The sequence below is a fragment of the Klebsiella sp. M041 genome, assembly GCF_059759695.1.
The window spans coordinates 55,417-163,731 of record NZ_JCAXWU010000015.1 but is presented as its reverse complement, the minus strand read 5'-3'; the positions used below and the strand labels follow the sequence as shown (position 1 = coordinate 163,731).

The window sequence follows — 108,315 nt, the reverse complement described above, 5'->3', positions numbered from 1 at the left end:
CAGTTGGTGATTTTGAACTTTTGCTTTGCCACGGAACGGTCTGCGTTGTCGGGAAGATGCGTGATCTGATCCTTCAACTTAGCAAAAGTTCGATTTATTCAACAAAGCCGATGGACAGCACCAGCAGAAAAATTTGGCATACTCTGTACTATTTTTTCTGTTCCGGTTTTCCTCTCTTTATTGCTTGTAAGTCGGCGCTCACTTGTTGTGTTTGCATCAAGACTGCGTTTTTTTCGTCAGTTAAATGATAAACAGGGCGCTCGATCAAACAATAGCGTTCATTTAAAACAGGTGGCAGTAAATAAGAAATTAATAACCGAATTACAACAAGCCCTGCGACACATTTACGGTAATTTCTGGCCCCGCAAACTCCGCATCCTGCTGATTACCGGCAGCATCGCCGACGTCGAACAGCTGACCCCAAAACTCACCCAGGAACTCTGGCAGGAAGACCGGGGGACATTGCTGCTGTGGGGCGGCGACCCGGCGGCACCGGTGGACGCCGCCTGGTTCGCCGCGCTGCGAAAGCTGCGCCGTCGCCCGGCGGACGGTATGGTGTGGGTGACCTCAGCTTTTGACTCTGTTCCCGGTGCGGATGGCGATATGCCCGCCGCATCACTCACTTCTGATGCGACGGATGCGCTGGCCCATGCCCTGAGCGGTCGTTATGAGGCCCTGGGCTGGCGGCTGCCGCTGTATGTCTGGTCGCTGCACGGGCGCGGCGGGGAACAGGCTGGCCGGACAACCCAGCCGGTGGGCTGCCTGCTGTCAGCGGGATGTGCGCCTGACGCGCTGGCCCGCCAGCTGAACGGGCTGATACCGGCGCTCACCGCGCAGGGCATTCAGCAGATTTGCGACAGACCGCAGCATCATTTTCTGCTCACCCTGGCCGACCAACTGACCCGCGGGCCGGAAAGCCTGACCGGTCCCCTGTCCGTGCTGCTTAATCCGTACCGTCCGCTGCCGCTGGCGGGGGTGGTGTTCAGCGCCCCCTCTGCCGGGGCGCAGCGCAGCGTTGCCCACCACTGGAGCCGGGATAACCGCTGGGACGCCATCCCGGAATCCCCGCTGGCGTTACCGGCAGGCCTGCGTGCGCGTAAACCGGGCGTCAGCGGGGCGCAGATGGCGGGCGTGAGCATTGCGGTGCTGATGGCGCTGTGGGCCGCCTCAATGACCGTCTCCTTTATCACTAACCGCAGCCAGGTGGCGCAGGCGCAGCAGCAGGTTCAGCCGCTTTCAGCGGAGAAACAGCCGCTGACGGTCCGTCTGCATGCCCTGTCTGAACTGCAGAAAACCCTTGCCCGGCTGGAATACCGGTCACAGCACGGAGCACCCTGGTACCTCCGCGCTGGCCTCAGCCAGAATGATGACCTGCTGGCGGCGCTTCTGCCGCGCTATGGCGAAAGCGCCTTACCGCTGCTGCGTGATGCGACGGCGCGCCATCTGGAAGGGCAACTGAACGCCTTTGTGCAGCTTCCGCCGGACAGTCCGCTTCGCGAGAAGAGGGCAAAAACGGCTTACGACCAGTTAAAACTGTACCTGATGCTCTCGCGCCCTGAGAGGATGGACGCGTCCTGGTTTGCCACCACGCTGATGCAGGACTGGTCGCAGCGCTCAGGCATCGCCGACGCCGTCTGGCAGGGCAGCGGCCCTTCGCTACTGGCATTTTACGCTGCCAGCCTGGCGTCGCATCCGCAGTGGCGTCTGCCTGTCGATGACGGTCTGGTCAGCCAGGCGCGCACACGGTTAATTCGCCAACTGGGCCAGCGCAACAGTGAGTCCACGCTTTATCAGAAGATGCTCGCGCAGGTGGCGAATCAGTATGCGGACTTGCACCTGGCGGACATGACCGGCGACACCGACGCGTCGCGCCTGTTCACCACCGATGAGGTGGTGCCGGGGATGTTTACCCGTCAGGCCTGGGAGCAGGCCGTACAGCCGGCCATTGAGAAAGTGGTCGCGGAACGCCGCGATGAAATGGACTGGGTGCTGAGCGACGCGAAGCAGCCTGCCGCGCAGTCGGCGTCGCCGGAAGCTTTGCGAGTCCGGCTGGCGGAGCGTTATTTCGCTGATTTCAGCGGCGCCTGGCTGGATTTTCTCAACAGCTTACGCTGGCAGCGCGTGGAGACCCTCTCCGATGCCATCGACCAGCTGACCCTGATGGCCGATGTGCGCCAGTCGCCGCTGGTGGCGCTGATGAACACCCTGAGCATGCAGGGGCGAACCGGCCAGACCGGGGAAGCTATTGCCGATTCGCTTGTCAAATCAGCGAAAAATCTGTTTAACCGCGACGGGCAGTCCGCCATCGACCAGCAGGGTGGCGTGCGCGGTCCTCTGGATGCCACCTTCGGGCCCGTACTGGCGCTGCTGGACAATCGCGACGGCGGGGCGTCCACCAGCCGTCTTAGCCTGCAGACCTTCCTGACCCGCGTCACCCAGGTGCGTCTGCGCCTGCAGCAGGTCACCAACGCCACCGACCCGCAGGCGATGACGCGCCTGCTTGCGCAGACGGTGTTCCAGGGCAAGGCTGTGGATCTAACCGAAACGCGCGACTACGGCAGCCTGGTGGCGGCGGGACTGGGCCAGCAGTGGAGTGGTTTTGGGCAGACGCTGTTTGTTCGCCCGATGGAGCAGGCCTGGCAGCAGGTGCTGACCCCGGCGGCGGAAAGTCTCAACGCCCAGTGGCGCAGCGCGGTGGTGGAGGACTGGAATAGCGCTTTTGGCGGTCGCTACCCCTTTAAAAATACCAGCAGTGAAGTTTCACTGCCGCTGCTGGCAAAATATCTCAATAGCGAGACCGGACGCATCGCCCGCTTTCTGCAGACCCGGCTGAACGGCGTGCTGCATAAAGAGGGGAGCCGCTGGATGGCGGACAGTATCAATGCCCAGGGGCTGACGTTTAACCCGGCCTTTCTGCAGGCGATGAATACCCTGAGCCATCTCTCCGACGTCGCGTTCGCCAACGGCGAAGCGGGATTGCATTTTGCGCTACGCCCCGGCACCGCGGATGGCGTGATGCAGACGGAGCTGGTCATCGACAGCCAGAAACTTGTCTACATGAACCAGATGCCGGCCTGGCGGCGGTTCAGCTGGCCCGCCGATACCGAAGCGCCGGGCGCCAGTCTGAGCTGGATCAGCACCCGGGCGGGCACCCGCCAGTATGCAGATCTTCAGGGGGCCTGGGGCTGGATCCGCCTGCTGGATAAGGCGGTGGTCAGCGCTTACCCCGGAACGAGCAGCAGCTGGAGCCTGAGCTGGAAAGCGCCGGATGGTCTGTCGCTGAACTACACCCTGCGCACCGAGTCGGGGGAAGGACCGCTGGCGCTGCTGGCCCTGCGAAACTTTACGCTACCGGAGACGATATTCAGCGTGCGCGCGCCTGCTGAGCGTGTTCCGCTGACCGACGATATACCCGGCGAAGAGGGATACTGAAACCGCCTCCCTCACTGATTGGCGTTGACCTGCGACGCCGGGCCGCCTCTGCTCATGGCCCCCGGCGGTAAACGAATCTGCCCGCGCAGCCATGCTGCGTGTCTCCCTGAAGACGAATAATGGAATAGTCATAATGGACGATTTAACCCTGCGATATTTTGACGCTGAAATGCGCTACCTGCGTGAGGCGGCAAAAGCGTTCGCGCAGGCTCACCCCGACCGGGCGGCGATGCTGGATCTCGATAAAGCCGGTACGCCGGACCCTTACGTTGAGCGCCTGTTTGAAGGCTTTGCCTTTTCCGTAGGTCGCTTGCGCGAAAAAATTGATGATGATCTGCCGGAGCTGACCGAGGGGCTGGTCAGCATGCTGTGGCCGCACTATTTGCGCACCATTCCGTCGTTATCGATCGTGGCGCTGACCCCAACGCTGCCGGCGATGAAGATGGTGGAAACGGTGCCCGCCGGGTTTGAAATAAGCTCCCGCCCACTGGGGCCGAAAAATACCGTGTGCCGGTACCGAACCACCCGCGATCTGACGCTTAATCCGCTGGCGATAGAGGAGGCGGTGATGACGGCGGAGCCGGACGGACGTTCGGTCCTGCGGCTACGCTTCACCTGTAGCGAGCTGGCAGACTGGTCGCAGACCGATCTCCGCCGCCTGCCGCTGTACCTGGGGGAAGACGCCGTTACCGGCAGCGCTCTTCATCTTTGGCTGACCCGACGCCAGGCCTCGCTGTACCTGCGCCTGCCAGGGCAGGCGGAGCGGGTAAGTCTGGACGGCTATTTTTCGCCGGGGGGATTTAGCGAGGAGGATCGTTTATGGCCGAAGGGGGAGAGCGCTTTCAGCGGCTATCAGTTGCTGCTCGAGTACTTCACCTTTCGCGAAAAATTTATGTTCGTGCAGCTAAATGGTCTGGAAAACATGACGCTACCGGCGGGGATAGCGCATTTCACGCTTGAGGTGGTGTTCAGCGAGGTCTGGCAAAGCGATTTGCCCGTCAGCGCAAGCAGCCTGCGCCTGCACTGTGTGCCGGTGATTAACCTGTTTACCCTTGAGGCTGACCCGTTAACCATCAGCGGGCTGGAGAGCGAATACCTCCTGCGTCCGAAGCGCCTGCAGGACGGGCATACCGAAATCTATTCTGTTGACAGCGTGACAGGCTCCGGGCGCACCGGGGAGGCACGCTATGTGCCTTTCACCAGCTTTCGTCACCAGGGCGGGATGATGCGTCGCCATGCGCCGGAACGCTACTACCACACCCGCGTCAAGCGGGGCGTCACCGGCATGCACGATACCTGGCTTATCCTCGGCGGGCAACAATGGGCGGCCGACCGGGCGCTGGAGCGGGAAACGGTCTCCTTGCGCATCACCGGCACTAACGGCCAGCTGCCGCGCCGGGCGCTACAGAGCACGCTGCTGGATCGCTGTGAGTCGATATCAGCCACGCCGCTTACCGTCCGTAATCTCTGTAAACCCACGCTGCCGGCATATCCCCCGGCGGAAGACCGCTACCACTGGCGGGTCATGAGCCATCTGGGCACCCGTTTTCTCAACATGATGAGCAGCGCCGAGGTGCTGCGCGGCACGCTGTCGCTCTACAACTGGCGGGAAGATGAGCTCAATAACCGCCGTCTGGACGCCATTCTGGCGGTCAGTCATCACCGAATTCAGCGTTTCGAGCAGGGCTTCCTGCTGCGCGGGCTGGATATCGAAGTGACGCTCGACGGCAGTGGATTTACCGGCGCGGGCGATGTCCATCTGTTTGGCGACATGCTCAACCGCTTTTTCGCATTGTATGCCGATATGAATCAGTTCATCCAGCTGACGCTCATTGTTCAACCTGAAGGGAAATGTATCCGGTGGAAAGAGAATCACAGTCTGCGCCTGCCCGGCTGATGGCGCAGCTCCGGCCTCAGTTGCCGTACATGAATTTTTACCGCTTCTGCCAGTTGCTGGAGGAGAACCATCCGAAGGCGCCGATCATCGGCAGCGGCTGGCTGGTGGGTGATGAACCCATACGCTTTCGCCCGCATCCGGGGATGGGCTTCCCGGCCGGCGAAATCCGTGGAATGGACGATCCTGACCCGCCCCGGCCGCCGGCGGTTCGCGTTGCTTTTATGGGTCTCTACGGCGTGGAATCCCCGCTACCGACCCACTATAGCGATGACATTGCGCAACGGCGGGAAGGCGTCGAGGCGACCGAGGATTTTCTCGATATCTTTAACCATCGGCTGATCGCCCAGTATTACCGTATCTGGCGCAAATATTCCTACCCGGCAACCTTTCGGGCGGGTGGCACGGACAACACCTCGCAGTATCTGCTGGGCCTGGCGGGGCTGGGTATACCGGGATGTGCCGCCGTTGCCGCAGCGCCGCTGTCGCGATTTCTGGCGCTGCTGCCGGTAATGATGCTGCCGGGGAGAACCGGGGAAGGCATGGAGGCGCTGGTGGCGCTCCTGGCCCCGGGGACCCGGGCGACGGTGTACCACCACGATCCCTGCCGGATCCCCTTGTCGCAGCCGTTAACGATGAGCATCCGCCAGCCGGTTAGCCTGCAACACAGGCCAGTGATGGGAACTCACGCTACGGATGTGAACGGTCAGGTGTTGCTGCAGCTGGCGACGGAAAAGCCTGATGAGGTCCGCGGCTGGCTGCCCGGCGGCGAACTGTTCAGCGACCTGATGGCGCTCCTGCACGTCTGGCTCGGATCTCATCTCGACGTGCGGCTGCAGCTTTGCGTCGCCCGCCATTTACTGCCGGATGCGCAACTTTGCTGCCAGCAGGCGCATGCCGTCCAGCTCGGGAGAACGGCTGTGCTGCAACCGCTGGATGCGCAGAAGCAGGCTGACGACAGGATCACGATTTATCTGGGGCGCTATCAGCGCGTCCGGGAAAACCTCCACCGCAGGGAGAGCGATGAAGATGGCGATTACCGCAGTTAAACCCTCCGCCACGTTACTGGCATTCCTCATGGTCACCCTCTTAACCGGCTGCGGCCTGACGCAGACCGTAAAAGACGGCGCCGTTTCCGTGACCCAGTCTATTTTTTACCCCCAGGTGAAAACGCTTCATCTGGATCTTCGCGCCCGGGAAGGCGTGAATAACAACGCCAAAGGCGCCTCCCTGGCGACGGTGGTGCGTATTTACCAGCTGAAGGACCGGCAGGCGTTTGACAATACTGACTACCCGTCGCTGTTTGCCGGCGATGGCCAGGCGCTGCAGGCGGACCGGGTGGCGGAAAAAGATATTCGCCTGCGTCCGGGCGAATCGGTGACCGTTGATATGCCCATGGAAACCAGCGCGCAGTTTGTGGCGGTGGCGGCCATGTTTATCGATCCAGACCTGACGCTAAATAGCTGGCGGCTGGTACTCACCCGGGACGATCTCGACCCGGCGAGACCGCGCATTATCGAAGCCAGCCAAAATCAACTGACGCTGCACCCACTTAAGGAGAAGTGAAATGCCTCGTCCCTCCCTGTACGACATCCTCTACGGCAATTTCGCCGGCGGGCTGGACCTGAACAACGTCAGCGAAACGGATCAGGTCATCCTGTCGGTGCTCGATAACATGCAGCGCATCCTCAACTGTCGGGCCGGAACGCTGGCGCATTTGCCGGACTACGGCCTGCCGGATATGACCGCTATCCTCCAGGGCATGCCGGCGTCGGCGCATCAGCTGATGAGTACGCTGTCGGCGGTGTTGCTGAAATACGAACCGCGCCTGCAGCGGATCGCGGTGGTGATGCTCGATCAGGATGCGCCCGGCGAACTGCGCTATGCCATTGATGCTGAGCTGAAGGATATCGGTCTGGTACGTTACGGCACAGAGTTTATGCCTGAAGGCAGGGTGCTGATCCGCCACCTTAAACGTCAGCAGTACCTTGACGCCCGCTCCGCCCTCTAATCTCTCGCTGAAAGACATCATGATGACAACACATAAAGACCGCCGCTATAAAACCGGTGGCGACCCACGCACGCTGGCTGATTTTATTGCCCTGCGTGCGGAAATGAACAAGCTCAGCCACCCGGCGCGGCCGGATATTAACTGGCCGTATGCCGAGCAGCTTGCCCGTGTGCTGCTGGAGCATCACGGCGCGGATCTGCAGACTGTCGCCTGGTATACGCTGGCCCGCGCCCGGCTGGACGGCCTGGCAGGGATCAACGAGGGGCTATCGCTGCTGGAAACGCTGCTGGCCCACCAGGGTAAAAACCTGTGGCCGCAGGCGCTCCCGGCCCGCACCGAGATCTTCCGCACCCTGAGCAAGCGGCTGCGGCAGGTGATCCGCACCCTGAACCTCACCCCGGACGATCTTGCGTCGCTTAGCCAGGCTGAGTGTTCGCTGCAAACCTTCGACGCGGTGCTCCAGCGCCTTGAGATCGCGCCTGAAAACCCGCTGAGTGACCTGCGGGCGCTGCTGCGCAGCACGGCAACCCGCTTCGAGAACCTCGACCCTGCGCCAGCGCCTCCCGTCGCGCCGCCGGTGGCGATGTCTGAGGCGTCACTTCCCGACGCTCTGGTCAGCGAAGAGGATGCTGCGGAGGCTGAGCCAGCGCGAGAACGACAACGTAGACCAGAGGCTGAGCCGCCGGCTCCATCTTCACCAGCAAAGCGGCCCGCGCCAGGGATAGCATCGACTCCGGTCGCCGCGTCGCGCTGGAAGCCATTTATCGCCGGAATGGTCACCATGCTGGCGGTGTCGGGCATCGCCGTCGGCGGATGGCTGGCGCTGCGCCAGACCGATTTGCCGCCGACTGTGATGACGCAACAGGCCGGGCCGCTAGCGGACCTCCCGGGGGCATCTCCCCACGCGCCGGTCGATCTGCGCCAGGCGCAGCGCCAGCTTGACGATCTCGCCCGCCTGGCGCCGGACTGGGCGATAAGCTACGGCGACCGGCTGGTCCAGCTGGCCCTGAGCCGCTGGCCGGAACAGGCAAAGCCCCTGGCACAGCAGTGGCAGCGGCAGCTAAGCGCTGCGGCATTGCCCGCGGAAAACCTCACCGGCTGGGCGGAGGGCATGCGTCAGCTGCAACGGCTTGCCGGTCAGCTCAATGCCCTCGACGAGCAGAAGGGGAAGTACCTGACGGTGAGCGAACTGAAAACGGCGGTGTTTGCCATCATTCAGTCGCTTAACCGCGCCGTTCCGCTGGAAGAGCAGCTGCGCGAGCTGGCCGCGCTCCCCGCAGGTCAACCCTGGCCAGCCGCCCGCGGCAGTCTCGCCGAACTGCATCTGCAACAGCTGATCGTGGAGTATGCCCTGCTGAAGCGAAAACAGCCGGCGCCACCGCCCGCTGCGCGACCCGCAACCGGTGGGCCTTCGGTGAGTGAGGCGGTGAAATAAAGTGTGCGCATGGCAACATTTTCTTTACATCATGATTGCAAGAACTCTACGCCCTTCGTAGTCTGAAAATGATTTAAATATACCGTTTAATTTTATATTGAAAATTTTATTTCGACCTCTGAGGGCATGCTATGAAGCACTGTAAAATCATCCTGTTAGTTGGCCTTCTGGCCAGTTCCGCTTCGGCATTGGCGGAGAAGATCGGCGTCTCGATGGCTTACTTCGATCAAAACTTTCTCACCATTATTCGTCAGTCCATTGAGAAAGAAGCTCATGCCCGCCAGGTCGAGGTGCAGTTCGAAGACGCCCGCGGCGACACCGGACGCCAGGCCGATCAGGTGCAGAGCTTCATTGCCTCCGGCGTGGACGCGATCATCGTTGACCCCGTGGACTCCGCCAGCACCCCGCAGCTGACGAAGATGGCGCAGCAGGCCAGGATGCCGCTGGTGTATGTGAACCGGACGCCGGGGGATAAAACGTTACCGCCTGGCGTGGTGTTTGTCGGTTCGGACGAGCGGGAGTCCGGCACATTGCAGATGGAAGCGCTGGCGAAGCTGGCGAACTACAAAGGCAACGTCGCCATCATGATTGGTAATCTCACCGATGCCGGCGCGCTGCAGCGCACCAGGGACGTAGAGCAGGTGGTGGCCAAATATCCGGCGATGAAAGTAGTGCAGAAACAGCCGGCCAACTATTCCCGCAGCGAGGGAATGGATCTGATGCAGAACTGGACAGGCAACGGGGAAGCGATTGATATTGTGGCGGCGAACAACGACGAGATGGCCATTGGCGCGGCGATGGCGCTGGAGAAGAGCCAGAAGAAGCTGCTGATCGGCGGCATCGACGCCACGCCGGATGGGCTGAAAGCGTTGGCCAGCGATAAGATCCAGGTAACGGTTTTCCAGGATGCCGTTGGTCAGGGCAAAACGGCCTTAGCGGTGGCGTTGAAGCTGATTAAAGGAGAAAAAGTCGAGTCCCATGTCTGGATCCCGTTTGAGTTAGTGACCAAAGAAAACATGCAGACCTATGTGGAAAAGAGTCATTAACGGCAAGGCAGAAATGTTCGAACTTTGCTGATAAAACCGGGCTGAGAATATGACGCCCGGGCAACGAAACCGGAGGAAAAGAGATGGCAACGGCAAAAAGCGGCTATACGCTGCAGGTGATAAAGGCAGGGCAGCAGGGGCATGTTGAAATGAGGTGGGGGCATCTCGCGGAAGTTGATACGCGCGTGGTGGCGGCGACCATCGCGCAGCATATCGGGCGACCCTCGTCTGCGGCGGATCCGCAGGAGATCAGCCTGTCGCTGACCAATGCCGCCAGCGGCATCTCGGTGGAGCTTCATCACCCGGCCTCAGGAGAAAGCGCCAGCCCGGCTTTTATTGAGGACGAGTTAAAAAAGATTGTGCAGATCGTTGATGGCTACGAGGCGGCAGAAGAGACCCATATCGTGGAGTAGCGCGCCGCCTTGCGCACACGAAAAAAATCCACGCCGGAGCGTGGATTTTTTATTACTCGATGGCGGCAGAAACGCCAGCCAGCGGGATTAGACGTTGAACAGGAAGTTCATCACATCGCCATCTTTCACGATGTAGTCTTTACCTTCAGCGCGCATTTTACCGGCTTCTTTCGCGCCCTGTTCGCCTTTGTAGGCGATAAAGTCTTCATAAGCGATGGTCTGCGCGCGGATAAAGCCTTTTTCGAAGTCGGTGTGGATCTTACCGGCTGCCTGCGGCGCGGTCGCCCCAACCGGGATGGTCCATGCGCGAACTTCTTTCACCCCAGCGGTGAAGTAGGTCTGCAGGTTCAGCAGGGCGTAGCCAGCGCGGATCACGCGGTTCAGGCCCGGTTCTTCGAGACCCAGCTCAGCCATAAACTCATCACGCTCTTCATCGTCCAGTTCGGCGATGTCCGCTTCAACCGCGGCGCACACCGGCACCACTACAGACCCTTCCTGCTCGGCGATAGCGCGAACCTGATCGAGGTACGGGTTGTTCTCGAAACCGTCTTCGTTGACGTTCGCGATGTACATGGTTGGCTTGAGGGTCAGGAAGCTCAGATAGCGGATGGCCTCTTTCTCTTCTTTGGTCAGATCCAGCGCGCGCAGCATACCGGCGTTTTCCAGCTGCGGCAGGCATTTCTCCAGCGCGGCCAGCTCAACTTTCGCGTCTTTATCGCCGCCTTTGGCTTTTTTGGAGACGCGGTGAATCGCGCGCTCGCAGGTATCAAGGTCAGACAGCGCCAGCTCGGTGTTGATAACGTCGATATCTTCCGCCGGGTTCACTTTACCTGCCACGTGAATGATATTGTCGTTTTCAAAGCAGCGAACCACATGGCCGATAGCTTCGGTTTCGCGGATGTTGGTCAGGAACTGGTTGCCGAGACCTTCGCCTTTGGACGCGCCTTTCACCAGGCCCGCGATATCAACGAACTCCATGGTGGTCGGCAGGATACGCTGCGGTTTGACGATTTCAGCCAGCTTGTCCAGACGCGGATCGGGCATCGGTACGACACCGGTGTTCGGCTCAATGGTACAGAAGGGGAAGTTGGCCGCTTCAATACCCGCTTTGGTGAGCGCATTGAACAGGGTGGATTTGCCGACGTTGGGCAAACCGACGATACCGCATTTGAATCCCATGATTTAAATCACCTTAATCTTTGGATAATCAATCTGTTATCAGGAACAGATTGCAGAAAATTGAATAGCTTTGCCTATTATACACGGTGCGCGGCAAAAATGCCGCACGACAACGGCTTATTGCGCCTTAAAGGCGTGTAAACGGTTGGTCGCTTTAGTGAGACCATCCTTTAACCAGATTTCCGTACAGCGCGCCGCTTCGTCGACGGCATCATCAATCAGTTTCTGCTCGCTGGCCGGTGGTTTGCCGAGGACAAAGCCGACAACCTTGTTTTTGTCGCCCGGATGGCCGATCCCGACGCGTAAGCGGTGAAAGTTCGGGTTATTGCCGAGCTTGCTGATGATGTCTTTCAGACCGTTGTGGCCGCCATGACCGCCTCCAAGTTTAAATTTCGCCACGCCCGGCGGCAAATCCAGCTCATCATGGGCAACCAGAATTTCGTCCGGGTTGATGCGATAAAAGGTCGCCATCGCGGCCACGGCTTTACCGCTAAGGTTCATAAAGGTGGTGGGCACCAGCAGGCGAACATCCTCGCCCGCCAGGTTGATGCGCGAGGTATAGCCGAAGAATTTGCTCTCTTCGCGCAGCGGCGCGCGATGGCGATCCGCCAGTAAATCCACATACCAGGCGCCAGCGTTGTGCCGGGTGGCGGCATATTCCGCACCGGGGTTGGCCAGGCCGACAATCAGTTTAATGGTCACGTTTTCTTTCCTGCATGGGGCATTCTCTGCCGCGTAGTGTACTGTCTGCGGGCGCGCTTGACAAAGTTCTGGCCTCGAGACAATACCAGCATTGATGATTTACTCTCTAAACCATTAGAATTTGATATTGTTCATAGGCTTATTTGTAAATTTTTGTTTATTTGCTGTTCACTAATGTGATCGTGGGCGCACTCCACAGAAGAGACCTTGTCTATACTACACCTATAAGATTTGGGGACATTCCCTGGCAACCCAAAGTCCGGAGGTGACACATGAAACGCAAAAACGCTTCGTTACTCGGTAACGTACTCATGGGGTTAGGGTTGGTGGTGATGGTTGTGGGGGTGGGTTACTCCATTCTGAACCAGCTTCCGCAGCTTAACCTGCCACAATTCTTTGCGCATGGCGCAATCTTAAGCATCTTCGTTGGTGCGGTGCTCTGGCTGGCCGGTGCCCGTATTGGCGGCCACGAGCAGGTCAGCGACCGCTACTGGTGGGTGCGCCACTACGATAAACGCTGCCGTCGTAATCAGCATCGCCACAGCTAACCGTAGCATGATCCCCCGCATCGGTCCCTGAGGGCCGATGCGTTTTACTGTACCTCTCGTTATCTCTTCTTCTTTTTCCCGCCATATGACGACCCCCATTCCGACCTGACCTTCGTGATGCTATGGTTGCCGCCAAAAGTGAATATCAAGCGCGTTTTTCGCTTGACCCTGACGTTACGTCAGGCAGCAGAGTAGCGGACCTGGCCACAGAGAGGAGCAGTCATGTTAATTCAGGTGGGAGAGCTGGCGAAGCGCGCCGGGCTGACGGTGCGTACGCTGCATCATTATGAACAGACGGGGCTGTTAACGCCCTCGGCCAGAAGCGAGGCGGGCTATCGGCTCTATAACCTGTCCGCGGTTCAGCGCCTGCATATGATCAAGGCGCTGGCGCAGACCGGGCTGACGCTCGCCACCATTAAGGACTATCTTGATCGGCGAACGCTGTCGCTGCCCGAACTGCTGACGCAGCAGATAGAGACGCTTAATGACCAACTGCGCGATGTCGGCAGGCTGCGCGACCGGCTGTTGGCGCTGCGCGAGGCGCTGGCGAGCGGCAATGAACCCGATCTGGAGTCCTGGCTACAGACGCTGGAGTTAATGAAAATGTACGATCGTTGGTTTAGTCAACAGGAGTTAGCCGTGCTGCCGTTTGCGGCACAGGATGAACAGCGCGCGCAGGCGTGGCGCGAGCTAACAGAGGAGGTGCAGACGCTGATGGCGAGCGGCTGCCCGACGGACAGTCCGCAGGCGATGAGTCTGGCGACGCGCTGGATGGAGCGCCTGGAGCAGGATACGGCCGGGCGCCCGGAGTTTCTGACCCGCCTGAACGAGATGCATGCCGCCGAGCCGCAAATGGTTGAACAGACCGGCGTCACCCCGGCCATCATTGCCTTTATCACCGAAGCCTTTGCCGAAAGCAAACTGGCCATCTGGGCGCGGTATCTCGACGACGAGGAGATGGCGTTCACCCGCCGGCACTACTTCGACCGGCTACAGGAGTGGCCAGCGCTGGTGGCGAAGCTGCATCAGGCGTGCCGTGAGGGCGTAGCGCCGGATTCGGCGTCGGGTCAGGCGCTGGCCCGGGCGTGGCTTGAGCTGTTTCAGTCCTACGCCGGCACCCGGCCGCAGACGCTGCAGAAGTTTCGTCAGGCAATGGAGCAGGAGCCGCATTTGATGAAGGGCACCTGGATGACGCCGGCGGTGCTGCGCTGGCTGCAGCAGGCGACCGGAGCCTTGATGCGGCAGGCGCAGGGGCCTGCCGCCGGGTGATCACAGGTCAGCCAGCGCGGCCTGACGATCGGGGTAGAAGCTCAGGCGTCCGGGCAGCGGCTTGACGCCGGCGCGCGCTAACGTGCGTAGCGGCTGAAATTCGAGGTTAGATACGCGCAACTCACAGCCTTCCGGCAGCTTGTTCACAAAGCGCTGGAAGGCATCCAGACCGCCGGCGTCGAGAACCGGCACCGCGTCCCACTTCAGCACCACGATGCGCTTGCCGGCGATCCGGGTCTCCAGGTCGTTGAATAGACCTTCGGCGGCGGCAAAGAACAGCGGACCGATCACCCGCAGCACCAGCACGTCGTCTGGCACTTCGACGTTGACCGGCGCCAGATGGGTCATGCGCGCAATACGGCGCATAAATAACAGCGAAGCCAGCACGATCCCGACGCTGATGGCGATCACCATATCAAACAGCACCGTCAGCGACATGCACATCAGCATCACCACAATGTCGTCCTTCGGCGCGTGGCGCAGCAGATTGATGACTTTATGCGCCTCGCTCATGTTCCATGCCACCATCAGCAGCAGGGCGGCCATCGCCGACAGCGGCAGCCAGGAGAGCAGCGGGGCGAGGATCAGCAGCGCCATGATCACCAGCAGGGCGTGGATCACGGCGGCGATCGGCGATGTGGCGCCGGCGCGGACGTTCGCCGCCGAGCGGGCAATCGCCGCGGTGGCGGTGATCCCGCCAAAGAACGGCGCAACGATGTTGCCCAGCCCCTGGCCAATCAGCTCGCTGTTGGCTTTATGTTTGGTACCGGTCATGCCGTCGAGCACCACCGCGCACAGCAGAGATTCAATAGCGCCAAGCATCGCCATGGAGAAAGCCGCGGGCAGCAGCGCCTGCAGCGAAGCCCAGCTCAGGGTAAAGTTGGAACCCGGCATATCCCAGGGCAGCACCAGCTGCGGCAGCAGCTGCGGAATGCCGTTGCCCTGAGTGCCGTCCGCCAGCTGATAGTGGAACTGCGAGCCGATCGTCGCCACATCGCCGCCGAGCAAGTTGACGACCAGCATCACCCCACAGCCGGCCAGCAGCGCCGGGAGGTGGCCCGGCAGACGGATACCCAGCCGCGGCCAAAGGATCAGGGTGCCGAGGGTGACGACGCCGATGGCGGCGTCCCCGACGTTAATGGTCGGCAGGGCCATCGCCAGCGCCGCCACTTTCTGCAGATAATGCTCCGGCACATGGGGCATCTGCAGGCCGAGGAAATCTTTAATCTGCATGGTGCCGATGGTGATACCGATCCCGGAGGTGAAGCCGAGGGTGACCGACAGCGGGATATATTCGATCAGGCGGCCAAAGCGCGCCAGGCCGAAAAGCATTAAAAAGATCCCCGACATCAGCGTCGCCACCAGCAGCCCCGCCAGGCCGAACTGCTGGGAAACCGGATAGAGGATCACCACAAAGGCGGCGGTCGGTCCGGAAACGCTAAAGCGCGACCCGCCGGTTAAGGCGATCACAATCCCTGCCACCGCTGAGGTATAGAGGCCGTACTGCGGCGGCACACCGCTGCCAATCGCCAGCGCCATCGCCAGCGGAATCGCAATAATCCCGACGGTGATCCCGGCGATCAGGTCGCGGGTAAAGCGGGCAGTGGTGTACTTTTCTTTCCAGCAAGCGTCGATGAGGGCGCGGAAAGGCATCACATGTGAGGAAAATAATCTGTTCACAATAATGTTTCATCCATGAGCGCATCATCTGTCAACTGAATGGCAGGTGAAGGAGGCATCGGTCATTGCCACATCATCCTTCGGGATGCCTCTGTATTGGCTGCGTTCATTTACCCTGGTCACGTACTGCCTGTACGCTCCCGGGGATTCATTCACTTGCCGCCTTGACGCATGCCGAATGATTTTGTGGAAGAATTAAAAATTCAGAGACAAAAAAACCCGCCGCAGCGGGTTTTTGTGCTCGGCTCGATTAATGTTCGAACATAGCAGAGATTGATTCTTCATTGCTGATACGGCGAATAGCTTCAGCCAGCATACCGGAGAGCGTCAGAGTACGCACTTTATCCAGCGCTTTAATTTCTGGTGCCAGCGGAATGGTATCGCAGACGACAAATTCATCGATCACAGAGTTTTTAATGTTCTGGATAGCGTTGCCGGAGAAGATCGGGTGCGTCGCGTAAGCGAATACGCGTTTCGCGCCGCGCTCTTTCAGCGCTTCTGCCGCTTTACACAGGGTGCCGCCGGTGTCGATCATATCGTCGACCATCACGCAGTCACGACCCGCGACGTCGCCGATGATATGCATCACCTGGGAGACGTTGGCGCGCGGACGGCGCTTGTCGATGATAGCCATATCGGTATCGTTCAGCAATTTAGCGATAGCGCGAGCACGAACCACGCCGCCGATGTCCGGAGAAACCACGATCGGGTTGTCCAGGTTCAGCTGCAGCATATCTTCCAGCAGGATTGGGCTGCCGAACACGTTATCAACTGGCACATCGAAGAAGCCCTGGATCTGTTCTGCGTGCAGGTCAACGGTCAGTACGCGGTCAACGCCGACGCTGGACAGGAAATCTGCCACCACTTTCGCGGTGATTGGCACACGAGCAGAACGAACACGACGGTCCTGACGAGCATAACCGAAGTAAGGGATAACGGCGGTGATACGACCTGCCGAAGCACGACGCAGAGCATCAACCATAACAACCAGTTCCATCAGGTTGTCATTGGTGGGAGCACAAGTGGACTGGATGATGAAAATATCACCACCGCGTACGTTTTCATTGATTTGTACGCTGACTTCGCCGTCGCTAAAACGACCTACAGCGGCGTCGCCAAGAGAAGTGTACAGGCGGTTGGCAATACGTTGTGCTAGTTCCGGGGTGGCGTTACCAGCAAAAAGCTTCATATCAGGCACGAGAAGAACCTCAGGCATGCGTCCAGTGGTGGATGAATGGGCCAATAATGTGCGGGCTGGCGCCATTCGATCCAGTCGGTGTATTTAAAGAGCACGATGCAACGTCTGGAACAGGGTGACGTTGTCACCGTAACTCAATTTCCCCGGCTGACTCATGAACGATGCGCCCTCACGGCGCAGGATTCAGAGCAGGGCCTGCTTGAGCGGCGAGAGGTTTACTCCGCGCGCCACAAAGCCATTTAGCCATGCCGGGGCAGTGTCCAGCACCTGACGGGCAGCGGATTCGGTGTTAAATTCAGCAAACACACAGGCCCCTGTGCCGGTCAGGCGTGACGGCGCATATTCTAACAGCCAGGAAAGCGCGGCATCAACCTCGCGAAAACGTTTTCTTGCGATAAGCTCGCAATCGTTGCTGAATTCACAATTTAATAACGTATTAATTGACCGGCGCGGGGTATTTCGTGGTAGCTCCGGGTCGCGAAAAATGATCGGCGTCGGAATACTGACGCCCGGATGGGCCACCAGGTACCATTTTTCCTCAGGCTCCACCGGCGTCAGAATTTCACCCACCCCCTCGGCAAAGGCGGCATGGCCGCGCACGAAGACCGGCACATCGGCCCCCAGCTGCAGGCCCAGGGTCGCCAGCTCATCTTCCGAGAGTCCGCAGCCCCAGAGATGGTTGAGCGCCACCAGCACGGTGGCGGCATTGGACGAGCCGCCCCCCAGGCCGCCGCCCATCGGCAGGCGCTTATCGATACTGATATCGGCGCCGCTGCCCGCCGGCAGGCGGCCGCTTTCGCCGGCGGCGCGCATCAGCAGACGCGCGGCGCGAACGATCAGATTTTCTTCGTCCGGCACCCCGGCCACCGGCGTCAGCAGGCGCAGTTCGCCGTCAGCGCGCGGTTCGATGGTCAGCGTATCGCCGTAGTCGAGGAACTGAAACAGCGTCTGCAGGATGTGGTAACCATCAGCCCGCTGGCCGGTGATATATAAAAAGAGATTCAGTTTTGCAGGTGAGGGCCAGCGGCTCATCATTTCACGATCCAGTTATCCATCTTCAGCTTGATGCGCTGGGCGCCATTGTTCAGCTCGACATTAGACGGCAGGGCTGGCTGGGTATCGCTGGTGTAGCCGCCGTAGGTGACGTGCCAGGTTTTGCCGTTTTGCGTGTAGTTCAGTTCACGCAGACGGTACCGATCGTCCAGCGAATAGTCGGTGGCGTCGCCCGGCAGGCCGATGATCCACTGGCGCAGGCTGTTCAGCGGGATCGGCATCCCGGTCAGGCGGCCAATCATCTCTTCGGCATCGGTGGCGGTGTAGGTCTGGCCTTTGTTGTCGATCAACTGCACGCTGCCAGGCTGCGCGGTCAGCGACAGCTCGGTGCTGCCCAGCGGGTTGGTCAGCAGCAGGCGATAGCGGTCCTGGCCGGTCTGCTGCCAGAAGAAGCGGGCATAGACTTTTTGCTCATCAGAGAGATAGGCAAACGCCCCGCGGGTCTGGAACTGGTTGAGGCTACGAACAGCCTGCTGGTGCTGGCGCCACTGCGGCGAATCCGGGCTTTTGCCAGGCCCCTCGGGGGCATGAACAGAACAAGCGGTCAGGACGAGGCTGGCCAGCGGCAGCAGGCGGAACAGTCGATTCATAATGATGACAAATCCTTGATGTCTACAGTGAAATCCGGCGGCAGGGGAACAGCGGGCCGATTTGTGTAGCAGGTTACATTTATAATCCTTAATGCTAGCGTCGCCGGGCGATAGCGTCTACGTTCAAGTTGTCTGAAATCAAAAAATTAACCTTAATGGCGGTCTTGCTTTGGCTATTACTCCAAAAGGGGAGCCTCTCTTTTATTGATTACGCGCATCCTGTATGATGCACTCAGACTAACCTTAGCAACGCTGGTACTACTCCCTCACAATGACCCTTTTAGCTCTTGGCATCAATCACAAAACAGCTCCGGTCGCCCTGCGAGAACGCGTCGCGTTTTCGCCGGAAACGCTCGATAAGGCGCTGGAGAGCTTGCTGGCTCAGCCGATGGTGCAGGGTGGGGTGGTGCTGTCGACCTGCAACCGTACGGAACTCTATCTCAGCGTCGAAGAGCAGGATAACCTGCAGGAAGCGCTGATCCGCTGGCTGTGCGATTACCACGGCCTCAATGAAGAAGACCTGCGTAAAAGCCTCTACTGGCACCAGGATAACGACGCCGTCAGCCATTTGATGCGCGTCGCCAGCGGCCTTGATTCGCTGGTGCTGGGCGAACCGCAGATCCTCGGTCAGGTGAAAAAAGCCTTCGCCGATTCCAGCCGCGGCCATCTTAACGTCAGCGAACTGGAGCGGATGTTCCAGAAATCGTTCTCGGTGGCCAAGCGCGTGCGTACCGAAACCGATATTGGCGCCAGCGCCGTTTCCGTCGCGTTCGCCGCCTGTACCCTGGCGCGGCAAATCTTTGAATCCCTGTCGAGCGTGACGGTGCTGCTGGTCGGCGCCGGTGAAACCATCGAACTGGTGGCGCGCCATCTTCGCGAACATCACGTGCGCAAAATGGTGATCGCCAACCGCACTCGTGAACGCGCCCAGGCGCTGGCGGAAGAAGTGGGCGCCGAGGTGATTGCCCTCAGCGATATCGACGAACGGCTGAAAGAGGCCGACATCATCATCAGCTCCACCGCCAGCCCGCTGCCGATCATCGGCAAAGGCATGGTGGAACGTGCGCTCAAGGCGCGGCGCAACCAGCCGATGCTGCTGGTGGATATCGCCGTCCCGCGCGACGTCGAACCGGAGGTCGGCAAACTGGCTAACGCTTACCTCTACAGCGTCGACGATCTGCAAAACATCATTCAGCATAACCTGGCGCAGCGTAAGGCCGCGGCGGTGCAGGCGGAATCGATCGTCGAGCAGGAGACCAGCGAATTTATGGCCTGGCTGCGCGCGCAGAGCGCCAGCGAGACCATTCGCGAATACCGTTCTCAGTCCGAGCAGGTCCGTGAGGAGCTGACGGCGAAGGCGCTGGCCGCGCTGGAGCAGGGCGGTGATGCCCAGGAAATTATGCAGGATCTGGCGCGTAAGCTCACCAACCGCCTGATCCACGCGCCAACCAAATCACTTCAGCAGGCCGCCCGTGACGGGGACGACGAACGCCTGCATATTCTGCGCAACAGCCTCGGGCTGGAATAGCGCACCTTTCTCTTATTTTCAGGACAGGGTGAATTCACGCCTATGAAGTCTTCTATTGTTGCCAAACTGGAAGCGTTGTACGAGCGCCACGAAGAAGTGCAGGCGCTGCTCGGCGATGCCGCGACGATTGCCGATCAGGATAAATTCCGCGCGCTGTCGCGGGAGTATGCTCAACTAAGCGATGTGGCGCGCTGCTATACCGACTGGCGTCAGGTGCAGGAGGATATTGAAACCGCGCAGATGATGCTCGACGATCCGGAAATGCGCGAAATGGCGCAGGAAGAGCTGCGCGACGCCAAAGATAAAGGCGAACAGCTGGAGCAACAGCTACAGGTCCTGCTCCTGCCGAAAGATCCTGATGACGAGCGTAACGCCTTCGTGGAAGTGCGCGCCGGGACCGGCGGCGACGAAGCGGCGCTGTTTGCCGGCGATCTGTTCCGCATGTACACCCGTTACGCGGAATCGCGCCGCTGGCAAGTGGAGATCCTCAGCGCCAACGAAGGTGAACACGGCGGCTTTAAAGAGGTGATCGCCAAGATCAGCGGCGACGGCGTTTATGGTCGGCTCAAATTTGAATCCGGCGGCCATCGCGTGCAGCGCGTGCCGGCCACCGAGTCGCAGGGGCGTATCCACACCTCCGCCTGTACGGTGGCGGTGATGCCGGAGCTGCCGGAGGCGGAAATGCCGGATATCAACCCGGCGGATCTGCGCATCGATACGTTCCGTTCCTCCGGCGCGGGCGGTCAGCACGTTAACACCACCGACTCGGCGATCCGTATTACCCACCTGCCCACCGGCATCGTGGTGGAGTGTCAGGACGAACGTTCCCAGCATAAAAACAAAGCCAAGGCGCTGTCGGTGCTGGGGGCGCGGATCCGCGCCGCCGAAGTGGCCAAGCGTCAGCAGGCGGAAGCCTCAACGCGCCGCAACCTGCTGGGCAGCGGCGACCGCAGCGATCGCAACCGTACCTACAACTTCCCGCAGGGCCGCGTGACCGACCACCGCATCAACCTGACCCTTTACCGTCTCGATGAGGCGATGGAGGGCAAACTCGACATGCTGATTGAGCCGATTGTCCAGGAACACCAGGCCGATCAGCTGGCGGCGCTGTCCGAGCAGGAATGATGACCTTTCAGGCCTGGCTGCAGCAGGCAATCGCCCGCCTGGCGGAGAGCGACAGTCCGCGACGCGACGCCGAGATCCTGCTGGGACACGTCACCGGTCGGGCGCGCACCTGGATCCTGGCCTTCGGCGAAACGACGCTGTCCGCCGACGAGGCGACGACGCTGGAGGCGCTCCTGCAGCGACGCCAGCGCGGGGAGCCCATCGCCCATCTGGTCGGGCAGCGGGAGTTCTGGTCGCTGCCGCTGTTTGTCTCCCCGGCGACGCTGATCCCCCGCCCGGATACCGAATGTCTGGTGGAGCAGGCGCTGGCGCGTCTGCCCGTCGCGCCGTGCCGTATTCTCGACCTCGGCACCGGGACCGGCGCCATTGCCCTGGCGCTGGCCAGCGAACGTCCTGACTGTGAAGTGATCGCGGTGGACGTGATGCCGGACGCCGTGGCGCTGGCGTTGCGTAATGCCGCCCATCTGGGCATTGCTAACGTGACGATACGGCAAAGCGACTGGTTCAGTGCGCTGGCCGGGCAGCGCTTCGCCATGATCGTCAGCAATCCCCCCTATATCGACGCCGCCGACCCGCATCTTGCCGAAGGCGATGTGCGTTATGAGCCGTTGACGGCGCTGGTGGCAGGCGACCAGGGGCTGGCCGATCTGGCGCAGATTATCCGCGAGGGGCGGCAGTATCTGCAGCCCGGCGGCTGGATGCTGCTGGAGCATGGCTGGACCCAGGGCGAAGCGGTACGCGCCCTGTTCCGCGAGGCGGGCTATCTGGATGTCGCGACCTGCCGCGACTATGGCGACAATGAGCGTCTGACCCTCGGACGTTTACCCGACATGGAGAACGTTGGCTGATGAACTTATTCACGGCTGTCCTCTACCTGCACATCGCCAGCGTGGTGGTGTCGGTAGGATTGTTCGTTTTACGTTACTGGTGGATGTATCACCAGAGCCCGCTGCTGAACCAGCGGTGGGTGCGAATTGCGCCGCACTGCAGCGATACGCTGCTGTTTCTCAGCGGTGCGGGATTAATGGCGATAACGCACTACCTGCCGTTCACAGAAGACGGCGCATGGCTGACTGAAAAGCTGTTTGGCGTTATCATTTACATCGCATTAGGTTTTATCGCGCTGGGCCGTCGTCGTCCGCGCAGCCAGCAGAGCCGCTTTATCGCGTTCCTGCTGGCGCTGGTGGTGTTGTTTATCATCATTCAACTCGCCATCACAAGAATACCGATACTGGGGTAGGTCATGGGGTCATTAGCGGATTTCGAATTTAACAAAGCGCCATTGTGTGATGGCATGGTCCTCATTTCTGAACAGGTCCGCGACGATTTTCCGACGCGTTTTGTCGAGGAAGAGCTGCAGCGGCTGCTGCGCCTCGCGCAGGAGGAGATTGCGCCTTCGTGGGACCAGGAACGCCAGATAGAACGCCTGCTGGCGCTGTTTTACGAGGAGTGGGGCTTTGGCGCCTCGCAGGGCGTTTATCGTCTATCCGACGCGCTATGGCTCGATAAAGTGCTGGTCAACCGCCAGGGGAGCGCGGTGTCATTAGGCGCGATCCTGCTGTGGATCGCCCAGCGCCTGGGGCTGCCGGTGGTGCCGGTGATCTTCCCGACCCAGATGCTGCTGCGCGCGGACCCGGAAACCAGCGAAGAGATGTGGCTGATTAATCCGTTCAACGGCGAAACCCTCGACGAACATACCCTGGAGGTATGGCTGAAGGGCAACATCGGGCCGGTGGCGGAACTGTTTAATGAAGATCTCGACGAAGCGGATAACGCCGAGGTGATCCGCAAGCTGCTGGACACCCTGAAGTCGGCGCTGATGGAAGAGCGGCAGATGGAGCTGGCCCTGCGCGCCAGCGAAGCGCTGCTGCAGTTTAACCCGGAAGATCCGTATGAGATCCGCGACCGCGGGCTGATATACGCCCAGCTGGATTGCGATCACGTGGCGCTGCTGGACCTGAGCTATTTTGGCGAACAGTGTCCGGAGGATCCGATCAGCGAGATGATCCGCGCACAAATCAACACGATTTCGCACAAACAAATTACATTGCATTAGTCTGGAACCATTCCGGTTACACCCTGATAAGGCGAATTTATGAAACAAAAAGTGGTTAGCATTGGTGATATCAACGTAGCGAACGACCTGCCGTTCGTGCTGTTCGGCGGGATGAACGTGCTGGAGTCACGCGATCTGGCGATGCGCATCTGCGAACATTACGTCACCGTTACGCAGAAGCTTGGCATCCCCTACGTCTTCAAAGCCTCCTTTGATAAAGCCAACCGTTCCTCCATTCACTCCTATCGTGGGCCGGGTCTGGAAGAAGGGATGAAGATTTTCCAGGAGCTGAAGCAGACCTTTGGCGTGAAAATCATCACCGACGTTCATGAAGCCAGCCAGGCGCAGCCGGTGGCTGACGTCGTGGACGTGATCCAGCTTCCCGCCTTCCTCGCGCGCCAGACTGACCTGGTGGAAGCGATGGCCAAAACCGGAGCGGTGATCAACGTCAAGAAACCGCAGTTCGTTAGCCCGGGCCAGATGGGCAACATCGTCGATAAATTCATCGAAGGTGGTAACGACAAAGTGATCCTCTGCGACCGCGGCGCGAACTTCGGTTACGACAACCTGGTGGTGGATATGCTCGGCTTCGGCGTGATGAAGAAAGCCTCCAACAACTCGCCGGTTATTTTCGATGTCACCCACGCGCTGCAGTGCCGCGACCCGTTTGGCGCTGCCTCCGGCGGTCGCCGCGCGCAGGTGAGCGAGCTGGCCCGCGCTGGCATGGCGGTGGGCATCGCCGGTCTGTTTATCGAAGCGCATCCGGATCCGGACCACGCGAAATGCGACGGCCCGTCCGCGCTGCCGCTGGATAAACTGGAGCCGTTCCTCAAGCAGATGAAAGCGATTGACGATCTGGTGAAAAGCTTCGACGAGCTGGATACCAGCAAGTAAGCCTGACCGCATCACTGAAAAAGCCTGCCGGCGTCAAAACCGGCAGGCTTTTTTTTCGCCCGGACTCCGCCGGACGGGCAAGCGGGGTCAGGCGAAAATGGTCATCAGGTAGGCGGCGAACAGCGCCAGATGGGCCGCGCCGTTCAGCACATTGGTGCGTCCGGTGGAAAAGGAGATATGACACAGCACCAGCGAAGCGACCATCACCACCATCTCCGGCGCGCCAAGGCCAAAGCGCAGCTCATTGCCGGTCAGGAAGGCGATGAGGGTGACCACCGGGACCGTCAGCGAGATGGTGGCCAGCACGGAGCCGAAGAACAGGTTCATCGCCCGCTGTACCTGATTGTTGAGCACCGCTTTGAGCGCGCCAAGGCCTTCCGGCGACAGGATCAGCAAGGCCACGAGGAAGCCGGTGAAGGCCACCGGGGCATCCATGCTGGTCAACAGCGTTTCCAACGGGTTGGCGTTCATTTTAGTGACGGCGATCACCGCCACAAGGTGCACCAGCAGCCAGGCGGTATGCCACCCGCTGCTGTGGGCGGACGGTTTACCGTGGTGCGGGTCGTCATCATCGCCGTCGTCTTCATGCTCATACACAAACAGACTCTGATGGGTTTTGGTCTGAATAAGCAGGAAAACGCCGTACATGGCCGCCGAAATCACCGCCACCAGCAGCGATTGCCCGGTGCTGAAGTTCGCGCCCGGCAGCGCCATGGGAAACACCAGCACGATAATCGCCAGCGGAAACAGGGCGATAAGATACTGCTTAATGCCGAACAGATTCATATATTGGGTGGCGAATTTACGCCCGCCCAGCAGCAGGGAAAAACCGACCAGACCGCCGGTGACGATCATAATGATGGAGTAGAGCGTATCACGCATCAGGGTCGGCGCGGCGTCGCCGGTGGCCATCAACGCGGAGATCAGACTGACCTCAAGGATAACCACCGACAGGCTGAGAATCAGGGAGCCGTAGGGTTCGCCCAGGCGGTGGGCGAGGACGTCGGCGTGGCGGACCACGCTGAAGGCGCTGCTTAAAATACCGACCAGCGCGAGGATATTAATCGCGATAACCACTGGCAGTGACTGGCTGCTGCCCCAGAAAAACAGCACTGCCAGCGCCAGCACCGGAAAGACGAGGGAAGACTCCTTATGGCGGGTTTTTACCGCCTCATGTGCATGGGTCATGAACCATCTCCATTTATGCAGGTGTTATAATTATAAAAACGCAGGGCGATAAAGTAACAGATTTTGCTAAATTTATGCTGTATTTTTACTTAAGTTTACGGGTATCGAGAGATATCTTGATTAGTTTATTATAATTTGCGATTACGTTATTTTTATACTTACTATTCAGATAATTACTAAAATTCATTTTTAACTCATCATCGGCTTGATAGCCTGCCGCCTGCGTTCCAGACTTAAATTTTATGCTCAAACAGGAGGTCATTATGCCCTATAACAGTAAACAAGAGCTCCCCGACAGCGTTCAGCATGTTCTGCCTGCTCATGCGCAGGAAATTTATAAAGAAGCGTTTAACAGCGCCTGGGATCAATATAAAGATAAAGACGAGCGGCGCGATGACGCCAGCCGTGAAGAGACGGCGCACAAAGTCGCCTGGGCGGCGGTGAAGAACAGCTACGAGAAAGGCGATGACGATAAGTGGCATAAGAAAAAATAATTGCTGACGCCGCTTTTATGCTTGCCAGCGCCCCGCTGATTGCTTATTGAAAGATAAAGCTGGATAATATTTCAGCAATATTGACGGATGCATGAGACGAACGCCGGGAAGCGGGCAGTGGCGGAGGTAGTAAACAGTGTTAACTCGTGATTTCTTAATGAATGCGGATTGTAAGACAGCGTTTGGCGCTATTGAGGAATCGCTACTCTGGTCGGCAGAACAACGCGCAGCCTCGCTGGCGGCGACGCTGGCCTGCCGCCCGGATGATGGCTCAGTATGGATCTTTGGCTACGGTTCGCTTATCTGGAACCCGGCGCTCAATTATCGCGAGTCCTGCACCGGCACGCTGCCGGGCTGGCACCGCGCGTTTTGCCTGCGGTTGACCGCCGGGCGCGGGAGCGCCTGCCAGCCGGGACGTATGCTGGCCCTGAAAGAGGGCGGTCGAACCACCGGCGTCGCTTATCGTCTGCCGGACGACACGCTGGAAGAAGAGCTGACGCTGCTGTGGAAACGGGAGATGATTACCGGCTGCTATCTGCCCACCTGGTGCAAGCTGGAGCTGGACGACGGGCGGACGGTAAATGCGCTGGTGTTTATTATGGATCCGCGTCATCCGCTGTTTGAGCCGGATACCAGCGCCCAGGTCATTGCTCCGCTGATCGCCCGGGCCAGCGGGCCGCTCGGCACCAACGCTCAGTACCTGTTTTCGCTGGAACAGGCGTTGAGTAAGCTCGGGATGCACGACGCCAGTCTTGATGATCTGGTGGCCAGCGTCCGCGCGCTGTTGGGCGACAGCCCGACGCCGGGCCTGGCCTGAGCGCGCGGAAAAGAAAAACGCCCGGCATGGCCGGGCGTGTGTTAAGGCAGTGACTGTCAGGCCGGAACGTAGCTGATGGAGTGCTCCAGTGACTGGCTGTGACTGTCGATAAGCACGTTCCAGGTGCCGCTGTAGGGCACCGTCAGATAGGCGCTGTCCCGATCCTGCACGCTCAGAATATCCGCATGGCTGTCGCCAGGAACCTTCGCGCTCATCAGATGAATATGGCAGCGCTCTGAGCAACGCACCACCAGCGTGTCACCGCCAAACAACGTCAAACTTGCTTTTACCATCGCCATTTTTGTACCCCGTTTCTGTCCCGCTACAGCATCCTGCCCACCCAGTCCTCGCGTGATATTGTTCACACTTTGCTCTGTGCATCACACCAAACGGCGCGGGTCGGGATGCTGATTTTGATCAAAAAAAGGGATAAAGATTAAACAAAAATGACGTTGTTCCTGAAAGCATTCAGCTAACGTTTTTTTTACCTCTTCAGGCGGCGAAACCTGATATTTCCTGCCGTTCGGCGGCGCAGATTTAGAAGGTCAGCACTTTATCTGCCGCCAGGGTCCACTGGGCCAGCTCAACGAGAGTGCCAACCTCCACCCCATCAACCAGCGGCAGTGCGCTGACCCCGCGGCCGTCCGCGCAGGTCTTGCACAGCTTCACGGGAACCTGCTGGGCGGTGAGGATCTCCAGCATCTGCTGCACATTATACCCTTCCGCCGGCTTCTGCCCGTGCAGCCCGGCGGTGACGGCGTCGGACATCAAAAACAGCTTGAGATCGAGGTCGGACTGCTGTTCGCGCAGGGCAATGGCCAGGCGCAGGCTGTTGAACAGGGATTCACTGCCGTAGGCGGCGCCGTTGGCGATAATCACAATACGTTGCATACAAACTCCTTCTTAAAGGCACGGTTATTGCTTTACCGCAGTATAAAGCGTTAACCCGGAGGAGGGGTATGAATAATACGACTGGTCACGCGGACGAGGCGACGGCCTGGCTGCAGCTGGCGCGCCGCCTGCAAAAACAACAGCTTCAGCAACTTGCCCGGCTGGGCGAGCTGGCAAGTCAGCTCAGCGCGCTGGTGCATATGCTGCAGTGCGAGCGCGGGGCGTCGAATATTTTTCTTTGCTCGGGCGGTCAGCTGTACGCGGCGGAGTGTCGGGCGGGTGGGGCGCTGGTTGATGAGCGGCTGGCCTTGTTCTATGCCGCCCTCGAACGGGCGCGCGCGGTCGCCGGCAGCGCGCTGTGCTGGCGCATCGCCCGGGCGGTCGGCGATCTGGCGCAGCTCCCGGCGCTGCGTGAGCAGGTCAGCCGTCGGCAGGTCGCCGCTGAAGCCGCGACGGAGCAGTTCAGCCGTATTATCCGCCATCTGCTGAATATCGTCCCGCAGCTCAATGACAGCATTGACGACCCGTCGGTAGCCGGGCGTATGGTCGCCCTGTACAGCTTTATGCAGGGAAAAGAGCTGGTGGGCCAGGAGCGCGCGCTGGGAGCATTGGGCTTTACCCGCGGCGAGTTCAGCGACAGCCTGCGCCAGCAGCTGGTGGACCGTATTGATGGTCAGCAGCCCTGCTTTGACAGCTTCCAGGCGCTGGGCAGTCCGGCGACGGTCCAGCTGTTTACGACCGAGTGCCAGGCCGGTCTGGACATCGAGCAACTGCGGCGGATCGCCTGCACCCGCCAGCCGGCGGCGGACGGCGGGGAAACGGCGCTGCGCTGGTTCGGCCTGCAAACCCAGCGGCTTGAGCAACTGCGCGAAGTGGAAGAGCAACTGATCGACGATCTGCTGGACGCCACCGACGCGCTGTTAGAAGACGACGCGCCTGGCTGGCTGGCCGGGGAGGAGAGCGACAGCGTGACGCCGCGGCTGGATAAACAGCTGCTGCCGCTGGTGCGCCAGCAGGCCTATGAGCTGCAACAGCTCTCCAGCCAGCTGGCTTCGCTGAAAGACGCGCTCGAGGAACGCAAGCTGATCGAAAAAGCGAAAAGCCTGCTGATGACTCACCAGGGGATGCCGGAGGAGCAGGCCTGGCAGACGCTGCGCAAGATGGCCATGGACAAGAATCAGCGGATGGTTGAGATAGCCCGCGCGCTGCTGATGGTGAAGGCGATCTGGCCATTAACCCCAAAGGAGTAGATGCACAATCGATGGGCATTCGCTGCCTGTCGGCGGTGCACTTTTGCCTGACAAATCGACCAGAGCGAAAGGAAAAGCCCGCCAGCGCGCCATAGCCAAAGCTGGCATCCCCTTTGCATTAGCATTAGTGAGTGAATAAAAGTCCGGGCGACGAACCAATGGCGGTTCGGGTGTCCGTGGATAAAGGCGTCCTGCAGTGCATATGCACTGTCGGGCGCTTTTTTTTTGCGCGTGTGGAGCGGATATGAGCGATAAGTTTTCAATTTCACGGCGGCGCTTGCTGCAGGCAGGGGCCGCGCTGGGCGGCGCGATGCTGCTGCCGGGCGTGATGCAGGCCGCATGGGCCGGCGGCTCGGACAGACCGGAGCAAACCACCGTGCGGGTAGGGTTTATTCCGCTGACCGACTGTGCGCCGCTGGCTATCGCCGCAGCGAAGGGGTTTGACAAAAAATATGGCATTACCCTGGCGCCGAGTAAGGAGGCCAGCTGGGCGGCGGTGCGCGACAAGCTGGTGGCCGGTGAACTGGACGCGGCGCATATTCTCTATGGCCTGCTGTACGGTCTTGAACTGGGGATCGCCAGCAAGCCGCAGGCGATGGCTAATCTGATGACCCTCAACCGCAATGGTCAGGCCCTCACCCTCTCCAGCGAACTGCAGGAGAAAGGGGTGACCGACCTCGGCGGACTGAAACGGCTGATCGACCGCAGCGCGCCGGGCAGCTACACCTTCGCCCATACCTTTCCCACCGGCACCCATGCCATGTGGCTTTACTACTGGCTGGCGAGCGCCGGCATCGATCCCTTTAACGATGTGCGCACCGTCGTGGTGCCGCCGCCGCAGATGGTGATGAACATGCGCATCGGCAATATGAGCGGCTTTTGCGTCGGCGAGCCGTGGAACGCCCGCGCCATTAACGACCGTATCGGCTTCACCGCGGCCACTTCCCAGGATATCTGGCCTGAGCATCCGGAAAAGGTGCTGGGCGCCCGTCGCGACTGGGTGGAACGCCACCCGAACACCGCCCGCGCGCTGGTGGCGGCCCTGATGGAGGCGCAGCGCTGGATCGCCGCCTCGGCGGAGAACACCCGGGAGACGGCCCGCCTGCTCGCCAGACGCGGCTGGCTCAATACCAAAGAGCAGTACCTCACTGGCCGGATGCTTGGGGAGTATGACAACGGCCTCGGCCGCCGCTGGCAGGATGCCCATCCGATGCGCTTTTACGCCGAGGGAGAGGTGAGCTTCCCCTGGCTGTCGGACGGGATGTGGTTCCTCACCCAGTTTCGTCGCTGGGGGCTGCTGAAGCAGGCTCCGGATTACCTCGCGGTGGCGTCGCGTCTTAACCGCATCGACGTCTGGCAGGCGGCCGCCCAGGCGGTCGGCGGGATCAGCACACCGGCGGCCACGATGCGCAGCAGCACACTGATGGACGGTACGGTCTGGAACGGGTCTGACCCGGAAGGCTACGCCCGCCATTTCGCTATTCAACGTAAGGGGGCATGAGATGAAGCAGGCACAACGTAAGCAACCGGTCGTCAGCGTGGAGAACGCGCCTGGCGAAGTCATTATCCTGCCGCCGGTGCAGGTCCGGCGCACCACGCCGACCGTCACGCGCTGGCTGCGTGAGCTCACCCAGCGCCTGCTGCCCCCGCTGCTGGGGCTGGGGGTGCTGCTGCTGGCCTGGCAGCTGGCGGCGATGCACAGCAAAGGCTTTCCCACCCCGCTGAGCACGCTGGACTCGGCGCTGACGCTGTTTGCCGATCCGTTCTATCAGGACGGGCCGAATGACATGGGGATCGGCTGGAACGTGCTGGCCTCCCTGCAGCGCGTGGCGGTGGGCTTCGGCCTGGCGGCGCTGGCGGGCATTCCGCTGGGGTTTTTGATCGGCCGCTCGCTGTTCTTCGCCCGCATGTTTAATCCGCTGATTGCTCTGCTGCGCCCGGTCAGCCCGCTGGCCTGGCTGCCGATTGGCCTGCTGCTGTTCCAGAAGGCGGAGCCAGCCTCCAGCTGGACCATTTTTATCTGCTCCATCTGGCCGATGGTGATCAACACCGCGGAAGGCGTGCGGCGGATCCCGCAGGACTATCTCAACGTCGCCCGCGTCCTCCAGCTCTCAGAGTGGACGGTGATGCGCAAAATTCTCTTTCCGGCGGTGCTGCCGGCGGTGCTCACCGGCGTGCGCCTCTCCATCGGCATCGCCTGGCTGGTGATCGTGGCGGCGGAAATGCTCACCGGCGGGCTGGGGATCGGCTTCTGGATCTGGAACGAGTGGAACAACCTCAATGTGGAAAACATCATCATCGCCATCGTCATTATCGGCGTCGTCGGCCTGCTGCTGGAGCAGGGCCTGATGCTGCTCGCCCGCCGCTTTAGCTGGCAGGACAAATAAGGAGCCAATATGAAACCATTAATTCAGGTGCAGGCCGTCAGCCAGCGCTTCAACACCGCCAGCGGCGAGTTTCTGGCGCTACAGAATGTCTCCTTCGATATCGTCGAAGGGGAGACCATTAGCCTGATCGGCCACTCGGGGTGCGGAAAATCGACCCTGCTGAATCTGATCGCCGGGATCACGACCCCTACCGAGGGCGGACTGCTGTGCGATAACCGGGAAATCGCCGGGCCCGGGCCGGAGCGGGCGGTGGTTTTCCAGAACCACTCGCTGCTGCCGTGGCTGAGCTGTTTCGACAATGTGGCGCTGGCGGTGGATCAGGTGTTCCGTCGCACCATGAGCAAGCATGAGCGTCGGGAGTGGATTGAACACAACCTCGCGCGCGTGCAGATGAGTCATGCGCTGCATAAACGGCCCGGGGAGATCTCCGGCGGCATGAAGCAGCGGGTGGGTATCGCCCGGGCGCTGGCGATGAAGCCGAAAGTGCTGCTGCTTGATGAGCCCTTCGGCGCCCTGGACGCGCTGACCCGCGCTCACCTCCAGGACACGGTGATGCATATCCAGCAGGAGCTCAATACCACCATCGTCATGATCACCCACGACGTTGATGAAGCGGTGCTGCTTTCCGACAGGGTGCTGATGATGACCAACGGCCCGGCGGCGACGGTCGGCGAGATCCTCGCGGTCGATCTGCCGCGTCCGCGCCATCGCGTTCAGCTGGCGGACGACAGCCGGTACCACCATCTGCGCCAGCAGATCCTCCATTTCCTGTATGAAAAACAGCCGAAAGCGGCATAAGGAGGCGGTCATGACGCGGCGACTGGTGGTGATCGGTAACGGCATGGCGGCCACCCGGCTGGTGCAGCGGCTGGTTGAGCGCGACCCTGCGCGGTTTGCCATTACCGTCGTCGGCGACGAGCCGCACCCGGCCTATAACCGCATCCAGCTCTCGCCGCTGCTGGCTGGCGAAAAAACGGCCTCACAGATCCCGTTGCTGCCGGCGGAGTGGTACACCCGGCACGGGGTGTGTCTGCGGTCTGGCGAGGCGGTGGATGAAGTGGATGTTGCGCAACGGCGGCTGCGCATCGCTGACGCCTGGCTGCCGTGGGACGAGCTGGTTTTCGCCACCGGCTCGCGGCCCTTTATCCCGCCGCTGCCGGGCATTGATCGTCCGCAGGTTATGCCCTTCCGCACCCTGGCGGACGTGGAACGTATTCTGGCGATACCCGGCCCGGCGGTGGTGATTGGCGGTGGGGTTCTGGGCGTGGAGGCGGCGGCGGCGCTGCGTCGCCGCGGCGGGGAGGTCACACTCCTGCATCGCGGCAGCGGCTTAATGGCGCCGCTGATCGACGCCTTTGCCGCCGATGAGCTCAGGCAGCAGCTTGAAGCGCGCGGTATTCGCTGCGTGCTGGAGTGCCGGATCGCCGCCATCGACGCCGACGGCGTGCGGCTGGCGGACGGGCGCGTATTCCGCGCCGCCAGAGTGGTGCTGGCGACCGGCGTGCAGCCCAACAGCCGTCTGGCGGCGCAGTCCGGCGTGCTGTGCCAGCAGGGGATCGTGGTTGACCGCCAGATGGCCGCCTCGCTGCCGGGGCTCAGCGCCATTGGCGAGTGTTGCGAAATTGACGGCCAGACCTGGGGGCTGGTGGCTCCCTGCCTGCGCCAAGCCGAGGTGCTGGCGGATCGCCTGTGCGGCGCCCCCGGCGCGGGCTTTGTCTGGCAGGACGCCGGGACCCGCCTGAAGGTCACCGGCATTGAACTCTTTAGCGTCGGCGAACAGCAGGCCGGCGAACAGGATGACATCTATACCAGCTGGGATCCCATCGACCGGCACTATCGTCGCCTGCTGCTGCGCGACGGCCGCCTGCGCGGCGTGCTGCTGATGGGCGACTGTACCGCCGCCGCCGCGCTCACCGCGCGCCTGGAAAGCGACGAGCCCGCCACCGCGGACTGGCTTTTTGACCCTTCTTCAACGCAGCCGCAGGCTGCAGGAATAATGACGATGACGAAACCTGTATTAGTGCTGGTGGGACATGGCATGGTCGGCCACCATTTTCTCGAACAATGCGTGAGCCGCAACCTGCATCAGCAATATCGTATCGTGGTGTTTGGCGAAGAGCGTTACGCCGCCTACGACCGGGTGCATCTCTCCGAATATTTCGCCGGACGCAGCGCCGAATCGCTGTCGCTGGTGGCCGATGATTTCTTTCACCAGCACGGCATCGAACTCCGCCTCGGCAAGGCGGTGGCGACGATCGACCGCGACGCGCGGCTGGTGCGGGACGCCGAGGGGCATGAAACTCACTGGGATAAACTGGTGCTGGCGACCGGCTCCTATCCCTTTGTTCCGCCGATCCCTGGCAACGATCTCGACGGGTGCTTTGTCTATCGCACCCTTGACGATCTCGACCGTATCGCCGCCCATGCCGCCGCGGCGAAGACCGGGGTGGTGATCGGGGGCGGCCTGCTCGGGCTGGAGGCCGCCAACGCCCTGAAACAGCTGGGGCTGGAGACGCACGTGGTGGAGTTTGCCCCGAACCTGATGGCCGTCCAGTTGGATAACGGCGGGGCGGCGATGCTGCGGGAGAAGATCGTCGCCCTCGGCGTGGGGGTGCATACCAGCAAAGCCACCACCGCCATCGTGCGCGAGGCCGATGGCCTGCGGCTGAACTTTGCCGACGGCGGCACGCTGGCGGCCGACATGGTGGTCTTCTCGGCAGGGATCCGCCCGCAGGACGCGCTGGCCCGCGGCTGCGCGCTGCAGGTTGGCGAGCGCGGGGGGATTGGCATCGACGGCCAGTGCCGCACCACTGACCCGGACGTGCTGGCGATAGGCGAATGCGCCCTGTGGGATAATAAAATTTACGGCCTGGTGGCGCCGGGTTATCAGATGGCGCGGATCGCCGCGGCCACCCTCGCAGGAGAGGACGCCTGCTTTAGCGGCGCCGACATGAGCACCAAACTGAAGCTGCTGGGGGTTGACGTAGCCTCGTTTGGCGATGCGCAGGGGCGCACGCCGGGCTGCCAGAGCTATCAATGGACCGACGGTCCGCAGCAGGTTTACAAAAAAATCGTCGTCAGTCAGGACGGCAAAGCCCTGCTTGGCGGCGTGTTGGTGGGGGACGCCAGCGACTACGCCACGCTGCTGCAGATGATGCTGAACGGCATGGCGCTGCCGCCGCGTCCGGAGAGCCTGATCCTGCCGGCGCTGGAGGGGGCCGCGCCGAAGGCGCTGGGGGTGGCGGCGCTGCCCGACAGCGCGCCGATCTGCTCCTGCCATAGCGTCAGCAAAGGCGATATCTGCCAGGCGGTGAACAATGGCGCGGGGGATATGGCGGCGATAAAAAGCTGCACCAGAGCGGCCACCGGCTGCGGCGGCTGCAGCGCGCTGGTGAAACAGGTGATGGAGCACCAGCTGGCGGCGCAGGGCGTCGAAGTGAAAAAAGACGTCTGCGAGCATTTCCCGTGGTCGCGTCAGGAGATCTACCATCTGGTGCGGGTCAACCATATCCATACCTTCGAGCAGCTCATTAGCCGCTACGGCCAGGGGCACGGCTGCGAGGTTTGTAAACCGCTGGTGGCCTCGGTGCTGGCCTCCTGCTGGAACGAATACCTGCTGAAGCCGGCGCACCTGCCGCTGCAGGATACCAACGACCGCTATTTCGCCAACATTCAGAAGGACGGCACCTATTCGGTGGTGCCGCGGATGGCGGCGGGGGAAGTGACGCCGGACGGGCTGATCGCCATCGGGCAGATCGCCAAACGTTACCAGCTCTACAGCAAAGTGACCGGCGGCCAGCGCATCGACCTGTTTGGCGCACGGCTGGAACAGCTGCCGGCGATCTGGCGCGAGCTGGCCGACGCCGGGTTTGAAACCGGCCACGCCTATGGCAAGTCGCTGCGCACGGTGAAGTCCTGCGTCGGCGCAACCTGGTGTCGCTACGGCGTGCAGGACTCCACCGGGCTCGCGGTGCGGCTCGAGCATCGCTATAAAGGGCTGCGCGCCCCGCACAAAATCAAGATGGCGGTCTCCGGCTGCACCCGCGAATGCGCCGAAGCCCAGGGCAAAGATATCGGGGTGATTGCCACCGACAAAGGCTGGAATCTCTACGTCTGCGGCAACGGCGGAATGAAGCCGCGTCACGCCGACCTGTTTGCCAGCGACCTCGACGAAGCGACGCTGATCCGCAGCATCGATCGTCTGCTGATGTTCTATATCCGCACCGCCGATCGCCTGCAGCGGACCAGCACCTGGATGGACAACCTGGAGGGCGGCGTGGCCTACCTGCGGCAGGTGGTGCTGGAGGATAGCCTCGGCATTGGCGAGGAGCTGGAACAGGAGATGGCCCGCATCGTCGACAGCTACCAGTGCGAGTGGCAGACTACGCTCAACGATCCCCAGCGCCTGGCGCTGTTCCGCTCCTTCGTGAACAGCGACCAGCCCGACGAGGCGGTGCAGCGCCACGATCTGCGCGGTCAGCCGCAGCCGTTGCCTGCTGAAGCGTTGCCCGAAGGCGAACTCCCATCCCGGCCGTGGCAGGCGATTTGCGACCTTGACGCCATCCCGGCGCAGGCGGGGATCGGCGCCCGGTTAGGGGAGCGGCAGATCGCCCTGTTCCGCTTCGGCGATCGGGTGTATGCCCTGGACAACCGCGAGCCGGGCAGCGCGGCCAACGTGCTGTCGCGGGGGCTGTTAGGGGACGTCGGCGGGGAACCGGTGGTGATCTCCCCGCTGTACAAACAGCGGATTCGCCTGCGCGACGGCTGGCCGTGCGACGGCGGTGAACAGGCAGTGCGCGCCTGGCCGGTGAAAGTGGAAAACGGCAAAGTGTGGGTGGGCAGCCAGCAGCTGCTGGCGCGAGCGGAGGCCTCCTGATGAAGACCATCCGAACGACCTGTCCCTACTGCGGCGTAGGCTGCGGCGTGCTGGCGAGCGTGGATGACGCGGGTCAGGTGAGCGTGCGCGGCGACGAACAGCACCCGGCCAACCTCGGCCGCCTGTGCGTCAAAGGGGCGGCACTAGGGGAGACCACGGGCCTGGCGGGGCGGCTGCTGGCGCCGGAGGTGGACGGCCAGCCGGTGGCCTGGTCTCAGGCGCTGGCGGAGACCGCTTCCCGCCTGCAACAGGTTATCGACCAGCACGGTCCGCAGGCGGTGGCCTTCTACGCCTCCGGCCAGCTGTTAACGGAGGATTACTATGCCGCCAACAAGCTGATGAAGGGATTTATCGGCGCGGCGAACATCGACACCAATTCGCGGCTGTGCATGTCGTCGGCGGTAACCGGCTACAAGCGGGCCTTTGGCGCCGACGTGGTGCCCTGTAGCTATGAGGATGTGGAAAACAGCGATCTGGTGGTGCTGGTCGGCTCGAACGCCGCCTGGGCGCACCCGGTGCTGTACCAGCGTCTGGCGCAGGCGAAGCGGGATAATCCCCGGCTACAGATCGTGGCGATAGACCCCCGGCGCACCGCCACCTGCGAAATCGCCGATCGCCATCTGGCGCTGGCGCCGGGAAGCGACGGCGGGCTGTTCGTGGGGTTGCTTAACGCCCTGGCGCAGGCCGGGGCCTGCGTCGACGGTTTTCGCGACGGCCCGCAGGCGCTGGCCGCCGCCCGCGGCTGGGACGTGGCGAAAGTGGCGGCTTTTTGCGGCCTGCCCGCCGATGAGGTGGCGGGTTTCTATCGCGATTTTATCGCCGCCCCGCGGGCCATCACCCTCTACACCATGGGAATTAACCAGTCAGCCAGCGGCAGCGACAAATGTAATGCCATCATCAACGTCCATCTGGCCAGCGGAAAGTATGGCCGCCGCGGCTGCGGCCCCTTTTCGCTGACCGGTCAACCCAACGCCATGGGCGGGCGCGAAGTCGGCGGGTTGGCGACGATGCTGGCGGCGCACATGGATTTTGTGCCAGACGATCTGCAGCGGCTGGCCCGCTTTTGGGGAACCGAGCGGCTGGCGCAGACCCCGGGGCTGACCGCCGTGGAGCTGTTTGCCGCCATCGGCCGCGGCGAGGTGAAAGCGGTGTGGATCATGGGCACCAACCCGGTGGTGTCGCTCCCCGACAGCCACGCGGTGAGCCAGGCGCTGGCCGGCTGTCCGCTGGTGATCGTCTCGGATGTCGCCGCTGAGACGGATACCGGACAATTCGCCCACATTCGCTTTCCGGCGCTGGCCTGGGGCGAGAAAAATGGCACGGTCACCAACTCGGAGCGGCGCATCTCCCGTCAGCGTAGCTTCCTGCCGCCGCCGGGGGAGGCGAAAGCGGACTGGTGGATCATCGCCAGAGTGGGGCAGGCGCTGGGGTATCGCGAGGCGTTTGCCTGGCAGCATCCGCATGACGTCTTCCGCGAGCATGCGGCGCTGTCCGGTTTCGAAAACGACGGCCAGCGGGCGTTTGATATCGGCGCGCTGGCGGATCTCAGCCGCGAGGCTTGGGACGCCATGGCGCCGGTACGCTGGCCGGTCAGCCGCCGCCGCGCCGCCTGGGATGTTACGCGCGGCTGGCATAGCGATGGCAGGCTGCGGATGGTGCCAGTGACGCCTCAGCCGACCCGGGCGGCAACCGATGTCTTTTATCCGCTGATCCTCAACAGCGGGCGGATCCGCGATCAGTGGCACACCATGACCCGCACCGGCGCCGTGCCGCGGCTGATGCAGCATATCGCGGAGCCGGTGGTGGAGGTGGCGCCGCAGGACGCCGTTCGCTACCAGCTTGTCGCCGGCGGGCTGGCGCGGATCTGGTCGCGCCATGGGGTGATGGTGGCGAAAGTGGCGATCAGCGAAGGCCAGCGCCCCGGCTCGCTGTTTGTCCCAATGCACTGGAACAATCAGTTCGCCCGCCAGGGGCGGGTGAATAATCTGCTGGCCGCCGTCACGGACCCCCATTCCGCCCAGCCGGAGAGTAAACAGGCGGCGGTGGCCATCGCCCCCTGGCAGCCTGCCTGGCATAGCGAACTGTTTTGTCGCGAACCGCTGCCGTTTCCTGCGGCCTGGCACTGGCGGCGGCGGGCGGCGGCGGGCGTATTGCACTACTCGCTGGCCGGGGAGGCGTCAGCCCGACAGTGGCTCAGCGTCTGGTGCGCGCAGCGCGGCTGGCAGCTGCAGATAGCAGACGGCGGCGCGGTGTGGAACCTGCTGGCGTGGCATCAGGGGAGGCTGATGCTGGGCTGGTGGAGCGATGCGCGCGAGCCGGCGGTGGATAGCGCAGGGATAAGCGCCGCCTTCGCCGCGCCGCCGTCCGACGCCGCCCGGCGCCATGCGTTGCTCAGCGGCCGACCGGACGCCGCCGCCGCGCCGCCGGGGCGGATCGTCTGCAGCTGTTTTGGGGTGGGGGAGCGGGCGATCGGCGAGGCCATCGCCAGCGGCTGCGCCAGCGTTGGGGCTTTGGGCGCCAGGCTTAAGTGCGGGACCAACTGCGGCTCCTGCGTGCCGGAGCTCAACGCGCTGCTGACGGCGCAACCGGCCCGCGCCGGGGCGTAACGGCGCGGCGGCACCTTCTGTGGTTGGGCGACTATTTGCCCAACCGGTTTCAGCATATTCCTGGAATTGTCCGCAGGGCTGCGGGAGAAGGGAAAAAACGATAAACTAAAACTATCTTCCAATTTTTTCTGCGAGCCCGCGCAAAACCTGTTGATGCCTGTGTCGTACCGTTTGCTGCCATCCCTGATCTTTCTCCTGCTGCTGCCGGGCGCTCCTGTCTGGGCGCTGACCGCCAGCGACACCGCTCTTACGCCCCAGGGAGAAGATCCCTTGCCCGATTTGGAGATCGCCCCGCAGGTCGATGACGACGCCAGACACTTTGCCGAAGTGGCGAAGAAATTCGGCGAGGCCAGCATGAGCGATAACGGACTGACGGCGGGCGAGCAGGCGCAGATGTTCGCCATCAACAAACTCGGCAATGAAGTGAGCCACCAGCTGGAGAGCTGGCTCTCGCCGTGGGGCAACGCCAATGTCGACCTGCTGGTCGATAAAGAGGGGAAGTTCACCGGCAGTAAAGGGAGCTGGTTCGTGCCATTGCAGGATAACGATCGCTACCTGACGTGGAACCAGTATTCGGTGACCCGGCGCGAGAACGATCTGGTGGGCAACATTGGGCTTGGCCAGCGCTGGCGGGTCGGCGGCTGGCTGCTGGGCTATAACTCGTTTTATGACAAGGTGCTGAGCGAAAGCCTGGCCCGCGGCAGCGTCGGCGCCGAGGCGTGGGGGGAATATCTCCGCCTGTCGGCGAACTACTATCATCCGCTGGGCGACTGGCAGCTGCGGGAGAATCAAACTCAGGAGCAGCGGATGGCCGCGGGGTATGACGTTACCGCCCAGGCGCGGCTGCCGTTTTATGAGCACATCAACACCAGCGTCAGCGTCGAACAGTACTTCGGCGACAGCGTCGATCTGTTTCACACCGGCACAGGCTACCATAACCCGGTGGCCGTCTCCGTCGGGCTCAATTATACCCCGGTCCCGCTGGTCACTGTGACCGCCAAGCATAAGCAAGGGGAAAATGGCGTCAGCCAGAACAACGTTGGCCTGAAGCTCAACTACCGCTTTGGCGTGCCGCTCAAGCAGCAGCTGGCGGCGGACGAGGTGGCGTTCAGTAACTCGCTGCGCGGCAGCCGCTTCGACAGCCCGGAGCGGGATAATCTGCCGGTGGTGGAGTATCGGCAGCGCAAAAATCTGACGGTCTACCTGGCCACGCCGCCCTGGGATCTACAGTCCGGGGAGACGGTGCAGCTGAAGCTGCAGATCCATAGTCTGCACGGCATCAAGTCGCTGCACTGGCAGGGCGACACCCAGGCGCTCAGCCTGACGCCGCCGGTGGATGCCAGCAGCCCCGATGGCTGGAGCGTGATTATGCCGGTGTGGAACAGTGAACCGGGCGCCGCGAACCGCTGGCGCCTGTCGGTGGTGGTAGAGGATAAACAGGGGCAGCGCGTCTCCTCCAATGAGATCGTCCTGACGCTGACCGAGCCGCTGATCAAGTTCACCGCGCCTGGCGTCTCGTGGACGGACTCGCCTTAAAAAATTCGCTCCTGGTGGACCCATACCGCGGCTTCCACCCGGGATTTGAGCTTCATTTTCTTCAGCATGTGCTTGACGTGCACTTTGACGGTGCTTTCGGTGATATCCAGCCGGCGGGCGATCATTTTGTTCGGCAGCCCCTGGGCGATCAGCTTGAGGATGTCGCGCTCGCGCGGGGTCAGCTGGCTGATGTCGCGATCGGAGGTGGCGCGGTTGGCGCGCAGGCTGGCGGCCAGCACCGGGGTTAACGCTTCGCTTAATACCATCTCGCCGGCGGCGGCCTGCTGCAGCGCTTTCAGCAGATCTTCCGGCTCCATGTCTTTCAGCAGATAGCCATCGGCGCCGCGCTTGAGGGCGGTAACAACGTCCTCTTCATGGTTAGAGACGCTGAAGACCACCACCCGGCCAGACAGCGATTTCTCACGCAGTTTGTCCAGCGTCTCCAGACCGTTCATGCCCGGCATATTGAGGTCCAGCAGGATCAGGTCCGGATCCAGCGACTCCGCCAGCTCGATACCTTGCGCGCCATTGCTGGCTTCGCCAATCACCTGGATGTCCGGCGCCATGCTGATCAGTTGTTTCACGCCGGTGCGCAGCATCGGATGGTCGTCAATGAGAAGGATGGTTGCCCGTTCCTGTTGACTCATGGGGGTCTCCTTATTGGATGGAAAACGTTTTTTCCGGGATAAACGTGACGATCACTTCGGTCCCGCCGGTTTCCCGGCGCCGAACCTGACAGTCGCCGCGCAGACTTTGCGCGCGATCCCGCATAATGATTAAACCGTAATGGTTACTCCGCTCGGCGTGGTCCGGCACGCCGCGGCCGTTATCCGCCACCACCAGACGGACCTGATTATCGCGTTGTGACACCGTCACTGTGACTTGGGTCGCGCTGGCATGCTTCAGGGCATTGCTTAACGCTTCGCGGGCGATCTGCAGCAGGTGAATGGCCTGATGCGACGGCACAAAGCGCGGCGGGAGCTGATAATCAAGCTGCACCGTAAAGCCGAAGTGGGCGCTGTACTCCTGACAGCTGGCCTCCAGCGCCGGGCGCAGGCCCGGCTCGGTCAGCTGCAGGCGGAAGGTGGTCAACAGCTCACGCAGCTGGGCCCAGGAGGTATTCAGCTCGTTACGTATCTGCCCCAGCAGCTGACGGTTCTCCGCCGGCAAGGCGTCGCCCTGCATCTGCAGGCAGCTGACCTGCATCTTCATACAGGATAGCGACTGGGCGATGGAATCATGCAGCTCGCGGGCGATAGTGGCCCGCTCTTCCATAACGATCAGCTGCTGCTGTTTCTCCTGATGGCGGTCCAGCGCCAGGGTGCTGGTCAGTTGTTCAACCACAGTATCCACCAGCTGCTGCTGATCGTGGCTGAGATGACGGCCAACCGGCAGCGTCGCCAGCAGGATGCCGTACTGATTATGCGCATCCGACAGCCGCCACTTCAGCGTCGTTCCGCCATCCGGCAGCGGCGGCAGGTTGCGTGGGCAGAGGTAGCAGCCCATGTCGTCACATTCATTATCCGAGTGGCAGGTAAACTCCTGATGGTTGTCTTCATCTTCCAGATCGTAGACCCGCACCTCGATATCGCGCAGCAGCGTCAGACCCTGCAGGCCGTTCAGCACCGGCGAAATGCGTTCACAGAGCGGGGCGTTGGCGTGCAGCCGGCGGTTGGCCTGCCATAAGAAAGCGAGGATCTCGTTCTTCTGTTCCAGCCCGGCGGTCTTCTCCTGCACCCGGCGCTCGAGCACGGCGTAGCTTTCCGCCAGCTCTTCCGACATGTTATTTAGCGCCATGCCGAGGGTCGCCATTTCGTTGCGTCCGCTGATGTGCGCCCGCTGGGTGAAATCACGCTGGCTCACCGCTCGCGCCATGCTCAGCAGCTGTTTCCATGGCCGCAGCAGGCGGGCGCGTAGCCAGATGATGGTGAAGATCAACAGCAGCGCCATGCCGATGGCGAGGAGGCGATGGATCCAGACCACCCGTTCGATACGCTGCTCGGTGGTATGGTCGAATGCGGTGACCAGCTGGTCGATACGATCGACAAAGTCGGCGACATCCTGGGCGACCTCCGCCTGGTTGACCGCGCGCTGCAGGCCGGGAGCCAGCGCCAGCTGCCAGTACTGCTGCAGGGCCTGCAGCTGGCGCTCCTGCCCGTCGCGGCGGGCGGAGTTTTGCAGCTCCGGACTGAAGACGGTGGCGGTCATATCATCGACCAGCTTTTGGTCGTGTTCATTCAGCGGGATCGCCGCCAGCAGCCGGTAGCTCTGCATGCGTAATGACCCGGCTTTGTTAATGGCGTGCGCGCTGCCCTGCACGCCGTTGACCAGGCGCGCGGAGATCGCCATACCGGCGACGCCAGTAAGGGTGGCAAGCAGGACGATCAACGCCAGTTGATTGACCAGCGTCAGCGGGGTAAAAAGACGTTTTAACATGGAATGCGTGGCTCCTGACCGGTCGTGTCCCCGGGAGTGGCGCTTATTCTCGGCTATCCCCTGGAGTATACCCATACCCACAAAGAGTTACTCCTTAATTGTCGGTGGTAGGCGCCGTTGGGAGAGGGGTTAGACGCATCCCGGCAGCCGTGTGAAAAACCACACTTTTTTTCCCACCATTCTCTACTCACTTCGGAGCATGGTTTATTTTCGCACAAATTAGCGCGCGCTTTTCCTTTGATTTATATCAACTTACCGCCCGGGGCAACCCCTAAGGTAGCGGCAGGAAAAATGAATAATCAGAGGTATCTATGAGTCAATCTTCCCTCCCGGAGAAGGCTAACCGCTCGGTCATTACCGACTGGCGGCCTGAAGATCCTGAATTCTGGCAACAGCGCGGCCACCATGTGGCGAGCCGCAATTTATGGATCTCCGTTCCCTGTCTGTTACTGGCGTTCTGCGTGTGGATGTTGTTCAGCGCCGTTGCCGTTAACCTCAACAAAGTGGGCTTTCAGTTTACGACCGATCAGCTGTTTATGCTGACCGCGCTGCCGGCGCTGTCAGGCGCTTTGTTGCGCGTGCCTTACGCTTTCATGGTACCGCTGTTCGGCGGCCGCCGCTGGACGGCGTTCAGTACCGGGATCATGATTGTGCCGTGCGTGTGGCTGGGCTTTGCGGTCCAGGATACCTCCACGCCGTTTAGCGTCTTCGTGATCATCTCTCTGCTGTGCGGCTTCGCCGGGGCCAACTTCGCCTCCAGTATGGCCAATATCAGCTTCTTCTTCCCGAAAGCGAAGCAGGGCGGGGCGCTGGGCGTCAACGGCGGCCTTGGTAATATGGGCGTCAGCGTGATGCAGCTGGTCGCGCCGCTGGTGGTGTCGGTCTCGGTGTTTGCCATTTTTGGCGGGACCGGCAGCGAGCAGCCGGACGGCTCAATGCTGTATCTGGAAAACGCCGCGTGGATCTGGGTACCTTTCCTGATTATTTTCACCCTGGCGGCGTGGTTCTTTATGAACGACCTGTCCGCTTCTAAAGCCTCGCTGAGCGAACAGCTGCCGGTGCTCAAACGCCTGCACCTGTGGATCATGGCGCTGCTCTATCTGGCGACCTTCGGCTCCTTTATCGGTTTCTCCGCCGGTTTCGCCATGCTGTCAAAGACCCAGTTCCCGGACGTGCAGATCCTGCACTACGCCTTCTTCGGTCCGTTTATTGGCGCGCTGGCGCGTTCGATGGGCGGGGCGATCTCCGACCGTCTCGGCGGTACCCGCGTGACGCTGGTCAACTTTGTGGTGATGGCTGTCTTCTGTGCGCTGCTGTTCCTGACCCTGCCGACCAACGGCCAGGGCGGTAACTTCATCGCCTTCTTCGCGGTGTTTATGGTGCTGTTCCTGACCGCCGGGCTGGGGAGCGCTTCCACCTTCCAGATGATCTCCGTGATCTTCCGTAAGCTGACCATGGACCGGGTGAAGGCCCAGGGCGGCAGCGAAGCCCAGGCGATGCGCGAGGCGGCGACCGATACCGCGGCGGCGCTGGGCTTTATCTCCGCTATTGGCGCCATCGGCGGCTTCTTTATTCCGAAGGCGTTCGGTATCTCGCTGGATCTGACCGGCTCGCCGGCCGGCGCGATGAAAGTCTTCCTGATCTTCTATATCGCCTGCGTGATCATCACCTGGGCGGTATACGGCCGTAAGCGTCAGTAATTCGCTATCGTCGATGTTGCTTCGTAAAGGCGTACTCCCGGAGGAGGCGCCTTTTTTTACCGGCCTATTTAGTTACAACATACTAATGGGTGATTGGATACGTATTGGCCACTGAGCCGGGAAGGGACGGCTTGCCAGCGTCACTGCTCTACCCCTTAATACCTCCCTGGTGAACAATTCCGCGCCTGGTGACCCATTTTTCGATAAAAACCATTAAAAAACAATAAGTTAAAAAATTTAACTTCCTACCACCTTGGTGGTAAATGCCAATTTCCGCCGCGATAACAAGCCAGTCCGTATTGATCGCTATCAATTCCCGTCCGCTTTCATAGCGTTACCTTCGCTGCAAATCCAGCAATGTCGATTTATCAGAGAGCCGTCAGGCTCCATATCAGGAGAAACCCGATGAGTAAATTCCTGGACCGGTTTCGCTACTTCAAACAGAAGGGTGAAACCTTTGCCGATGGGCACGGCCAGCTTCTAAACACCAACCGGGACTGGGAGGATGGATACCGTCAACGTTGGCAGCATGACAAAATTGTGCGTTCCACTCACGGTGTCAACTGCACCGGTTCATGCAGCTGGAAGATTTATGTCAAAAACGGACTGGTGACCTGGGAGACCCAGCAAACGGACTATCCGCGCACCCGTCCGGACCTGCCAAACCACGAACCACGCGGCTGCCCGCGCGGCGCCAGCTACTCCTGGTATCTGTACAGCGCGAACCGCCTGAAATACCCGCTGATGCGCAAACGCCTGATGAAGATGTGGCGGGAAGCGAAGGTCCAGCACAGCGATCCGGTTGAGGCATGGGCCTCGATTATCGAAGACGCCGACAAAGCGAAAAGCTTCAAGCAGGCTCGCGGTCGCGGCGGTTTTGTCCGCTCCTCCTGGCAGGAAGTGAATGAGCTGATTGCCGCCTCCAACGTCTATACCGTGAAAACTTACGGTCCGGATCGCGTGGCCGGCTTCTCGCCGATCCCGGCGATGTCGATGGTCTCCTACGCCTCCGGCGCTCGTTACCTGTCGCTGATCGGCGGTACCTGCCTGAGCTTCTACGACTGGTACTGCGACCTGCCGCCGGCCTCGCCGATGACCTGGGGCGAGCAGACCGACGTGCCGGAATCCGCCGACTGGTACAACTCCAGCTATATCATCGCCTGGGGCTCCAACGTGCCGCAGACCCGTACCCCGGATGCGCACTTCTTTACCGAAGTTCGCTATAAAGGGACCAAAACTGTCGCCATCACCCCGGACTACGCCGAAATCGCCAAGCTCTGCGATCTGTGGCTGGCGCCGAAGCAGGGTACTGATGCCGCGATGGCGCTGGCGATGGGCCACGTGATGCTGCGTGAGTTCCATCTTGATAAACCGAGCCAGTACTTCACCGATTACGTGCGTCGCTACACCGACATGCCGATGCTGGTGATGCTTGAGGAGCGCGACGGCTATTACGCCGCCGGCCGCACGCTGCGCGCGTCCGACCTCGTGGATTCCCTTGGTCAGGAGAAGAATCCGGAATGGAAAACCGTCGCCTTTGATGAGAAGGGCGATCTGACCGTGCCGAACGGTTCCCTCGGATTCCGCTGGGGCGACAAAGGCAAATGGAACCTCGAACAGCGCGACGGTAAAACCGGCGAAGAGATTGAGCTGCGTCTGAGCCTGCTGGGCAGCCATGACGAGGTCGCGGACGTCGGCTTCCCGTACTTCGGCGGCGAAGGTTCTGAACACTTCAACAAAGTCGCGCTGGAAAACATTCTGCTGCACAAACTGCCGGTTAAACGCCTGCAGCTGGCTGACGGCTCCACCGCCCTGGTGACCACCGTGTACGACCTGACCATGGCCAACTATGGCCTGGAGCGCGGTCTGAACGATGACAACTGCGCCGCCAGTTATGATGAAGTGAAAGCCTACACCCCGGCCTGGGCGGAGAAAATTACCGGCGTCTCCCGCGCGCATATTATCCGTACCGCCCGCGAGTTTGCCGATAACGCCGATAAAACCCATGGTCGGTCGATGATTATCGTCGGGGCGGGTCTCAACCACTGGTTCCACCTCGACATGAACTACCGCGGTCTGATCAACATGCTGATCTTCTGCGGTTGCGTCGGCCAGAGCGGCGGCGGTTGGGCGCACTATGTGGGCCAGGAAAAACTGCGTCCGCAGACCGGCTGGCAGCCGCTGGCGTTCGCCCTTGACTGGCAACGTCCGGCACGTCATATGAACAGCACCTCGTACTTCTATAACCACTCCAGCCAGTGGCGCTATGAAAGCGTGACCGCGCAGGAGCTGCTCTCGCCGATGGCGGATAAATCCCGCTACAGCGGCCATCTGATCGATTTCAACGTCCGCGCCGAGCGGATGGGCTGGCTGCCGTCGGCGCCGCAGCTGGGCGTAAACCCGCTGCGCATCGCCAATGAGGCGAAAAAAGCGGGCATGACGCCGGTGGATTACACCGTCAAATCTCTGAAGGAGGGATCGATTCGCTTTGCGGCAGAGCAGCCGGAAAACGGAAAAAACCATCCGCGTAACCTGTTTATCTGGCGTTCCAACCTGCTGGGCTCCTCCGGTAAAGGTCATGAGTACATGCTCAAGTACCTGCTGGGTACGGAGAACGGCATTCAGGGTAAAGACCTTGGCAAGCAGGGCGGCGTGAAGCCGGAAGAAGTCGAATGGCGCGATAACGGCCTCGACGGCAAACTGGACCTGGTGGTGACCCTCGACTTCCGTCTGTCGAGCACCTGTCTCTACTCCGATATCGTGCTGCCGACCGCCACCTGGTACGAAAAAGACGACATGAATACCTCGGATATGCATCCGTTTATTCATCCGCTGTCGGCGGCCGTTGACCCGGCCTGGGAATCGAAGAGCGACTGGGATATCTACAAAGGTATCGCGAAGAAATTCTCTGAAGTGTGCGTGGGCCACCTCGGTAAAGAAACCGACGTCGTTACGCTGCCGATCCAGCATGATTCCGCCGCGGAAATGGCGCAGCCGCTGGACGTCAAAGACTGGAAGAAGGGTGAATGTGACCTGATTCCGGGGAAAACCGCCCCGCATATTATTCCGGTCGAGCGTGATTATCCGGCGACTTATGAGCGCTTCACCTCCATTGGCCCGCTGCTGGAAACCATCGGCAACGGCGGGAAAGGCATCGCCTGGAATACCCAGAGCGAAATGGACCTGCTGCGTAAGCTCAACTACACCAAGGACGAAGGCCCGGCGAAAGGTCAGCCGAAGCTGGAAACGGCCATCGACGCCGCGGAGATGATCCTCACCCTGGCGCCGGAAACGAACGGTCAGGTGGCGGTGAAGGCGTGGAAAGCGCTGAGCGAAATCACCGGCCGCGAACACGCGCACCTGGCGCTGAACAAAGAAGACGAGAAGATCCGTTTCCGCGATATTCAGGCGCAGCCGCGGAAAATCATCTCCAGCCCGACCTGGTCCGGGCTGGAAGACGAACACGTCTCCTATAACGCCGGATACACCAACGTTCACGAGCTGATCCCATGGCGTACCCTGTCCGGTCGTCAGTCGCTGTATCAGGATCACCAGTGGATGCGCGACTTTGGCGAGAGCCTGCTGGTTTATCGTCCGCCGATTGACACCCGCTCGGTGAAAGCGGTGATGGGCGAGAAGTCCAACGGCAACCCGGAGAAGGCGCTGAACTTCCTGACGCCGCACCAGAAATGGGGTATCCACTCGACCTACAGCGATAACCTGCTGATGCTGACCCTGTCACGCGGCGGTCCGATCGTCTGGATGAGCGAGGCGGATGCGAAAGATCTGGGTATCGAAGATAACGACTGGATCGAAGTGTTCAACGCCAACGGCGCCCTGACGGCGCGCGCGGTGGTGAGCCAGCGCGTGCCGGCCGGGATGACCATGATGTACCACGCGCAGGAACGCATCGTGAACCTGCCTGGCTCTGAAGTCACCGGCCAGCGCGGCGGGATCCATAACTCGGTTACCCGTATTACGCCGAAACCGACCCATATGATCGGCGGCTATGGCCATCTGGCCTATGGCTTTAACTACTACGGCACCGTCGGCTCCAACCGCGATGAGTTTGTGGTGGTACGTAAGATGAAGAACATTAACTGGTTAGACGGCGAAGGCAATGACCAGGTACAGGAGAGCGTAAAATGAAAATTCGTTCACAAGTCGGCATGGTGCTGAATCTCGATAAATGCATCGGCTGCCACACCTGCTCGGTAACCTGTAAAAACGTCTGGACCAGCCGGGAAGGGATGGAGTACGCCTGGTTCAATAACGTAGAGAGTAAGCCTGGCGTCGGTTTTCCGAACGACTGGGAAAACCAGGAGAAATGGAAGGGCGGCTGGATCCGCAAAATCAACGGCAAGCTGCAGCCGCGCATGGGCAACCGCGCGATGCTGTTAGGTAAAATCTTCGCGAACCCGCATCTGCCGGGCATCGATGATTACTACGAGCCGTTCGATTTCGACTACCAGAACCTGCATAACGCCCCGGAGAGTAAACATCAGCCGATCGCCCGTCCGCGCTCGCTGATCACCGGCCAGCGGATGGACAAGATCACCAGCGGTCCGAACTGGGAAGAGATCCTCGGCGGCGAGTTTGAAAAGCGCGCCAAAGACCAGAACTTCGACAACATGCAGAAGGCGATGTACGGCCAGTTCGAGAACACCTTCATGATGTATCTGCCGCGCCTGTGCGAGCACTGCCTGAATCCGGCGTGCGTCGCAACCTGCCCGAGCGGCGCCATCTATAAGCGTGAAGAAGACGGCATCGTGCTGATCGACCAGGACAAGTGCCGCGGCTGGCGGATGTGCATCACCGGCTGCCCGTACAAGAAGATCTACTTCAACTGGAAGAGCGGGAAATCTGAGAAGTGCATCTTCTGCTACCCGCGTATTGAATCCGGAATGCCGACGGTATGCTCCGAAACCTGCGTGGGCCGAATCCGCTACCTCGGCGTCCTGCTGTATGACGCGGACGCGATCGAAAATGCCGCCAGCACCGAGAACGAGAAAGATCTCTATCAGCGTCAACTGGACGTTTTCCTCGATCCGAACGACCCGAAAGTGATTGAGCAGGCGCTGAAAGATGGCGTGCCGCAGGGCGTGATTGAAGCCGCGCAGCAGTCGCCGGTCTGGAAAATGGCGATGGACTGGAAGCTGGCCCTGCCGCTGCACCCGGAATATCGCACCCTGCCGATGGTCTGGTACGTGCCGCCGCTGTCGCCGATTCAGTCCGCCGCCGATGCCGGCGAACTGGGCAGCAACGGGATCCTGCCGGACGTGGAAAGCCTGCGTATTCCGGTGCAGTATCTGGCGAACCTGCTGACCGCCGGCGATACCCAACCGGTCCTGTTGGCCCTGAAGCGGATGCTGGCGATGCGTCACTATAAGCGGGCGGAAACCGTTGACGGCGTTGTCGATACCCGCGCGCTGGAAGAGGTGGGCTTAAGCGAAGCGCAGGCTCAGGAGATGTACCGCTACCTGGCGATCGCCAACTACGAAGATCGTTTCGTGGTGCCGAGCAGCCATCGTGAACAGGCGCGGGAAGCGTTTCCGGAGAAAAATGGCTGCGGCTTTAGCTTTGGCGACGGCTGCCACGGCTCTGACAGCCAGTTCAACCTGTTCAACAGCCGTCGTATCGACGCCATCGACGTGACCAGCAAAACGGAGCCGCACGCATGATTGAACTTGTGATTGTGTCGCGTTTGCTCGAATACCCTGACGCTGCCTTATGGCAGCATCAGCAGGAGATGTTCGAGGCGCTCGCGTCATCGGAGAAACTCAGCAAAGAAGATGCTCACGCGCTGGGCGTTTTTCTGCGCGATCTGCTGGCTCAGGATCCGCTGGATGCCCAGGCGGCCTACAGCGAACTGTTTGACCGCGGCCGGGCCACCTCGCTGCTGCTGTTTGAACACGTGCACGGCGAATCCCGCGATCGCGGGCAGGCGATGGTTGACCTGATGGCGCAGTATGAGCGCCACGGTCTGCTGCTCGATAGCCATGAGCTGCCGGATCATCTGCCGCTGTATCTGGAGTATCTGGCGCAGCTGCCGGAAGAGGAAGCGCTTGGCGGCCTGCGGGACGTCGCGCCGATCCTCGGCCTGCTCAGCGCGCGCCTGCAGCAGCGCGAGAGCCGCTATGCGGTGCTGTTCGAGCTGCTGCTGAAGCTGGCCAACACTCAGGTCGACAGCCAGAAAGTGGCGGAGAAGATTGCCGACGAAGCCCGCGACGATACGCCGCAGGCGCTGGACGCAGTCTGGGAAGAAGAACAGGTTAAATTCTTTGCCGACCAGGGCTGCGGCGAGTCGGAGATTTCCGCTCACCAGCGTCGTTTTGCCGGAGCCGTGGCCCCGCAATATCTGAATATCTCTAACGGAGGACAGCAATAATGCACTTCCTGAATATGTTCTTCTTTGACATTTATCCGTACATTGCGGGCTCGGTGTTTCTGATCGGCAGCTGGCTGCGCTATGACTACGGTCAGTACACCTGGCGCGCGGCCTCCAGCCAGATGCTGGACCGTAAAGGGATGAATCTGGCGTCGAACCTGTTTCATATCGGCATCCTCGGCATTTTCGCCGGCCACTTCCTCGGCATGCTGACGCCGCACTGGATGTATGAATCTTTCCTGCCGATCGACGTCAAGCAGAAGATGGCGATGATCGCCGGCGGCGCCTGCGGTGTGATGACCCTGGTGGGCGGTTTACTGCTGCTCAAGCGTCGTCTGCTCAGCCCGCGCGTTCGCGCCACCACCACCGGTGCGGATATTCTGATCCTCTCCCTGCTGATGGTGCAGTGTGCGTTGGGCCTGCTGACGATCCCGTTCTCAGCCCAGCATATGGACGGCAGCGAAATGATGAAGCTGGTCGGCTGGGCGCAGTCGGTGGTCACCTTCCACGGCGGTGCGTCGCAGCACCTGGATGGCGTGGCGTTTATCTTCCGCGTCCACCTGGTGCTGGGTATGACCCTGTTCCTGCTGTTCCCGTTCTCCCGTCTGGTTCATATCTGGAGCGCGCCGGTAGAGTACCTGACGCGCAAATACCAGATTGTTCGCGCCCGTCGCTAACTGGCCCGCGACTGCTGACTGACCCCGCTCTGGCGGGGTTTTTTTTCGCCCCAGCCGAGGTTATTCCCCGCGGCGGCAAACAGAATCAGCATCCCGCCGCACCACTGCACAGGGGTTAACGCATGGTGGAAGACCAGATAGTCGACCCCCATCGCCACCAGTGGATAAATAAAGGAGAGTGAACCGGTAATGGGCGTTGGCAGCTTCTGTATCGCGCTATATAAAAGCTGATACATGATCCCGGTATGGACGACGCCGAGGATCAGCAGATAGCGCCAGGGAAAGCTGGCAGAAAACTCGGGCATTTGCACGAGCGGCAGCAGCATCACGACGCCGACCAGCACCTGAATAAAGGCGATATGCTGAGCAGGGAGCGGATGCAGTTTGCGGGCGATAATGGCGGTCAGAGCATAGAAAAATGCTGCGGCTAATGCCAGCAAAACGCCAGTCGCGAGACTATCGCCGTGCGCCGGGGCAAGCTCGCTTGACAGCAGGATCACCACGCCGCCGAAGGCCAGCAGTAACCATCCCCATTTTACGGCGCTGACTCGCTCCCCCAGCATCATGCCCATCAGTACCAGCATAAACGGCTGGGTGTTGTAGACCACCGTAGCCATGCCAATTGAAATACGCGAGTAGGCGGCAAAAAGCAGTAGCCAGTTGATGACCAGCGCAATGCCGCCAAGCACCGCGAGGGCGAGGGTGAAGCGCGTGAGACGACTGAAGGGTTGGCGACTAAGAACGATAAACAGCAGCAGGGTCAGCGCGCCAATCAGGCAGCGCCAGAACACCACATCAATTACCGGCAAACCCGAGAGCAGCACGAACGCGCCGATCGAGCCAGAAATTATCATCGCTAGGCTCATTTGCCAGACGCCGCGGGTAAGTTGCATATTTCACCTCCAGTAGTTTTCCATTATTGTGCGAAAAATCCTGACAGCCTGACATGGCTGAATTAAGGTAAGCAGGGGGAAATTCCTTTCATAATTAGGTGAAAACCATGAATGACTTACTTGATGAAATTGACCGGGCGATCCTCGCTTGCCTGACTCAGGACGCCAGAGTCTCGTTGAAGGTATTGAGCGCGCGGGTGGGGCTGACCTCGCCGAGCACCGCCGAGCGGGTGAAGCGCCTGGAGGAGCGGGGGGTGATCCAGGGCTATGGGGCGCGGGTGAATCTTGCCGCGCTGGGCTACAGCCTGCAGGCGCTGGTGCGGGTACGGCCGCTGCCTGGTCTGCTGCAGAAGGTGGATAAATATATCCAGGCGATGCCGGAGTGCATCGAAAGTGACAAAGTGACCGGAGAAGATTGTTTCGTGATGCGACTGGTGGTGCGTGATATTGCCCAACTGGATACGCTGCTTGACGGCCTGGCCGAATTTGCTCAGTGCAATACCTCGGTGGTGAAAAGTTCGCCGGTGAAGAGACGACTGCCCCCGCTGTGAGTTTCCCGGAGGCGGCGCGGCGCACCAGTCCGGGCTGCCGGTCGGCACAGGCAGCGTTCTCTCGCTACGCTCGAGTCGAACCTTAGTCGAAGCTTCTCATCCTTCCCCGTAGGGCAGAATATAAAAGATCGTCGAGTAGTCGAATTGGGGCGTTTTTTAAGAAGATGGTGGTGGGGGAAGGATGACTCGGCGCTAACGCGCCTCGCCCTTCGGGCCGTTGCCTGCGGCAACGTTCTCTCGCTACGCTCGAGTCGAACCTTAGTTGAAGCTTCTCATCCTTCCCCGTAGGGCAGAATATAAAAGATCGTCGAGTAGTCGAATTGGAAGTTTTTTAAGAAGATGGTGGTGGGGGAAGGATTCGAACCTTCGAAGTCGATGACGGCAGATTTACAGTCTGCTCCCTTTGGCCGCTCGGGAACCCCACCAGGGGTAAAATCAAATTGTAGTCTATTCAGCAAAGTGAATGGTGGTGGGGGAAGGATAACTCGTCGCTATCGCTCCTCGCCCTTCGGGCCGTTGCCTGCGGCAACGTTCTCTCGCTGGCGCTCGAGTCGAACCTTAGTCGAAGGTTCTTGCCCTTCCCGCTAAGTGCAAACATCGTTTACGTCTGCCGGGGAAACCCTATCACTGTAGTGAATAATGGTGGTGGGGGAAGGATTCGAACCTTCGAAGTCGATGACGGCAGATTTACAGTCTGCTCCCTTTGGCCGCTCGGGAACCCCACCACGGGGTAATGCTTAGTACTGGCCTGCTTCCTTCTCGGGAAGCGGGGCGCATCATACCAAATGATGCGCCCCTGTAAAGCATTCCTTTGACAAAAATAAACTGGTTGCCTGATTTTTACCCGTAACGCCGGAAAGCTAACCAATTCATTTCTCAGTCGATTAAAGAATAATCGTCCGGTTACCGTAGACGAAGACGCGCTGCGCCAGGACCTGATACAGCGCCCGGCTCAATACGTTTTTTTCGACATCGCGCCCGGCACGCATCATATCTTCTGCGGTATAAGTATGATCGACGTGAATGACGTCCTGCATAATGATGGGACCTTCGTCCAGGTTATCATTCACGTAGTGGGCGGTGGCGCCGATGATCTTCACACCGCGCTCATAGGCCTGATGATACGGACGCGCGCCGATAAACGCCGGCAGGAACGAGTGGTGAATATTAATGATCTTGTTCGGGAAACGAGCGACAAATTCCGGCGTAAGAACGCGCATATACTTGGCCAGCACCACGTAATCCGGTTCATGGGCGGCAATCGCGTCGCCCATCTGCTTGTCGTGCTCTTCGCGGCTCAGCCCTTCATGGCTGACCAGTTCAAACGGGATGCCAAAACGTTCCACCAGCGGGCGCAGGGTGTCATGGTTGCCAATAACCGCGGCAATGTCGACATCCAGCCCGCCGTAGTTGGCTTTCATCAGCAGATCGCCGAGGCAGTGCGCCTCTTTCGTCACCAGAATCACTACCCGGCGGCGGCCTGCCGGATTGAGTTCACGAATCGAGCCTTCCGGCAGGGCGCTGTCCAGATCGGCCAGCAGAATAGCGTCGTTGAAAATGCCTTCCAGTTCGGTGCGCATAAAGAAACGACCGGTACGGTGGTCAACAAATTCGTTGTTCTGCACAATGTTAAGTTCGTGCTTGTAGCAGATATTGGTGATACGCGCGATGAGGCCTTTCTGATCAGGGCAAATAGTGCGTAGTACTTTACGTTGTAATGAATGCATCGCGAGGAAAATCCTGTAGTGTTTGCAAGCGCTGCGGTAGCGTTACTGGCCGCAGCATTTTTTAAATTTTTTACCTGAACCGCAAGGGCAGGGGTCGTTACGGCCAATCAGCGGCCGTGTCCCGTCGATATAGTACCACTGTCCATTTTCTTTTAAGAATCTGGAACGTTCAATAATGGCGCCCGGGCGGTTATTGTCATTAAAGCGGGCGATAAAGCTGACAAAGCCTTCATTGGCGGCTCGTCCATCATCGCTGGCGAACAGGGTTAAGCCCAGCCATTCGGTGTGGGCAAAGCCTTTCTCCAGTTCGGCGCGAAACTGCTGCGCCTGACAGGACGGATGCCAGGTTTTGATCAGATAGTCGGCATCTTTCATGACGAACGCGCTGTAACGGGAGCGCATAAGCTGTGACGGGCCTGGCGCAAGCTCAGCGCCGGACAGATATCGCTGGCAACATGAGCTATACTCCAGTGCGCTGCCACAGGGGCATAATTGCGACAAAATTGCCTCCATGGAAGAAAGAGTAACGGCGCTTCTACGCCAAAGGGCTTTATGTTAACTGAGCCGTGACAATGTTGCCACGCTCAGAGTGGAAGGATAGTTATCAGTACTAATGAGAAAGCTTAAAATTGGTCTGGCGTTAGGTGCGGGCGCCGCCCGCGGATGGTCGCATATTGGCGTCATCAACGCCCTCCAGCAGGCCGGCATTGAGATTGATATCGTGGCCGGTTGCTCTATCGGTTCGCTGGTAGGGGCGGCGTATGCCTGTAACCGACTCCCGGCCCTTGAGTCCTGGGTCTGCTCTTTCAGTAACTGGGACGTTCTGAAACTGATGGACCTCTCCTGGCGCCGCGGTGGACTACTGCGGGGTGAAAAGGTGTTCAATCATTATCGCCGCATCATGCCCGTGACCGATATCGAACACTGCGAGCGGCGATTTGCCGCCGTCGCGACAAATTTAAGCACTGGCCGGGAGCTGTGGTTTACCGAAGGCGATCTGCACTTAGCGATTCGAGCCTCCTGCAGTATGCCGGGGTTAATGTCGCCGGTCAGGCATAACGGTTACTGGCTGGTCGATGGCGCGGTGGTCAATCCGGTTCCCGTATCGCTTACGCGGGCAATGGGGGCGGATATCGTGATTGCCGTGGATTTGCAACATGATGCCCACCTTATGCAGCAGGATTTATTCTCCCTCGAAACGCCGCGGCGGGAAGCCGAAGCGAAGGAGGGGCCATGGCATACTCGTCTGCGCGCACGCTTGACGCAAATGAGTTCCCGCCGTACGGCCGTGACGCCGACGGCGATGGAGATCATGACCACCTCTATCCAGGTCCTGGAGAACCGTCTTAAACGCAATCGTATGGCGGGTGACCCGCCGGATATCCTGTTGCAACCGTACTGTCCGCAAGTCTCGACGCTTGATTTCCATCGCGCCGGCGAGGCGATTACCGCAGGGCAGTTGGCGGTAGAAAAGAAAATGGATGAATTATTACCCTTAGTGCGTACCGCGATTTAACGCACGAGTACCTGACTTAAGCAAATTCTGACAGGCGATAGTGAGAATAGCGTGCCACTATTGAATTATCGTCAGCCAGGGGAGATATCATGACGCAGCCATTGGCGGGAAAACAGATTCTGATAGTTGAAGACGAACCCGTTTTCCGCTCACTCTTGCATGGATGGCTGACCTCGCTGGGAGCAACAACCTTCCAGGCGGAAGATGGCAAGGATGCCCTGCATAAAATGACGGAGGTGCATCCGGACCTGATGATTTGCGACATTTCGATGCCGAGAATGAACGGTCTGGAGCTGGTGGAAACGTTGCGTAATCGCGGCGAGCAGCTACCGATCCTGATGATTTCCGCTACCGAAAACATGGCCGATATAGCCAAAGCGTTGCGGCTTGGCGTTCAGGACGTGTTGTTAAAGCCAGTAAAAGATTTCGATCGCCTGCGCGAAACCGTTTATGCCTGCCTCTATCCTGCGATGTTCAGTTCACGGGTGGAAGAGGAAGAGCGATTATTTGAGGACTGGGACGCGCTGGTCAGTAATCCCACTGCGGCTTCACGATTACTGCAGGAATTACAGCCGCCGGTGCAACAGGAAATGTCGCACTGCCGCATTCATTATCGCCAGCTGGTGTCGGCGGATAAACCCGGTCTGGTACTTGATATCGCGCCGCTCTCAGACAATGATTTGGCCTTCTATTGTCTGGATGTCACACGGGCAGGAGATAATGGCGTCCTGGCCGCTTTATTATTGCGCGCGTTGTTCAATGGCTTGCTACAGGAGCAGCTGGCGCATCAGGGACAGCGGCTACCAGAAATGGGGAGTCTGCTAAAACAGGTGAATCAGCTCCTGCGTCAGGCAAACCTTCCCGGCCAGTTTCCTTTGTTAGTGGGGTATTACCACAGCGGACTGAAAAATTTAATTCTGGTGTCGGCGGGACTTAATGGCACGCTGAATACCGGTGAGCATCAAATTCAGATTAGCAATGGCGTTCCTTTGGGCACCCTGGGTGATGCTTACCTTAATCAAATTAGTCAACGCTGTACCTCATGGCAGTGCCAAATTTGGGGGGCGGGAGGCCGTTTACGCTTAATGTTGTCTGCGGAGTGAGCAATTGCGTTTATATCTAAGCAGACGGGATTACCCGTTGTCCTTTAGCGGTGGTAACATCGAGCAGTTTTATGCGTAAAAGTCCTAATTCGAGGCTATCGGAAGCTTTTCAGACCAGTGAATACGCGGTTGACTGATATACTCGACACGTTATTTGTAACGAGAAGTTTAAAAAACAAACAGTCCAGGAGATTTCAATGGCTGCCCTTAATTCTAAAGTCAGAAAAGCGGTTATCCCGGTTGCGGGATTAGGCACCAGGATGCTGCCGGCCACCAAAGCGATTCCAAAAGAAATGCTGCCGCTGGTAGATAAGCCGTTAATTCAGTACGTTGTTAATGAATGTATCGCTGCAGGAATTACTGAAATTGTTCTGGTAACGCACTCGTCCAAAAACTCTATCGAAAACCATTTCGATACCAGTTTTGAGCTGGAAGCGATGCTGGAAAAACGTGTGAAACGCCAGCTGCTGGAAGAAGTACAGTCTATTTGTCCGCCGCACGTAACCATTATGCAAGTTCGTCAGGGCCTGGCAAAAGGTCTGGGACACGCGGTGCTTTGCGCCCATCCGGTGGTGGGTGATGAGCCGGTCGCAGTTATTCTGCCAGACGTTATTCTGGATGAATATGAATCCGATCTGAGCCGCGATAACCTCGCAGAGATGATCTCTCGTTTCGATGAGACCGGCGCCAGCCAGATTATGGTTGAGCCTGTCGACGACGTGACCGCTTACGGTGTCGTTGACTGCAAAGGTGAATCTCTCAAGCCGGGAGAAAGCGTGCCGATGGTAGGCGTGGTCGAGAAGCCAAAAGCTGACGTCGCCCCGTCCAACCTGGCGGTGGTGGGGCGCTATGTCCTCAGCGCCGATATCTGGCCGCTGCTGGCGAAGACTCCTCCGGGTGCCGGTGATGAAATTCAGCTGACTGACGCGATTGATATGCTGATCGAAAAAGAGACGGTCGAAGCTTATCATATGAAAGGCAAGAGCCATGACTGCGGTAATAAGCTTGGCTACATGCAGGCGTTCGTCGAATATGGTATTCGCCACAAAACGCTGGGTGACGATTTTAAAGCCTGGCTGGAAACCGCGGTTGCTAAGTAATCCGCAGCGCTGCTGAAAGCACAAAACCGGGAGTCGCAGATGCGCTCCCGGTTTTTTATATCGGCCCCTGGGGGCAAAAAAAATCCCGCCGCAGCGGGATTTTTTATATCGTAACAACGGAGATTAGATCAGGAAATCGTCCAGTGATTTACCTTGCTCATCCATTGCTTTTTTGATCACCGCCGGGGTACGGCCCTGGCCGGTCCAGGTTTTGGTTTCGCCGTTTTCGTCGACATAGCTGTATTTAGCCGGACGTGCAGCACGCTTGGTTTTGGTACCGGCTTTAACGGCTGCCATGGTGCTCAGCAGTTCATTCGGATCAATACCGTCAGCGATCAGCATTTCACGATATTGCTGCAGCTTACGCGTACGTTCTTCAATTTCTGCCGCGGCGGCGTTTTCTTCTTCACGGCGCTCGTTAACAACGACTTCTAATTTTTCCAGCATTTCTTCGAGCGTTTCCAGGGTGCATTCTCTTGCCTGCGCACGAAGAGTACGGATGTTGTTCAAAATTTTAAGTGCTTCGCTCATTGTAGTAATCTCAAACTTATATTGTGGGGTGGTTTGTTGAACTAATAATAGAGCGATAAAATGCGTTGTGCAATAGGGGGGAATGTAAGGAATTCAAAATTACTGGTTATTTGTCGCGAGAATTAATTAATTTAAGTTAAAATTCCCGTGCCGCTTCACATCTTTCATCCTTATAGCGATGAGCAGAAGGTAAGCTAAAACACTGAGACGGTATGCTTTTTCTGAGGTTCGGTGAGAAAAATTATCCTTTACATGGGTAAATAACCCTTGTCAGTATTAGCGCATTTTTGGTTATGAGGCTTAATATAAAACAACGCGCGGCGCCGCTTATAGCCCCATAGGTAACCGCCCTATAAGCACGAAAAGACAATGGTTACCCCGCCAGTAGCGTAGCGGGGCGTACAAATAATGGCCCTGAAAATTCAATTCATCCTCTTAATCCTTTGGCTTTGCAGGCTCTTCAGCTGCGATACAATACCCCTGCCGAATGGGCGGCTGTACGCATAAAATATGGTACAATCGCCGCCGCGATAAAACACTTTGATTGGGGTCACGCAGCCGATGGCACAACTTTATTTCTACTACTCTGCAATGAATGCAGGTAAGTCGACCGCTCTGTTGCAATCTTCGTACAATTATCAGGAGCGGGGGATGCGTACCGTCGTTTATACCGCTGAGATTGATGACCGCTTTGGCGCCGGAAAAGTCAGCTCGCGTATCGGTCTCTCCTCGCCGGCCCGATTGTATAACCCACAGACGTCGCTATTTAACGATATTGCCGCAGAGCACAAGCTAAAGCCGATTCACTGCGTGCTGGTGGATGAAAGCCAGTTTCTGACACGCGAGCAGGTTCACGAGCTGTCTGAAGTTGTCGATACGCTGGATATTCCTGTGCTTTGCTATGGTTTGCGGACAGACTTTCGCGGTGAGCTCTTTACCGGCAGCCAGTATTTACTGGCCTGGTCAGATAAGCTGGTGGAGCTGAAAACCATCTGTTTCTGCGGCCGGAAGGCCAGTATGGTGCTGCGCCTCGATCAGGAGGGGCGTCCTTACAACGAGGGCGAGCAGGTCGTCATCGGCGGCAATGAGCGGTACGTGTCAGTTTGTCGTAAGCATTATAAAGAGGCGCTGAGCGTCGGCTCGTTAACTCAGGTACAAAACCAGCACCGCCCCAGCTAATACGCGCAGAAGCTCGTCCAGGCGCCTGTGGGCGCCTTTTTATTGCCTGCGCACTGTTGGGCCAGCAGGCGTTAAAGCTTGGCTGTCGGCGGGCAAAAAAAAGCCCCGTCAGATGACGGGGCTTGCAGAACGTTTATGCTTGTCGATTAAGCGGATTTTTTCGCTTTTTTCTCAGCTTTCACCGGAGCTGCTTCGGCTTTCGCGGCTGCTTCGCCTTCGACGAACTCGCGACCGTAGTAGGTATCCAGCAGGATCTGTTTCAGCTCGGAGATCAGCGGGTAGCGCGGGTTAGCGCCGGTGCACTGGTCATCGAATGCATCTTCAGACAGCTTATCAACGTGGGCCAGGAAGTCAGCTTCCTGAACGCCAGCTTCGCGGATAGATTTCGGAATACCCAGCTCAGCTTTCACGCTTTCCAGCCATGCCAGCAGCTTCTCGATTTTCGCTGCGGTACGGTCGCCCGGTGCGGAGAGACCCAGGTGATCGGCGATTTCAGCGTAGCGACGACGAGCCTGCGGACGGTCGTACTGGCTGAACGCGGTCTGCTTGGTCGGGTTGTCATTCGCGTTGTAGCGGATAACGTTGCAGATCAGCAGGGCGTTGGCCAGACCGTGCGGAATATGGAACTGGGAACCCAGTTTGTGCGCCATGGAGTGACACACGCCGAGGAAGGCGTTAGCAAACGCGATACCGGCGATGGTGGCGGCACTGTGTACGCGCTCGCGGGCAACCGGGTTCTTGGAACCTTCGTGGTAGGAAGCCGGCAGGTACTCTTTCAGCAGTTTCAGCGCCTGCAGAGCCTGGCCGTCAGAGAACTCAGAAGCCAGCACGGAAACGTAAGCTTCCAGGGCGTGGGTCACGGCATCCAGACCACCGAACGCACACAGCGATTTCGGCATATCCATCACCAGGTTGGCATCGACGATGGCCATATCCGGGGTCAGCGCGTAGTCCGCCAGCGGATATTTCTGACCTGTCGCATCATCGGTCACAACGGCGAACGGCGTAACTTCAGAACCGGTACCGGAGGTGGTAGTGATCGCCACCATCTTGGCTTTAACGCCCATTTTCGGGAACTTGTAGATACGTTTACGGATGTCCATAAAGCGCAGCGCCAGTTCTTCGAAGTGGGTTTCCGGATGTTCGTACATGACCCACATGATTTTTGCCGCATCCATCGGGGAACCGCCGCCCAGCGCGATGATCACGTCTGGTTTAAAGGAGTTCGCCAGGTCGGCGCCTTTACGTACGATGGTCAGCGTCGGGTCAGCTTCAACTTCGAAGAAGACTTCAGTTTCAACACCCGCTGCTTTCAGTACGGAGGTGATCTGATCGGCATAGCCGTTGTTGAACAGGAAGCGGTCAGTCACGATCAGCGCGCGTTTGTGACCATCAGTAATCACTTCATCCAGTGCGATAGGCAGGGAGCCACGACGGAAGTAGATAGATTTCGGAAGTTTGTGCCACAACATGTTTTCAGCTCGCTTAGCAACGGTTTTCTTGTTGATCAGGTGTTTCGGACCAACGTTTTCAGAGATGGAGTTACCACCCCAGGAACCACAACCCAGAGTCAGGGAAGGAGCGAGTTTGAAGTTGTACAGGTCACCGATACCACCCTGAGAAGCCGGGGTGTTGATCAGGATACGCGCCGTTTTCATCATCTGGCCGAAGTAAGCCACGCGAGCCGGCTGGTTATCTTGGTCGGTGTACAGGCAAGAGGTATGACCGATACCGCCCATGGCGACCAGTTTTTCAGCTTTGGTCACGGCGTCTTCGAAATCTTTCGCACGGTACATCGCCAGCGTCGGAGACAGTTTTTCGTGAGCAAACGGCTCGCTTTCGTCAACGTCGGTGACTTCGCCAATCAGAATTTTAGTCGTGGCCGGTACGGTGAAGCCTGCCAGTTCAGCGATTTTCGCCGCAGGCTGACCAACGATAGCGGCGTTCAGCGCGCCATTTTTCAGGATAATGTCCTGAACGGCTTTCAGCTCTTTACCCTGCAGCAGGTAGCCGCCGTGGCTGGCGAAACGTTCGCGAACCGCGTCATAAACGGAATCAACCACCACAACGGACTGCTCAGAAGCACAGATAACGCCGTTATCGAAGGTTTTAGACATCAGAACGGAAGCAACGGCGCGTTTGATGTCAGCCGTTTCATCAATCACCACCGGGGTGTTACCGGCACCTACGCCGATAGCAGGTTTACCGGAGCTGTATGCTGCTTTCACCATGCCTGGACCACCGGTCGCAAGGATCAGGTTGATGTCCGGGTGGTGCATCAGGGCGTTAGACAGCTCAACAGACGGCTGATCGATCCAGCCAATCAGGTCTTTCGGCGCGCCGGCAGCGATGGCAGCCTGCAGGACGATGTCAGCCGCTTTGTTGGTGGCTTCTTTAGCACGCGGGTGCGGAGAGAAAATGATGGCGTTACGCGTCTTCAGGCTGATGAGCGATTTGAAGATGGCTGTTGAAGTCGGGTTAGTGGTCGGTACGATACCGCAGATGATGCCGATAGGTTCAGCGATAGTGATGGTACCAAAGGTGTCGTCTTCTGACAGGACGCCACAGGTTTTTTCGTCTTTATAAGCGTTGTAAATGTATTCGGAAGCGAAGTGGTTTTTGATCACTTTGTCTTCAACGATGCCCATGCCGGATTCGGCAACGGCCATTTTGGCGAGAGGGATTCGAGCATCTGCAGCGGCCAGCGCGGCGGCGCGGAAGATTTTGTCGACTTGTTCTTGAGTGAAACTGGCATATTCACGCTGGGCTTTCTTGACACGCTCAACAAGCGCGTTCAGTTCAGCGATATTAGTAACAGCCATAATGCTCTCCTGATAATGTTAAACTTTTTTAGTAAATCAGTCGCTCGATTCGACATTATAGACAGGCTGTAAACAGCTTGCATGTAAATGTTTATGTAGGAAAATCAGGACGCTGTTTTACCGATTTACTAAAAAAGCTTTCTCTTTTTAACTTTCAGGTACTGCTGCCTTCCACTCTGTTGGTGTCATCAAGATTACTCACTTCTGAGTACAAATTACGTGATTTAGATCAAGTATTGGCACTGCTGATACCTTTCAGCTGGCTGCTTTTTGACCGGTTCGATCAAGTGTAATGGGAGGGTTTTGAAATTAAAAAAACGATTAGCATTAAAACTACAAATAGCTAACATTCGATACATATCACCGGGTTATGCATATTTATAATGAATATTGCATGCAAAAAGCGTATGTTTCGCGCAGTTATTTTATGCTGTTAACAGTCAACCGCCAATTTTGATGATGCTGCGGAGCCCATTGTGACTCAATCACTGTTCGATTTTTCTGCATATTTCAAGTTTTTCATCGGCTTATTTGCCCTGGTTAACCCGGTGGGCATTATTCCGGTGTTCATTAGTATGACCAGCTACCAGCCGGCAGCAGTGCGCAATAAGACCAACCTGACCGCCAACCTGTCGGTGGCGATCATCCTCCTGACGTCACTGTTTCTCGGCGATGGCATTCTGCAGATTTTTGGTATCTCCATTGATTCCTTCCGTATCGCCGGCGGCATCCTGGTGGTGACCATCGCGATGTCGATGATCAGCGGTAAGCTCGGCGAAGATAAGCAGAACAAGCAGGAGAAGTCGGAGACGGCGGTTAGGGAGAGCATCGGCGTCGTTCCTCTCGCGCTACCGTTAATGGCCGGACCGGGGGCAATCAGTTCCACTATCGTGTGGGGTACGCGGTATCACTCCTGGGTGCATCTCGTCGGTTTTTCACTGGCGATTGCGGTCTTTGCCCTCTGCTGCTGGGGAATTTTCCGCATGGCGCCATGGCTGGTGCGTCTGCTGGGGCAGACAGGGATTAACGTTATCACCCGTATTATGGGCCTGCTGCTGATGGCTCTCGGCATTGAGTTTATTGTGACGGGGATTAAAGCGCTCTTCCCGGGGCTGCTGAGTTAGTTCGTTGCCACGCAGGCGGGGAGGCTCCCTTCACGCCTGCGCGATTATTAGCAAAACCTATTAACCAGCGTGGAACCGGCGGTAGGAATACGATTTTGCGATATCGCTATTAATTTCATGTTTTTCATTAAGATATGAAATATTTCTCTTAACATTCTCCTCACGTCTCTCCCTCCTGTGATGTTATTTTCTTCACATCATTCTCTGGCGCTTGCTGTCGGATCATCGAAATGATATTAGTAATTTTAACAAGGCTGCAGATGAATGTGCTAAAAAGTAATCTATTGTTAAATTTTTGTACAAAAAATCATCTCGCGGTCGCTGCGCAGTATGATGACTGATGGAAATTTAGTAACTATATGATCGATAAAAACATTTTTCTGTCGGCATATTGTGGCAACCGCTAGTGACGCTGGCAAAGCCGGCAATAAAAGAGAATCCGGTAACATATTTGCAAATTGCATTGGCGGAGGTGTTTACCTTTTGGTACTTTCCGCCGTTATCGTCTGCTGAATTATGCGTGTAAATGAGAATCATTTTTAATCGTCTCGTTGCGCCTGAACTGCCCTCCAGCGAGGGGGAACGAATCGACGTTAAGACTGCCGTTCGAGCGGTCGTAATAAATAAGTCGGTGATAGCAATCTGCCAATCGCAAACACTCCTGCGTTGGACAGATCCCGAAAACGGGAAAAAAAACAGGCTGGTTAAAAAACCAGTAATTATAATGACTGGAGTTACAACACAATGACCATCATCACTAAAAAACGTTTGATCGCCGCAGGAGTGCTATCCGCGCTCATGGCTGGCAATATGGCTATGGCAGCGGATGTCCCGGCCGGTGTGCAGCTTTCGGATAAGCAAACGCTGGTGCGAAATAGCGGCGCCGAGCCGCAATCGCTGGACCCGAATAAAATTGAAGGGGTGCCCGAGGCGAATATTAGCCGCGACCTGTTCGAAGGCTTGCTGAATACCTCGCCGAAAGATGGCCACCCGATCCCTGGTGTGGCAGAGAGCTGGGATAATAAAGATTTCAAAGTCTGGACCTTCCATCTGCGTAAAGATGCGAAATGGTCTAACGGCGAGCCGGTTACCGCCCAGGATTTCGTTTATAGCTGGCAGCGTCTGGTAGACCCGAAAACAGCGTCTCCTTATGCCAGCTACCCGCAGTATGGTCATATCCTCAACGTTGATGAAATCATTGACGGCAAGAAAGCCCCAGGCGAGCTGGGCGTAAAAGCCATTGACGACCATACGCTGGAAGTCACCCTCAGTGAGCCGGTCCCCTATTTTTACAAACTGCTGGTTAACCCGGCGATGTCTCCTGTCTATAAACCAGCGATTGAAAAGTTTGGCGAGAAGTGGACGCAGCCTGGCAATATCGTCACCAACGGCGCCTACACCCTGAAAGACTGGGTGGTCAACGAACGTATCGTGATGGAGCGCAACCCGCATTACTGGGATAATGCCAAAACCGTTATCAACACCGTCACCTGGCTGCCGACCTCTTCTGAAGTGACCTATGTTAACCGTTATCGTAGCGGTGAACTGGATATGACCTATAACCAGCTGCCGATCGAGCTCTTCCAGAAACTGAAAAAAGAGATCCCGAACGAGCTGCACGTTGACCCGTATCTGTGTACTTATTACTACGAAATTAACAACCAGAAAGCGCCGTTCACCGACGTGCGCGTGCGTACCGCGCTGAAGCTGGGTCTGGATCGCGATATCATTGCCAATAAGGTGAAAGGACAGGGCGATCTGCCGGCCTACGGCTACACCCCGCCGTATACCGATGGCGCGAAGCTGACCGAGCCGGAATGGTTTACCTGGTCGCAGGAAAAACGGAATGAAGAAGCGAAAAAACTGCTGGCCGAAGCCGGCTATAGCGCCGATAAACCGTTGACCTTCAACCTGCTGTATAACACCTCTGATTTGCACAAGAAGCTGGCGATTGCCGCTGCCTCGCTGTGGCGTAAAAACCTGGGCATTGACGTGAAGCTGGTCAACCAGGAGTGGAAGACGTTCCTCGATACCCGTCATCAGGGCACCTATGACGTGGCGCGTGCGGGCTGGTGCGCTGACTATAACGAGCCAACCTCTTTCCTGAACACCATGCTTTCTGACAGCTCAATGAACACTGCGCACTATAAGAGCCCGGCGTTCGACAAAATTATGGCTGAATCCGTAAAAGCATCCGATGAAGCACAGCGCACGGCGGCCTATGCGAAAGCAGAGCAGCAGCTGGATAAAGACAGCGCGATCGTACCGGTCTATTACTATGTTAACGCCCGCCTGGTGAAACCGTGGGTCGGTGGCTACACCGGTAAAGACCCGATGGATAACGTCTATACAAAAGACCTTTACGTTATCAAACATTAATGGCAATACGTGGAGCGGGCCTGTGCTCGCTCCATCGTGTCTTATTTGAGAGCAGTGCAAAGGCACACGCCAGAAGGTACGGGCAATGTTAAAATTTATCTTACGTCGCTGTCTGGAAGCGATTCCGACGCTATTTATTCTTATCACCATCTCATTCTTCATGATGCGTTTGGCTCCGGGAAGTCCTTTTACCGGGGAACGCACGCTACCGCCGGAAGTCATGGCGAATATTGAAGCAAAATACCATTTAAACGACCCCATCATGACGCAGTACTTCAATTACCTGAAGCAGCTGGCGCATGGCGATTTTGGTCCCTCCTTTAAATACAAAGATTATTCGGTCAACGATCTGGTGGCGGCCAGCTTCCCGGTTTCCGCGAAACTGGGCTTCGCCGCCTTTTTGCTGGCGGTTGTGATCGGTGTCGCTGCGGGCGTTATTGCCGCTTTGAAGCAGAATACCCGCTGGGACTATGCGGTGATGGGGGTAGCCATGACCGGCGTGGTTATTCCGAGCTTTGTGGTGGCGCCTCTGTTGGTGATGATCTTTGCCATTACCCTGCACTGGTTGCCGGGCGGAGGCTGGAACGGCGGGGCGCTGAAATTTATGATCCTGCCGATGGTGGCGCTTTCCCTGGCCTATATCGCCAGTATCGCGCGTATTACCCGCGGCTCAATGATTGAAGTGCTGCACTCTAACTTTATCCGCACCGCGCGGGCGAAGGGGCTGCCGATGCGCCGCATTATTTTGCGTCATGCGCTGAAGCCGGCGCTGCTGCCGGTGCTCTCCTATATGGGGCCGGCTTTCGTGGGCATCATTACGGGCTCAATGGTCATTGAAACCATTTACGGCCTGCCGGGGATTGGCCAGCTGTTCGTTAACGGGGCGCTTAACCGCGACTACTCGCTGGTGCTCAGCCTGACGATCCTGGTTGGCGCCCTGACTATCCTGTTCAACGCCATCGTTGACGTGCTGTACGCCGTTATCGATCCGAAGATTCGCTACTGAAGCCGGAGTTCGCCATGATGTTAAGTAAGAAAAATAGCGAGGCGCTGGAAAACTTCAGTGAGAAGCTGGAAGTGGAGGGGCGTAGCCTCTGGCAGGATGCGCGTCGCCGCTTTATGCACAACCGCGCCGCGGTCACCAGCCTGATTATGCTGGTGCTTATTGCGCTGTTCGTGACCTTCGCGCCGATGGTGTCGTCATTCTCCTATTTCGACACCGACTGGGGCATGATGTCTAACGCCCCGGACATGGCCTCTGGCCACTACTTCGGGACCGACTCCTCCGGTCGCGATCTGCTGGTGCGCGTGGCGATCGGCGGGCGTATTTCGCTGATGGTCGGGGTGGCGGCGGCGCTGGTGGCGGTGATCCTCGGCACGCTGTACGGTTCGCTTTCCGGTTATCTCGGCGGCAAAGTGGATTCGGTGATGATGCGTCTGCTGGAGATCCTCAACTCCTTCCCGTTTATGTTCTTCGTTATCCTGCTGGTGACCTTTTTTGGCCAGAATATCCTGTTGATTTTTGTCGCTATCGGCATGGTCTCCTGGCTGGATATGGCGCGTATCGTACGCGGACAGACCTTGAGCCTGAAGCGCAAAGAGTTTATTGAGGCGGCGCAGGTCGGCGGGGTCTCCACAGCGAGCATCGTGCTGCGCCATATCGTTCCTAATGTGCTGGGCGTGGTGGTGGTGTACGCCTCGCTGCTGGTCCCCAGCATGATCCTCTTTGAATCCTTCCTCAGCTTCCTGGGGTTGGGGACGCAGGAGCCGCTCAGCAGCTGGGGGGCATTGCTCAGCGATGGCGCCAACTCAATGGAAGTCTCGCCCTGGCTGCTGCTGTTCCCGGCGGGTTTCCTGGTGGTGACCCTGTTCTGTTTCAACTTTATCGGCGATGGTCTGCGTGATGCCCTCGACCCGAAAGACCGCTAAGGAGCGCTGCCATGACCATGATTGAAACGGCAAAAGCGCCGCAAGCGCAGAGCCACAGCGGCCTGCTGCTGGACGTGAAAGATCTTCGCGTCACCTTTAATACGCCGGATGGCGATGTCACCGCCGTCAATGATCTGAACTTCACCCTGCAGGCGGGGGAGACGCTCGGTATTGTCGGGGAGTCCGGCTCCGGTAAATCGCAGACCGCCTTCGCCCTGATGGGACTGCTGGCGGCCAACGGCCGAATCGGGGGTTCCGCCACCTTTAACGGTCGGCAAATCCTCAATTTGCCCGAGCGTGAGCTGAACAAACTGCGCGCCGAGCAAATTTCGATGATTTTCCAGGATCCGATGACCTCTCTGAACCCGTATATGCGGGTGGGCGAGCAGTTAATGGAAGTCCTGATGCTGCATAAAGGGCTGAGCAAAGCCGAAGCGTTTGAAGAATCGGTGAAGATGCTCGACGCGGTAAAAATGCCGGAAGCGCGCAAGCGCATGAAAATGTTCCCACACGAGTTCTCCGGCGGGATGCGCCAGCGCGTGATGATTGCCATGGCGCTGCTCTGCCGGCCCCGGCTGCTGATTGCCGATGAGCCGACCACCGCCCTGGACGTCACCGTGCAGGCGCAGATCATGACGTTACTGAATGAGCTGAAACGCGAATTTAATACGGCCATCATTATGATCACCCATGACCTCGGAGTGGTGGCGGGGATCTGCGATAAAGTGCTGGTGATGTACGCGGGCCGCACCATGGAGTATGGTCAGGCGCGCGATGTCTTCTATCAGCCGTCTCACCCTTACTCTATTGGGCTGTTGAATGCGGTTCCTCGTCTGGATGCCGAAGGCGATGCGTTGTTGACCATTCCGGGCAACCCGCCAAACCTGCTGCGTTTGCCGAAGGGCTGCCCATTCCAGCCGCGCTGTCCGCACGCAATGGAACAGTGCAGCAGCGCGCCGCCGCTGGAGTCGTTCGCGCCAGGCCGCCTGCGCGCCTGCTTTAAACCGGTGGGGGAGCTGCTATGAACGCCGTAACTGAACAACGAAAAGTCCTGCTCGAAATTGCCGACCTGAAGGTGCATTTCGATATTAAAGATGGCAAACAGTGGTTCTGGCAGCCGTCGAAAACGCTGAAAGCCGTAGATGGCGTGACGCTGCGTCTCTATGAAGGTGAGACCCTCGGCGTAGTGGGGGAGTCCGGCTGCGGTAAATCGACTTTCGCCCGTGCCATCATTGGTCTGGTGAAGGCTACCGATGGCAAAGTGGCCTGGCTGGGTAAAGATCTGCTGGGCATGAAGCAGGAAGAGTGGCGCGACGTGCGCAGCGATATCCAGATGATCTTCCAGGATCCGCTGGCCTCGCTGAACCCGCGTATGACCATCGGAGAAATCATCGCTGAGCCGTTGCGTACCTATCATCCGAAGATGCCGCGTCAGGAAGTGCGCGATCGCGTGAAGGCGATGATGATGAAAGTCGGGCTGCTGCCTAACCTGATCAACCGCTATCCGCACGAGTTCTCTGGCGGTCAGTGTCAGCGCATCGGCATTGCGCGAGCGCTGATCCTCGAGCCGAAGCTGATTATCTGCGATGAGCCGGTGTCCGCGCTTGACGTGTCCATCCAGGCTCAGGTGGTCAACTTGCTGCAGCAGCTGCAGCGTGAAATGGGACTGTCGCTGATATTTATCGCCCACGATCTGGCGGTGGTTAAGCACATCTCCGATCGCGTACTGGTGATGTATCTGGGCCATGCGGTGGAGCTGGGAACCTACGATGAGGTGTACCATAATCCGCTACACCCCTATACCAAAGCGCTGATGTCGGCGGTGCCGATCCCCGATCCGGACCTCGAAAAAACGAAAACCATCCAGCTGCTGGAGGGCGAATTACCCTCGCCGATTAATCCGCCGTCGGGCTGTGTCTTCCGCACCCGCTGTCCGCTCGCCGGACCGGAGTGCGCCAAAACCCGCCCGGTGCTGGAGGGCAGTTTCCGCCATGCGGTTTCCTGCCTTAAGGTAGACCCGTTATAATCTCAGGGGCTGACGCAGGTCAGCCCTTTTTTTTGCGAGGTTAACGAAGTGGGTATGCTTTCTGCCGCTCGCCTGCGGCTTTATCATTTGCTTTTCGATCAAAACCGACGTTCCGGCCGCCGCTTCGAAGGGCTGTGCGGACTTTTCGCCTTGCTCAGCGTGGTGGTGATATTTGTCGAATCGGGGCTGGGCACGCAATATCATCTGACATTAGATGAATGGCATTTATTCGTCTGGCTGGAGCTGATGGTGACCGCGGTCTTTACCCTGGAGTATCTGCTGCGTATTGCGACATGGCCCAATCCGCTCCACTACATTTTCAGCTTCTGGGGGTTTATTGACTTAGCGACCATCCTGCCGCTATACGTGATGTGGCTGTGGCCGGAAATTAGCCTCAATTATGTCTTTGCCTGGCGGGCAATGCGGGCGATCCGCGCGTTGCGTATTCTCAAACTGTTGCGCTTTATGCCTTCGCTTAATGTGTTCTGGCGGGCGATTGTCAGCGCGCGCCATCAGCTGATCCTGTTCTATTCGTTTATCGCCATTGTGATGGTGATTTTCGGCTCGTTAATGTACCTGATAGAAGGGCCAGAGTATGGTTTTACCACGCTCAACGCTTCGGTCTATTGGGCCATTGTGACCATCACCACCGTCGGCTACGGGGATATTACGCCGCACACGCCGCTGGGCCGCATCCTGGCCTCCATTCTCATCCTGATCGGCTACTCCATTATTGCCATTCCGACCGGGCTTATCACCACCCATATGACCAGCGCCCTGAACCGGCGGCGCCAGCAGCGGGTATGCCCGCAGTGCCAGCAGGGCGACCATGACGATAACGCCCGGTTTTGCCACGCCTGCGGTCATGTCTTACCGAAGTAAACTCTCGGCATAAAAAAAGCCTGCCGGGTGGAACGCGGCAGGCTTTTCACTGGCGGGTCAGCGTTATTCACGCCACAGAATATGACACAGCTTGTGATCTTTCTCGCGGCACAGCAGCACGCGGGCGAAGATATCATTGATTTCCCCGCCGTCGGTATCCGCCAGGCCAATCACCACTTCGGCGAAGAAATCCGGGTTCAGATCGTAATCCACATGCTCTTCCCAGTCTGCGGATGGGTCGAACAGCTCGGCGCCGCCGCGCTCCTCAAACTGCAGGTTAAACAGAATGATGTCCGCCGGGTCGAGGTTATCGGCCGCCAGTTCGAGGAAGATGTCGTATGCCTGCTCAAGCGTTTCGTCTTCGGTCAGGCGGTTGTTTAAATCCATATCCATGATTGCTACTCATTCGGTATCTGATGGGCACGTTTTACAGCAACGGGCTGAAGAAGTAAAACAGTCGCTCGGCGATCCGCTGCCACAGCGGACGTTTTAACCAGAGACGGGCGTCCAGCAGGCGCGAGCGCGAGATATAGTCATCCTGAACCGCCGCCAGATCGCTGCCGAAGCCGGCGTCATCGATGACCAGCGTGATTTCAAAATTGAGCCACAGGCTGCGCATATCCAGATTCACGGTTCCCACCAGGCTCAGTTCGCCATCGACCAGCACGCTCTTGGTATGCAACAGGCCGCCTTCAAACTGGTAAATCTTCACCCCTGCCGCCAGCAGCTCGGTGAAAAAGGCCCGGCTGGCCCAGCCCACCAGCAGCGAATCGTTCTTGCGCGGTAAAATAATACTCACATCCACGCCGCGCTGGGCGGCGGTACAGATCGCGTGCAGCAGGTCGTCGCTGGGTACGAAGTAGGGCGTGGTCATGATCAAATGCTCTTTCGCCGCGTAGGCGGCGGTGAGCAGCGCCTGATGGATCAGATCTTCCGGAAAGCCCGGACCGGAGGCGATCGTGTGAATGGTATGCCCACTGGCCTCTTCAAACGGCATGATATTCACGTCCGGCGGCGGTGGCAGAATACGCTTTCCGGTCTCGATCTCCCAGTCACAGGAGTAGACGATGCCCATCGAGGTCGCCACCGGGCCTTCCATGCGCGCCATCAGATCAATCCACTGCCCGACCCCCGAGTCCTGCTTAAAGTAGCGGGGATCGACCAGATTCATGCTGCCGGTGTAGGCGATATAGTTATCGATCATCACCATTTTACGATGTTGGCGCAGGTCCATCCGGCGCAGAAACACACGCATCAGATTGACCTTGAGAGCCTCGACCACTTCAATGCCGGCGTTACGCATCATCGCCGCCCATGGGCTACGGAAAAAGGCCACACTGCCCGCGGAGTCGAGCATTAACCGGCAGTGAACCCCGCGACGGGCGGCGGCCATTAGCGATTCGGCGACGCTGTCGGCCATACCGCCTGGCTGCCAGATATAGAAGACCATCTCTATGTTATGGCGAGCCAGTTGAATATCGCGGATCAGGGCCTGCATGACGTCGTCAGATTCCGTCAGCAGCTGCAGCTGGTTGCCTTTTACGCCGCCAATGCCCTGGCGCCGTTCGCAAAGCTTGAACAGGGACTCGGCCACCGGGCTGTTATCTTCGGCAAAGATATGTTTGCAGGCTTTGAGGTCGTTTAACCATTTGGCCGTGGAAGGCCACATCGCCCTCGCGCGTTCTGCCCGCCGCTTGCCAAGATGCAGCTCGCCAAAGGAGAGATAGGCGATGATCCCCACCAGCGGCAGGATATAAATGATCAATAACCATGCCATGGCGGACGGCACAGCGCGGCGTTTCATTAGAATTCGTAATGTTACACCGGCGATCAACAGCCAGTACCCCAGAATGACCAGCCAGTTCACCACCGTGTAAAAGGTTGTCATAGATGTAAAATCCTTTTGAATGACGTTATGTGATGAGTTTACGCATCAGTATTTTTCTGGCAAATAAAAACGCAGCGAAAGCGGTGGTCAGTCGCCGGCAGAGGTTTATAATGGGGGCTGTTTTCACTCGTAGAGTCGTTGCAATGAAGCGTAGTAGAACGGAAGTAGGGCGCTGGCGCATGCTGAGACAGGTGAATCGCCGTAAAGCGCGCTGGCTGGAAGCCCAATCACGCCGCAATATGCGGATCCTCGCTATCAGGAAGGGACTGGTGAAACGGCAGCGTCATGCTCTGCTGTTTATCTTCCCCGACTGTTAAACGAGCAGAACAACGGCACCGAACGCGGTGCCGTTGTCGTTTTCCCGCTCTGCGCGGCATTCCCTTTTAACATCGCCAGATCGCCTATTGAAATATCTATGCGATGCCTGTCAGGGTATGACGGGGATTATCGACAGAACGCCTTTTTCCGCAACAGGTATTCACCGCCGTGTGGAAGTCCGGACAGGGCGTGGGGTCGTCGATCGTTTTTCAATGTCATGCTCACTATCAGGATACCCACCCTGAATAAAACGCACCGCTTTTGCGGGCGGTAATTTATTTGGCATAGGCTTCCGTGGATAACGTGATAGTCACGTTATCACTCACCGCCGGAACATATTTATCAAGCTTGAAGTCTGAACGTTTTATTACCCCTGTGGCATCAAAACCAATGGCCTGTTTTTTCACCATCGGATGCATATCCTGTTTATTCAGAGTGGCATGCAATACAACCGGTTTGGTGATGCCCTTAATGGTCAGGTTACCTTCAACATCATATTTATTGTCGCCTTTACTTTCCACCCGGGTGCTCTGAAAAGTGGCCTCAGGATACGTGTTGACATCGAAGTACTCTTTGCCTAAAAACTCATCCGTTAACGCTTTGACGTGAGTGTCAATGGTTTTGACTGGCAGCGTGACGTGCACAGAGGATTTCTCCGGGTTGTCTTTGTCGAAAGACAGTTTCCCTGAAACATCAGAGATATACGCTGTAGGGTTAGAGAAGCCAAAATGGTTCCAGGCAATAACAACGGAAGTATGCTGCGGATCCAGGCTATATTCTGTCGCTGCGGCTTGTGACACAGGAATATATAAGGCAAGCAGAGAAAGCAATGCGGTTTTTTTCAGGGTATTCACACAAAAATCCTCATAAGCGTCAGGTACATAAATGGTAGCCCAAAAAAATGCGGCACTTATTGAAAACATTTGTTATTCCCGTTCAAATTTTTTAATCAACCAAAAATCACCCTACAATTACTCTGCGTGAAGTTTACCCAGCGAAATTAATCGACTTTAAAAAATGATCATCTGCAACGTAAATCTGGTTGCGTAGTTTTTAGACGTTCATTCCATATTGATATGTGCCTGTGTCAGCGCACTCCGTTTATTTTCAGACGCTTTCAAGCCACCGCGTTTCTGAATGCAGTAAGATGGCGATATGGGGTCCCATACCTGCGGAACGGGATATGCATGCTTATTTATTCCAGGCCTTTATATCTGTTGGTCAGCATCTATCTCTCTTTAACGATCTTCTTTCAACTGTATTTTGGATTTACCGGGCGACGTCAGGATGTGCTGGCTTGTAAAGCAAGCGCTAAATCCAATGCAAGACCTCTGTTGCAGACTGATTCAATACATTAGCAATTCAAAATCATGCCCGGCGTCGACGTTTGGTCAGCATTTTCTATGGCCGCAAAAGGCGAGGTGAGGGTCGATGATGTCGTCGAAGGAGAAGGGATGTGCTCATCTTCCAGGCGTCTCAGGCGGATAACAGACAACGCTTGCGTGCGGTTAAAAAGGGCGACATTTTAATGTGATGTAGCAAAATGCGCCCTTTCATCTGATGGCCTGGTGCGTTGTTGCCGTTAACCAGAAAAAGAAAAGGGTATTTTCAAAATACCTTCTTATATGGTTTAACAGAGACCTGGCGGTAGACGCCGGCGGCAATATACGGATCGTCATTAGCCCAGGCCTGAGCCGCTTCCAGCGATTCAAACTCAGCGATCACCGTTGAGCCGCTGAATCCGGCTGCGCCCGGTTCGTTGCTGTCAACGGCCGGCATTGGCCCGGCGGTAAGCAGCCGACCTTCATCATGTAAAAGTTGTAGACGCGCAAGATGCGCGGGGCGAACCGAGAGCCGCTTTTCCAGAGAATCGGCGATATCTTCAGCGTAGATAACGTAAAGCACGGCAAAGCTCCTTATCATTAAACAGGCGGATTACGTTAAGTTAAACGACGATGGACTGCAATGCAAAGATGCGCCCCGGCGTCGAATGCCCCGCTGCCGCGGCTTTTTTCCGCAAATGGTGGCAAAAATTGACTCAGGTTAAGACGGCTTATTGAATATGATTGCTATTTGCATTTAAAATCGGAGCATCATTTTTCAACAGAAACGACTATGAGCGCAATGACCCTTGATTTACCTCGCCGCTTCCCGTGGCCAACGCTGTTATCCGTGGCTATCCACGGTGCCGTTGTGGCGGGGCTGCTTTATACCTCGGTACATCAGGTTATTGAACAGCCTTCCCCGACGCAGCCGATAGAGATCACGATGGTGGCGCCGGCCGATCTTGAGCCGCCCCCGGCGGCGCAACCCGTCGTGCAGCCCGTTGTTGAACCTGAACCGGAGCCGGAACCTGAGGTGGTCCCGGAGCCGCCGAAAGAGGCGCCGGTGGTGATCCATAAACCAGAACCTAAGCCGAAGCCCAAACCTAAACCGAAGCCCAGGCCGGAGAAAAAGGTTGAGCAGCCGAAGCGGGACGTCAAACCGGCCGCGGAGCCGCGTCCGGCTTCACCGTTTGAAAACAACAATACGACGCTAGCGCGCACCGCGCCGAGCACCTCCACCGCAGCGGCCAAACCCACCGTCACTGCCCCGAGCGGCCCGCGGGCGATCAGCCGCGTTCAGCCGACCTATCCGGCGCGCGCTCAGGCGCTGCGCATTGAAGGAACGGTGCGGGTGAAGTTTGACGTCACGCCTGATGGCCGAATTGATAATCTGCAGATCCTCTCCGCCCAGCCGGCGAATATGTTTGAGCGCGAGGTGAAAAGCGCGATGCGCAGATGGCGTTACGAGCAGGCAAAACCGGGAACCGGCGTGACGATGACCATTAAATTCCGTCTCAACGGCGTCGAGATTAACTGATAATGCAGGGCGGCGGACCGGGGAGGTCCGCCGTAAACCTTGTCTAACGCGTTTTTTCCATCAAGACATCGTCCAGCGCCTGCTGGACCGTCACCAGGTGCTGGCCACCGAACAATATCGCCCGGTTCAGCAGGGTATAAAGCTGGTAGATCGGCTGACGCTCGAGAAAACCAGCCGGCAGCGGTGAGACGGACTGATAGCCGTCATAGATCTGCGGAGGTTGTTCCGGGTGCATCGGCAGCATAGCTAAATCACATTCGCGATCGCCCCAGTAGCAGGCCGGGTCGAAGATGTAGGGGCCATCCGGCCCTAAGGCGCAGTTGCCGGACCACAGGTCCCCGTGTAGCAGCGAAGGTTGCGGCTGATGGTTGGCCAGCCGCTGCTGTACCACATCGACTAAGGTATCGATATCGCCAAAGTGCAACCCTTTCTCCGCCGCCAGCTCCAGCTGCCAGCCGATACGTTGCTCAGCGAAAAACACCGACCAGCGACGTTGCCAGGCGTTGGGCTGCGGCGTGGTGGAAAGATCGTTATCAAAATCCAGACCGAACTGCGGCTGATCGCTCCACTGATGCAGGTGGGCTAACTGCTGGCCAAGCAGGAAAGCGTTATGCGCATCCAGCGGACGGGGAGGGAGGTATTCCATGACCACGAAGCTGTAGTCGCGATCGCTGCCGACGGCAAAGACCTGCGGTACGCGAACGGTTTTGCTTCGCGACAGCAGCTCCAGCTGATCGGCCTCGGCGGTGAAGATAGGCAGGAGTTCCCGTTCGTCGCATTTCACGAAGTAATCTTTGCCGCCGAAACGCAAATGCCAGGCGGAATGGATCTCTCCGCCGGGCAGCTCGGTTTTCAGTTCGATTTCAGCGTCTTCGGTATGCCAATCGCGTAAAAGAGTACTGATTGCTTGCCACATGCTGTCTCTCCCCATGTTTTCCACCATATCATAAGGTTAGCGCATTACTACCGGGTAAACCTGGAACTGACGCACAACTGACGCTTTACGTTGCGCTAAACGCACTTATTGAGCTTTTAACCATTCAGCGAATGTGCTGACGGCGATCTCCGCCGGGCGGCCAAGGGCCGCTTCCGCCAGTCCGGCGCTAAGGGCCTTCACTTCCTCGGCTGCCTGGGCGCTCAGCAGGCCAAAGGTATTGGTGCCCAGCTCATGGGGAGTGCCCTCTTCATCATTGAGCGTCAGTACAAACCCTGCCCGGGTAAAATGGTTGCTGACCTCATTGATCTCCGTTAGCGCCTGTTCGTGGAAGTTCACGCTGACGACCCAGGCGGTAATATCATTGCTCATTTCTACACCCCGTTGTTATGCATGGCCTTTCCAGCATAGACCATCCTGCAAATATCGTGGTTCCCCTCCGCCAGCGGGGAGGGGCAGGGGAGATCAACACCCGCAGAGATAATCGTAGATTTTTTGCGTATTGGCCTGCGAGCAGAGGCGGGTGCCCTGGTTGATGGTCGCGGCGCTACCGGCGGCGACGCCAAAGCGTACCATGTCTTCGAGGCTGGCGTTCTCCGCCAGACGTAAGGTCATGGCGCCCACCATGCTGTCGCCTGCGCCGACGGTGCTCTGGCTTTTCATTGGCGGCGGCACCACCTGAACACTGCCGCTGGCGTCAACCCCCAACGCCCCCTGCGGACCAAGGGAGACCACCACCCGGCGAACTTTACCGGACTGGATCAACGATTGAGCGGCAAGGCGAACGTCATCGGGCTGGCTCAGATCGCGCTGCACGAGGGCGCTGAGCTCTTTCTGGTTTGGCTTCACTAATTCAATATTGCCGACGTCCAGCGCGGCGGCCAGCGCGTCGCCGGAGCTGTCGATAATGCAGCGCAGGCCCTGCTGTTGCGCATGCTTAACCAGCTGCATCAGATTTTCGACGCTGATTCCTGGCGGCAGACTGCCGCTGATCACCAGCAGAGAGCCGGGATCGATGGTCAGGACTTTCTCTTCCAGACGGCGGAATTCATCGTCTGTCAGCGCGGCGCCGGGCATCACAAAGCGATACTGTTCGCCGCTGGCGGCTACGTGAACGTGCAGGTTCTGTCGCGTCCAGTCGCGGGTTTCGACGGTCTCGACCGGCACCTGCTCATCGGCCAGCAGGGCGGCAAGGTGCTCGCCGGTGGCGCCGCCAATAGGGAAAATGGCGGTGGCTTTCCCGCCGAGAAAGGTCACGGCGCGGGCGACGTTGATCCCGCCGCCGCCGGGTTCAAATACCGGCGCGCTGCAGCGGAGTTTCCCTTCCGGGTAGATCTGTGGGGTCTGGGTGGCGCTATCCAGCGAGGGGGCCAGCGTGAGCGTATAAATTTTGGTCATTCCTTCTCCTCCTTAATACGGCGACTGTACTTTATTTAAGCATGGCACGATGATCCAGGGAGGGAAAGTGCTGTCCCTGAGAGATTTGCAAAGAAGCCTGTATTTTCATTATGAAATAAAGATTGTTTCCGGAGCTGTCTTATTCAAAAAACGAAAGAGTAAGTGATTGCTATGTTATTCGTGCTTTTTTATAATTTGCTACCTTTCTTAGGACCTGCACTCCGCGATCCTCGCGAAAGTTTCCGGGACCCACAGGTCTCTTTTATGTTGTACGGACGCTAAATTCAATGAGCCGGCAAAGTGACGCCTGTTCATCATTTGTACTGTCCTAAAAAATGTATTTTAGAGAGTTATAATGAAGCTTTTAAAGACAGTACCCGCAGCGGTCATGCTGGCGGGGGGGCTTTTTGCGTCTGTTGGCGCAATGGCCGATGATTCTGTATTTACCGTCATGGATGACCCTTCCGCTGCCAAAAAACCGTTCGAAGGAGTGGTCAACGCAGGTTACCTGGCGCAGTCCGGCAACACCAAGAACTCCTCAATGACGGCCGATTCCACCCTGACCTGGTATGGCAATACCACCGCCTGGTCGCTGTGGGGCAACGCCAGCAACACCTCGTCCAACGATGAGCGCTCCTCAGAGAAATATGCTGTCGGTGGCCGTAGCCGCTATAACCTGACCGATATGAACTACGTCTTTGGGCAGGGCAGTTGGCTAACCGACCGCTACAACGGCTATCAGCAGCGCGATGTTCTGACGGCGGGCTATGGTCGTCAAATCCTCAACGGACCGGTGCATAGCCTGCGGTTTGAATTTGGTCCTGGCGTCCGCTATGACGAATACACCGACGGGGATACCGACACTCAGCCGCTGGGTTACGCCTCCGGAACCTGGGCCTGGCAGATGACCGACAACGCCAAATTTACTCAAGGGGTATCGGTGTTTGGCGCCGAGGACACCACGGTCAACTCAGAGAGCGCGTTAAACGTGGCGATTAACGCCCACTTTGCGCTGAAAGTGGCGTACAACGTCACCTGGAACTCGGAGCCGCCTGCGTCTGCGCCGGAGCATACCGATCGCCGGACCTCGCTCTCCCTCGGGTATAAGATGTAATATTTTCAGGCCGGGTTTCCCGGCCTGATCGTTTTAGATTTAGCAATAAGTGACATTATTTTTTCTGGCAATTCGTTTTAGTTTTTATAAAAAGAAACGGGCCTCCATCTTTTCTCCATTATTCTCCGTTTGCTGACAAATATTCATTCTATTTGACACGAAAAGCTAAATATTCGACGGACAAATATGTGATCTGGATCTATACTAAGAGTCACTGACCGAATGGCGACATTGTTCGGTCCGTCTTCCGTAATAAGAGAATAAACATCATGAAAAACAGCCAATTTACCATCGCAGCCCTGGCGCTGTGCGTGCTTTCCTTTGGCGCATCAGCCGCCACGCCAGTTCCGCCGTCGGGTAACCAGGACCATACGCAGGTAGGTATCGCCAAAGCAACCGACGTTGAGGCCGGTTCGAATATTGCCCCCGGTTCCCATAGCACCGGACAATCCATGAGCGATGCCTTTAATGTGCATACGCTGGTAGCAGGCGAGTGGTCTTAATATCGCAGGCTACTGCTTCACGGGCAGACTATTAAGCCGGGTAGAGTGGTACCGGTTTAACGACCCGCGCTAAACATCACGCAGGCAATATCAAGGCGTCTCTTTTAGTTTGTCCGCATAATATCATCCGGCTTCGCTGGTGATTATTTTCGCGTCTTCCTGGCGGATATTCTGCTTTTATCCGCGCGGCTCTTGTTTTCTCCACATTCCGCCATCATTTATGCTATTACGGCTTTAATCACGTACCAATGATGTGTAAACTACTCCCCGGTGTTATCAGCAGGCGGCAGCAGGCGGGAACGATCGCTCCGGTCGTGCTCCTCTTTTCGCAGAGTGAAGCGGGAACTGCGCCTTAACCTCATGATAATTATGATTATATAGTTTTGTATGTGCTCTTTCGTGTGGGGCACCACTGCAAATAAGGACATAAAATGCCTGTAATTACGCTTCCTGATGGCAGCCAACGCCATTTTGATCACGCTGTCAGCCCGATGGACGTCGCGCTGGATATCGGCCCGGGCCTGGCGAAAGCCACCATCGCCGGGCGGGTAAACGGTGAACTGGTAGACGCCTGCGACCCGATTGAAACTGATTCCACCCTCTCTATTATCACGGCTAAAGATGAAGAAGGGCTGGAGATCATTCGTCACTCCTGCGCGCACCTGTTAGGTCATGCCATCAAGCAGCTGTGGCCCAACACCAAAATGGCTATCGGTCCGGTTGTTGATAATGGCTTCTACTATGACGTAGACCTCGACCATACCCTGACTCAGGAAGATATCGACGCGCTCGAAAAACGTATGCATGAGCTCGCCGAGAAAAACTACGATGTCATCAAGAAGAAAGTGAGCTGGCACGAAGCGCGTGAAACCTTCGTGAAGCGCGGCGAAAGCTATAAAGTTTCTATTCTTGACGAAAACATTGCCCATGATGACAAGCCTGGCCTGTATCATCATGAAGAATATATCGATATGTGCCGCGGTCCGCACGTGCCGAACATGCGCTTCTGCCATCACTTCAAGCTGATGAAAACCGCCGGTGCCTACTGGCGCGGCGACAGCAACAATAAAATGTTGCAGCGTATCTACGGCACCGCGTGGGCAGATAAAAAAGCGTTGAATGCTTATCTGCAGCGTCTGGAAGAGGCCGCCAAGCGCGACCACCGTAAAATCGGTAAGCAGCTCGACCTGTATCATATGCAGGAAGAGGCGCCTGGGATGGTGTTCTGGCACAACGACGGCTGGACTATCTTCCGTGAACTGGAAACCTTTGTCCGTTCGAAACTGAAAGAGTATCAGTACCAGGAAGTCAAAGGTCCGTTCATGATGGACCGTGTGCTGTGGGAAAAAACCGGCCACTGGGACAACTACAAAGATGCGATGTTCACCACCTCTTCTGAGAACCGTGAATACTGCATTAAGCCGATGAACTGCCCGGGCCACGTGCAGATCTTCAACCAGGGGCTGAAATCCTACCGCGATCTGCCGCTGCGTATGGCGGAGTTTGGTAGCTGCCACCGTAACGAACCATCAGGCGCGCTGCACGGTCTGATGCGCGTTCGCGGCTTTACCCAGGATGATGCGCATATCTTCTGTACTGAAGATCAGGTTCGCGATGAAGTGAACGCCTGTATTCGTATGGTTTATGATATGTACAGCACCTTTGGCTTCGAGAAGATCGTCGTCAAACTGTCGACTCGCCCGGAAAAACGTATCGGCAGCGACGAGACCTGGGATCGCGCGGAAGCGGATCTGGCGGTGGCGCTGGAAGAAAATAATATCCCATTTGAATATCAACTGGGTGAAGGGGCGTTCTACGGCCCGAAAATTGAATTTACCCTGTATGACTGCCTCGATCGTGCATGGCAGTGCGGTACGGTACAGCTGGACTTCTCTCTGCCGCAGCGTTTAAGCGCCTCCTATGTGGGCGAAAACAACGAGCGTCAGGTGCCGGTCATGATCCACCGTGCGATTCTCGGTTCTCTGGAGCGCTTCATTGGCATCCTGACCGAAGAGTTCGCTGGCTTCTTCCCAACCTGGATTGCACCAGTGCAGGTGGTGGTCATGAATATCACCGATTCTCAGGCTGAATACGTTAACGAATTGACGCGTAAACTACAAAATGCGGGCATTCGTGTAAAAGCAGACTTGAGAAATGAGAAGATTGGCTTTAAAATCCGCGAGCACACTTTACGTCGTGTCCCGTATATGTTGGTCTGTGGCGACAAAGAAGTCGAAGCCGGCAAAGTGGCCGTGCGCACCCGTCGCGGGAAAGACCTCGGCAGCATGGACGTAAATGAAGTGATCGAGAAGCTGCAACAAGAGATTCGCAGCCGCAGTCTTCAACAACTGGAGGAATAAGGTATTAAAGGCGGAAAACGAGTTCAAACGGCACGTCCGAATCGTATCAATGGCGAGATTCGCGCCCAGGAAGTTCGCTTAACAGGTCTGGAAGGTGAGCAGCTGGGTATTGTGAGTCTGAGAGAAGCTATCGAAAAGGCTGAAGAGGCTGGAGTAGATTTAGTTGAAATCAGCCCTAACGCCGAGCCGCCAGTTTGTCGTATCATGGACTACGGCAAGTTCCTTTATGAAAAGAGTAAGTCTTCTAAGGAACAGAAGAAGAAGCAGAAAGTTATCCAGGTTAAGGAAATTAAATTCCGCCCTGGTACTGATGAAGGTGACTATCAGGTAAAACTCCGCAGCCTGATTCGCTTTCTCGAAGATGGCGATAAGGCCAAAATCACGCTGCGTTTCCGCGGTCGTGAGATGGCCCACCAGCAGATCGGTATGGAAGTGCTTAACCGCGTGAAAGACGATCTGGTTGAACTGGCAGTAGTCGAATCCTTCCCAACGAAGATCGAAGGCCGCCAGATGATCATGGTGCTCGCTCCTAAGAAGAAACAGTAAGGCCATCAAGAAACATTTCCGGTGGGCTTCGGCTCACTGGTTTTGTTCGCCTTTGTTTCGTTTATTAACAATGCGAAGTGGAAGTTATTAAAATGCCAAAAATTAAGACCGTACGCGGTGCTGCTAAGCGCTTCAAAAAAACCGGTAAAGGTGGTTTTAAGCACAAGCACGCTAACCTGCGTCACATTCTGACTAAAAAAGCTACCAAGCGTAAACGTCACCTGCGTCCGAAAGCCATGGTTTCCAAAGGCGATCTGGGCCTGGTTATCGCGTGCCTGCCGTACGCATAAGTCGTTAACGTTTAACTTTTTTAACTTAGAATAGATACAGGAGAGCACACATGGCTCGCGTAAAACGTGGTGTAATTGCACGTGCACGTCACAAGAAAATTTTGAAACAAGCTAAAGGCTACTATGGTGCGCGTTCTCGCGTATACCGCGTTGCCTTCCAGGCTGTTATCAAAGCTGGTCAGTACGCTTACCGTGACCGTCGTCAACGTAAACGTCAGTTCCGTCAACTGTGGATTGCACGTATCAACGCAGCAGCACGTCAGAACGGTATTTCTTACAGCAAATTCATCAATGGCCTGAAAAAAGCCTCTGTTGAAATCGACCGTAAGATCCTGGCTGACATCGCCGTATTCGACAAAGTAGCGTTCACCGCTCTGGTCGAAAAAGCGAAAGCAGCTCTGGCATAAGCCAGTTGAAAGAGGGAGCTTGTCTCCCTCTTTTCGTTTCAACACCATCAATACATTGACTTTTATCGGCGCAGGCTTTTCAATACAGGTCTGACGTTTCTTACCAGACAAGGTAATGCAAGCATGAATGCTGCTATTTTCCGCTTCTTTTTTTACTTTAGCACCTGAACTCAGGAGGCTAGCGCGTGAAAGAAGAAACGGAAAACAGCGCCAGAAAGCCTCCCCTGTGGAGGCTTTTTTCGTATATGGATTCGGAATATTAATTTCACTATAACCGGTGTCTGCACCGACATAATGAGGAAAACCATGTCACATCTCGCAGAGCTGGTTGCCAGTGCCAAGGCAGCCATTAACGAGGCATCAGATGTTGCTGCGCTGGACAACGTCCGCGTGGAATACCTGGGTAAGAAAGGGCATCTGACCCTGCAAATGACCACCCTGCGTGAGTTGCCGCCGGAAGAGCGTCCGGCAGCCGGTGCGGTCATCAACGAAGCGAAAGAGCAGGTACAGCAGGCGCTGAACGCGCGCAAAGCCGAACTGGAAGGCGCGGCGCTGAATGCTCGTCTGGCTGCAGAGACCATCGACGTCTCGCTGCCGGGTCGCCGCATTGAGAATGGCGGTCTGCATCCGGTCACCCGCACCATCGACCGTATTGAAAGTTTCTTCGGTGAGCTCGGCTTTACCGTGGCGACGGGCCCGGAAATCGAAGATGATTACCACAACTTCGATGCGCTGAATATCCCGGGCCACCATCCGGCGCGCGCTGACCACGACACTTTCTGGTTCGATGCCACTCGCCTGCTGCGCACCCAGACCTCCGGCGTGCAGATCCGCACCATGGAAAACCAGCAGCCGCCCATCCGTATTATCGCGCCGGGCCGCGTCTATCGTAACGACTACGATCAGACCCACACCCCGATGTTCCACCAGATGGAAGGTCTGATCGTTGATAAAAACATCAGCTTCACCAACCTGAAAGGAACCCTGCACGACTTCCTGAACAACTTCTTTGAAGAAGATCTGCAGGTACGCTTCCGTCCGTCCTACTTCCCGTTCACCGAGCCGTCCGCGGAAGTTGACGTGATGGGTAAAAACGGCAAATGGCTGGAAGTGCTGGGCTGCGGGATGGTGCACCCGAACGTGCTGCGCAACGTGGGTATCGATCCGGAAGTGTACTCCGGCTTCGCCTTCGGCATGGGCATGGAGCGTCTGACCATGCTGCGCTATGGCGTCACCGATCTGCGCGCGTTCTTCGAAAACGATCTGCGTTTCCTCAAACAGTTTAAATAAGGGCAGGACAGAACAATGAAATTCAGTGAACTGTGGTTACGCGAGTGGGTTAACCCGGCGATCGACAGCGAAGCGCTTTCCGATCAGATCACCATGGCGGGCCTCGAAGTGGACGGCGTTGAGCCGGTTGCCGGCAGCTTCAACGGCGTCGTTGTCGGTGAAGTAGTGGAGTGCGGTCAGCACCCGAACGCCGACAAACTGCGCGTCACCAAAGTCAACGTCGGCGGCGAACGCCTGCTGGACATCGTCTGCGGCGCGCCAAACTGTCGTCAGGGGCTGAAAGTCGCCGTGGCGACCATCGGCGCCGTGCTGCCGGGCGATTTTAAAATCAAAGCGGCAAAGCTGCGCGGCGAGCCGTCAGAGGGGATGCTGTGCTCCTTCTCCGAGCTGGGCATTTCCGATGATCATAGCGGAATTATCGAGCTGCCGGCGGATGCGCCGATCGGTACCGATATTCGCGAATATCTGAAGCTTGACGATAACACCATCGAAATCAGCGTCACCCCGAACCGCGCCGACTGCCTGGGCATCATCGGCGTCGCGCGCGATGTGGCCGTGCTGAACAAGGCGCCGCTGAACGCGCCGGAAATCACCCCGGTAGCCGCCACCATTGACGATGTGCTGCCGATTCAGGTTGACGCCCCGCAGGCGTGCCCGCGCTATCTGGGCCGCGTGGTAAAAGGCATCAACGTCAAAGCGCCGACGCCGCTGTGGATGAAAGAGAAACTGCGCCGCTGCGGGATCCGCTCCATCGACGCGGTGGTTGACGTGACCAACTATGTGCTGCTTGAGCTGGGCCAGCCGATGCACGCCTTTGACCGCGACCGTATCGAAGGCGGGATCGTGGTGCGCATGGCGAAAGAGGGCGAAACCCTGGTCCTGCTCGATGGCTCCGAAGCGAAGCTCGACAGCGATACCCTGGTCATTGCTGACCACAACAAAGCGCTGGCAATGGGCGGGATCTTCGGCGGGGAACACTCCGGCGTTAACGACGAAACCCAGAACGTACTGCTGGAGTGTGCCTTCTTCAGCCCGCTGTCCATTACCGGCCGCGCGCGCCGTCACGGCCTGCACACCGATGCCTCTCATCGCTATGAGCGCGGCGTCGATCCGGCCCTGCAGTATAAAGCGCTGGAGCGCGCCACGCGTCTGCTGATCGACCTCTGCGGCGGCGAAGCCGGCCCGGTGATCGACGTGACCAACGAAGCGACCCTGCCACAACGCGCCACCATCACTCTGCGTCGCAGCAAACTGGATCGCCTGATTGGCCACCATATCGACGACGCGCAGGTCACTGACATTCTTCAGCGCCTCGGCTGCGAAGTGACGGTGGGCGAGGGCGAATGGCAGGCGGTGGCCCCGAGCTGGCGTTTCGACATGGAGATCGAAGAGGATCTGGTCGAGGAAGTGGCTCGCGTTTATGGCTACAACAACATTCCTGATGAGCCGGTGCAGGCGGGTCTGATCATGGGTACCCATCGTGAAGCCGACCTGTCGCTGAAGCGCGTGAAAACGCTGCTGAATGACAAAGGCTATCAGGAAGTGATCACCTACAGCTTCGTCGACCCGAAAGTCCAGCAGCTGATCCACGCCGGTGAAGAGGCGCTGATCCTGCCAAGCCCGATCTCCAGCGAAATGTCGGCGATGCGCCTGTCGCTGTGGACTGGCCTGCTGGGGACCGTGGTCTACAACCAGAACCGTCAGCAGAGCCGGGTTCGCATCTTTGAGAGCGGTCTGCGCTTTGTGCCGGACACCAATGCGCCGCTGGGCATTCGTCAGGATGTGATGCTGGCCGGGGCGATCTGCGGCAACCGCTACGAAGAGCACTGGACACTGGCGAAAGAGACGGTCGATTTCTATGATCTGAAAGGCGATCTGGAAGCCGTTCTGGATTTAACCGGCAAATTAGCGGATATCGAATTCCGTGCGGAAGCGACCACCGCGCTGCATCCGGGGCAATCCGCAGCGATTTATCTTAAAGGTGAACGCATTGGTTTCATTGGGGTTGTTCATCCTGAGCTGGAACGTAAACTGGATCTGAACGGTCGCACTCTGGTGTTTGAACTGGAGTGGAACAAGCTCGCAGACCGCGTGGTGCCTCAGGCGCGCGACATTTCCCGCTTCCCGGCGAACCGTCGCGACATCGCGGTGCTGGTCGCGGAAAACGTGGCTGCCGCCGATGTTTTAGCCGAATGTAAGAAAGTTGGCGTAAATCAGGTAGTTGGCGTAAACTTATTTGACGTGTACCGTGGTAAAGGTGTGGCGGAAGGGTATAAGAGCCTTGCGATTAGCCTGATCCTGCAGGATACCAGCCGTACACTCGAAGAAGAGGAGATTGCCGCTACCGTTGCCAGATGTGTAGAGGCATTAAAAGAGCGATTCCAGGCATCATTGAGGGATTGAACCTATGGCGCTTACAAAAGCTGAAATGTCAGAATATCTGTTTGATAAGCTTGGGCTTAGCAAGCGGGATGCCAAAGAACTGGTCGAGTTGTTTTTCGAAGAGATCCGTCGTGCTCTGGAAAACGGAGAACAGGTCAAACTCTCCGGGTTCGGCAACTTCGATTTGCGGGATAAAAACCAACGCCCGGGACGTAACCCGAAGACGGGGGAGGATATTCCCATTACAGCCCGGCGCGTGGTGACCTTCAGACCCGGTCAGAAGCTGAAAAGCCGTGTCGAAAACGCGTCGCCTAAAGACAAATAATCTGAACTAATTAAAAAGGCCGCATTGCGGCCTTTTTCTTTTCTGTCGAATCTTACGCTTTAACGGCGGTGAGCATGATCTCCACCAGGATGTCTGGTCGCGCCATCTCCGCCTGCACGGCCGCGCGCGCCGGGCTATGGCCTTCCGGCATCCACTCCACCCACGCCTCATTGAACGCGGCAAAGTCACGCTCGATATTTTTCAGCCAGATCTGCGCCGAGAGAATGTGCCGCTTATCGCTCCCGGCCGCCGCCAGCAGGGCGTCGATTTTCTCCAGCACTTCGCGGGTCTGCAAGGCGATGTCCTCCTCGTTGCTTTTCGGCGTCTGTCCGGAGAGGAACAGCAGATTGCCATACGCAACGCTGGCGGAAAGACGAGGTTGAGGATGATTGCGAATGATTGTCATGCGGTTTGTTTCCATGTGAGACCTTCTAAAGAAATGTCTGGCATCTGATTGTCGATTAACGCGCCCAGCACCACCGCGCTGCCGGCGGCGAGGGTAAAACCGAGGCTGCCCTGGCCGAGATTCATCCACAGGTTGGGGTAGCCGGCGCGTCCCAGTAGCGGTGGCCCGGCTGGCGTTGAGGGGCGCATGCCGGTCCAGGCTTCGGCCTGGTCCAACCCCTTGAGTTCGGGAAAGCTGCGGGAGACGATTTTTTTCAGCGCCTGAATGCGGCTCTCGCGCAGTGTGTCGCCGTCGTAGCCGATGTCCACCATCGCCGCGATGCGCAGCTGCTGGCCCAGGCGGGCATAAACGATTTTGTGCCCGTAATCGGTGACGCTGATGTCCGGCGCAATGCCCGCCTGCTGCGGATAGGGAAGGGTCAGGCTGTACCCCTTCAGGGCGCAGAGCGGCACGCGAACGCCCATGTGCCCCAGCAGCGGACCGCTGCCGTTGCCGGCGGCGACGACGTACTCATCGCCGGTGATGGTCCCGCGGCTGGTCTCCAGGGCGCTGACGCGTCCGCCGCGCCTGGCGAGCCGCTGCACCTCACAGTGGGTCAGCAGGCTGAAGCGGCTGCTGGCGGTGAGCTTGCCGATCAGCGCAAGGCAAAACTGATGGCAATCCGCCGTTTCATCCCCCGGCGAATAAATTCCGCCCTGCAGCGAAGGGCTGATATGTTTTAGCGCCGGTTCCAGCTGCAGGCAGGCTTCAGCATTCAGCGCCTGCTGATACTGAGGATCTATCTCTTTTGCCGCTTTAGTAAAATCATATTCCCGGCGATGGATAATTAATTTTCCGCTGCGTCGCCAGTGAAAATCGGCAAGATTATCCTCTTCCCGCCACGACTGCATGACCTGCCGGCTGAGCAGCGACAGACGCAATATATGAGCGCCGTTTATTTTATTGGTCTGGCTATTACAGGCGCGCAGGAACTGCAGCAGCCAGCGCCACTGCTGTAAAGAGATATTGAGACGCATATTGAGCGGCGAATCGGCTTTGCCCATCCATTTTATCCCCTGCAGGGGAACGCCGCTGTTGGCAAGGGGGGCGACGTAGCGGTAACTTAATTGTCCGCCGTTGGCAAAACTGGTGGCGCTGGCCGGTTCGCCGTTGCGCTCCAGTAATTGCACCTGATGGCCGCGCTTGATCAGTTCCCAGGCCGTGGCCAGACCGACCACGCCGCCGCCGATAATGACAATGCGTTTGTTCATAACCCGATATATCCACCGCTGTTCAATTTATCGGGTTATGTCAAAGCATTTACCCTGGCGGCGCAATTGACTTCTTATGGTCAGGGTATAACCGCAGGTTAATCTCCTTGAGCTGCTGGCGCAGGCGCTGGCAGAGAAAATCGACGAATTTTTGCGCCATCGGGCTCAGGGAAACGTCGGCCCGACGCAGCAGGCAGAGGTTAATGGCCATCGGCGGCGTAATGGGATGGATCATCTCGGGAGCCAGGTTGTGCTGGGCGGAAAAGATATCGGTAATGCTGCAGCCCATGCCGCGCTTCACGAACTCGGTGGCCATGTAGTAGGTCTGGACATTCAGCCGGGTAGTGGAAAAGTCGCGACGGGTGGCGATGGCGGCGGAAAGCGAGTGCGGCCCCGGCGAGATCCAGCGCTGCTGGTCGATCTGGCTGATATCCACCGCTCCCTGACGATAATGACGGTCGATATAGACCAGCGGCACTTCGGCAATCAGGGTGGTAAGGATCTCTCCCTGCTGCACCGGCTGCAGCGTCAGCGCTAAGTCTATCTCGCGTAAATCCAGTTTTCTGACCAGCGTCTCGGTGTGCTCGGTGGTGAGCGTCATCACCAGGTTGCTGTTTAGCTGATAAAAATCGGTCACCAGCTCCGGCACCAGGCTTAACCCCAGGCTCGGCAGACAGCCTAAGGTGATTTTGGCGCGCGGATCGCGGGCCAGGTTATCGGCCAGCAGGCGCAGGTTGTCCAGGTCCTGATAAATAGTCTGCGCTTTTTCGAAAAGTGTGATCGCCTCGCTGGTCGGCAGCAGCTTGCCGCGCACCCGCTGAAACAGGGTAAAGCCCAGCTTCAGTTCGGCGCTTTTTAACGCTTTGCTGGCCGCTGGCTGGGAGATATTGAGCGATTCCGCCGCCCGTGACAGAGAGCCGCAGGTCATGACGGCATAGAAGATTTCCAGATGACGCAGTTTCATGAACAGTTAACTCAGGGTTATAGCCTACCGATAAAAAGTCATTTTCTACTAACACTAAGTTAACATAAATTTAATCACCAATCAGCGCATTGGTTACATATTGTGCTGCTGGCCCCGCCTGATGGCGGAATAAAACGCTCTCAGAATCGTTTCCTTTGTACCCCAACAGACCCTCAGGCTGCGGCCAATAATGAAAAAGAGGGAGGATATTTTCTGAGCAGGCCCCCATACACCACCTGACCATCATGGTCGGATTGATTGGCATTAAGGAGTGTTATGAGTGACTCAACGCTCGCAGGCAATACGCCTGTCAGACGAAATATCACGCGAAAAAACGTTATTACCGGTCTGTTATTGCTGCTGTTCGTGTTGATTGCGCTGTGGTGCCACGGTCGACCGGGCAGCGAGCTTGGCCTGCTGGGATTTACGCCGCTGGTGGCGTTAGCGATATTATCGCTGATCGGCGTCGATATAGTGCTGGCGGTCATCTCCTCGATTATTATCGCCATGATCATGACCTCGACCGGTCTGCCGGAAATGGGCGCGATGCTGGCGAAGTCCACCGGGTCATTTATTGCCACCGTCGGGCTTATCATTATGCTCGGCGCCGGCGTGGGGGAAGTGGCCACCCGCACCGGCGCGGCGGTTGAACTGGTGAAATTCGTGGTCCACCGTATTGGGCTGTCGAGCCAGACGCGGGTCAAGTTCGGCATTGTGGTGTCATCGATTTTAATTTGCGGTTCGCTGGGCACCATGGCCGGCGGCAATGCGATTATTGTCGCAGTGATTATCCCCGTAGCGGCGGCGGTACGCTTAACGCCGCCGACGGTAGCCGCGCTGATGATGACCGCCGGTTCCGTAGGACTCTTTACCGGGCCCTTCACCCCCAGCACCGTGACGATCCTCAGCCTCGGCGGTCTGAGCTATCCGGATTATCTGCTGTATGTCGGCCTGCCGATGAGCGCCGTCACCCTGTTAGCCGGCTGGATCATGGCCGGACGGATCCAGAAGATGACCGAAGGCAAACTGCGCTATGAGGTCGATCTCTCGGAAAAGCCGCAAGAGGACCTTAGCGCCGCGCAGCAGCGCCGGCGTAAATTAAGCGCGCTGGCTTTCGCCGCGACCATCATCGTGATGGCGGTGGTTGGGGTGGTGATTAAAGCCGGCTTCAGCTTTGCGATTATCGTCATGCTGCTGGTGGCACTGATGACCGGGCTGGTGGGCGGCCTGCGGCCGACGCAGATCCTGCAGGCGCTGTATCACGGCTGCGGTCGTCTGGTGTGGATGTTTATTCTCTACTGGCTGTATAACCCGATCCTTGAGCTGATGGATGGCCTGCACGCCTATCAGGGGCTGCTGGAGTATACTCAGCCGCTGCTGGAAGGGATCTCCCCGGCCTGGCTGTGCTTTAGCATCTTCGCGTTCAATATTATCGGCCATGTGCCCGGCGCGGCGGTAGCCCAGATGACCTTTACGCATAAAATCTTTGGCCCGATGCTGATGGCCGCCGGCGTGCCGCCGCAGGGGACCACCGCGGTGCTGCTGGCTTCGTCTCAGGTGGACTGGTTCGGGCCGTTCCCCTCATCGGACATGTTCGGCCAGATGGGGCTGGCGCAGTCTACACATCTGAAGTATATGCTCTATAACGGCTGGGCAATCGTGGTGGCGAACATCATTCTCTTCGCGCTGCTGTTTCAGATTCTGGTGTAAAGCGGGATGGTCGACAGGGGGAGGGTCCTCCGCGTCGACCTTTGGTCGTGAGGTTTTCCTTTTCTCACCGCGACACCCACCGTAAAATCAGCCTCTTGTTCCCACTGCGTAATGGAATCTATGCTGACTCTCGCCCATCTTCAACAGCGCCGCAGCCGGCGTTGGCTCCTTAGTTTAACGCTGTTGCTGCTGGTCACCCTGCTGATCAGCCTGTGCGCGGGGGATCAATGGATCCCGCCCGGCGAGTGGCTCAGCGCCAAAGGTCAGCTGTTTATCTGGCAGATCCGCCTGCCGCGGACCCTGGCGGTGCTGCTGGTGGGGGCGGCGCTGGCGCTCTCCGGGGCGATAATGCAGGCGCTGTTTGAAAATCCGCTGGCGGAACCGGGTCTGCTGGGCGTCTCCAACGGCGCGGGCGTCGGGCTGATTGCCGCCGTCCTGCTGGGTAAAGGCCTGTTACCGGGTTGGGCGCTCGGGCTGTGCGCGATCCTGGGCGCGCTGCTGATCACCTTTATTCTGCTGCGTTTTGCCCGCCGCCATCTTTCCACCAGCCGCCTGCTGCTGGCGGGGGTGGCGCTGGGGATCATCTGCAGCGCCCTGATGACCTGGGCGGTCTATTTCTCCACCTCTTTTGACCTGCGTCAGCTGATGTACTGGATGATGGGCGGGTTTGGCGGCGTCGACTGGCAGCAGCTGTGGCTGATGATAGCCCTCCTGCCAGCGCTCTGCTGGGTCTGTCTGCAGTCGCAACCCCTGAATTTACTGGCGCTGGGCGAAGTCTCCGCCCGTCAGCTCGGCCTGCCGCTGTGGCTGTGGCGTAAGCTGCTGGTGGTGGCGACCGGCTGGATGGTCGGCGTGAGCGTGGCGCTGGCGGGGGCGATTGGCTTTATCGGCCTGGTGATCCCACACATTCTGCGGCTATGCGGCTTGAGCGATCACCGGGTCTTGCTCCCGGCCTGCATGCTGGCAGGGGCAAGCGCCTTGCTGGGGGCGGATATTATCGCCCGGCTGGCGCTTTCCGCCGCTGAGCTGCCGATTGGCGTGGTGACGGCGACGCTGGGCGCGCCGGTCTTTATCTGGTTGCTGCTGCGCTCGCGGTGACGGGAATAGCGCGACGCCGTCTGCAGGGACGGCGCCGGCTCGGGCTTACCAGCCTTTGATCGCGTCGCCTTTGTAGACTTCCTTCGCTTTTTCCGCGACTTCACTGGTCTGGAAGGCGGCTTTCAGTTCCTGAATTTTCTTGCTGTCCTTGTTATCCTCGCGGGCGACAATCGCATTCACGTAAGGGGAATCTGGTCCCTCCATGAACAGGCCGTCGCGGGCGGCCGACAGGCCCGCCTGGGCGGAGAAGTTGGTGTTAATGATTGACAGGCTGACGTTCGGGTCATCCAGGGTGCGGGTCAGCTGCGGGGTATCCACCTCCACAATCTTCAGCTGTTTCGGGTTGTCGATGATATCCAGCGTGGTGGGTAAATAGCCGACGCCCGGTTTCAGCTTGAGCAGCCCCTGCGCCTGAAGCAGCAGCAGGCTGCGGCCCAGGGTAGTGGTTTCATTAGAGATGGTCACCGTCGCTCCCTCGGGGAGCTCGCTGATATTTTTGATGCGATGTGAATAGGCGGCGATAGGGAAGACAAAGGTTTTACCGACCACCGCGAATTTATAGCCGCGCTCTTTCGACTGCGCCTCAAGGTACGGCAGAGTCTGGAAGGCGTTGGCATCCACATCTTTGTTGTTCAGCGCTTCGTTAGGCAGCACATAATCATTGAAGGAGACCACTTCGACGTCGAGGTGATATTTATCCTTCGCCACTTGCTCCACCACTTTCCAGATGGCTTCGTCCGGCCCGGTGTTGATAGCGACTTTCACTTTATTATCTTCATCCGGAGAGCAGGCGCTCAGCAGGGCGACAGAGGCGGCGATTAACGCCAGGCTAAACAACTTCTTCATCAACAAAACTCTCTTAAATTAACAAGTAACGAAACCATATTACATTCATGGAACACTGTACACGTAAATAGGTGCCTGCCCAATTGAGAGGATTTCATGTTGCTGACGGGCAGCGAAGCGCTGTTACATCATGCGACAACTCGCGGGGATTGGCAGTAGAATGGCGGGCGCTGAATCCGCTACAGTAGATAGGGATCACCTTCACCGGAAACCGGTTTATCCATTGAGGACAGGCTATGCAACATGACATTCTGAATACCGAAGTGACGACCATTGATGGCGAGAAAACCACCCTGGCATCCTTTGCCGGCAAGGTACTGCTGATCGTCAATGTGGCCTCCAAATGCGGCCTGACGCCGCAGTATGAGCAACTGGAGGACCTGCAAAAGCAGTTTGCCGGCGAGGGCTTCAGCGTGCTGGGCTTCCCCTGCAACCAGTTCCTCGGCCAGGAGCCGGGGAGTGAAGAAGAGATTAAGACCTTCTGCAGCACCACCTACGGCGTCACCTTCCCGCTGTTCAGCAAGATTGACGTCAACGGCGAGCATCGCGCACCGCTCTATCAAAAGCTGGTTGCCGCCGCGCCGAAGGCGGTGGCCCCGGAAGGCAGCGGTTTTTATGAGCGGATGGCCAGCAAGGGCCGCGCGCCGCTGTACGTGGACGACATTCTGTGGAATTTCGAAAAATTCCTCGTCGATCGCCAGGGCAACGTCATTCAGCGCTTCTCTCCGGATATGACGCCGGACGATCCGCAGCTGGTGGCGGCGATTAAAGGAGCGCTGGCGAAATAATGTCGTTTCTGATGCAGCTACAGGATGTAGAAGCGGCGGGGCGTCTGGCCCCGTTTTCTGCGGCCTTTCGCGCCGGGGAGATCGTTCACCTGGTGGGGCCGAACGGCGCAGGGAAGAGCACGCTGCTGGCCCGCATGGCGGGGCTGTCCGACGGCCCCGGCGCGATTCATTTTAACGGACGGTTGCTTGACGAGTGGCCGGCGACGGAGCTGGCGCGCCGCCGCGGATATCTGTGCCAGCAGCAGACCCCGCCGTTCGCCATGCCGGTGTGGCACTATCTGGCGCTGCACAGGCAGCAGCAGGGCGACAGCGCCCGGGTGAACGATATCGCGGCCAGGCTTGGCCTTGACAATAAGCTGGGCCGTCAGGTCAATCAGCTGTCGGGCGGCGAGTGGCAGCGCGTGCGGCTGGCGGCAGTGATCCTGCAGATCGATCCCTTAAGCAATCCCGCGGGTCAGCTGCTGCTGTTGGATGAGCCGATGAACAGTCTGGATGTGGCCCAGCAGGCGGCGCTGGATCGGTTGTTACGCGAGCTGAGCGCGGCGGGAATCGCGGTGGTGATGAGCAGTCACGATCTCAACCACACTTTGCGCCATGCCGGACAGAGCTGGCTGCTCTGCCAGGGGGAAGCCATCGCCTGCGGGGAGACCGCCGAGGTGCTGAACGAGGAAAATTTAACCGCTGCCTATGCGATCCCGTTCCAGCGCGTGGAGGTGGCCGGTCATATTATGCTCATCGCGTCACAGTAGCACGCAGTTATCTTGTCACTATATTGATAAACAAGCTAAATTATTGCGATAAAGAGACTAGGGACAGAGGGATCATCTGAAATGCGCTTCTGGTTCATGTTGGCGGCGGCGTTAATTTTAGCCGGCTGCAGCAGCCATCGGGCACCGCCGCCGAATCCTCGGCTGGCTGACTCCATTACGGTGGTGGCGAATCTGAACGAGCAGCTGCGCAGCTGGCGCGGCGCACCGTATCGCTACGGCGGCATGACGCCGCGCGGCGTCGACTGCTCCGGCTTTGTGGTGCGCACGTTTCGCGATAAATTTGCCCTCCAGCTGCCGCGCGAAACCCGCGAGCAGGCGGAAATCGGCACCCGAATTGATAAGCGCGATCTGCTGCCCGGCGATCTGGTGTTCTTCAAAACCGGCTCAGGCGAAAGCGGCCTGCACGTCGGCATCTACGATACCGATAACCAGTTTATTCATGCCTCCACCAGTCAGGGCGTCACCCGTTCCTCGCTGGATAACGTCTACTGGAACAAAAAATTCTGGCAGGCGCGGCGTATCTGACGTCATTCAGCGGCCGGAGGGAAGCGAGCGCTTCCCTTTTTTATGCCGATAACCCTGCACTCCGCCCGTGTTAATCCGCTGTTCCAGGCACTACACTGGAGAGAGGAGGAACCATGACCCTTTCTTTTACCACCCACTGGCGGGATGAACTGCCGGACTTTTACACTTCCCTGTCACCGACGCCGCTCGATAACGCCCGACTCATCTGGCGCAACGCTCCGCTGGCGCAACAGCTGGGCGTCCCTGACGCGTTGTTTGCGCCGGAAAGCGGGGCCGGCGTCTGGGGCGGCGAAGCGCTGCTCCCGGGCATGTCGCCGCTGGCGCAGGTTTACAGTGGCCATCAGTTTGGCGCCTGGGCCGGCCAGCTGGGCGACGGACGCGGGATCCTGCTCGGTGAGCAGCAGCTGGCGGATGGCCGCCGTTACGACTGGCATCTGAAAGGCGCCGGCCTGACCCCCTATTCACGGATGGGGGACGGCCGCGCCGTGCTGCGCTCGACGATCCGGGAAAGCCTGGCGTCGGAGGCGATGCACGCCCTGGGGATCCCGACGACGCGCGCCCTGGCGATGGTCACCAGCGATACCCCGGTCTACCGCGAGCGCGTGGAGCCTGGCGCGATGCTGATGCGGGTGGCCGAGAGCCATGTCCGCTTTGGTCATTTCGAACATTTTTACTATCGTCGCGAGCCGCAGAAGGTTCAGCAGCTGGCCGATTATGTCATTCGTCACCACTGGCCGCAGCTGCAGGATGAAGCGGACAAGTACCTGTTATGGTTCCGTGACGTTGTCACGCGTACCGCGCAGACCATCGCCAGCTGGCAAACCGTGGGCTTTGCCCATGGGGTGATGAATACCGACAACATGTCGATTCTCGGTTTGACCATCGACTACGGGCCGTATGGCTTCCTTGACGATTTTCAGCCGGACTTTATCTGCAACCACTCCGATTACCAGGGGCGCTACAGTTTTGAAAACCAGCCGGCGGTGGGGCTGTGGAATCTGCAGCGTCTGGCCCAGTCGCTGTCGCCGTTTATCAGCGCCGAAGCGCTGAACGCGGCGCTGGATGAGTATCAGCACGCCTTGCTGACCGCCTATGGCCAGCGGATGCGCGACAAACTTGGCCTGTTCACTCAGCAGAAAGGGGATAATGATCTGCTCGACGGTCTGTTTGCCCTGATGATCCGCGAGAGAAGCGACTATACCCGAACGTTCCGCCTGCTGAGCCACAGCGAACAGCTCAGCGCGGCCTCGCCGCTGCGCGACGAGTTTATCGACCGTGCGGCATTCGACAGCTGGTTCGCCAGCTATCGCACGCGGCTTCGTGATGAACAGGTGGAGGATACCCAGCGCCAGCAGCGGATGCAGGGCGTCAACCCGGCGCTGGTGTTACGTAACTGGCTGGCGCAGCGGGCGATCGAGCAGGCTGAGGCTGGCGATATGGGGGAGCTGGAGCGTCTGCATGCCGCGCTGGCCGATCCCTTCACCGATCGCGAGGACGACTACGTCCGCCGGCCGCCGGACTGGGGGAAACGTCTGGAAGTCAGCTGCTCGAGCTAACTCGCCTCGCCCCGCGCGCTGCGGGGCGATTATTTGGTCAGGATCAACTTCCCGGCGTGGGTCTGGCGCAACAGATAGCGCTGGCCGCCATGCTCAATGACTACCCGTCCTTCGCTGCCTAACAGAACCCGACTGCTGATCTGTCTGTCCGTCGCCACGGGATAGGGGGCATTGTCTTTTGGTTTTTCAGCTGTGGCAGTGTTATCCATACGCGTCATAGCTCTCAAAATAAAAATCAAAGCAACAATGATAATCATTATCAATAATGTTGTTTTTGACGGCAAGCGTTATTTATCGTGTTACCGAATTTGGTAGGGGAATGGCAGAAGGGGATCGCCCACCGCAGGTGCGGCGGGCGGAGCGGTCACAGACGGGTGGCCGTGGCGGCCGCCAGTTCGCTCAATAAACGTTCGCTGTCTTCCCAGCTCAGGCAGGGATCGGTGATCGACTGGCCCCAGGCCAGCGGCTGGCCGGGAACCACTTTCTGGGTCCCTTCCTGCAGGAAGCTCTCCGCCATAATGCCGGCGATGGCGGTAGAGCCCGCGCGAATTTGCTGACAGATATCGGCGCACACCTCCAGCTGACGGCGATGCTGCTTCTGGCAGTTGCCATGGCTGAAGTCGACCACCAGCTGCTCCGGCAGATTGAATTCACGCAGCGCCTCGCCGGCGGCGGCGATATCCTCGGCGTGATAGTTCGGCCGTTTGCCGCCGCGCATAATGATATGCCCGTACGGGTTGCCGCTGGTCTGGTAAATCGTCATCTGCCCCTGCTTGTCCGGAGAGAGGAACATATGGCTGGCGCGGGAGGCGCGGATGGCGTCTACGGCGATGCGCGTATTGCCGTCGGTACCGTTTTTAAACCCGACCGGGCAGGAGAGCGCCGAGGCCATTTCACGGTGGATCTGGCTTTCCGTGGTGCGCGCCCCGATGGCTCCCCAGCTGATGAGATCGGCGATAAACTGACCGGTCACCATATCGAGAAACTCGGTGGCCGTCGGCACCCCCAGCTCATTAACCTGCAGCAGCAGGCGCCGTGCCAGTTCAATACCGTGGTTGACCCGATAGCTGCCGTTGAGGTCCGGGTCGGAGATTAAGCCTTTCCAGCCCACCACGGTACGGGGTTTTTCAAAGTAGGTGCGCATCACGATCTCCAGCTGCGGCTGGTAGCGCTCGCGCATGGTCTGCAGGCGGCGGGCATACTCCATCGCCGCGTCGGTGTCGTGAATGGAGCAGGGGCCGATAATCACCAGCAGGCGGCGGTCTTCGCCGTTGAGGATTTTTTCAATGCGGCGACGGGAGGCCGAGACGTGGGCGGCCACGTCGGCGGTGACGGGATGGCGCTGGGCCAGCTCCGCGGGCGTTACCAGGCTTTCAATGCGCGCGGTACGCAGTTCGTCTGTTTTATTCATTGGGGTCTCAAAAATCTGTTTCTTCGCCAGCGAAAATGCCGGGAAGTGATGCGCATCACGATAAACCAATCCCTGCTTATTGCAAGAGCAGGGCATGATCCTGTATAGGCCACGGGTGATAGCATAAACAAATTTTTAATAATGTACTGGTGTATTAGTACATCCTGCGATTCAGTCCCATGATGTCCATGATTTTTGTCGCTATTTCCTCAACGGAATAGTTGGTGCTGTTCAGGCAGGGAATTTTATTCTTGCGATACAGCGCCTCCACTTCGGTCACTTCCATCCGACACTGGCGCAGCGAAGCGTAGCGGCTGTTCTCCCGGCGCTCCTCGCGGATCGCCGCCAGACGCTCCGGGTTGATGGTCAGGCCGAACATCTTATGCTGCAGGGGTTTCAGCGACGCCGGCAGAACCAGATTGTCCATATCGTCGGCGATAAACGGATAGTTGGCGGCGCGAATGCCGTACTGCATAGCGAGGTACAGACTGGTGGGCGTCTTGCCGCAGCGCGACACGCCGAGGAGGATCACCTGCGCCTGGTCAAGGTTGCGCAGCGAGATGCCATCGTCATGGGCGAGGGTGTAATCGATGGCGGCGATGCGCGCATCGTATTTGATCAGGTTCCCGGGGTTCAGGCCGTGGGTGCGGTGGGCCACTGGCGTCGGGTCGAGGTTGAGCTCCTGCTGCAGCGGGGCCACCAGCGCCTGAACGATATCCTGACAAAAGCCCTCGCTTTGCAGAATGATATCGCGGATCTCCGGAATAACGATGGAATAGAACACCAGCGGGCGGATGCCCGTTTGCTGATAAATGGCGTCGATCTGCTCTTTCACCGCCCGCGCGCGGCTGATATTTTCCACAAACGGCAGGGTCACGCTGCTGATGGCGACCGGGAATTGCGACATGACGGCATGCCCCAGCACCTCCGCCGTAATGGCGGTACCGTCAGAAATATAAAATACGTGGCGATCTACAGCACTTTCCATTTTGACCATCCGGTATAATGAGTTTAATTGCCTGAAAGCGGATATTAAATTTAAGCATATCCCTGTTTGATTTGTCTCTTCTTAAAATTGAAACGCTATTTTTGTTTTTTATGAAAAGGGTGGTTCATTTTCTTTTTTTTGCCGTAATTTCCAGCGTTTTTCGTCATAATTCCTAAAAATCATTGAGTTATCTATATCGGGGGAACAGTCCGAAAAAAGAAAAAATAATTTGCTTGAACGATTCACCGTTTTTTTCAGCACCATAAATATGTCAGGATAATCTTGCAGTCGATCGTGAAATTTTTTTCACTGGTATTAAATCACAAAAGGATTGTCTCGATGTCCAACAATGGCTCGTCACCGCTGGTGCTTTGGTATAACCAACTCGGCATGAATGATGTAGACAGAGTTGGGGGCAAAAATGCCTCCCTTGGTGAAATGATTACGAATCTGTCCGGAATGGGTGTGTCCGTACCTAACGGGTTTGCCACCACCGCTGATGCTTTCAATCAGTTCCTGGACCAAAGCGGTGTTAACCAGCGCATTTATGCGCTGCTGGATGAAACCGACATTGACGACGTTTCCGCATTAGCGAAAGCGGGCGCGCAGATCCGACAGTGGATCATCGATACCCCCTTCCAGAGCGAACTGGAAAACGCGATTCGCGATGCTTATGACCTGCTGTCCGCCGATGACGCCGAGGCCTCATTCGCCGTGCGCTCTTCCGCCACCGCGGAAGATATGCCGGACGCCTCCTTCGCCGGGCAGCAAGAGACATTCCTCAACGTGCAGGGCTTTGACGCCGTGCTCGTTGCCGTGAAGCACGTGTTTGCTTCACTGTTTAACGATCGCGCGATCTCCTATCGCGTGCATCAGGGTTACGATCACCGCGGCGTGGCGCTCTCCGCCGGGGTGCAGAGGATGGTCCGCTCCGATCTGGCCTCCTCCGGCGTCATGTTCTCCATCGATACCGAATCCGGCTTTGACCAGGTGGTGTTTATCACCTCGGCGTGGGGTTTGGGCGAGATGGTGGTGCAGGGCGCGGTGAACCCGGACGAATTCTACGTCCACAAACCGACGCTGGCCGCTGGCCGCCCGGCGATCGTGCGCCGCACCATGGGGTCGAAAAAGATCCGCATGGTTTACGCGCCGACTCAAGAGCACGGCAAGCAGGTGCGTATCGAAGATGTGCCGCAGGCGCAGCGCGATATCTTCTCGTTAACCAACGAGGAGGTGCAGGAGCTGGCGAAGCAGGCGGTGCAGATCGAGAAGCACTACGGCCGTCCGATGGATATCGAGTGGGCGAAAGATGGCCACACCGGTAAGCTGTTTATCGTCCAGGCGCGTCCGGAAACCGTGCGTTCCCGCGGCCAGGTGATGGAGCGTTATACCCTCCACGCTCAGGGGCAGATCATCGCCGAAGGGCGCGCCATCGGCCACCGAATTGGCGCCGGTCCGGTGAAGGTGATCCACGATATCAGCGAGATGAACCGCATTGAGCCAGGCGATGTGCTGGTTACCGATATGACCGACCCGGACTGGGAACCGATCATGAAGAAAGCCTCGGCGATCGTCACCAACCGCGGCGGACGTACCTGCCACGCGGCGATCATCGCTCGTGAGCTGGGTATTCCGGCGGTGGTCGGCTGCGGCGATGCCACCGATCGCATTCAGGAAAACCAGAACGTGACCGTCTCCTGCGCCGAAGGCGACACCGGCTATGTCTACGCCGAGCTGCTGGACTTCAGCGTCAAGAGCTCTAGCGTCGGCGACATGCCGGATCTGCCGCTGAAGGTGATGATGAACGTCGGCAACCCGGATCGCGCCTTCGACTTCGCCTGCCTGCCGAACGAAGGCGTGGGTCTGGCGCGGCTGGAATTTATCATCAACCGCATGATTGGCGTTCACCCGCGCGCGCTGCTGGAGTTTGACGACCAGGAGCCGGGCCTGCAGAACGAAATTCGCGAGCTGATGAAAGGCTACGATTCGCCGAGAGAGTTCTACGTTGGCCGCCTGACCGAAGGGATCGCCACCCTTGGCGCCGCTTTCTATCCGAAACGGGTGATTGTGCGCCTCTCTGACTTCAAGTCGAACGAATACGCCAACCTGGTGGGCGGCGAGCGCTATGAGCCGGAAGAAGAGAACCCAATGCTCGGCTTCCGCGGCGCCGGACGCTACGTTTCCGAAAGCTTCCGCGACTGCTTCGCGCTGGAATGTGAAGCGATGAAGCGCGTGCGTAACGACATGGGGCTGACCAACGTCGAAGTGATGGTGCCGTTCGTCCGTACCGTCGCCCAGGCGAAAGCGGTGGTCGAAGAGCTGGAGCGTCAGGGGCTGAAGCGCGGCGAGAACGGGCTGAAGATCATCATGATGTGCGAGATCCCGTCGAACGCGTTGCTGGCCGAGCAGTTCCTCGAGTACTTCGACGGCTTCTCCATCGGCTCGAACGACATGACCCAGCTGGCGCTCGGTCTGGACCGCGACTCCGGCGTGGTCTCTGAGCTGTTTGATGAACGCAACGACGCGGTGAAAGCGCTGCTGTCGATGGCGATCCGCGCGGCGAAGCAGCAGGGTAAATACGTCGGCATCTGCGGCCAGGGGCCGTCTGACCATGAAGATTTCGCCGCCTGGCTGATGGAGGAGGGGATTGATAGCCTGTCCCTCAACCCGGATACCGTGGTGCAAACCTGGTTAGGTCTGGCGGAACTGAATAAATAAGTTCGCCCTGACAGTACAGATCCCCGGCAGCGATGCCGGGGATTTTTTTTGCCGGTGTCAGGCCGCCCGGCGTCGCGATGCGCAGGACAAAAAAAAGCCCATCGTGGGAGATGGGCAAAGACTACACACAGCAATTCGTTGTTTCACTCAGGGGATTTCCATGCTTATAAATCAAGGTGTTGATTTATAACCGTGAGCTAATAGTAGGCAGCGGGGCCTTTGCCGTCGATCAGATTCCTCTCAATAGTTAAATTGTTGTGAAGGACCGGGAGGGTAAAAGCGGGTGCGGGGCATACAAGGCTGGCGTTTTGCCGACGATCAATTAATGTTGCTTAACAATTGTCCTGGGGGGAGACAGGCGGGGCCCCCCGCCTGACAGGGCATTACTTGCGCCCGGCCTCCAGCTCGCTGAGCTCTTCGAGCACGACATCGGGGTCTTTCGGCGGCGGCGGCACTTCGTGCACCCAGGCGTCATACAGGCGCCAGGAGACGGCCAGCAGCACCGGACCGATAAACAGGCCGATCATGCCGAAGGCGATCAGGCCGCCAATGACGCCGGTAAGAATGAGGATCATCGGCAGGTCGGCGCCCATACGGATAAGCACCGGACGGATAACGTTGTCCATGGTGCCGACCACGCAGCTCCACACCAGCAGCACAGTGCCCCAGGTGGTGTCCCCGCTCCAGTATAGCCAGATAATCGACGGCACCAGAACCAGCAAAGGCCCGAGCTGGACCAGACAGGTAAAGATCATCACCACGGTCAGCAGGGCGGCGTAGGGCACGCCGGAGATGGCAAGGCCGATCCCGCCCAGCACCGCCTGAGTGAGGGCCGTCACCACCACGCCCAGCGCCACGGCGCGCACGGCCTGGCCGGCCAGCAGCACGGCGGCGTCACCGCGTTTAGCCGCCAGGCGCGTGGCGAAATAGCGAAAACCGTAGGCTACCTGCTCGCCGCGCCAGTAAAGCAGCGCGCTGAATAACAGCATCAGGCCGCAGTAGACCAGCAGCTTGCCGATGTGCGCCGCCTGACCGACAAACCAGCTGGTGGTGGTGCCAATGTAGGGGCGAACCTTGGCCATAATCGCCGAGCCGCCCATATCCAGCAGGCCATGCCAGGCGGCGTAGAGTTTATCGCCGACCAGCGGCACGCTGTTGAGCCAGGCGAAATCCGGCAGCGTCACATTTCCGCTGCTGATGAGTTTGATCAGCGGAACGCTGTTATCCACCAGGCTGTTAACCAGCAGAGCGATAGGAATCACGAATAGCAAAAACAGCAGCAGGGTCATCGCCAGCACCGCCAGCATCCGTTTGCCGAACAGCACGCGCTGCAGACGCAGCAGCACCGGCCAGGTGGCGATCACCACGGTGCCGGCCCAGGCGAAGGACAGAATAAACGGCTGCACAACCCACAGGCAGGATATGATAATCAGGGCCAGGAACAGCACCGACAGCAGTATTTGCGGTATGTCCCGAGGCTGATGGGGGTTAATCATAGAGAATTTTTACCTTTCCAGTCGCGCCAAAAAGCTGGCGCTGCGTAAATCCATGTACTGATAATAATATCAATAATTTTGCCGGGCTGATTTTGCACAGAAAACACGTGGGCGCATATGAAAAAAATGTGATAAAAAGTTGAATGCGCTACGCAAACGTTTAGTTAGCACCAACACAATATTTTCAAACACAACATAGTCAGGCAGGGTCAAGTGTGATGATCCCACAAATTTCTCAGGCGCCAGGGGTAGTTCAACTGGTGCTGAATTTTTTGCAGGTACTGGAGCAACAGGGTTTTACCGGCGATACCGCCACCAGCTATGCCGACAGGCTGACGATGGCCACCGACAACAGCGTCTATCAGCTGCTGCCGGATGCGGTCCTGTTTCCACGTTCCACGGCAGACGTAGCGTTACTGGCGCGGGTCGCCGCCGAACCACGCTTTAAATCGCTGATCTTCACCCCGCGCGGCGGCGGCACCGGCACCAACGGCCAGGCGCTGAACGGCGGAATTATCGTCGATATGTCCCGCTATATGAACCGCATTATTGAAATCAACCCCGAAGAGGGTTGGGTGCGCGTCGAAGCCGGAGTCATCAAAGATCAGCTGAACCAGTTTCTTAAACCCTATGGTTACTTCTTTGCGCCTGAGCTCTCCACCAGCAACCGCGCCACCCTGGGCGGGATGATAAACACCGACGCCTCCGGACAGGGATCGCTGGTGTATGGTAAAACGTCGGATCACGTGCTTGGCCTGCGGGCGGTGCTGATGGGCGGGGATATCCTCGATACCCAGGCGGTGCCGGTGGCGCTGGCGGAGACGCTGGGCAATACGCCCTCGACGATCGGCCGGATTTACAATACGGTCTACCAGCGCTGCAAGGCGCAGCGCGAGCTGATCATTGATAAGTTTCCCAAACTCAACCGCTTCCTCACCGGATACGATCTGCGCCACGTCTTTAACGATGAGATGAGCGAGTTCGACCTGACGCGGATTTTAACCGGTTCGGAAGGGACGCTGGCGTTTATCACCGAAGCGCGGCTGGATATTACCCGCCTGCCGAAGGTACGCCGGCTGGTCAACGTCAAATATGACTCCTTTGACTCTGCGCTGCGTAATGCGCCCTTTATGGTGGAAGCCAAGGCCCTGTCGGTGGAGACCGTCGACTCTAAAGTCCTCAATCTGGCGCGCGAGGATATCGTCTGGCACTCGGTGAACGAACTGATCACCGACGTACCGGATAAAGAGATGCTCGGGCTGAATATCGTCGAATTCGCCGGGGATGACGCGGCGCTGATTGACCAGCAGGTCACCACCCTGTGCCAGCGGCTGGACGAGCTGATGGCCCGCAGCGAGGCGGGAGTCATCGGCTGGCAGGTCTGTCACGATCTTGATGGCGTGGAGCGCATCTATGCCATGCGCAAGAAGGCGGTAGGCCTGTTGGGTAATGCCAAAGGTGCCGCCAAGCCGATCCCCTTTGCCGAGGATACCTGCGTCCCGCCCGAACACCTGGCGGATTATATCGTCGAGTTTCGCGCGCTGCTCGACAGCCACGGCCTGAGCTACGGTATGTTTGGCCACGTCGACGCCGGGGTGCTGCACGTGCGCCCGGCGCTGGACATGTGCGATCCGCAGCAGGAGGTGCTGATGAAGCAGATATCCGACGATGTGGTAGCGCTGACGGCGAAATATGGCGGTCTGCTGTGGGGGGAACATGGCAAAGGCTTCCGCGCCGAGTACAGCCCGGCATTCTTTGGCGAGGCGCTGTACGGCGAGCTGCGGAAGATCAAAGCGGTCTTCGATCCGGATAACCGACTGAACCCGGGGAAAATTTGTCCGCCGGAAGGGATTGACGCGCCGATGATGAAAGTCGACGCGGTGAAGCGCGGCACCTGGGATCGGCAGATCCCTATCGCGGTGCGCAGCGCCTGGCGCGGGGCGATGGAGTGTAATGGCAACGGGCTGTGCTTCAACTTTGACGTAAAAAGCCCGATGTGTCCGTCGATGAAGGTGAGCAACCAGCGCATCCACTCGCCGAAAGGGCGGGCGACGCTGGTCCGCGAATGGCTGCGTCTGCTGGCGGATCGCGGCGTCGATCCCAATCAGCTGGAGAAGGCGCTGCCGGAGCAGGGCGTTAGCCTGCGCTCGCTGGTGGCGCGCACGCGCAACAGCTGGCATGCGCGCAAAGGGGAATATGATTTCTCGCACGAGGTCAAAGAGGCAATGTCCGGCTGTCTGGCCTGCAAAGCCTGTTCGACCCAGTGCCCGATCAAAATCGATGTCCCGGAGTTCCGCTCACGCTTCCTGCAGCTGTACCACAGCCGCTACCTGCGGCCGGTGCGCGATCATCTGGTGGCGTCGGTGGAATCCTATGCGCCGCTGATGGCCCAGGCGCCGAAGACGTTTAACTTCTTCATGAACCAGCCGTGGCTGAAAAAGCTGTCGGAGAAGCATATCGGGATGGTCGATCTGCCGCTGCTCTCGGCGCCGTCGCTGAAGCAGCAGATGGCCGGCCACCGCTCCGCCAACATGACCCTTGAGCAGCTCGAAGCGCTGAGCGCCGAGCAGAAAGCGAAGATGGTGCTGGTGGTGCAGGATCCCTTTACCAGCTATTACGACGCCCAGGTGGTGGCTGACTTTATCCGTCTGGTTGAGGCCTTAGGCTATCAGCCGGTGCTGCTACCGTTCTCGCCAAACGGCAAGGCGCAGCATATTAAAGGATTCCTGACCCGCTTCGCGCGCACCGCGCAGAAAACGGCAGACTTCCTTAACCGCGTGGCGCAGCTGGGTATGCCGCTGGTCGGGGTCGATCCGGCGCTGGTGCTCTGTTACCGCGATGAATATAAGCAAACGCTTGGCGACAAGCGCGGCGATTTTCAGGTGCTGTTAGTCCATGAGTGGTTGCCGAAGGTCCTGACCGCCGACGCCCGTCCCGATCCGGGCGGCGAGCCCTGGTACCTGTTCGGTCACTGTACGGAAGTGACCGCGCTGCCGGCGGCGACGAAGCAGTGGGCAGAGATTTTTGCCCACTTCGGCGCGAAGCTGGAAAACGTCAGCGTCGGGTGCTGCGGGATGGCAGGCACCTATGGTCATGAAGTGAAAAACCATGCCAACTCGCTGGCCATTTACGCGCTCTCCTGGCAGCAGGCGATGCAGCGGCTGCCGCGTAACCGCTGTCTGGTGACGGGCTACTCCTGCCGCAGCCAGGTGAAGCGCATTGAAGGCAGCGGCGTTCGCCATCCGCTGCAGGCGTTACTGGAGATAATCGGATGATTTGGAAACGTCAGGCCACGCTGGAGCAGCTCAACCGGCTCGGTGAGGGAAACATGGTAGGGCTGTTGGATATTCGCTTTGAGACCTTTACCGACGATACGCTGGAGGCCACCATGCCGGTGGATGGGCGCACACAGCAGCCGTTTGGCCTGCTGCACGGCGGGGCGTCGGTGGTGCTGGCGGAGACGCTGGGGTCGGTGGCGGGTTATCTGTGCAGCGAAGGCGAACAGAAAGTGGTGGGGCTGGAGGTTAACGCCAACCACATTCGTTCGGCGCGCGGGGGCCGGGTGCGGGGCGTGTGCAAAGCGCTGCACGTCGGGACTCGCCACCAGGTCTGGCAAATTGAAATCTTCGACGAACAGTCGCGATTATGCTGTTCATCGCGGCTAACCACCGCGGTAATATAAGTCATGACCGGGAGGCGAATAGCCTCCCTTTTTTCAGGGGAATAAGCGGGGTCGGGTCCGCCAGCGCGAAACATCAGGCCAGCTGCGCTACCGCGCGGCGGCAAGAAATTATCTAATAAATAGATTATTACCGATCCAATCTCGTTATATATGCTACTCTTTTCAATACGAAATGCTTAAAGGTAACAAGAGGACGGTTAACCATGGGTATTCTTTCCTGGATCATTTTTGGACTTATTGCCGGTATTTTAGCCAAGTGGATTATGCCGGGGAAAGACGGCGGCGGGTTTATTGTAACCATTATTCTGGGGATCATCGGCGCCGTGGTCGGCGGCTGGATCAGTACCTTCTTTGGTTTTGGCAAAGTCGACGGGTTTAATTTCGGCAGCTTCGTGGTGGCGGTAATCGGTGCGCTGGTCGTGCTGTTTA

The 108,315-nt window shown here is 58.3% G+C and carries 98 protein-coding genes, 2 tRNA genes, 3 other RNA genes, 1 pseudogene and 1 other annotated feature (1 of these 105 only partly in view); of the genes and pseudogenes, 65 read left to right on the top strand and 39 right to left on the bottom strand.

What is annotated here, in order from left to right:
• On the bottom strand, positions 1–77 hold a 77-nt coding region (locus tag AC6CWS_RS19910; protein ID WP_224261798.1), incomplete at its 3' end, for a hypothetical protein.
• A 19-nt stretch (positions 78–96) separates the two neighbouring features.
• Between AC6CWS_RS19910 and AC6CWS_RS19905 the strand changes: the two genes are divergently transcribed.
• From AC6CWS_RS19905 to AC6CWS_RS19870, 8 genes are all read left to right on the top strand, one after another.
• The gene (locus tag AC6CWS_RS19905; RefSeq protein ID WP_416054756.1) at positions 97–3,432 is read left to right on the top strand and encodes an ImcF-related family protein; all 3,336 of its coding nucleotides are present in this window, start codon (positions 97–99) and stop codon (positions 3,430–3,432) included.
• 133 nt (positions 3,433–3,565) lie between these two features.
• Complete coding sequence (gene tssF, locus AC6CWS_RS19900) at positions 3,566–5,329, top strand: type VI secretion system baseplate subunit TssF (RefSeq protein WP_065881249.1); 1,764 nt, start codon at positions 3,566–3,568, stop codon at positions 5,327–5,329.
• Positions 5,330–5,358: 29 nt separating this feature from the next.
• Positions 5,359–6,375, top strand: a complete 1,017-nt coding sequence (tssG, locus tag AC6CWS_RS19895; protein ID WP_074442566.1) for a type VI secretion system baseplate subunit TssG — start codon at positions 5,359–5,361, stop codon at positions 6,373–6,375.
• Positions 6,356–6,892 carry a type VI secretion system lipoprotein TssJ gene (gene tssJ, locus AC6CWS_RS19890; RefSeq protein WP_171996943.1) on the top strand — a complete coding sequence of 179 codons (537 nt, stop codon included), beginning with the start codon at positions 6,356–6,358 and terminating at the stop codon, positions 6,890–6,892. Before tssG ends, tssJ begins: the two co-directional genes overlap by 20 nt.
• Before the next feature lies 1 nt (position 6,893).
• Positions 6,894–7,337: a type VI secretion system baseplate subunit TssE gene (gene tssE / locus AC6CWS_RS19885; protein ID WP_048297773.1), complete on the top strand. Its 444-nt coding sequence runs from the start codon at positions 6,894–6,896 to the stop codon at positions 7,335–7,337.
• A gap of 19 nt (positions 7,338–7,356) precedes the next feature.
• Positions 7,357–8,772 carry a VasL domain-containing protein gene (locus AC6CWS_RS19880; protein ID WP_065881254.1) on the top strand — a complete coding sequence of 472 codons (1,416 nt, stop codon included), beginning with the start codon at positions 7,357–7,359 and terminating at the stop codon, positions 8,770–8,772.
• Positions 8,773–8,903: 131 nt separating this feature from the next.
• A complete protein-coding gene (locus AC6CWS_RS19875; RefSeq protein ID WP_023290154.1) occupies positions 8,904–9,818 on the top strand; it encodes a sugar ABC transporter substrate-binding protein in 915 nt (304 codons plus the stop codon).
• A gap of 83 nt (positions 9,819–9,901) precedes the next feature.
• Positions 9,902–10,231 (top strand): DUF1869 domain-containing protein, encoded by a 330-nt coding sequence (locus AC6CWS_RS19870; RefSeq protein WP_065881256.1) that lies wholly within the window; start codon positions 9,902–9,904, stop codon positions 10,229–10,231.
• Between the two features lie 87 nt (positions 10,232–10,318).
• Here AC6CWS_RS19870 and ychF read toward each other — a convergent pair whose 3' ends face one another.
• Both ychF and pth read right to left on the bottom strand, forming a co-directional pair.
• A complete protein-coding gene (gene ychF, locus AC6CWS_RS19865; RefSeq protein WP_002910443.1) occupies positions 10,319–11,410 on the bottom strand; it encodes a redox-regulated ATPase YchF in 1,092 nt (363 codons plus the stop codon).
• Between the two features lie 117 nt (positions 11,411–11,527).
• Positions 11,528–12,112 carry an aminoacyl-tRNA hydrolase gene (gene pth, locus AC6CWS_RS19860; RefSeq protein WP_004180389.1) on the bottom strand — a complete coding sequence of 195 codons (585 nt, stop codon included), beginning with the start codon at positions 12,110–12,112 and terminating at the stop codon, positions 11,528–11,530.
• A gap of 272 nt (positions 12,113–12,384) precedes the next feature.
• Here pth and ychH point away from each other — a divergent pair, with 272 nt between their 5' ends.
• A complete protein-coding gene (gene ychH, locus AC6CWS_RS19855) occupies positions 12,385–12,660 on the top strand; it encodes a stress-induced protein YchH (protein WP_002910437.1) in 276 nt (91 codons plus the stop codon).
• A gap of 222 nt (positions 12,661–12,882) precedes the next feature.
• Positions 12,883–13,929 carry a MerR family transcriptional regulator gene (locus AC6CWS_RS19850; protein WP_065881258.1) on the top strand — a complete coding sequence of 349 codons (1,047 nt, stop codon included), beginning with the start codon at positions 12,883–12,885 and terminating at the stop codon, positions 13,927–13,929.
• Here the strand turns inward: AC6CWS_RS19850 and dauA are convergent, their stop codons facing one another.
• From dauA to lolB, 4 genes are all read right to left on the bottom strand, one after another.
• A complete protein-coding gene (gene dauA, locus AC6CWS_RS19845) occupies positions 13,930–15,609 on the bottom strand; it encodes a C4-dicarboxylic acid transporter DauA (protein WP_064157472.1) in 1,680 nt (559 codons plus the stop codon).
• A 250-nt stretch (positions 15,610–15,859) separates the two neighbouring features.
• Positions 15,860–16,807: a ribose-phosphate diphosphokinase gene (gene prs, locus AC6CWS_RS19840; RefSeq protein WP_002910407.1), complete on the bottom strand. Its 948-nt coding sequence runs from the start codon at positions 16,805–16,807 to the stop codon at positions 15,860–15,862.
• 183 nt (positions 16,808–16,990) lie between these two features.
• On the bottom strand, positions 16,991–17,839 hold the full coding sequence (ispE, locus tag AC6CWS_RS19835; protein ID WP_074442567.1) for a 4-(cytidine 5'-diphospho)-2-C-methyl-D-erythritol kinase: 849 nt from the start codon (positions 17,837–17,839) through the stop codon (positions 16,991–16,993).
• Positions 17,839–18,450: a lipoprotein insertase outer membrane protein LolB gene (lolB, locus tag AC6CWS_RS19830; protein WP_065881262.1), complete on the bottom strand. Its 612-nt coding sequence runs from the start codon at positions 18,448–18,450 to the stop codon at positions 17,839–17,841. The genes ispE and lolB overlap by 1 nt, the downstream gene beginning before the upstream one ends.
• Positions 18,451–18,721: 271 nt before the next feature.
• Between lolB and hemA the strand changes: the two genes are divergently transcribed.
• From hemA to kdsA, 6 genes are read left to right on the top strand one after another with little or no spacing between them, the layout of a single operon-like run.
• Positions 18,722–19,978: a glutamyl-tRNA reductase gene (gene hemA, locus AC6CWS_RS19825; protein ID WP_023290148.1), complete on the top strand. Its 1,257-nt coding sequence runs from the start codon at positions 18,722–18,724 to the stop codon at positions 19,976–19,978.
• 42 nt (positions 19,979–20,020) lie between these two features.
• Positions 20,021–21,103 (top strand): peptide chain release factor 1, encoded by a 1,083-nt coding sequence (gene prfA, locus AC6CWS_RS19820; protein WP_004203214.1) that lies wholly within the window; start codon positions 20,021–20,023, stop codon positions 21,101–21,103.
• Positions 21,103–21,951, top strand: coding sequence for a peptide chain release factor N(5)-glutamine methyltransferase (prmC, locus tag AC6CWS_RS19815; RefSeq protein WP_065881263.1), 849 nt, complete (start codon positions 21,103–21,105; stop codon positions 21,949–21,951). The genes prfA and prmC overlap by 1 nt, the downstream gene beginning before the upstream one ends.
• The gene (sirB2, locus tag AC6CWS_RS19810; RefSeq protein ID WP_008804389.1) at positions 21,951–22,343 is read left to right on the top strand and encodes an invasion regulator SirB2; all 393 of its coding nucleotides are present in this window, start codon (positions 21,951–21,953) and stop codon (positions 22,341–22,343) included. Before prmC ends, sirB2 begins: the two co-directional genes overlap by 1 nt.
• A 3-nt stretch (positions 22,344–22,346) precedes the next feature.
• Entirely contained in the window at positions 22,347–23,159 is an 813-nt protein-coding gene (gene sirB1, locus AC6CWS_RS19805) for an invasion regulator SirB1 (protein ID WP_498256433.1), read from the top strand.
• Positions 23,160–23,198: 39 nt separating this feature from the next.
• Positions 23,199–24,053, top strand: coding sequence for a 3-deoxy-8-phosphooctulonate synthase (gene kdsA, locus AC6CWS_RS19800; RefSeq protein WP_002910393.1), 855 nt, complete (start codon positions 23,199–23,201; stop codon positions 24,051–24,053).
• Positions 24,054–24,140: 87 nt separating this feature from the next.
• Here kdsA and chaA read toward each other — a convergent pair whose 3' ends face one another.
• Positions 24,141–25,241, bottom strand: coding sequence for a sodium-potassium/proton antiporter ChaA (chaA, locus tag AC6CWS_RS19795; protein ID WP_065881264.1), 1,101 nt, complete (start codon positions 25,239–25,241; stop codon positions 24,141–24,143).
• Positions 25,242–25,504: 263 nt separating this feature from the next.
• Here chaA and chaB point away from each other — a divergent pair, with 263 nt between their 5' ends.
• Positions 25,505–25,735, top strand: coding sequence for a putative cation transport regulator ChaB (gene chaB / locus AC6CWS_RS19790; RefSeq protein ID WP_023290145.1), 231 nt, complete (start codon positions 25,505–25,507; stop codon positions 25,733–25,735).
• A gap of 136 nt (positions 25,736–25,871) precedes the next feature.
• Positions 25,872–26,552, top strand: a complete 681-nt coding sequence (locus tag AC6CWS_RS19785) for a gamma-glutamylcyclotransferase (RefSeq protein ID WP_023290144.1) — start codon at positions 25,872–25,874, stop codon at positions 26,550–26,552.
• A gap of 56 nt (positions 26,553–26,608) precedes the next feature.
• Here the strand turns inward: AC6CWS_RS19785 and AC6CWS_RS19780 are convergent, their stop codons facing one another.
• A complete protein-coding gene (locus AC6CWS_RS19780; protein WP_002910387.1) occupies positions 26,609–26,851 on the bottom strand; it encodes a DUF1883 domain-containing protein in 243 nt (80 codons plus the stop codon).
• A gap of 238 nt (positions 26,852–27,089) precedes the next feature.
• Positions 27,090–27,443: a DsrE/DsrF/TusD sulfur relay family protein gene (locus tag AC6CWS_RS19775; RefSeq protein ID WP_065881265.1), complete on the bottom strand. Its 354-nt coding sequence runs from the start codon at positions 27,441–27,443 to the stop codon at positions 27,090–27,092.
• 68 nt (positions 27,444–27,511) lie between these two features.
• Between AC6CWS_RS19775 and nasR the strand changes: the two genes are divergently transcribed.
• From nasR to AC6CWS_RS19740, 7 genes are all read left to right on the top strand, one after another.
• On the top strand, positions 27,512–28,693 hold the full coding sequence (nasR, locus tag AC6CWS_RS19770; RefSeq protein ID WP_044523872.1) for a nitrate regulatory protein NasR: 1,182 nt from the start codon (positions 27,512–27,514) through the stop codon (positions 28,691–28,693).
• Between the two features lie 244 nt (positions 28,694–28,937).
• A complete protein-coding gene (locus AC6CWS_RS19765; protein WP_065881268.1) occupies positions 28,938–30,194 on the top strand; it encodes a CmpA/NrtA family ABC transporter substrate-binding protein in 1,257 nt (418 codons plus the stop codon).
• Between the two features lies 1 nt (position 30,195).
• A complete protein-coding gene (ntrB, locus tag AC6CWS_RS19760) occupies positions 30,196–31,080 on the top strand; it encodes a nitrate ABC transporter permease (protein ID WP_032453295.1) in 885 nt (294 codons plus the stop codon).
• Between the two features lie 9 nt (positions 31,081–31,089).
• Positions 31,090–31,878: an ABC transporter ATP-binding protein gene (locus tag AC6CWS_RS19755; RefSeq protein ID WP_023290140.1), complete on the top strand. Its 789-nt coding sequence runs from the start codon at positions 31,090–31,092 to the stop codon at positions 31,876–31,878.
• 10 nt (positions 31,879–31,888) lie between these two features.
• Positions 31,889–35,956 carry a nitrite reductase large subunit NirB gene (gene nirB / locus AC6CWS_RS19750; RefSeq protein WP_498256432.1) on the top strand — a complete coding sequence of 1,356 codons (4,068 nt, stop codon included), beginning with the start codon at positions 31,889–31,891 and terminating at the stop codon, positions 35,954–35,956.
• On the top strand, positions 35,956–38,562 hold the full coding sequence (locus AC6CWS_RS19745) for a nitrate reductase (protein WP_065881272.1): 2,607 nt from the start codon (positions 35,956–35,958) through the stop codon (positions 38,560–38,562). Before nirB ends, AC6CWS_RS19745 begins: the two co-directional genes overlap by 1 nt.
• A gap of 153 nt (positions 38,563–38,715) precedes the next feature.
• Positions 38,716–40,098, top strand: coding sequence for a YchO/YchP family invasin (locus AC6CWS_RS19740; RefSeq protein WP_323109606.1), 1,383 nt, complete (start codon positions 38,716–38,718; stop codon positions 40,096–40,098).
• On the opposite strand, the gene narL is transcribed toward AC6CWS_RS19740, so the two are convergent.
• Both narL and narX read right to left on the bottom strand, forming a co-directional pair.
• Entirely contained in the window at positions 40,095–40,745 is a 651-nt protein-coding gene (gene narL, locus AC6CWS_RS19735) for a two-component system response regulator NarL (protein WP_002910198.1), read from the bottom strand. The genes AC6CWS_RS19740 and narL overlap by 4 nt on opposite strands.
• A gap of 10 nt (positions 40,746–40,755) precedes the next feature.
• Complete coding sequence (gene narX / locus AC6CWS_RS19730; protein ID WP_130941685.1) at positions 40,756–42,534, bottom strand: nitrate/nitrite two-component system sensor histidine kinase NarX; 1,779 nt, start codon at positions 42,532–42,534, stop codon at positions 40,756–40,758.
• Between the two features lie 311 nt (positions 42,535–42,845).
• Between narX and AC6CWS_RS19725 the strand changes: the two genes are divergently transcribed.
• From AC6CWS_RS19725 to narI, 5 genes are all read left to right on the top strand, one after another.
• On the top strand, positions 42,846–44,234 hold the full coding sequence (locus AC6CWS_RS19725; RefSeq protein WP_023290135.1) for a NarK family nitrate/nitrite MFS transporter: 1,389 nt from the start codon (positions 42,846–42,848) through the stop codon (positions 44,232–44,234).
• A gap of 405 nt (positions 44,235–44,639) precedes the next feature.
• Positions 44,640–48,383, top strand: coding sequence for a nitrate reductase subunit alpha (locus AC6CWS_RS19720; protein WP_065881276.1), 3,744 nt, complete (start codon positions 44,640–44,642; stop codon positions 48,381–48,383).
• A complete protein-coding gene (narH, locus tag AC6CWS_RS19715; RefSeq protein ID WP_044523859.1) occupies positions 48,380–49,915 on the top strand; it encodes a nitrate reductase subunit beta in 1,536 nt (511 codons plus the stop codon). The genes AC6CWS_RS19720 and narH overlap by 4 nt, the downstream gene beginning before the upstream one ends.
• Positions 49,912–50,622 (top strand): nitrate reductase molybdenum cofactor assembly chaperone, encoded by a 711-nt coding sequence (narJ, locus tag AC6CWS_RS19710; RefSeq protein WP_023318561.1) that lies wholly within the window; start codon positions 49,912–49,914, stop codon positions 50,620–50,622. The genes narH and narJ overlap by 4 nt, the downstream gene beginning before the upstream one ends.
• A complete protein-coding gene (gene narI / locus AC6CWS_RS19705; protein ID WP_002910189.1) occupies positions 50,622–51,299 on the top strand; it encodes a respiratory nitrate reductase subunit gamma in 678 nt (225 codons plus the stop codon). Before narJ ends, narI begins: the two co-directional genes overlap by 1 nt.
• On the opposite strand, the gene AC6CWS_RS19700 is transcribed toward narI, so the two are convergent.
• Complete coding sequence (locus AC6CWS_RS19700) at positions 51,296–52,192, bottom strand: DMT family transporter (RefSeq protein ID WP_065881278.1); 897 nt, start codon at positions 52,190–52,192, stop codon at positions 51,296–51,298. The two genes, narI and AC6CWS_RS19700, sit on opposite strands and share 4 nt — an antisense overlap.
• A gap of 107 nt (positions 52,193–52,299) precedes the next feature.
• Here AC6CWS_RS19700 and AC6CWS_RS19695 point away from each other — a divergent pair, with 107 nt between their 5' ends.
• Positions 52,300–52,743, top strand: coding sequence for an Lrp/AsnC family transcriptional regulator (locus AC6CWS_RS19695; protein ID WP_023290130.1), 444 nt, complete (start codon positions 52,300–52,302; stop codon positions 52,741–52,743).
• Between the two features lie 165 nt (positions 52,744–52,908).
• On the opposite strand, the gene AC6CWS_RS19690 is transcribed toward AC6CWS_RS19695, so the two are convergent.
• The 6 genes from AC6CWS_RS19690 to AC6CWS_RS19665 form a co-directional block, all read right to left on the bottom strand.
• Positions 52,909–53,040: non-coding RNA, RtT sRNA (locus AC6CWS_RS19690), on the bottom strand.
• 43 nt (positions 53,041–53,083) lie between these two features.
• Positions 53,084–53,168, bottom strand: a tRNA-Tyr gene (locus tag AC6CWS_RS19685).
• Between the two features lie 39 nt (positions 53,169–53,207).
• A non-coding RNA gene (locus AC6CWS_RS19680) (RtT sRNA) lies at positions 53,208–53,340 on the bottom strand.
• A gap of 43 nt (positions 53,341–53,383) precedes the next feature.
• A tRNA-Tyr gene (locus AC6CWS_RS19675) sits at positions 53,384–53,468 on the bottom strand.
• 159 nt (positions 53,469–53,627) lie between these two features.
• Positions 53,628–54,470, bottom strand: a complete 843-nt coding sequence (gene purU / locus AC6CWS_RS19670) for a formyltetrahydrofolate deformylase (protein ID WP_004203178.1) — start codon at positions 54,468–54,470, stop codon at positions 53,628–53,630.
• A gap of 42 nt (positions 54,471–54,512) precedes the next feature.
• Positions 54,513–54,971, bottom strand: coding sequence for a YchJ family protein (locus tag AC6CWS_RS19665; protein ID WP_032428898.1), 459 nt, complete (start codon positions 54,969–54,971; stop codon positions 54,513–54,515).
• A 112-nt stretch (positions 54,972–55,083) separates the two neighbouring features.
• Here AC6CWS_RS19665 and rssA point away from each other — a divergent pair, with 112 nt between their 5' ends.
• From rssA to galU, 3 genes are all read left to right on the top strand, one after another.
• Positions 55,084–55,986 (top strand): patatin-like phospholipase RssA, encoded by a 903-nt coding sequence (rssA, locus tag AC6CWS_RS19660; RefSeq protein ID WP_004203175.1) that lies wholly within the window; start codon positions 55,084–55,086, stop codon positions 55,984–55,986.
• 89 nt (positions 55,987–56,075) lie between these two features.
• Positions 56,076–57,089, top strand: a complete 1,014-nt coding sequence (rssB, locus tag AC6CWS_RS19655; RefSeq protein WP_032453277.1) for a two-component system response regulator RssB — start codon at positions 56,076–56,078, stop codon at positions 57,087–57,089.
• 197 nt (positions 57,090–57,286) lie between these two features.
• A complete protein-coding gene (galU, locus tag AC6CWS_RS19650; protein WP_023290127.1) occupies positions 57,287–58,189 on the top strand; it encodes a UTP--glucose-1-phosphate uridylyltransferase GalU in 903 nt (300 codons plus the stop codon).
• 123 nt (positions 58,190–58,312) lie between these two features.
• Here galU and hns read toward each other — a convergent pair whose 3' ends face one another.
• Together hns and AC6CWS_RS19640 are read right to left on the bottom strand one after the other, a co-directional pair.
• Positions 58,313–58,720 carry a histone-like nucleoid-structuring protein H-NS gene (gene hns / locus AC6CWS_RS19645; protein ID WP_002910103.1) on the bottom strand — a complete coding sequence of 136 codons (408 nt, stop codon included), beginning with the start codon at positions 58,718–58,720 and terminating at the stop codon, positions 58,313–58,315.
• 422 nt (positions 58,721–59,142) lie between these two features.
• Positions 59,143–59,274 (bottom strand): hypothetical protein, encoded by a 132-nt coding sequence (locus AC6CWS_RS19640; protein ID WP_032428897.1) that lies wholly within the window; start codon positions 59,272–59,274, stop codon positions 59,143–59,145.
• 7 nt (positions 59,275–59,281) lie between these two features.
• Here AC6CWS_RS19640 and tdk point away from each other — a divergent pair, with 7 nt between their 5' ends.
• Positions 59,282–59,899: a thymidine kinase gene (tdk, locus tag AC6CWS_RS19635; RefSeq protein ID WP_032429180.1), complete on the top strand. Its 618-nt coding sequence runs from the start codon at positions 59,282–59,284 to the stop codon at positions 59,897–59,899.
• 146 nt (positions 59,900–60,045) lie between these two features.
• Here the strand turns inward: tdk and adhE are convergent, their stop codons facing one another.
• The gene (adhE, locus tag AC6CWS_RS19630) at positions 60,046–62,721 is read right to left on the bottom strand and encodes a bifunctional acetaldehyde-CoA/alcohol dehydrogenase (RefSeq protein ID WP_023290125.1); all 2,676 of its coding nucleotides are present in this window, start codon (positions 62,719–62,721) and stop codon (positions 60,046–60,048) included.
• A gap of 77 nt (positions 62,722–62,798) precedes the next feature.
• Here adhE and AC6CWS_RS19625 point away from each other — a divergent pair, with 77 nt between their 5' ends.
• The 8 genes from AC6CWS_RS19625 to AC6CWS_RS19590 all read left to right on the top strand — a co-directional run bounded on the left by AC6CWS_RS19625 (position 62,799) and on the right by AC6CWS_RS19590 (position 71,061).
• Entirely contained in the window at positions 62,799–63,014 is a 216-nt protein-coding gene (locus AC6CWS_RS19625) for a hypothetical protein (RefSeq protein ID WP_032428896.1), read from the top strand.
• Between the two features lie 183 nt (positions 63,015–63,197).
• Positions 63,198–63,845 (top strand): YchE family NAAT transporter, encoded by a 648-nt coding sequence (locus AC6CWS_RS19620; RefSeq protein ID WP_002910095.1) that lies wholly within the window; start codon positions 63,198–63,200, stop codon positions 63,843–63,845.
• Positions 63,846–64,589: 744 nt separating this feature from the next.
• Entirely contained in the window at positions 64,590–66,224 is a 1,635-nt protein-coding gene (gene oppA / locus AC6CWS_RS19615; RefSeq protein WP_023290124.1) for an oligopeptide ABC transporter substrate-binding protein OppA, read from the top strand.
• Between the two features lie 85 nt (positions 66,225–66,309).
• On the top strand, positions 66,310–67,230 hold the full coding sequence (gene oppB, locus AC6CWS_RS19610) for an oligopeptide ABC transporter permease OppB (protein WP_002910089.1): 921 nt from the start codon (positions 66,310–66,312) through the stop codon (positions 67,228–67,230).
• Between the two features lie 14 nt (positions 67,231–67,244).
• The gene (gene oppC, locus AC6CWS_RS19605) at positions 67,245–68,153 is read left to right on the top strand and encodes an oligopeptide ABC transporter permease OppC (RefSeq protein ID WP_004145396.1); all 909 of its coding nucleotides are present in this window, start codon (positions 67,245–67,247) and stop codon (positions 68,151–68,153) included.
• Between the two features lie 11 nt (positions 68,154–68,164).
• Complete coding sequence (locus AC6CWS_RS19600; protein WP_065881282.1) at positions 68,165–69,178, top strand: ABC transporter ATP-binding protein; 1,014 nt, start codon at positions 68,165–68,167, stop codon at positions 69,176–69,178.
• Entirely contained in the window at positions 69,175–70,179 is a 1,005-nt protein-coding gene (oppF, locus tag AC6CWS_RS19595; protein WP_002910083.1) for a murein tripeptide/oligopeptide ABC transporter ATP-binding protein OppF, read from the top strand. The genes AC6CWS_RS19600 and oppF overlap by 4 nt, the downstream gene beginning before the upstream one ends.
• 54 nt (positions 70,180–70,233) lie before the next feature.
• A complete protein-coding gene (locus AC6CWS_RS19590; RefSeq protein WP_048297756.1) occupies positions 70,234–71,061 on the top strand; it encodes an ion transporter in 828 nt (275 codons plus the stop codon).
• A gap of 63 nt (positions 71,062–71,124) precedes the next feature.
• On the opposite strand, the gene AC6CWS_RS19585 is transcribed toward AC6CWS_RS19590, so the two are convergent.
• Positions 71,125–71,454, bottom strand: a complete 330-nt coding sequence (locus AC6CWS_RS19585) for an HI1450 family dsDNA-mimic protein (RefSeq protein ID WP_002910079.1) — start codon at positions 71,452–71,454, stop codon at positions 71,125–71,127.
• A gap of 34 nt (positions 71,455–71,488) precedes the next feature.
• A complete protein-coding gene (gene cls, locus AC6CWS_RS19580; RefSeq protein WP_023290121.1) occupies positions 71,489–72,949 on the bottom strand; it encodes a cardiolipin synthase in 1,461 nt (486 codons plus the stop codon).
• Positions 72,950–73,092: 143 nt separating this feature from the next.
• Between cls and AC6CWS_RS19575 the strand changes: the two genes are divergently transcribed.
• Positions 73,093–73,266 carry a YciY family protein gene (locus tag AC6CWS_RS19575; protein ID WP_023290120.1) on the top strand — a complete coding sequence of 58 codons (174 nt, stop codon included), beginning with the start codon at positions 73,093–73,095 and terminating at the stop codon, positions 73,264–73,266.
• 276 nt (positions 73,267–73,542) lie between these two features.
• On the opposite strand, the gene AC6CWS_RS19570 is transcribed toward AC6CWS_RS19575, so the two are convergent.
• Together AC6CWS_RS19570 and AC6CWS_RS19565 are read right to left on the bottom strand one after the other, a co-directional pair.
• A complete protein-coding gene (locus AC6CWS_RS19570; RefSeq protein WP_074442545.1) occupies positions 73,543–74,190 on the bottom strand; it encodes a YceI family protein in 648 nt (215 codons plus the stop codon).
• A gap of 685 nt (positions 74,191–74,875) precedes the next feature.
• Positions 74,876–75,172 (bottom strand): YciI family protein, encoded by a 297-nt coding sequence (locus AC6CWS_RS19565; RefSeq protein WP_002910042.1) that lies wholly within the window; start codon positions 75,170–75,172, stop codon positions 74,876–74,878.
• 210 nt (positions 75,173–75,382) lie between these two features.
• Between AC6CWS_RS19565 and tonB the strand changes: the two genes are divergently transcribed.
• The gene (gene tonB / locus AC6CWS_RS19560) at positions 75,383–76,129 is read left to right on the top strand and encodes a TonB system transport protein TonB (RefSeq protein ID WP_065881287.1); all 747 of its coding nucleotides are present in this window, start codon (positions 75,383–75,385) and stop codon (positions 76,127–76,129) included.
• A 43-nt stretch (positions 76,130–76,172) separates the two neighbouring features.
• Here the strand turns inward: tonB and AC6CWS_RS19555 are convergent, their stop codons facing one another.
• From AC6CWS_RS19555 to pfkB, 3 genes are all read right to left on the bottom strand, one after another.
• Positions 76,173–77,045 carry a fructosamine kinase family protein gene (locus AC6CWS_RS19555; protein ID WP_023290117.1) on the bottom strand — a complete coding sequence of 291 codons (873 nt, stop codon included), beginning with the start codon at positions 77,043–77,045 and terminating at the stop codon, positions 76,173–76,175.
• Between the two features lie 105 nt (positions 77,046–77,150).
• The gene (gene ghoS, locus AC6CWS_RS19550) at positions 77,151–77,435 is read right to left on the bottom strand and encodes a type V toxin-antitoxin system endoribonuclease antitoxin GhoS (protein WP_023290116.1); all 285 of its coding nucleotides are present in this window, start codon (positions 77,433–77,435) and stop codon (positions 77,151–77,153) included.
• Positions 77,436–77,528: 93 nt separating this feature from the next.
• Complete coding sequence (gene pfkB, locus AC6CWS_RS19545) at positions 77,529–78,461, bottom strand: 6-phosphofructokinase II (protein ID WP_065881289.1); 933 nt, start codon at positions 78,459–78,461, stop codon at positions 77,529–77,531.
• 355 nt (positions 78,462–78,816) lie between these two features.
• Here pfkB and AC6CWS_RS19540 point away from each other — a divergent pair, with 355 nt between their 5' ends.
• The 10 genes from AC6CWS_RS19540 to ihfA all read left to right on the top strand — a co-directional run bounded on the left by AC6CWS_RS19540 (position 78,817) and on the right by ihfA (position 87,678).
• Positions 78,817–79,575, top strand: a complete 759-nt coding sequence (locus AC6CWS_RS19540) for a DUF481 domain-containing protein (RefSeq protein WP_004203142.1) — start codon at positions 78,817–78,819, stop codon at positions 79,573–79,575.
• A gap of 269 nt (positions 79,576–79,844) precedes the next feature.
• The gene (locus AC6CWS_RS19535; protein ID WP_048297753.1) at positions 79,845–80,078 is read left to right on the top strand and encodes a YdgH/BhsA/McbA family protein; all 234 of its coding nucleotides are present in this window, start codon (positions 79,845–79,847) and stop codon (positions 80,076–80,078) included.
• 431 nt (positions 80,079–80,509) lie between these two features.
• The gene (gene thrS, locus AC6CWS_RS19530) at positions 80,510–82,438 is read left to right on the top strand and encodes a threonine--tRNA ligase (protein ID WP_017900777.1); all 1,929 of its coding nucleotides are present in this window, start codon (positions 80,510–80,512) and stop codon (positions 82,436–82,438) included.
• A 3-nt stretch (positions 82,439–82,441) separates the two neighbouring features.
• Complete coding sequence (infC, locus tag AC6CWS_RS19525; protein ID WP_004189469.1) at positions 82,442–82,984, top strand: translation initiation factor IF-3; 543 nt, start codon at positions 82,442–82,444, stop codon at positions 82,982–82,984.
• Positions 82,985–83,076: 92 nt separating this feature from the next.
• Positions 83,077–83,274: a 50S ribosomal protein L35 gene (rpmI, locus tag AC6CWS_RS19520; RefSeq protein ID WP_001124225.1), complete on the top strand. Its 198-nt coding sequence runs from the start codon at positions 83,077–83,079 to the stop codon at positions 83,272–83,274.
• A 50-nt stretch (positions 83,275–83,324) separates the two neighbouring features.
• Positions 83,325–83,681 (top strand): 50S ribosomal protein L20, encoded by a 357-nt coding sequence (gene rplT / locus AC6CWS_RS19515; RefSeq protein WP_000124850.1) that lies wholly within the window; start codon positions 83,325–83,327, stop codon positions 83,679–83,681.
• Positions 83,682–83,799: 118 nt separating this feature from the next.
• Positions 83,800–83,924, top strand: a sequence feature (Phe leader region).
• Positions 83,805–83,849, top strand: coding sequence for a pheST operon leader peptide PheM (pheM, locus tag AC6CWS_RS19510; protein WP_001386830.1), 45 nt, complete (start codon positions 83,805–83,807; stop codon positions 83,847–83,849). Its footprint overlaps the feature before it by 45 nt.
• 63 nt (positions 83,925–83,987) lie before the next feature.
• Positions 83,988–84,971: a phenylalanine--tRNA ligase subunit alpha gene (gene pheS / locus AC6CWS_RS19505; RefSeq protein WP_002909105.1), complete on the top strand. Its 984-nt coding sequence runs from the start codon at positions 83,988–83,990 to the stop codon at positions 84,969–84,971.
• 15 nt (positions 84,972–84,986) lie between these two features.
• Positions 84,987–87,374: a phenylalanine--tRNA ligase subunit beta gene (pheT, locus tag AC6CWS_RS19500; RefSeq protein WP_060592527.1), complete on the top strand. Its 2,388-nt coding sequence runs from the start codon at positions 84,987–84,989 to the stop codon at positions 87,372–87,374.
• A 4-nt stretch (positions 87,375–87,378) separates the two neighbouring features.
• Entirely contained in the window at positions 87,379–87,678 is a 300-nt protein-coding gene (gene ihfA, locus AC6CWS_RS19495; protein ID WP_002909098.1) for an integration host factor subunit alpha, read from the top strand.
• Positions 87,679–87,730: 52 nt separating this feature from the next.
• Here the strand turns inward: ihfA and AC6CWS_RS19490 are convergent, their stop codons facing one another.
• From AC6CWS_RS19490 to admX, 3 genes are read right to left on the bottom strand one after another with little or no spacing between them, the layout of a single operon-like run.
• Positions 87,731–88,084 (bottom strand): RidA family protein, encoded by a 354-nt coding sequence (locus tag AC6CWS_RS19490; RefSeq protein WP_074442547.1) that lies wholly within the window; start codon positions 88,082–88,084, stop codon positions 87,731–87,733.
• Positions 88,081–89,346: a D-amino acid dehydrogenase gene (locus AC6CWS_RS19485; protein ID WP_498256434.1), complete on the bottom strand. Its 1,266-nt coding sequence runs from the start codon at positions 89,344–89,346 to the stop codon at positions 88,081–88,083. The genes AC6CWS_RS19490 and AC6CWS_RS19485 overlap by 4 nt, the downstream gene beginning before the upstream one ends.
• 37 nt (positions 89,347–89,383) lie before the next feature.
• A complete protein-coding gene (gene admX / locus AC6CWS_RS19480) occupies positions 89,384–90,298 on the bottom strand; it encodes an HTH-type transcriptional regulator AdmX (RefSeq protein ID WP_065881299.1) in 915 nt (304 codons plus the stop codon).
• Between the two features lie 276 nt (positions 90,299–90,574).
• On the opposite strand from admX, the gene AC6CWS_RS19475 reads away from it, so the two are divergent.
• Both AC6CWS_RS19475 and btuC read left to right on the top strand, forming a co-directional pair.
• A complete protein-coding gene (locus AC6CWS_RS19475) occupies positions 90,575–92,008 on the top strand; it encodes a H+/gluconate symporter (RefSeq protein WP_023290109.1) in 1,434 nt (477 codons plus the stop codon).
• A gap of 120 nt (positions 92,009–92,128) precedes the next feature.
• Entirely contained in the window at positions 92,129–93,106 is a 978-nt protein-coding gene (gene btuC / locus AC6CWS_RS19470; protein ID WP_065881301.1) for a vitamin B12 ABC transporter permease BtuC, read from the top strand.
• A gap of 45 nt (positions 93,107–93,151) precedes the next feature.
• Here btuC and AC6CWS_RS19465 read toward each other — a convergent pair whose 3' ends face one another.
• Entirely contained in the window at positions 93,152–93,952 is an 801-nt protein-coding gene (locus AC6CWS_RS19465; RefSeq protein WP_004203125.1) for a MetQ/NlpA family ABC transporter substrate-binding protein, read from the bottom strand.
• 236 nt (positions 93,953–94,188) lie between these two features.
• On the opposite strand from AC6CWS_RS19465, the gene AC6CWS_RS19460 reads away from it, so the two are divergent.
• The 4 genes from AC6CWS_RS19460 to selO all read left to right on the top strand — a co-directional run bounded on the left by AC6CWS_RS19460 (position 94,189) and on the right by selO (position 97,591).
• Positions 94,189–94,740 carry a glutathione peroxidase gene (locus tag AC6CWS_RS19460; protein ID WP_004203124.1) on the top strand — a complete coding sequence of 184 codons (552 nt, stop codon included), beginning with the start codon at positions 94,189–94,191 and terminating at the stop codon, positions 94,738–94,740.
• Positions 94,740–95,489 (top strand): vitamin B12 ABC transporter ATP-binding protein BtuD, encoded by a 750-nt coding sequence (gene btuD, locus AC6CWS_RS19455; protein WP_023290105.1) that lies wholly within the window; start codon positions 94,740–94,742, stop codon positions 95,487–95,489. The genes AC6CWS_RS19460 and btuD overlap by 1 nt, the downstream gene beginning before the upstream one ends.
• A gap of 81 nt (positions 95,490–95,570) precedes the next feature.
• Complete coding sequence (locus AC6CWS_RS19450) at positions 95,571–96,035, top strand: NlpC/P60 family protein (RefSeq protein ID WP_002909082.1); 465 nt, start codon at positions 95,571–95,573, stop codon at positions 96,033–96,035.
• Positions 96,036–96,148: 113 nt separating this feature from the next.
• Entirely contained in the window at positions 96,149–97,591 is a 1,443-nt protein-coding gene (gene selO / locus AC6CWS_RS19445) for a protein adenylyltransferase SelO (protein WP_065881304.1), read from the top strand.
• A 29-nt stretch (positions 97,592–97,620) separates the two neighbouring features.
• Here selO and hemP read toward each other — a convergent pair whose 3' ends face one another.
• The 4 genes and pseudogenes from hemP to AC6CWS_RS19425 form a co-directional block, all read right to left on the bottom strand.
• Complete coding sequence (gene hemP, locus AC6CWS_RS19440) at positions 97,621–97,800, bottom strand: hemin uptake protein HemP (protein ID WP_023290103.1); 180 nt, start codon at positions 97,798–97,800, stop codon at positions 97,621–97,623.
• A 155-nt stretch (positions 97,801–97,955) separates the two neighbouring features.
• A complete protein-coding gene (gene aroH, locus AC6CWS_RS19435) occupies positions 97,956–99,002 on the bottom strand; it encodes a 3-deoxy-7-phosphoheptulonate synthase AroH (RefSeq protein WP_032453261.1) in 1,047 nt (348 codons plus the stop codon).
• A gap of 154 nt (positions 99,003–99,156) precedes the next feature.
• Positions 99,157–99,990, bottom strand: a complete 834-nt coding sequence (gene ppsR, locus AC6CWS_RS19430) for a posphoenolpyruvate synthetase regulatory kinase/phosphorylase PpsR (protein ID WP_002909061.1) — start codon at positions 99,988–99,990, stop codon at positions 99,157–99,159.
• 147 nt (positions 99,991–100,137) lie between these two features.
• Positions 100,138–100,254: pseudogene (locus tag AC6CWS_RS19425) on the bottom strand (hypothetical protein); the annotation flags it as partial.
• Positions 100,255–100,329: 75 nt separating this feature from the next.
• Here AC6CWS_RS19425 and ppsA point away from each other — a divergent pair.
• Positions 100,330–102,708, top strand: a complete 2,379-nt coding sequence (gene ppsA, locus AC6CWS_RS19420; RefSeq protein WP_004203115.1) for a phosphoenolpyruvate synthase — start codon at positions 100,330–100,332, stop codon at positions 102,706–102,708.
• Positions 102,709–102,794: 86 nt separating this feature from the next.
• Here ppsA and rprA read toward each other — a convergent pair.
• Positions 102,795–102,902, bottom strand: an RNA gene (rprA, locus tag AC6CWS_RS19415) — antisense sRNA RprA.
• A 189-nt stretch (positions 102,903–103,091) separates the two neighbouring features.
• Complete coding sequence (ydiK, locus tag AC6CWS_RS19410) at positions 103,092–104,204, bottom strand: AI-2E family transporter YdiK (protein WP_023290101.1); 1,113 nt, start codon at positions 104,202–104,204, stop codon at positions 103,092–103,094.
• A 218-nt stretch (positions 104,205–104,422) separates the two neighbouring features.
• On the opposite strand from ydiK, the gene ydiJ reads away from it, so the two are divergent.
• The 3 genes from ydiJ to AC6CWS_RS19395 all read left to right on the top strand — a co-directional run.
• Positions 104,423–107,479: a D-2-hydroxyglutarate dehydrogenase YdiJ gene (gene ydiJ, locus AC6CWS_RS19405; protein ID WP_032453253.1), complete on the top strand. Its 3,057-nt coding sequence runs from the start codon at positions 104,423–104,425 to the stop codon at positions 107,477–107,479.
• Positions 107,476–107,886: a 1,4-dihydroxy-2-naphthoyl-CoA hydrolase gene (gene menI, locus AC6CWS_RS19400; RefSeq protein WP_023290099.1), complete on the top strand. Its 411-nt coding sequence runs from the start codon at positions 107,476–107,478 to the stop codon at positions 107,884–107,886. The genes ydiJ and menI overlap by 4 nt, the downstream gene beginning before the upstream one ends.
• Before the next feature lie 203 nt (positions 107,887–108,089).
• Positions 108,090–108,315: the 5' portion of a GlsB/YeaQ/YmgE family stress response membrane protein gene (locus tag AC6CWS_RS19395; RefSeq protein WP_004203110.1), read on the top strand. Its footprint extends 23 nt past the window's final position; only the first 226 of its 249 coding nucleotides appear in the window; the start codon lies at positions 108,090–108,092; its stop codon lies off the right edge, out of view.

Coding starts and splice junctions, on each gene's coding strand:
- tssF (WP_065881249.1), top strand. CDS start 3,566: ATGGACGATTTAACCCTGCGATATTTTGACGCTGAAATGCGCTACCTG.
- tssG (WP_074442566.1), top strand. CDS start 5,359: ATGAATTTTTACCGCTTCTGCCAGTTGCTGGAGGAGAACCATCCGAAG.
- tssJ (WP_171996943.1), top strand. CDS start 6,356: ATGGCGATTACCGCAGTTAAACCCTCCGCCACGTTACTGGCATTCCTC.
- tssE (WP_048297773.1), top strand. CDS start 6,894: ATGCCTCGTCCCTCCCTGTACGACATCCTCTACGGCAATTTCGCCGGC.
- AC6CWS_RS19880 (WP_065881254.1), top strand. CDS start 7,357: ATGATGACAACACATAAAGACCGCCGCTATAAAACCGGTGGCGACCCA.
- AC6CWS_RS19875 (WP_023290154.1), top strand. CDS start 8,904: ATGAAGCACTGTAAAATCATCCTGTTAGTTGGCCTTCTGGCCAGTTCC.
- AC6CWS_RS19870 (WP_065881256.1), top strand. CDS start 9,902: ATGGCAACGGCAAAAAGCGGCTATACGCTGCAGGTGATAAAGGCAGGG.
- ychF (WP_002910443.1), bottom strand. CDS start 11,410: ATGGGATTCAAATGCGGTATCGTCGGTTTGCCCAACGTCGGCAAATCC.
- ychH (WP_002910437.1), top strand. CDS start 12,385: ATGAAACGCAAAAACGCTTCGTTACTCGGTAACGTACTCATGGGGTTA.
- AC6CWS_RS19850 (WP_065881258.1), top strand. CDS start 12,883: ATGTTAATTCAGGTGGGAGAGCTGGCGAAGCGCGCCGGGCTGACGGTG.
- ispE (WP_074442567.1), bottom strand. CDS start 17,839: ATGAGCCGCTGGCCCTCACCTGCAAAACTGAATCTCTTTTTATATATC.
- lolB (WP_065881262.1), bottom strand. CDS start 18,450: ATGAATCGACTGTTCCGCCTGCTGCCGCTGGCCAGCCTCGTCCTGACC.
- hemA (WP_023290148.1), top strand. CDS start 18,722: ATGACCCTTTTAGCTCTTGGCATCAATCACAAAACAGCTCCGGTCGCC.
- prfA (WP_004203214.1), top strand. CDS start 20,021: ATGAAGTCTTCTATTGTTGCCAAACTGGAAGCGTTGTACGAGCGCCAC.
- prmC (WP_065881263.1), top strand. CDS start 21,103: ATGACCTTTCAGGCCTGGCTGCAGCAGGCAATCGCCCGCCTGGCGGAG.
- sirB2 (WP_008804389.1), top strand. CDS start 21,951: ATGAACTTATTCACGGCTGTCCTCTACCTGCACATCGCCAGCGTGGTG.
- sirB1 (WP_498256433.1), top strand. CDS start 22,347: ATGGGGTCATTAGCGGATTTCGAATTTAACAAAGCGCCATTGTGTGAT.
- kdsA (WP_002910393.1), top strand. CDS start 23,199: ATGAAACAAAAAGTGGTTAGCATTGGTGATATCAACGTAGCGAACGAC.
- chaA (WP_065881264.1), bottom strand. CDS start 25,241: ATGACCCATGCACATGAGGCGGTAAAAACCCGCCATAAGGAGTCTTCC.
- chaB (WP_023290145.1), top strand. CDS start 25,505: ATGCCCTATAACAGTAAACAAGAGCTCCCCGACAGCGTTCAGCATGTT.
- AC6CWS_RS19780 (WP_002910387.1), bottom strand. CDS start 26,851: ATGGCGATGGTAAAAGCAAGTTTGACGTTGTTTGGCGGTGACACGCTG.
- AC6CWS_RS19775 (WP_065881265.1), bottom strand. CDS start 27,443: ATGCAACGTATTGTGATTATCGCCAACGGCGCCGCCTACGGCAGTGAA.
- nasR (WP_044523872.1), top strand. CDS start 27,512: ATGAATAATACGACTGGTCACGCGGACGAGGCGACGGCCTGGCTGCAG.
- AC6CWS_RS19765 (WP_065881268.1), top strand. CDS start 28,938: ATGAGCGATAAGTTTTCAATTTCACGGCGGCGCTTGCTGCAGGCAGGG.
- ntrB (WP_032453295.1), top strand. CDS start 30,196: ATGAAGCAGGCACAACGTAAGCAACCGGTCGTCAGCGTGGAGAACGCG.
- AC6CWS_RS19755 (WP_023290140.1), top strand. CDS start 31,090: ATGAAACCATTAATTCAGGTGCAGGCCGTCAGCCAGCGCTTCAACACC.
- nirB (WP_498256432.1), top strand. CDS start 31,889: ATGACGCGGCGACTGGTGGTGATCGGTAACGGCATGGCGGCCACCCGG.
- AC6CWS_RS19745 (WP_065881272.1), top strand. CDS start 35,956: ATGAAGACCATCCGAACGACCTGTCCCTACTGCGGCGTAGGCTGCGGC.
- AC6CWS_RS19740 (WP_323109606.1), top strand. CDS start 38,716: ATGCCTGTGTCGTACCGTTTGCTGCCATCCCTGATCTTTCTCCTGCTG.
- narL (WP_002910198.1), bottom strand. CDS start 40,745: ATGAGTCAACAGGAACGGGCAACCATCCTTCTCATTGACGACCATCCG.
- narX (WP_130941685.1), bottom strand. CDS start 42,534: ATGTTAAAACGTCTTTTTACCCCGCTGACGCTGGTCAATCAACTGGCG.
- AC6CWS_RS19725 (WP_023290135.1), top strand. CDS start 42,846: ATGAGTCAATCTTCCCTCCCGGAGAAGGCTAACCGCTCGGTCATTACC.
- AC6CWS_RS19720 (WP_065881276.1), top strand. CDS start 44,640: ATGAGTAAATTCCTGGACCGGTTTCGCTACTTCAAACAGAAGGGTGAA.
- narH (WP_044523859.1), top strand. CDS start 48,380: ATGAAAATTCGTTCACAAGTCGGCATGGTGCTGAATCTCGATAAATGC.
- narJ (WP_023318561.1), top strand. CDS start 49,912: ATGATTGAACTTGTGATTGTGTCGCGTTTGCTCGAATACCCTGACGCT.
- narI (WP_002910189.1), top strand. CDS start 50,622: ATGCACTTCCTGAATATGTTCTTCTTTGACATTTATCCGTACATTGCG.
- AC6CWS_RS19700 (WP_065881278.1), bottom strand. CDS start 52,192: ATGCAACTTACCCGCGGCGTCTGGCAAATGAGCCTAGCGATGATAATT.
- AC6CWS_RS19695 (WP_023290130.1), top strand. CDS start 52,300: ATGAATGACTTACTTGATGAAATTGACCGGGCGATCCTCGCTTGCCTG.
- purU (WP_004203178.1), bottom strand. CDS start 54,470: ATGCATTCATTACAACGTAAAGTACTACGCACTATTTGCCCTGATCAG.
- rssA (WP_004203175.1), top strand. CDS start 55,084: ATGAGAAAGCTTAAAATTGGTCTGGCGTTAGGTGCGGGCGCCGCCCGC.
- rssB (WP_032453277.1), top strand. CDS start 56,076: ATGACGCAGCCATTGGCGGGAAAACAGATTCTGATAGTTGAAGACGAA.
- galU (WP_023290127.1), top strand. CDS start 57,287: ATGGCTGCCCTTAATTCTAAAGTCAGAAAAGCGGTTATCCCGGTTGCG.
- hns (WP_002910103.1), bottom strand. CDS start 58,720: ATGAGCGAAGCACTTAAAATTTTGAACAACATCCGTACTCTTCGTGCG.
- tdk (WP_032429180.1), top strand. CDS start 59,282: ATGGCACAACTTTATTTCTACTACTCTGCAATGAATGCAGGTAAGTCG.
- adhE (WP_023290125.1), bottom strand. CDS start 62,721: ATGGCTGTTACTAATATCGCTGAACTGAACGCGCTTGTTGAGCGTGTC.
- oppA (WP_023290124.1), top strand. CDS start 64,590: ATGACCATCATCACTAAAAAACGTTTGATCGCCGCAGGAGTGCTATCC.
- oppB (WP_002910089.1), top strand. CDS start 66,310: ATGTTAAAATTTATCTTACGTCGCTGTCTGGAAGCGATTCCGACGCTA.
- oppC (WP_004145396.1), top strand. CDS start 67,245: ATGATGTTAAGTAAGAAAAATAGCGAGGCGCTGGAAAACTTCAGTGAG.
- AC6CWS_RS19600 (WP_065881282.1), top strand. CDS start 68,165: ATGACCATGATTGAAACGGCAAAAGCGCCGCAAGCGCAGAGCCACAGC.
- oppF (WP_002910083.1), top strand. CDS start 69,175: ATGAACGCCGTAACTGAACAACGAAAAGTCCTGCTCGAAATTGCCGAC.
- AC6CWS_RS19590 (WP_048297756.1), top strand. CDS start 70,234: ATGCTTTCTGCCGCTCGCCTGCGGCTTTATCATTTGCTTTTCGATCAA.
- AC6CWS_RS19585 (WP_002910079.1), bottom strand. CDS start 71,454: ATGGATATGGATTTAAACAACCGCCTGACCGAAGACGAAACGCTTGAG.
- cls (WP_023290121.1), bottom strand. CDS start 72,949: ATGACAACCTTTTACACGGTGGTGAACTGGCTGGTCATTCTGGGGTAC.
- AC6CWS_RS19575 (WP_023290120.1), top strand. CDS start 73,093: ATGAAGCGTAGTAGAACGGAAGTAGGGCGCTGGCGCATGCTGAGACAG.
- AC6CWS_RS19570 (WP_074442545.1), bottom strand. CDS start 74,190: ATGTTTTCAATAAGTGCCGCATTTTTTTGGGCTACCATTTATGTACCT.
- tonB (WP_065881287.1), top strand. CDS start 75,383: ATGAGCGCAATGACCCTTGATTTACCTCGCCGCTTCCCGTGGCCAACG.
- AC6CWS_RS19555 (WP_023290117.1), bottom strand. CDS start 77,045: ATGTGGCAAGCAATCAGTACTCTTTTACGCGATTGGCATACCGAAGAC.
- ghoS (WP_023290116.1), bottom strand. CDS start 77,435: ATGAGCAATGATATTACCGCCTGGGTCGTCAGCGTGAACTTCCACGAA.
- pfkB (WP_065881289.1), bottom strand. CDS start 78,461: ATGACCAAAATTTATACGCTCACGCTGGCCCCCTCGCTGGATAGCGCC.
- AC6CWS_RS19540 (WP_004203142.1), top strand. CDS start 78,817: ATGAAGCTTTTAAAGACAGTACCCGCAGCGGTCATGCTGGCGGGGGGG.
- AC6CWS_RS19535 (WP_048297753.1), top strand. CDS start 79,845: ATGAAAAACAGCCAATTTACCATCGCAGCCCTGGCGCTGTGCGTGCTT.
- thrS (WP_017900777.1), top strand. CDS start 80,510: ATGCCTGTAATTACGCTTCCTGATGGCAGCCAACGCCATTTTGATCAC.
- rpmI (WP_001124225.1), top strand. CDS start 83,077: ATGCCAAAAATTAAGACCGTACGCGGTGCTGCTAAGCGCTTCAAAAAA.
- rplT (WP_000124850.1), top strand. CDS start 83,325: ATGGCTCGCGTAAAACGTGGTGTAATTGCACGTGCACGTCACAAGAAA.
- pheS (WP_002909105.1), top strand. CDS start 83,988: ATGTCACATCTCGCAGAGCTGGTTGCCAGTGCCAAGGCAGCCATTAAC.
- pheT (WP_060592527.1), top strand. CDS start 84,987: ATGAAATTCAGTGAACTGTGGTTACGCGAGTGGGTTAACCCGGCGATC.
- ihfA (WP_002909098.1), top strand. CDS start 87,379: ATGGCGCTTACAAAAGCTGAAATGTCAGAATATCTGTTTGATAAGCTT.
- AC6CWS_RS19490 (WP_074442547.1), bottom strand. CDS start 88,084: ATGACAATCATTCGCAATCATCCTCAACCTCGTCTTTCCGCCAGCGTT.
- admX (WP_065881299.1), bottom strand. CDS start 90,298: ATGAAACTGCGTCATCTGGAAATCTTCTATGCCGTCATGACCTGCGGC.
- AC6CWS_RS19475 (WP_023290109.1), top strand. CDS start 90,575: ATGAGTGACTCAACGCTCGCAGGCAATACGCCTGTCAGACGAAATATC.
- btuC (WP_065881301.1), top strand. CDS start 92,129: ATGCTGACTCTCGCCCATCTTCAACAGCGCCGCAGCCGGCGTTGGCTC.
- AC6CWS_RS19465 (WP_004203125.1), bottom strand. CDS start 93,952: ATGAAGAAGTTGTTTAGCCTGGCGTTAATCGCCGCCTCTGTCGCCCTG.
- AC6CWS_RS19460 (WP_004203124.1), top strand. CDS start 94,189: ATGCAACATGACATTCTGAATACCGAAGTGACGACCATTGATGGCGAG.
- btuD (WP_023290105.1), top strand. CDS start 94,740: ATGTCGTTTCTGATGCAGCTACAGGATGTAGAAGCGGCGGGGCGTCTG.
- AC6CWS_RS19450 (WP_002909082.1), top strand. CDS start 95,571: ATGCGCTTCTGGTTCATGTTGGCGGCGGCGTTAATTTTAGCCGGCTGC.
- selO (WP_065881304.1), top strand. CDS start 96,149: ATGACCCTTTCTTTTACCACCCACTGGCGGGATGAACTGCCGGACTTT.
- hemP (WP_023290103.1), bottom strand. CDS start 97,800: ATGGATAACACTGCCACAGCTGAAAAACCAAAAGACAATGCCCCCTAT.
- aroH (WP_032453261.1), bottom strand. CDS start 99,002: ATGAATAAAACAGACGAACTGCGTACCGCGCGCATTGAAAGCCTGGTA.
- ppsR (WP_002909061.1), bottom strand. CDS start 99,990: ATGGAAAGTGCTGTAGATCGCCACGTATTTTATATTTCTGACGGTACC.
- ppsA (WP_004203115.1), top strand. CDS start 100,330: ATGTCCAACAATGGCTCGTCACCGCTGGTGCTTTGGTATAACCAACTC.
- ydiK (WP_023290101.1), bottom strand. CDS start 104,204: ATGATTAACCCCCATCAGCCTCGGGACATACCGCAAATACTGCTGTCG.
- ydiJ (WP_032453253.1), top strand. CDS start 104,423: ATGATCCCACAAATTTCTCAGGCGCCAGGGGTAGTTCAACTGGTGCTG.
- menI (WP_023290099.1), top strand. CDS start 107,476: ATGATTTGGAAACGTCAGGCCACGCTGGAGCAGCTCAACCGGCTCGGT.